Source organism: Actinoplanes utahensis, assembly GCF_016862455.1.
GTDB lineage: Bacteria > Actinomycetota > Actinomycetes > Mycobacteriales > Micromonosporaceae > Actinoplanes > Actinoplanes utahensis.
In genome coordinates this window covers 1-91519 of the sequence record NZ_BOMZ01000010.1, presented here as the reverse complement: position 1 = coordinate 91519, position 91519 = coordinate 1, and the positions used below count along the sequence as shown (strand labels likewise).

At 71.9% G+C, this 91519-nt stretch carries 78 protein-coding genes and 1 pseudogene; 47 read left to right on the top strand and 32 right to left on the bottom strand.

Annotated elements, in window-relative coordinates:
• Positions 1 to 506, top strand: a pseudogene (locus Aut01nite_RS02610) (hypothetical protein); the annotation flags it as partial.
• Positions 507 to 2920: 2414 nt separating this feature from the next.
• Positions 2921 to 5176: a hypothetical protein gene (locus Aut01nite_RS02605; protein WP_043533760.1), complete on the top strand. Its 2256-nt coding sequence runs from the start codon at positions 2921 to 2923 to the stop codon at positions 5174 to 5176.
• Positions 5177 to 6425: 1249 nt separating this feature from the next.
• Here the strand turns inward: Aut01nite_RS02605 and Aut01nite_RS02600 are convergent.
• The 4 genes from Aut01nite_RS02600 to Aut01nite_RS02585 form a co-directional block, all read right to left on the bottom strand.
• Complete coding sequence (locus tag Aut01nite_RS02600) at positions 6426 to 6863, bottom strand: hypothetical protein (protein ID WP_043533761.1); 438 nt, start codon at positions 6861 to 6863, stop codon at positions 6426 to 6428.
• 62 nt (positions 6864 to 6925) lie between these two features.
• Positions 6926 to 7429: a DUF6292 family protein gene (locus tag Aut01nite_RS02595; protein ID WP_043533762.1), complete on the bottom strand. Its 504-nt coding sequence runs from the start codon at positions 7427 to 7429 to the stop codon at positions 6926 to 6928.
• 66 nt (positions 7430 to 7495) lie between these two features.
• Complete coding sequence (locus tag Aut01nite_RS02590) at positions 7496 to 7900, bottom strand: PPOX class F420-dependent oxidoreductase (RefSeq protein WP_043533763.1); 405 nt, start codon at positions 7898 to 7900, stop codon at positions 7496 to 7498.
• A 135-nt stretch (positions 7901 to 8035) separates the two neighbouring features.
• Entirely contained in the window at positions 8036 to 9457 is a 1422-nt protein-coding gene (locus tag Aut01nite_RS02585; protein ID WP_173476770.1) for a DUF2252 domain-containing protein, read from the bottom strand.
• Positions 9458 to 9626: 169 nt separating this feature from the next.
• On the opposite strand from Aut01nite_RS02585, the gene Aut01nite_RS02580 reads away from it, so the two are divergent.
• The 5 genes from Aut01nite_RS02580 to mmsB all read left to right on the top strand — a co-directional run bounded on the left by Aut01nite_RS02580 (position 9627) and on the right by mmsB (position 16409).
• Complete coding sequence (locus Aut01nite_RS02580) at positions 9627 to 10610, top strand: LacI family DNA-binding transcriptional regulator (RefSeq protein WP_043533764.1); 984 nt, start codon at positions 9627 to 9629, stop codon at positions 10608 to 10610.
• A 232-nt stretch (positions 10611 to 10842) separates the two neighbouring features.
• Entirely contained in the window at positions 10843 to 12327 is a 1485-nt protein-coding gene (araA, locus tag Aut01nite_RS02575) for an L-arabinose isomerase (RefSeq protein WP_043533765.1), read from the top strand.
• Between the two features lie 26 nt (positions 12328 to 12353).
• Positions 12354 to 13481 (top strand): multiple monosaccharide ABC transporter substrate-binding protein, encoded by a 1128-nt coding sequence (chvE, locus tag Aut01nite_RS02570; protein WP_043533766.1) that lies wholly within the window; start codon positions 12354 to 12356, stop codon positions 13479 to 13481.
• Between the two features lie 142 nt (positions 13482 to 13623).
• Positions 13624 to 15159 (top strand): multiple monosaccharide ABC transporter ATP-binding protein, encoded by a 1536-nt coding sequence (gene mmsA, locus Aut01nite_RS02565; protein ID WP_043533767.1) that lies wholly within the window; start codon positions 13624 to 13626, stop codon positions 15157 to 15159.
• Complete coding sequence (mmsB, locus tag Aut01nite_RS02560; protein ID WP_043533768.1) at positions 15156 to 16409, top strand: multiple monosaccharide ABC transporter permease; 1254 nt, start codon at positions 15156 to 15158, stop codon at positions 16407 to 16409. Before mmsA ends, mmsB begins: the two co-directional genes overlap by 4 nt.
• 115 nt (positions 16410 to 16524) lie before the next feature.
• Here the strand turns inward: mmsB and Aut01nite_RS02555 are convergent, their stop codons facing one another.
• From Aut01nite_RS02555 to Aut01nite_RS02545, 3 genes are all read right to left on the bottom strand, one after another.
• A complete protein-coding gene (locus Aut01nite_RS02555) occupies positions 16525 to 17010 on the bottom strand; it encodes a hypothetical protein (RefSeq protein WP_152629154.1) in 486 nt (161 codons plus the stop codon).
• Positions 17011 to 17182: 172 nt separating this feature from the next.
• Entirely contained in the window at positions 17183 to 18457 is a 1275-nt protein-coding gene (locus Aut01nite_RS02550; protein ID WP_052164678.1) for a DUF1501 domain-containing protein, read from the bottom strand.
• A gap of 3 nt (positions 18458 to 18460) precedes the next feature.
• The gene (locus Aut01nite_RS02545; protein ID WP_043533770.1) at positions 18461 to 19993 is read right to left on the bottom strand and encodes a DUF1800 domain-containing protein; all 1533 of its coding nucleotides are present in this window, start codon (positions 19991 to 19993) and stop codon (positions 18461 to 18463) included.
• 114 nt (positions 19994 to 20107) lie between these two features.
• Here Aut01nite_RS02545 and Aut01nite_RS02540 point away from each other — a divergent pair, with 114 nt between their 5' ends.
• Complete coding sequence (locus Aut01nite_RS02540; protein WP_043533771.1) at positions 20108 to 21151, top strand: ROK family protein; 1044 nt, start codon at positions 20108 to 20110, stop codon at positions 21149 to 21151.
• On the opposite strand, the gene Aut01nite_RS02535 is transcribed toward Aut01nite_RS02540, so the two are convergent.
• Positions 21138 to 21473: an STAS domain-containing protein gene (locus tag Aut01nite_RS02535; RefSeq protein ID WP_043533772.1), complete on the bottom strand. Its 336-nt coding sequence runs from the start codon at positions 21471 to 21473 to the stop codon at positions 21138 to 21140. The genes Aut01nite_RS02540 and Aut01nite_RS02535 overlap by 14 nt on opposite strands.
• Before the next feature lie 87 nt (positions 21474 to 21560).
• A complete protein-coding gene (gene zwf / locus Aut01nite_RS02530; protein ID WP_043533773.1) occupies positions 21561 to 23057 on the bottom strand; it encodes a glucose-6-phosphate dehydrogenase in 1497 nt (498 codons plus the stop codon).
• Positions 23058 to 23249: 192 nt separating this feature from the next.
• Here zwf and Aut01nite_RS02525 point away from each other — a divergent pair, with 192 nt between their 5' ends.
• Positions 23250 to 24188, top strand: coding sequence for a DHH family phosphoesterase (locus tag Aut01nite_RS02525; RefSeq protein WP_043533774.1), 939 nt, complete (start codon positions 23250 to 23252; stop codon positions 24186 to 24188).
• Positions 24189 to 24359: 171 nt separating this feature from the next.
• Here the strand turns inward: Aut01nite_RS02525 and Aut01nite_RS02520 are convergent, their stop codons facing one another.
• Positions 24360 to 25154 carry a DUF1775 domain-containing protein gene (locus tag Aut01nite_RS02520; protein WP_084000218.1) on the bottom strand — a complete coding sequence of 265 codons (795 nt, stop codon included), beginning with the start codon at positions 25152 to 25154 and terminating at the stop codon, positions 24360 to 24362.
• An 84-nt stretch (positions 25155 to 25238) separates the two neighbouring features.
• Here Aut01nite_RS02520 and Aut01nite_RS02515 point away from each other — a divergent pair, with 84 nt between their 5' ends.
• The 4 genes from Aut01nite_RS02515 to Aut01nite_RS02500 are packed head-to-tail and all read left to right on the top strand — an operon-like array spanning position 25239 to position 27536.
• Positions 25239 to 25451, top strand: a complete 213-nt coding sequence (locus tag Aut01nite_RS02515) for an RNA-binding S4 domain-containing protein (protein WP_043533775.1) — start codon at positions 25239 to 25241, stop codon at positions 25449 to 25451.
• 50 nt (positions 25452 to 25501) lie between these two features.
• Positions 25502 to 26398, top strand: a complete 897-nt coding sequence (locus tag Aut01nite_RS02510; protein WP_043533776.1) for a hypothetical protein — start codon at positions 25502 to 25504, stop codon at positions 26396 to 26398.
• Between the two features lie 54 nt (positions 26399 to 26452).
• Positions 26453 to 26965, top strand: a complete 513-nt coding sequence (locus Aut01nite_RS02505; protein WP_043533777.1) for a hypothetical protein — start codon at positions 26453 to 26455, stop codon at positions 26963 to 26965.
• A gap of 10 nt (positions 26966 to 26975) precedes the next feature.
• Entirely contained in the window at positions 26976 to 27536 is a 561-nt protein-coding gene (locus Aut01nite_RS02500) for a TetR/AcrR family transcriptional regulator (protein ID WP_052164680.1), read from the top strand.
• Here Aut01nite_RS02500 and Aut01nite_RS02495 read toward each other — a convergent pair whose 3' ends face one another.
• Together Aut01nite_RS02495 and Aut01nite_RS02490 are read right to left on the bottom strand one after the other, a co-directional pair.
• Positions 27537 to 28091 carry a GNAT family N-acetyltransferase gene (locus Aut01nite_RS02495; RefSeq protein ID WP_084000220.1) on the bottom strand — a complete coding sequence of 185 codons (555 nt, stop codon included), beginning with the start codon at positions 28089 to 28091 and terminating at the stop codon, positions 27537 to 27539.
• A gap of 100 nt (positions 28092 to 28191) precedes the next feature.
• Entirely contained in the window at positions 28192 to 28560 is a 369-nt protein-coding gene (locus Aut01nite_RS02490; protein WP_043533778.1) for an FKBP-type peptidyl-prolyl cis-trans isomerase, read from the bottom strand.
• A 120-nt stretch (positions 28561 to 28680) separates the two neighbouring features.
• Between Aut01nite_RS02490 and Aut01nite_RS02485 the strand changes: the two genes are divergently transcribed.
• From Aut01nite_RS02485 to Aut01nite_RS02455, 7 genes are all read left to right on the top strand, one after another.
• The gene (locus Aut01nite_RS02485) at positions 28681 to 29571 is read left to right on the top strand and encodes a lytic polysaccharide monooxygenase (RefSeq protein ID WP_043533837.1); all 891 of its coding nucleotides are present in this window, start codon (positions 28681 to 28683) and stop codon (positions 29569 to 29571) included.
• A 105-nt stretch (positions 29572 to 29676) separates the two neighbouring features.
• Positions 29677 to 29952 carry a hypothetical protein gene (locus tag Aut01nite_RS02480; protein WP_043533779.1) on the top strand — a complete coding sequence of 92 codons (276 nt, stop codon included), beginning with the start codon at positions 29677 to 29679 and terminating at the stop codon, positions 29950 to 29952.
• 27 nt (positions 29953 to 29979) lie between these two features.
• Positions 29980 to 31371 (top strand): DUF4331 domain-containing protein, encoded by a 1392-nt coding sequence (locus tag Aut01nite_RS02475; RefSeq protein ID WP_043533780.1) that lies wholly within the window; start codon positions 29980 to 29982, stop codon positions 31369 to 31371.
• On the top strand, positions 31368 to 31727 hold the full coding sequence (locus tag Aut01nite_RS02470; RefSeq protein ID WP_043533781.1) for a hypothetical protein: 360 nt from the start codon (positions 31368 to 31370) through the stop codon (positions 31725 to 31727). Before Aut01nite_RS02475 ends, Aut01nite_RS02470 begins: the two co-directional genes overlap by 4 nt.
• Positions 31728 to 31737: 10 nt before the next feature.
• The gene (locus tag Aut01nite_RS02465; protein WP_236643228.1) at positions 31738 to 32751 is read left to right on the top strand and encodes an AraC family transcriptional regulator; all 1014 of its coding nucleotides are present in this window, start codon (positions 31738 to 31740) and stop codon (positions 32749 to 32751) included.
• A gap of 155 nt (positions 32752 to 32906) precedes the next feature.
• Positions 32907 to 33428, top strand: a complete 522-nt coding sequence (locus Aut01nite_RS02460; RefSeq protein ID WP_043533782.1) for a SigE family RNA polymerase sigma factor — start codon at positions 32907 to 32909, stop codon at positions 33426 to 33428.
• Entirely contained in the window at positions 33425 to 34531 is a 1107-nt protein-coding gene (locus tag Aut01nite_RS02455; RefSeq protein WP_043533783.1) for a hypothetical protein, read from the top strand. Before Aut01nite_RS02460 ends, Aut01nite_RS02455 begins: the two co-directional genes overlap by 4 nt.
• A 127-nt stretch (positions 34532 to 34658) precedes the next feature.
• Here the strand turns inward: Aut01nite_RS02455 and glgC are convergent, their stop codons facing one another.
• The 3 genes from glgC to Aut01nite_RS02440 all read right to left on the bottom strand — a co-directional run bounded on the left by glgC (position 34659) and on the right by Aut01nite_RS02440 (position 39805).
• Entirely contained in the window at positions 34659 to 35891 is a 1233-nt protein-coding gene (gene glgC, locus Aut01nite_RS02450) for a glucose-1-phosphate adenylyltransferase (RefSeq protein WP_043533784.1), read from the bottom strand.
• A gap of 87 nt (positions 35892 to 35978) precedes the next feature.
• Complete coding sequence (locus Aut01nite_RS02445) at positions 35979 to 38180, bottom strand: putative bifunctional diguanylate cyclase/phosphodiesterase (RefSeq protein ID WP_161790765.1); 2202 nt, start codon at positions 38178 to 38180, stop codon at positions 35979 to 35981.
• 11 nt (positions 38181 to 38191) lie between these two features.
• Positions 38192 to 39805: a GGDEF domain-containing protein gene (locus Aut01nite_RS02440; RefSeq protein ID WP_043533785.1), complete on the bottom strand. Its 1614-nt coding sequence runs from the start codon at positions 39803 to 39805 to the stop codon at positions 38192 to 38194.
• Between the two features lie 60 nt (positions 39806 to 39865).
• On the opposite strand from Aut01nite_RS02440, the gene glgA reads away from it, so the two are divergent.
• The 3 genes from glgA to Aut01nite_RS02425 all read left to right on the top strand — a co-directional run bounded on the left by glgA (position 39866) and on the right by Aut01nite_RS02425 (position 43653).
• Positions 39866 to 41056 carry a glycogen synthase gene (glgA, locus tag Aut01nite_RS02435; RefSeq protein WP_236643229.1) on the top strand — a complete coding sequence of 397 codons (1191 nt, stop codon included), beginning with the start codon at positions 39866 to 39868 and terminating at the stop codon, positions 41054 to 41056.
• Positions 41053 to 42669, top strand: coding sequence for a glycoside hydrolase family 10-like protein (locus Aut01nite_RS02430; RefSeq protein WP_043533786.1), 1617 nt, complete (start codon positions 41053 to 41055; stop codon positions 42667 to 42669). The genes glgA and Aut01nite_RS02430 overlap by 4 nt, the downstream gene beginning before the upstream one ends.
• A 279-nt stretch (positions 42670 to 42948) precedes the next feature.
• A complete protein-coding gene (locus tag Aut01nite_RS02425) occupies positions 42949 to 43653 on the top strand; it encodes a hypothetical protein (RefSeq protein WP_043533787.1) in 705 nt (234 codons plus the stop codon).
• Here the strand turns inward: Aut01nite_RS02425 and Aut01nite_RS02420 are convergent, their stop codons facing one another.
• The 3 genes from Aut01nite_RS02420 to Aut01nite_RS02410 all read right to left on the bottom strand — a co-directional run bounded on the left by Aut01nite_RS02420 (position 43654) and on the right by Aut01nite_RS02410 (position 46825).
• Positions 43654 to 43905: a hypothetical protein gene (locus tag Aut01nite_RS02420; protein WP_043533788.1), complete on the bottom strand. Its 252-nt coding sequence runs from the start codon at positions 43903 to 43905 to the stop codon at positions 43654 to 43656.
• A gap of 312 nt (positions 43906 to 44217) precedes the next feature.
• Positions 44218 to 45063, bottom strand: coding sequence for an RpnC/YadD family protein (locus Aut01nite_RS02415; protein ID WP_043533789.1), 846 nt, complete (start codon positions 45061 to 45063; stop codon positions 44218 to 44220).
• A 148-nt stretch (positions 45064 to 45211) separates the two neighbouring features.
• Positions 45212 to 46825, bottom strand: a complete 1614-nt coding sequence (locus Aut01nite_RS02410; protein WP_043533790.1) for an ABC-F family ATP-binding cassette domain-containing protein — start codon at positions 46823 to 46825, stop codon at positions 45212 to 45214.
• 67 nt (positions 46826 to 46892) lie between these two features.
• Between Aut01nite_RS02410 and Aut01nite_RS02405 the strand changes: the two genes are divergently transcribed.
• Complete coding sequence (locus Aut01nite_RS02405) at positions 46893 to 48677, top strand: Xaa-Pro dipeptidyl-peptidase (protein WP_043533791.1); 1785 nt, start codon at positions 46893 to 46895, stop codon at positions 48675 to 48677.
• Here the strand turns inward: Aut01nite_RS02405 and Aut01nite_RS02400 are convergent.
• Entirely contained in the window at positions 48670 to 49485 is an 816-nt protein-coding gene (locus tag Aut01nite_RS02400) for a PhzF family phenazine biosynthesis protein (RefSeq protein ID WP_043533792.1), read from the bottom strand. The two genes, Aut01nite_RS02405 and Aut01nite_RS02400, sit on opposite strands and share 8 nt — an antisense overlap.
• A 115-nt stretch (positions 49486 to 49600) precedes the next feature.
• Between Aut01nite_RS02400 and Aut01nite_RS02395 the strand changes: the two genes are divergently transcribed.
• Both Aut01nite_RS02395 and Aut01nite_RS02390 read left to right on the top strand, forming a co-directional pair.
• Positions 49601 to 51025: a sigma 54-interacting transcriptional regulator gene (locus Aut01nite_RS02395; protein ID WP_043533793.1), complete on the top strand. Its 1425-nt coding sequence runs from the start codon at positions 49601 to 49603 to the stop codon at positions 51023 to 51025.
• A gap of 3 nt (positions 51026 to 51028) precedes the next feature.
• Complete coding sequence (locus Aut01nite_RS02390; protein ID WP_043533794.1) at positions 51029 to 52972, top strand: vWA domain-containing protein; 1944 nt, start codon at positions 51029 to 51031, stop codon at positions 52970 to 52972.
• A gap of 39 nt (positions 52973 to 53011) precedes the next feature.
• Here Aut01nite_RS02390 and Aut01nite_RS02385 read toward each other — a convergent pair whose 3' ends face one another.
• Positions 53012 to 53692, bottom strand: coding sequence for a nucleotidyltransferase domain-containing protein (locus Aut01nite_RS02385; RefSeq protein WP_043533795.1), 681 nt, complete (start codon positions 53690 to 53692; stop codon positions 53012 to 53014).
• 279 nt (positions 53693 to 53971) lie between these two features.
• Here Aut01nite_RS02385 and clsA point away from each other — a divergent pair, with 279 nt between their 5' ends.
• The 11 genes from clsA (at position 53972) to Aut01nite_RS02330 (ending at position 63619) form a co-directional block, all read left to right on the top strand.
• A complete protein-coding gene (clsA, locus tag Aut01nite_RS02380; RefSeq protein WP_043533796.1) occupies positions 53972 to 54577 on the top strand; it encodes a cardiolipin synthase ClsA in 606 nt (201 codons plus the stop codon).
• 74 nt (positions 54578 to 54651) lie between these two features.
• Complete coding sequence (locus tag Aut01nite_RS02375) at positions 54652 to 55590, top strand: DUF881 domain-containing protein (protein ID WP_204037420.1); 939 nt, start codon at positions 54652 to 54654, stop codon at positions 55588 to 55590.
• Entirely contained in the window at positions 55587 to 55919 is a 333-nt protein-coding gene (locus Aut01nite_RS02370; protein WP_043532243.1) for a small basic family protein, read from the top strand. Before Aut01nite_RS02375 ends, Aut01nite_RS02370 begins: the two co-directional genes overlap by 4 nt.
• Before the next feature lie 17 nt (positions 55920 to 55936).
• Positions 55937 to 57007: a DUF881 domain-containing protein gene (locus Aut01nite_RS43170; RefSeq protein ID WP_236643131.1), complete on the top strand. Its 1071-nt coding sequence runs from the start codon at positions 55937 to 55939 to the stop codon at positions 57005 to 57007.
• A 15-nt stretch (positions 57008 to 57022) separates the two neighbouring features.
• Entirely contained in the window at positions 57023 to 57403 is a 381-nt protein-coding gene (gene gcvH, locus Aut01nite_RS02360) for a glycine cleavage system protein GcvH (protein WP_043532246.1), read from the top strand.
• 228 nt (positions 57404 to 57631) lie between these two features.
• Positions 57632 to 58081 (top strand): oxoglutarate dehydrogenase inhibitor Odhl, encoded by a 450-nt coding sequence (gene odhI / locus Aut01nite_RS02355; RefSeq protein ID WP_043532248.1) that lies wholly within the window; start codon positions 57632 to 57634, stop codon positions 58079 to 58081.
• A gap of 68 nt (positions 58082 to 58149) precedes the next feature.
• Positions 58150 to 58818, top strand: coding sequence for a transcriptional regulator FtsR (gene ftsR, locus Aut01nite_RS02350; RefSeq protein WP_043532250.1), 669 nt, complete (start codon positions 58150 to 58152; stop codon positions 58816 to 58818).
• Positions 58819 to 58926: 108 nt separating this feature from the next.
• On the top strand, positions 58927 to 59379 hold the full coding sequence (locus tag Aut01nite_RS02345; protein WP_204037418.1) for a bifunctional nuclease family protein: 453 nt from the start codon (positions 58927 to 58929) through the stop codon (positions 59377 to 59379).
• Between the two features lie 141 nt (positions 59380 to 59520).
• Positions 59521 to 60072 (top strand): MerR family transcriptional regulator, encoded by a 552-nt coding sequence (locus Aut01nite_RS02340; RefSeq protein ID WP_043532254.1) that lies wholly within the window; start codon positions 59521 to 59523, stop codon positions 60070 to 60072.
• A gap of 39 nt (positions 60073 to 60111) precedes the next feature.
• Complete coding sequence (locus Aut01nite_RS02335; RefSeq protein ID WP_043532256.1) at positions 60112 to 62367, top strand: ATP-binding cassette domain-containing protein; 2256 nt, start codon at positions 60112 to 60114, stop codon at positions 62365 to 62367.
• Positions 62368 to 62479: 112 nt separating this feature from the next.
• A complete protein-coding gene (locus tag Aut01nite_RS02330; protein WP_201775640.1) occupies positions 62480 to 63619 on the top strand; it encodes a pyridoxal phosphate-dependent aminotransferase in 1140 nt (379 codons plus the stop codon).
• Here the strand turns inward: Aut01nite_RS02330 and Aut01nite_RS02325 are convergent.
• On the bottom strand, positions 63616 to 64416 hold the full coding sequence (locus Aut01nite_RS02325; protein ID WP_052164514.1) for an alpha/beta fold hydrolase: 801 nt from the start codon (positions 64414 to 64416) through the stop codon (positions 63616 to 63618). The two genes, Aut01nite_RS02330 and Aut01nite_RS02325, sit on opposite strands and share 4 nt — an antisense overlap.
• Before the next feature lie 97 nt (positions 64417 to 64513).
• Between Aut01nite_RS02325 and Aut01nite_RS02320 the strand changes: the two genes are divergently transcribed.
• On the top strand, positions 64514 to 65494 hold the full coding sequence (locus Aut01nite_RS02320) for a sigma-70 family RNA polymerase sigma factor (protein WP_043532262.1): 981 nt from the start codon (positions 64514 to 64516) through the stop codon (positions 65492 to 65494).
• On the opposite strand, the gene Aut01nite_RS02315 is transcribed toward Aut01nite_RS02320, so the two are convergent.
• The 3 genes from Aut01nite_RS02315 to Aut01nite_RS02305 are packed head-to-tail and all read right to left on the bottom strand — an operon-like array spanning position 65408 to position 68354.
• Positions 65408 to 65800 carry an STAS domain-containing protein gene (locus Aut01nite_RS02315; protein ID WP_083999957.1) on the bottom strand — a complete coding sequence of 131 codons (393 nt, stop codon included), beginning with the start codon at positions 65798 to 65800 and terminating at the stop codon, positions 65408 to 65410. The genes Aut01nite_RS02320 and Aut01nite_RS02315 overlap by 87 nt on opposite strands.
• Positions 65801 to 65850: 50 nt before the next feature.
• Positions 65851 to 67653 carry a sensor histidine kinase gene (locus tag Aut01nite_RS02310; protein WP_043532264.1) on the bottom strand — a complete coding sequence of 601 codons (1803 nt, stop codon included), beginning with the start codon at positions 67651 to 67653 and terminating at the stop codon, positions 65851 to 65853.
• Positions 67650 to 68354, bottom strand: a complete 705-nt coding sequence (locus Aut01nite_RS02305) for a response regulator transcription factor (RefSeq protein ID WP_173476741.1) — start codon at positions 68352 to 68354, stop codon at positions 67650 to 67652. Before Aut01nite_RS02305 ends, Aut01nite_RS02310 begins: the two co-directional genes overlap by 4 nt.
• A gap of 157 nt (positions 68355 to 68511) precedes the next feature.
• Between Aut01nite_RS02305 and asnB the strand changes: the two genes are divergently transcribed.
• Both asnB and Aut01nite_RS02295 read left to right on the top strand, forming a co-directional pair.
• Positions 68512 to 70446, top strand: coding sequence for an asparagine synthase (glutamine-hydrolyzing) (gene asnB / locus Aut01nite_RS02300; RefSeq protein WP_083999959.1), 1935 nt, complete (start codon positions 68512 to 68514; stop codon positions 70444 to 70446).
• 80 nt (positions 70447 to 70526) lie between these two features.
• Positions 70527 to 71441 (top strand): hypothetical protein, encoded by a 915-nt coding sequence (locus Aut01nite_RS02295; RefSeq protein ID WP_043532266.1) that lies wholly within the window; start codon positions 70527 to 70529, stop codon positions 71439 to 71441.
• 344 nt (positions 71442 to 71785) lie between these two features.
• Here the strand turns inward: Aut01nite_RS02295 and Aut01nite_RS02290 are convergent, their stop codons facing one another.
• From Aut01nite_RS02290 to Aut01nite_RS02275, 4 genes are all read right to left on the bottom strand, one after another.
• Positions 71786 to 72775, bottom strand: a complete 990-nt coding sequence (locus tag Aut01nite_RS02290; protein ID WP_043532269.1) for a BtrH N-terminal domain-containing protein — start codon at positions 72773 to 72775, stop codon at positions 71786 to 71788.
• 89 nt (positions 72776 to 72864) lie between these two features.
• On the bottom strand, positions 72865 to 75909 hold the full coding sequence (locus Aut01nite_RS02285; RefSeq protein ID WP_043532271.1) for an AAA domain-containing protein: 3045 nt from the start codon (positions 75907 to 75909) through the stop codon (positions 72865 to 72867).
• Positions 75910 to 75988: 79 nt separating this feature from the next.
• Positions 75989 to 78475, bottom strand: a complete 2487-nt coding sequence (locus Aut01nite_RS02280) for a DEAD/DEAH box helicase (RefSeq protein ID WP_043532273.1) — start codon at positions 78473 to 78475, stop codon at positions 75989 to 75991.
• Between the two features lie 288 nt (positions 78476 to 78763).
• Complete coding sequence (locus tag Aut01nite_RS02275; RefSeq protein ID WP_152629084.1) at positions 78764 to 79540, bottom strand: hypothetical protein; 777 nt, start codon at positions 79538 to 79540, stop codon at positions 78764 to 78766.
• 162 nt (positions 79541 to 79702) lie between these two features.
• On the opposite strand from Aut01nite_RS02275, the gene Aut01nite_RS02270 reads away from it, so the two are divergent.
• Complete coding sequence (locus Aut01nite_RS02270) at positions 79703 to 80293, top strand: DUF1707 SHOCT-like domain-containing protein (protein WP_236643133.1); 591 nt, start codon at positions 79703 to 79705, stop codon at positions 80291 to 80293.
• Between the two features lie 72 nt (positions 80294 to 80365).
• On the opposite strand, the gene Aut01nite_RS02265 is transcribed toward Aut01nite_RS02270, so the two are convergent.
• The 3 genes from Aut01nite_RS02265 to Aut01nite_RS02255 all read right to left on the bottom strand — a co-directional run bounded on the left by Aut01nite_RS02265 (position 80366) and on the right by Aut01nite_RS02255 (position 82753).
• Positions 80366 to 81196: a hypothetical protein gene (locus Aut01nite_RS02265; protein WP_043532277.1), complete on the bottom strand. Its 831-nt coding sequence runs from the start codon at positions 81194 to 81196 to the stop codon at positions 80366 to 80368.
• On the bottom strand, positions 81196 to 82026 hold the full coding sequence (locus Aut01nite_RS02260) for a hypothetical protein (RefSeq protein WP_152629085.1): 831 nt from the start codon (positions 82024 to 82026) through the stop codon (positions 81196 to 81198). Before Aut01nite_RS02260 ends, Aut01nite_RS02265 begins: the two co-directional genes overlap by 1 nt.
• 142 nt (positions 82027 to 82168) lie before the next feature.
• A complete protein-coding gene (locus Aut01nite_RS02255) occupies positions 82169 to 82753 on the bottom strand; it encodes a DoxX family membrane protein (protein ID WP_043532281.1) in 585 nt (194 codons plus the stop codon).
• Between the two features lie 286 nt (positions 82754 to 83039).
• Here Aut01nite_RS02255 and Aut01nite_RS02250 point away from each other — a divergent pair, with 286 nt between their 5' ends.
• From Aut01nite_RS02250 to Aut01nite_RS02240, 3 genes are all read left to right on the top strand, one after another.
• Entirely contained in the window at positions 83040 to 83312 is a 273-nt protein-coding gene (locus Aut01nite_RS02250) for a hypothetical protein (RefSeq protein WP_152629086.1), read from the top strand.
• A gap of 318 nt (positions 83313 to 83630) precedes the next feature.
• On the top strand, positions 83631 to 84203 hold the full coding sequence (locus Aut01nite_RS02245; protein ID WP_043532285.1) for a histidine phosphatase family protein: 573 nt from the start codon (positions 83631 to 83633) through the stop codon (positions 84201 to 84203).
• A gap of 108 nt (positions 84204 to 84311) precedes the next feature.
• The gene (locus Aut01nite_RS02240) at positions 84312 to 84728 is read left to right on the top strand and encodes a hypothetical protein (RefSeq protein WP_043532287.1); all 417 of its coding nucleotides are present in this window, start codon (positions 84312 to 84314) and stop codon (positions 84726 to 84728) included.
• A 49-nt stretch (positions 84729 to 84777) separates the two neighbouring features.
• Here the strand turns inward: Aut01nite_RS02240 and Aut01nite_RS02235 are convergent, their stop codons facing one another.
• Positions 84778 to 87591 (bottom strand): helix-turn-helix transcriptional regulator, encoded by a 2814-nt coding sequence (locus Aut01nite_RS02235; protein WP_161790750.1) that lies wholly within the window; start codon positions 87589 to 87591, stop codon positions 84778 to 84780.
• A gap of 211 nt (positions 87592 to 87802) precedes the next feature.
• Here Aut01nite_RS02235 and Aut01nite_RS02230 point away from each other — a divergent pair, with 211 nt between their 5' ends.
• The 3 genes from Aut01nite_RS02230 (at position 87803) to Aut01nite_RS02220 (ending at position 91024) form a co-directional block, all read left to right on the top strand.
• Positions 87803 to 88654, top strand: coding sequence for an alpha/beta hydrolase family protein (locus Aut01nite_RS02230; protein ID WP_043532289.1), 852 nt, complete (start codon positions 87803 to 87805; stop codon positions 88652 to 88654).
• Positions 88655 to 88768: 114 nt separating this feature from the next.
• The gene (locus Aut01nite_RS02225; RefSeq protein ID WP_052164499.1) at positions 88769 to 90010 is read left to right on the top strand and encodes a hypothetical protein; all 1242 of its coding nucleotides are present in this window, start codon (positions 88769 to 88771) and stop codon (positions 90008 to 90010) included.
• A gap of 450 nt (positions 90011 to 90460) precedes the next feature.
• Entirely contained in the window at positions 90461 to 91024 is a 564-nt protein-coding gene (locus tag Aut01nite_RS02220; RefSeq protein WP_043532424.1) for an O-methyltransferase, read from the top strand.
• The last annotated feature ends 495 nt before the right edge of the window (positions 91025 to 91519 follow it).

The window sequence follows — 91519 nt, the reverse complement described above, 5'->3', positions numbered from 1 at the left end:
CCGGAACGGCACCCGTCGGGAATCCCGAAGCCGTAACCGGGGAAGCGGAGGTGCCGCCGCCCGGGAGTCCCGAAGCCGCAGCGGGCGAACTCGGAGTAGCGCCGGCCGGGAAGCCCGATGCTGGGGGAGCCGAAGCCGGCCTCAGGCCGTCGCGTCCCGCCATCGGCCCCGGCTGCCGGGTCTCCGCCGAGCCCGCCGCACCCGATCGCGGTTCAGCCGGATCCGAGTCGGCCGGCCCGTTTCCGGTGTCCACCGGACCGGTGTCGCCGTCGAGCGCGCCTCGGGCCGATCCAACCTGGACCGGGATCGTCGGCCATCCGCCGGTGCCGATCCGGGCGCCGCTGGGCGCGACCGTACCGGCCTGGTTCGTTCCCGGTCCGGGGTTCACCGCAGGCGTTTCACGAGTGGCGTTCGACGGCCATCCGCCGGCGCCGGTCGGCGTGCCACCGGCCTCGACCGTGTCGGGCCGGCTCGCGTCCGGCCGGGTTGCCGGAGCCGCGTGCTGAGCCGGATACGCCGGCCGCCCGCCGGTGACTTCCCGGGTGTCGTTTGGGCCGACCGAACCCGCCGCACCGGTTCCCTCCGCGGTGCCGGTCCGGCCGCCGGAGCTGACGGCGTCAGCCGATCGTCCTTGCCACGCCGTCCCTGGACCGGCCTGACCGGGCGAGACCGCTCCCTGCCGAGAACCTGCATGCCGGCCGTCGACGGGTGCCGGGCGCAGTCCGTCTGCCGGGACGCCGGAAGCAGGGCGTGCTCCGCCCGCATCGACGCCGACGCCCGGGACAGGGCGCGTTCCGTCGGGGGGAAGGCCCGGGGCAGGGTGCGACGTGTCCGCCGGGATGCCGGGTGCGGCATGCCGGCCCTTCTCCGGGACGATCGGGCCGGGTTGCGCCCGGTCCGCCGGAGGGGTCTGCGGTCCGTTCGCCGGGAAGCCCTGGACAGACGGCGGCACCACGGGCGCGGGCTGACCCGGCGCGGGCCGGGTGGCGGGTGGCCAGGCAGTGGCCGCGGTCGGCTGCCCAGCCGGGGCCGCCCCAGCCGGGGCCGCCCCCGCCGGGGCCGCCCCTGCCGGGCCGGTCTGCCGCTGGTCGCCTGCCTGCGGAGGCGGCCAGGCCGCTGCGGGTGTCTGCCCGCCCCGAGCTGGCGGCCACGCCGCCATGGGCGACGGCTGCCCGGCAGGCGCTCCGGATCCCGGCGCTGTCCCACCGGCAACCGGCGTCCCGGGGACTCCTGAGGTCCCGGGTCGCGGTGCTGTTCCGCCTGCGATCGGGGTGGCGGGGACTCCTGAGGTCCCGGGTCGCGGTGCTGTTCCGCCTGCGATCGGGGTGGCGGAGATTCCTGAGGTCCCGGCTGCCGGTGCTGTCCCGCCGATGACCGGCGTCCCAGGGATTCCCGAAACCGGCGGCCGAGCCGGCGAGACCGGCCGCGCGTCACCCGACGGCTGCGCATCCGGCACGATCGCCCAGGGCCCGTCCCCTTCCGGCAGGAACACGTGCGCGGCCCGAGGCGACTTCCGCGACCGTTGGTGCGGCACATCCGCCCGTCCGGCCTCCGCACCGATCCGACTGCCGGTAGCTGCCGGATCGTGATACGTCATGGGCCCATTCGGGTCACCGTCCGCTACCGGTTCGCGGTAACCCGCGGAGGCCCTCGGGTCACGGTCGGTCACCGGCTCGCGGTGACTCGTGGTTCCACTTCGGCCGAGGTCCGCGACCGATCCGCCGTAGACCGCGGCAGCGCTCTGGCCACCGTCCGTGCCGGGCTGACCGTACGCCGCGAATCCTGCCGTCTGTGAACCGGAACCGTCCGCCGAAGGCGCCGGACGGTCCGCCCGTCCCCATGCGGAGTCCGAACCGCTGGTGGGAGCCACTGCGGCATCCCGGGCACCGATCGCGGGGTTCGGCGGAGTCCCCGGCACGACGTTCGCTTCCGGTTGCGGACCGTTCGGCCCGATCACGCGCGCCGGCGGAACCGGCGCGGGCGCGGCAACCACACGCGGCGTCACCGGTGGCTGGGCTTTGACCACGCGCGGTGCGGGAGGCGGCGTGGTCTTGCCGACGACCTTCGGGGGTACGGGTGGGTCAGCCCGCCGCAACACCCGCGGCCCTTCGCCGCCCCCGGCAGTGCCCGGCCCCGCGGGCGAACCAGCGATCGTGTTCCCTCGCGAGTCCACCGAACCCGCGCCGGGCCGCTCCCGGCCGACGAGATCGACCGTCGGTTCCGCGACCTCGCCGGCCCCGGCGTTCCGTTGCCCCGGAACGAGCCGCGCCATCGCAGCCCGCCAGCCGCCGCCCCGCCCGTCCGGCCCACGCGAGTCCGGCCCGGTTCCGTCCGCTCGGCGTCCGTCTGCTCCGGCCGGGTTGGGCCCGTGCCCACCGGGACCACGTGATTCCGAACCGGACGAGTCCGGCCCGTGCCCACCCGGACTACGCGATTCCGAACGGTACGGGTTCGGCCCGTGCCCATCCGGACCACGTGATTCCGAACCGGGCAGGTTCGGCCCGTGCCCACCCGGACCACGCGATTCCGAACCGGACGGGTTCGGCTGGTGTCCGTCCGGGGCGGGCCATGCGGTGCCCCGCACCGTGCCGTCCGCGGTCGCCGCCGGCATCCGGATGCTCTGAGAGGTCTCCGGCGAACCGGTGACCGGAATCCCGTCGCGAACCTCCGCGCCGCCGATGACGTCGGGGGATCGTCGAACCTCCGCACCGCCGATGACGCCGGGGGACCGCCGCAGCTCGCCGTCGTTCGGGACGGCGCGGATCACCTGCTGATCACGGATGTCCCCGGCGTCGCCGGGCTGCCACTGTTCCCGGCCAGCCGGCGCCTCGGCAGCCACCCGCTGCTCGTGGGCGCCCGGAGCGTCATCCGGCTGTCGGTGACCCTGGACACCTGAGCCGGCGCCCGGTTGCGGCGGCTCGTGGCCGTCCGGAGTGCCGGCAGGCTGCCGCTGATCACGGCCGGTGGATGCGCCGCGCGCCTGCGGGTCGCGGGTGTCCGCAACGTCGCCGTCGAGCTGCTGGTCCCGGCTGCCGTCGAGCTGCTGGTCCCGGCCGCCGTCGAGCTGCTGGTGCCGGCTGCCGTCGCGCTGGTCGGGGATGCCGGCGCCAACGCCGTTCTGCCCGGAGCCGTTCGCATCGGCAGGGAAGGCGCTGTCGGGTGTGCCGGCCGCGAACCGCCCGGGCGCGTTCGCCGGACGCGGTGTGAGCCTGGAGACGTCCCGGCTCATCTGGCCGGCTCCTTCGCCCACCGGTCCGGCCGGGTGGAGATCTTCGCCCGATCCGGACTCCTCCGGCCCGCTCCCGTCGGGTCCGCGCCGAGTGGCGGCGTCGCCGGGCTCCCGCGTGGGGACAGCCTCCGGGTCCGGGCCGGGCTGCTCGGACGAACGGTGGCCACCGGGCTGGTCCGCCCAGGCGCCGCCCGCGGTCGGGCGACGTTCACCCTCACCCGCGGTCGGGCGTCGTTCACCGTGGTCAGGGGCGGTCGGGTCGAGGGCAGGGCGACCGTCCTCGCGAACCGGGAAGCCGGCGCCGCGATCCGTCCGGGGAGGCTCGTGGTGCTCGTCGCCCGTACCGGAAGGATGTGGGGCGAGACCGGGAACCTGTGCGCGTCCGGTGACCGCCCGGTCGTCGCGGCGGGCAGCGGGACGCTCCGTCTCCGTCTCGTCGCGGCGTGGACGGCGTCCACCGGCCGGCCGGATCGGCCCGAAGTCGTCGCCCCAGATCGGGGCGGCGCGTCCGGCGCCGTCCGCGGGTCGGCTGCGGCGCTGGTCCCGGCCTTGCCGCCGGTCGGGGTCGAGTGGGGTGGCGGTGCCGCGGGAGCGTTCCGGCTCCTCCCAGAACTCGTCGGCGCCCAGTTCGATGGTGCGCGGCCGGTCGCCGGGAAGCGGCTCGGTGGTCTCCCACCTGTCGTCGGCGCGGGCAGCGGTCTCCCGGCCGAGGTCCCGGTCGTCCCAGAGTTCGGCCGGCCGTCCTTCGACCGTGCGCCGCCCGCGTCCCCGGAGCTCGTCCCGGTCCGGACCACGGCGGTCGTCTGGAGAAAAGCCATGACGGTCGTCGAGAGAAGGGCCACGACGGTCGTCGGCGGACAAGCCACGGCGGTCGCCGGGGGAAGGGGCACGGCGGTCGTCGAGGAGAGGGTCGTGCCGGTCGTCGGAACGAGGGTCGCGCCGGTCGTCGCGCGGAGGCTCACGGCGGTCGTCGTGGACGGGGGAGCGGCGATCATCGCGTACGGGTTCCCGCCGCTCGTCCCGGGGATCACGCCCGTCGCGGTCGTAGCCGTCCCAGCGGCTGTCCAGCCGGGCCGCCGGCTCGCCGGAGCGCCCGGTGCGGCGGGCCGGGGCTTCGTCCCAGCGTTCGCGGGTGTCGTCCCGTCGGCGGTCCCGTGCGGCCGGCTCGTCCGAACGGCGTTCGTCGCGGTACCGCGGGTCGTCGATCCGGTCGGCACGGCCATGCGGAGCCGTACCCTCATAGCGGTTGTCCGCGCCGCGCCGTCGACCGCCCGCACCACGCCGCAGATCCGGGCGGGCCGCGGGGTCGACGATGGGGAAGTCCGGTTTGTCGAAGTCGATGCCGAGTTCGGGCCGGTTGAAGTCGATGTCGTCGAAGTCGTCGCCGACCAGGTTGTCGACGTCGGTGTCCACCGGCACGAAGTCGGGTTCGTCGAGCCAGCTCGGCCGCTCGGAGTCGAAGACGGCCCGTTTCTGCCGGTGGGCGCCGGCCTCGTCCTGGTCGCCACCGCGGCGGCGCGTCGGCATGACCGGATCCGGGTTCGTACGTTTGGAGTAGTGCCTCTCCTGGATGACCGCGGAACTCGGCATGAACGAATACTCGTCGTATTCGTCCGCCCAGTATTCGTCGTCCTCGAAGCTCATGACACGGCCCCGAACCGGGTGGGGAAGAACCCAACGCCCCGACGCCGCATCAGTGCCACCGTCCTCACCCTGTACCACCTCCGCACCCCGGTGCCCGCCCCCGCGCTCCGCGATCAATGCCTGCCACGTGGTGGATGTGGAAGGTTAACCACGGATTTGCGTAGTGCGCCACCGCTCTGCGGATCCCCGTCACCGGCCTCACGGACGGCCCGCGAGCGTCGGCCGCACCGGCGCCGCAGCCCGCCGGTCGTACGCGACCACCCGTGTATACGTGCCAGGGCGCCGCCGGGTTCAACGGGTTGAGCAGTGACTACAACGATGATCCGGAGAGGGTCCCGGGTCGGTGGGAGCGAGTACCTCGATCAACGGGGATCGCTGCCGTGAGGTGACGGCGACCGTGTCGACTTAAGAACCTTTTAAGCTTCCTTTCAGGCCACCTAAGAACTTGCGGGCGACCCTGAACAGGTGACGGCGGGGTGGCGAAGGCCACCATGGACATTCGCGGATCAAGGCCTTCGGGTCTGGCACGGTTGTTGTGCGCCCGGTCAGCGGATCGGGCGCCCCGCCACGGCCGACGACGTCCACGGCGGGCGCCCCGAGCCACCCGGCCGGCGGCCGTCGCCCCCCAGTCATGACGGCCGCACCTCGCCCAGGGGCCGCACCGTGCGGACGAGACCCCCCATCGTCCTGCCACGGCCCGCGAGACCTGGCGCGGGGCCGGGACGGGAGTCGGCGGCGGGAGCCCATCTTCCGCCGCCGACCTCTCCCGCACCCTGCCCGCCGACGACCCTCCACTTCCCCCCGGTCCGCCCTTCAGCCGACAACCCGCGCCGTCCCCGCCTCTCCCGCCCGCCTTCCGGCTGCCGATCCGCGCCGTCCCCGCATCCCTCCGCCCGCACTCCGGCGACTCGCGTCGTTCCGGGGTGCTCCTCTCCGCCTGCGGCGATCTCCGTCGCCACGTCCTGCGCGGAGATCACGACGCAAACCGCCGGGGCCCCTGGCGGCAGTAGTTCCGGCACCTCCGGTCGACGGCGGCGCCACCCGGCCGGTGACGCACCGTGCCGGTGGGCTGTGCCGCTCGCCGTTCGGCGAGCCTTTCGAGACTTCCCGGTGTGCGGCTGCTCTCAGAGCGGGTCGGACGGACGGCGCCCCCCTTCCGTCCTGACGGCCGGCTGCGGCCGTCACCGGGAGAGAGACGGCGGTGGGATTCCCCCTCCCACCGCCGTCATCTTCCCTGCTTCACGCGGCTTTCCAGGGGTCCGGCCGGTGGACGGTTGCCGGCGGGTCCCGAGGTTCCGGTGTGGCCGTCATTCCCGGTGCCGGTCGATGGACGCTCGTCCGGTCGGCTGGCGACGGTCACTGCCGGGAGAGGCGCGGCGGTGGGATTCCCCCTCCACCGCCGCCCTCCTCTCCGGCCTTGCTTCCGCCGGATACGGTCGCCCGTCGGCGAGGCCGGAATCGGTCGTCCGCCGGGGAAGACCGAAGCGGTCGCCCGTCGGCGAAGCTGAGAGGGTCGCCGGCCCATGAATCGGGCACAGCCGTCGACGGGACGCTAGAAACGGCCGTCGGTGGTGAACCCGCCGACCCTCGCCGGCAGCACCAGCCCCGCCCGTACCAGGCCACTGAGCAGAACCGACAATTCGGTACGTGTCAGCGAGTCCGCCCGCTCCGGCGGTGGATGCGGCACTCCCAGAGCCGTGGCCGCCTCGACCGCCCGCATCCCGATCGCCGCTTCGACCGCCCACAGCCGGTGAGCACAGAACGCGTGATGCGCCGACGCCGCCAGCTCTCCGTGCAGCCGTAACAGCCGGCGCAGATCGGCGGCGAGCCGTTCGATCGGCGGACCGTAGGGCATCGGCACGTCGGGTCCGCGCCGCCGCCACCGTTCAGCCGCTGCCGAACACCATCGCGGTAGGTGACGGATTCCGGCCACCATGATGCACGGCGCGGCGATGATCAGCACGATGCGGCTGGCGTCGAGGAGGCTCACTTGGTTTTCCTCCGACGGGTACGGTCGTCTACCCCCGACCTTCCGCTGCCTCCGGCCACCCGTCAACGGGCTTTTGTGCGACTCCCGGAATACCGCAGCAGCGCTTCCTCGAAGCCCGGATCGACCGCCTCCGCCCGGTGCCCGGCGAAGGGGTCCGCCACTCGTCCCTCGGATCCTCTCCCCACCAGGGCGGCCTGCGCCGCGGGCCCGGTGAGCGGAAGACCGGCGAGGCCGGCGACGGTCCGGGCCACCGCGGCGGGTGCGGCGATCACCGCCAGGTCAAGACCTTCGACGGTACGGATTCCGCGCCCTGCCGGATCGTCCACCGTGAACAGGTGCCACCCGTTCTCCTCCGACCAGCCGATCCCGGCTTCGTCGTGATCCCACACCGGCCATCCGTGCAGCCGCACCTGCCGCACCAGATCGAACGGGATCCACCCGTCCCGCGGTATCCGGCCGTCCGCCCGCCAGTCCGCCACCGGTATCCCGGACGCTTCGAGGGCCGCCGCCACCGCCGCGATGTATCCGGCGTGGGCGGCCGGCCCGGCCCGTTCCTGTTCCGGCATCAGCCCTCCACGAGTCCACGTTCCCGCGATCACACCCTGTCCGTCACCCGCCGGGGCGCGGTGTGCTCAGGGGTTGAGGGAGGCGGAGCCGAGGATGCGGGTCACCTTGATCTCGATCACGACGCGGGCCGGGTTGGGGCGGGGCTGACGGTAACGAGCGGCGTAGCGCTGTTCGGCGTCGGCGACCGACGCCGGGTCGTCGCGGATCACGGCGAGGCCCTCGACGGTGCTCCAGCGTGGGCCCTCGACCTGGCAGATCGCGACGCGCTGCTGGCCGCGCAGGACGTGGCGGACCTTGGCCGAGCCGCCGGAGGAGATCACCCGGGCGATCCCGGCGACCGGGTCGAGAGTGGCTCCGACCGCGACCACGTGCGGGGATCCGTCGGCCCGCAGCGTGGTCAGGGTGCACAGGTGGCGCTCGGTCCAGAACTGCCCGAGGGCGGGGGAGTCGATCGGGATCACGCCGCTCACGGCCGTACCTCCAGAGAAAAGATCGCGCCGCTCACGGCCGTACCTCCAGAAAAGGTCGCGCCGCTGACGGCCGTACATCCGAAGGAGATCATGCCACCGCGACGCGTTCGCATCGCGGGAGAGGCCGGGCGGGGATCATGCCGGCTCGGAGGGGAGGTCGCCGCGGCGGACGGTGGCCAGCAGGGCGGCGTGGTCCTTCTCGACCTGGTCGGCGTAGGCGCGGGCGAAACGGCTGAGGGACTCGTCGAGTTTCTCGCCGCTGCCGACGTAGCCGGCGATCATGGAGGCGCCGCTGGTCCGGGCGTGTGACTTGGCGAGCAGGAAGCCGCAGATCCCGGCGTAGTCGGCGAGGGCGCCCGCGTCGATGTCCTCGATGACGATGGCGCCCTTCATGTCCCGGAACTGCCGCACGTAGTACTGGTGGTCACCGACCGTGGTCCACCCGAGCAGCGGGTCGCTGACGGTCTGCAGCGCCTGCTGGTATTCCACGACGCGCTGCCCCTGGTGGCGGTGCCAGGCGAGGGCGCCGTGCTGATGTTTCGCGACGACCGAGCGGCGGGCCTGCTTGAGCTGGAGGAACAGCACGTCGTCGGGGCTGCTTCCCTCACAGAGCGCGACGTACGCCCGGAGGCCGACCGAGCCCACCCCGACGACCTTGTGTGCGATGTCGACGATCCGGTACCCACCGAGGATCCGCGCCCAGTGCGGTTTGAGCGAGCTCAGGTATCCGTCGAGGGCCTCACCCAGCTGCTCGCGTTCCTCGGACGGCAGCCGGGTGATGATCGGCGGCTCCTCGACGAGCCGCATCGCGCCGTCGTTGCGTTCGGTGAAGCGGGGCAGCGCCCGGTCGCTGGTGCGCCGGCGGGCCCGGCGGGCGGAGCGTTCGATCTCCTCGCGGAAGCTGGCCCGGGTGGCGGCCGACTGCATCGCCGCGACGTCGAACTGGTCGAGGGAGCGGCGCAGCAGCGGTTGTTCGGCGAGGTGGGCGATCTGTTCCCGGTACGACTCGACGCAGTGTTTGACCGCCTCGGAGCAGGCGTGCTCGCGGAAGCCGTTGACCCGGCCGGCGACGTGCACGCTGACGGCGAGGCGGCGCAGGTCCCACTCCCACGGCCCGGGGTGCGCCTCGTCGAAGTCGTTGAGGTCGAAGACGAGCTCCCGCTCCGGAGAGGCGTAGAAGCCGAAGTTGCCGAGGTGGGCGTCGCCGCAGATCACCGGGGTGATGCCGGTGCAGGCCAGGTAGGCGAAGTCGTCGGCCATCAGGTTGGCGGTGCCGCGCAGGAAGGTGTACGGCGACTGGATCATCCGGCCGATCCGGACCGGGATGAGCCGCTCGAGCCGGCCCTCGTGCGAGGCGAGCACCTGGCTCACCGGATCGGCCCGGCGGTCGGGGGCTTTCCAGTGGGCCATGTCGGAGCGGGGGGACCGGTCGCGTAGCGACCGGCCTATCTCGTAGCGCTCGGCCCGTGGGGCGGCGGCCCGCCGTAACGAGGTGAATCCCTCGTCGGCTAGGCTGCCGAGCACGCTCGGGCTGTTGATCGTCAATGCCGGTTCCATCGCTGCCGAGCCTACGGGGCGATGGCCATGGTCCGCGCGGGGCTCGTGAAAAGCGGATGTTATCGATAACATTTCCGCCAGGCGCGGGCGCTGCGGCTGGTTCGCTACGCTCCATCAGAACCGGATCGGACGAGGTACGCAAGTGGACAAGGTTAGCCGTAGCCCGGCGATGACGGATGTGGCCCGGTTGGCGGGCGTCTCCCACCAGACGGTCTCGCGCGTGCTCAACGATCATCCCAATGTCAAGGAGCAGACTCGCATCCGGGTCCGGGCTGCCATCGCCGAGCTCGGCTATCGGCCCAATCGGGCGGCCCGTGCCCTGGTCACCGGCCGTTCCCAGTTGATCGGCGTGGTCGCTCGCAACAGTACGCTGTTCGGCCCGGCCACCATGTTGAGCGAGTTCGAGCAGGCCGCCGCCGACTCCGGTTTCGCCGTCAGCGTCGGCAGCGTCCGGGAGCTGGACCGCGCCTCGATCTCCGCGGTGGTCGACCGGCATCTGGACCAGCGGGTGGCCGGCCTGGTGGTGATCGCCAACACCGCCTCGGCCACCGAGGCGCTCGCCGAGATCCCCGGTGACCTGCCGGTGGTCTTCATCGACGGCGACCCGGCCAGCGGCCGTCCGCTGGTGACGGTGGACCAGGTGGCGGGCGCCCGGGCGGCCACCCGGCACCTGCTCGACGCCGGTCACGAGACCGTCTGGCACGTGTCCGGCCCGACCGACTGGTTCGATTCGGCCGGCCGCATCCAGGGCTGGCGGCAGACTCTGGAGGAGGCCGGGGCCGAGGTGCCGCCGCTGCTGTCGGCCGACTGGTCGGCCGCCGAGGGTTATCGCACCGGTCAGATGCTGGCCCGGATGCCCGAGGTCACGGCCATCTTCACGGCGAACGATCACCTGGCTCTGGGCATCCTGCGGGCGCTGCACGAGCGTGGCCGCCGGGTGCCGCACGACGTGGCGGTGGTGGGTTTCGACGACGTGCCCGAGGCGGCGTACTTCATCCCCCCGCTGACCACCGTCCGGCAGGCCTTCGGCGACGTCGCGCGGGCCGCGTTGGGCCTGCTCCTGGGGCAGATGCGGGATTCCACCGGCACCGCCGACCAGATCATCGTGCCGCCGCAGCTGATCGTCCGGGAGAGCGCGCCCGGTCGCGTCTGACGGGGCCTCGTCGCGCTCGTTAATGGGCCGTTACCTCGTTGTTGCCAACGCCCGTTGACACGGTATTTGTTAGCGATAACACTGGGGTCTGCCGCTGTGGTGTGGTCACCGCCACCTCCGCGGCCACCCGACGCCGGATACGGCCGCATGCCTGCGGGCGGCTTCCGGGCCGGGTGATGATCAGGTGGTGCGCAGTCCGCCTGACACTCTCAGAAGAACGAAGGACAACCCGATGAAACCGCAGATCTGGTTCCTGACCGGCAGCCAGCATCTCTACGGCCCGGAGACTCTCCAGCAGGTCGCCGACCAGTCCGCCGAGATCCAGCGGACCCTGGACGCCGGCCTGTCCGGCGCCGACCTCGTCGGCAAACCGGTGCTCACCGACTCCGGCGCGATCAAGCGGCTGATGCAGGAGGCGAACGCCGACCAGAACTGCATCGGCATCATCGCGTGGATGCACACGTTCTCGCCGGCCAAGATGTGGATCGGCGGCCTGGACGCGCTGCGCAAGCCGCTGTTGCACCTGCACACCCAGCACAACGCGTCGCTGCCGTGGTCGACCATCGACATGGACTTCATGAACCTCAACCAGGCCGCCCACGGCGACCGGGAGTTCGGGTTCATCCAGGCGCGCCTGGGCGTTCCGCGCAAGGTCGTCGCCGGTCACGTGTCCGACCCGAACGTGATCACCCGGATCGACGCCTGGGCCCGGGCCGCGACCGGCCTCCAGCACCTGCGCGGTCTGCGGCTGGCCCGTTTCGGCGACAACATGCGCGACGTCGCGGTCACCGAGGGCGACAAGGTCGAGGCCGAGTTGCGCTTCGGTGTCTCGGTCAACACGTACGGCGTGAACGACCTGGTCGCCGTCGTCGACCGGGTGTCCGACGCCGAGATCGACAAGCTGATCGCGGAATACCGGGACGTCTTCGAGATCGCCCCGGAGCTGCTGGGCGAGCGCCTCGAGTCGTTCCGCTACGCCGCCCGGATCGAGGCCGGGCTGCGGCAGTTCCTGACCGAGGGCGAGTTCGGCGCGTTCACCACGAACTTCGAGGACCTCGGCGGCCTGCGCCAGCTCCCGGGCCTGGCCGTGCAGCGGCTGATGGCGGACGGTTACGGCTTCGGCGGCGAGGGTGACTGGAAGACCTCGGTGCTGGTCGCCACCGTCAAGGCGATGGGCGCCGGAACCGGGCGTGGCACCTCGTTCATGGAGGATTACACCTACCACTTCGGGCCGGGCGAGCCTAAGATCCTCGGCGCGCACATGCTCGAGGTCTGCCCGTCCATCGCGTCGGCCACGCCGCGCGCCGAGATCCACCCGCTGGGGATCGGCGGCCGGGAGGACCCGGTGCGCCTGGTCTTCGACGCGGCCCCCGGCCCGGCGGTGGTCATGGGCATGGCCGACATGGGAGACCGGTTCCGTCTGGTCGCGAACGAGATCGAGGTGATTCCGCCGGACGAGCCGCTGCCGAACCTGCCCGTGGCACGTGCCGTCTGGAAGCCCGCTCCCTCGCTGTCCACCTCCGCCGAGTGCTGGATCACCGCCGGCGGCCCGCACCACACGGTGCTGACCCAGGCGGTCGGCGCGGAAACCCTGCGCGATTTCGCCGAAATGGCTCAGACCGAGCTCCTGCTGATCGATGAGCGCACCACACCGGCCGATTTCTCCGACCGGGTGCGCTGGAACCAGGCGTATCACCGCCTGGCTCGCCCCCTGTAAGACCGTTCTCAAAGAGGAGATCCACCGTGAAATTCACCCGGCTCGCGGCCGTGTTCACCGCCGCCGCGCTGACCGCCGGCATGGCGGCCTGCGGTAGCTCGGAGAAGACCGCCGACAAGGAGGCCACCGGCGGCGAAACCGCCGGCGCCCTGGTCGGCATCACCATGCCCACGCGCTCCTCGGAGCGCTGGATCCACGACGGCGACAACCTCAAGTCGCAGCTCGAGGGCCTGGGCTACAAGGTCGACCTGCAGTACGCCGAGGACGACATCCCGACCCAGACCCAGCAGCTGGACAGCCAGATCACCAAGGGCGCCAAGCTGCTGATCATCGCCTCCATCGACGGTGAGGCGATCACCAGCCAGCTGGAGAACGCGGCGGCGGCCGGTATCAAGGTCATCGCGTACGACCGGCTCATCCGCAAGAGCCCGAACGTGGACTACTACGCCACCTTCGACAACTTCAAGGTCGGCGTGCAGCAGGCCACCTCGCTGCTGACCGGTCTCAAGGTGCTGAACGCGGACGGCAGCAAGGGCACCGCGAAGGGCCCGTTCAACATCGAGCTGTTCGCCGGTTCGCCGGACGACAACAACGCCACGTTCTTCTTCAACGGGGCGAAGAGCATCCTCGACCCGTACATCAAGGACGGCACGCTGGTCGTCAAGAGCAACCAGACCGACTTCCAGACCGTCTCCACGCTGCGCTGGGACCCGGCCACCGCGCAGAAGCGCATGGAGAACCTGCTGACCTCGACCTACAAGAGCGGCGCGAAGGTCGACGGCATCCTGTCGCCCTACGACGGCATCTCGATCGGCATCCTCTCGGCGCTGAAGTCGGGTGGCTACGGCACCGGCGCGCAGCCGTACCCGATCGTCACCGGCCAGGACGCCGAGGTCACCTCGGTCAAGTCGATCATCGCGGGTGAGCAGTACTCCACCATCTACAAGGACACCCGCCAGCTGGCCAAGGCCACCGGCGAGATGGCCGACGCGGTTCTGAAGGGCCAGACCCCGAAGACCAACAACACCACCGACTACAACAACGGCGTGAAGGTCGTCCCGTCGCAGCTTCTGGAGTCGATCATCGTCGACAAGAGCAACTACCAGAAGGAGCTCATCGACAGCGGCTACATCACGGCTGACGCGCTGAAGTAGTGATCAGGGTTCCGTGCCCCGCCCGCGAACTCCCCGGGCGGGGCACGGCCCGCACCGGCCCACGAAGGGTTCATGCCGACCGTGCCGAGCGGCGCCCCCTGGGCGAGGACCGGACGGCATGAACGAGAGGAGCGCTGCTCGAATGAGCGACACGATCCTGCGAATGCAGGGAATCACCAAGACGTTCCCGGGCGTCAAAGCGCTGCAGGACGTCAACCTGGATGTCCGCCGAGGAGAGATCCACTCCATCTGCGGCGAGAACGGGGCCGGTAAGTCGACCCTGATGAAGGTGCTGTCCGGGGTCTACCCCCACGGCACCTACGAGGGCGAGATCGAGTTCGAGGGTGAGGCGTGCCGGTTCTCCGGCATCCGCGACAGCGAGCACCGGGGCATCGTCATCATCCACCAGGAGCTGGCCCTCGCGTCGAACCTTTCCATCGCCGAGAACATTTTTCTCGGCAACGAACAGGCGACGCGGGGCTGGATCGACTGGAACAAGACCAACGCCGCCGCCGACGCGCTGCTGCGCCGGGTCGGGCTGCGGGAGAGTGCGGTCACCCCGGTCCTCGACCTGGGTGTCGGCAAGCAGCAGCTGGTGGAGATCGCCAAGGCGCTCTCCAAGGAGGTCAAGCTGCTGATCCTCGACGAGCCCACCGCGGCGCTCAACGACGAGGACTCGGCGCACCTGCTGGACCTGCTGCGCGGCCTGCGTGACGAGGGCATCACCTGCGTGATCATCTCGCACAAGCTCAACGAGGTCATGGGCATCTCGGACCGGGTCACCATCCTGCGGGACGGCAAGACGATCTGGACCCAGGACACCGCGGACCTCACCGAGGAGAAGATCATCTCGGGGATGGTCGGCCGCGACATGGAGCACCGGTACCCGGAGCACACGCCGACCATCGGCGACGAGGTGCTGCGGATCGAGGACTGGACCGTCCACAGTCCGACCCAGCCCGACCGGGCCCTGGTCCGCAACGCCAACCTCACGCTGCGCCGCGGCGAGATCGTCGGGCTGGCGGGCCTGATGGGCGCCGGCCGCACCGAGCTGGCGATGAGCGTCTTCGGCCGCTCGTACGGCGTCAACATCTCCGGAAGGCTCTTCAAGGAGGGTCGGGAGATCCGGACGCGGACCGTGCGCGAGGCGATCGACCACGGCATCGCGTACGCCACCGAGGACCGCAAGCGGTACGGCCTCAACCTGATCGAGGACATCAAGCGCAACATCTCCGCGGCCGCGCTGGACCGCCTCGCCAAGGGCGGCTGGGTCGACGGCAACGAGGAGTTCAAGGTCGCCGACGAGTTCCGCGCCAGCATGAACATCAAGGCACCGAGCGTCGAGTCGGTGGTCGGCAAGCTGTCCGGCGGCAATCAGCAGAAGGTCGTACTCTCGAAGTGGATCTTGACTGACCCGGACGTGCTGATCCTCGACGAGCCCACCCGCGGCATCGACGTCGGCGCGAAGTACGAGATCTACACGATCATCAACCGGCTCGCCGACGAGGGGAAGGCCGTCCTGGTCATCTCGTCCGAGCTGCCCGAGCTGCTCGGGATCTGTGACCGCATCTACACCCTCTCGGCCGGGCGGATCACCGGCGAGGTGCCGCGCGCCGAGGCCACGCAGGAAAGCCTGATGACCCTCATGACCAAGGAAGTACAGGAGGTGGCGCCGTGACCGCCGCACCCAGCAGCACCGGTGTGGTCGGCAAGGCTCCGGCCGGGCCGAAGGCCGACACCGCCCCTCGCAAGGTCAACTTCGACCTGAAGCAGAGCGGCATCTACATCGCGTTCGCGATCACCATCCTGGTCTTCACCGTGCTGACCGAGGGTGTCCTGCTGTCGCCGCAGAACCTCAGCAACATCATCGTGCAGCAGTCGTACATCCTGGTCCTGGCGATCGGCATGGTGCTGATCATCATCGCCGGGCACATCGACCTCTCGGTCGGCTCGGTGGTGGCCGCCGCCGGCGCGTTCGCCGCGGTCATGATGGTCAACTGGGATCTGCCCTGGCCGGTCGCCGTCATCGCGACGCTGGTCTTCGGCGCGATCATCGGCGCCTGGCAGGGCTACTGGGTGGCGTACTTCGGCATCCCCGCCTTCATCGTCACCCTGGCCGGCATGCTGCTGTTCCGTGCCGTCACCTACTGGATCCTGGGCAACCAGGGCATCGGCCCGTTCCCGGACGAGATCCGGACCCTGGCCAACGGCTTCATCCCCGGTTTCCTCGGCAACATCGGTCTCGGCGAGACACTCGGCGGCGCCGACCTGTTCAGCGTCATCGTGGGCCTGCTCGTGGTGGCCGGCATGACCTTCGCGCAGTACCGCTCCCGGGCCGCCCGGATCCGCTACAGCCAGGCCGTCGACCCGACCTGGCTGTTCCTGGCCAAGGTCATCGTGCCGGCCGTGATCGTCATGTTCCTGGTCGTGCAGCTCGCCCGGTTCCGGAACGTGCCGTGGGTGCTGGTGCTGCTGGCCGTGCTGGTGGTCGGCTACACGCTGGTCACCGACAAGGCCGTCTTCGGCCGCCAGATCTACGCGGTCGGCGGCAACCTGCAGGCCGCGACGCTCTCCGGTGTCAAGGTCAAGTCCGTGGTGTTCTGGCTGTTCGTCAACATGGGCGTGCTCTCCGCCCTGGCCGGCCTGATCTTCGCGGGCCGGCTGAACCTGGCCGGCCCGACCGCCGGCAACAGCTTCGAGCTGGACGCCATCGCCGCCGCCTTCATCGGTGGCGCCGCGGTCCAGGGTGGTGTCGGCCGGGTGGTCGGCGCCATCACCGGTGGTCTGATCATGGCCGTGATCAACAACGGCATGGGCCTGATGGGCGCCACCAAGCCGCAGCAGGTCATGCTGGTCAAGGGCCTGGTGCTGCTCGGCGCCGTCGCCTTCGACGTCTGGTCCAAGCGCCGCGCCGCCGGCGCGAAGTGACGCCGGTCCGCTAGATCCGGAAAGTGCCCGGCGGGTTTCGGCCCGCCGGGCACTTTCTTTTCACCGGTGTCCGCCGCCCTCGAGGGAACGGGAATCGAGGGAATGCGGAATCCGGTCAGTTACCGCCGCAGGCGATCCGGTACGCGGAATTCGGCGTGTTCCAGCATTTCCAGCTCAGGATGATTTTCTGCCAGTTGTCGCCGTCGATGCGAATGCCGTCGTAGGACCAGTCGTGGAACGTCTTGATGAAGTCCACGTCGCAGAGGCTGCTGGCCGTTCCGCCGTTCCTGCCGACCGCGAGCTCGACGGTCTTGTACCTGTTGTTGCCCAGGTGCTTGTCGCCCTTGACCATGATGGTCTGGTCGGTGTTGTTCTTGAAGGACCCGGCGCCGGTGGTCGGCCTGCCGTTGGAGCACCGGGGCGCGGCCTGCGCCGGGCCGGAGGTCACCAGCACGAGGCCGGCCGAGGCGGTCACCAGCGAGGCCGCGCCGGCGGCCAGGGTGCGCATGAGGGGCTTACTGTCGATTCGCAACCGTATTCTCCGATCGAGTTCCGTGAAACCTGCCGGTAATCTATCGGCGCCGGTCGCTTTTCGCAACATTCTCGTATTGTCGTGCCGATGCTTCGTTCGATGTTAAGCGGGTGTGAATTGGACCGTTTCAAGAGAGTGGAATCAATCATCTTTCCGGCGGCGATCGCATTCAGGGTGATTCGTGCCGGCCGGGTGGCCGGAAAAGAAGTCAGATCGGAAAGATAACTGTAGGAAAGGGACGTCAGCGGGCGGTGGCCAACCCGAATCGGGACGGCCGGACGCCGGGGAAGACGGCGTCGAGGGCGCCCAGGCCGCAGCGCTTCTGCAGCACCTCGCCGATCACCGAGCGATAGTCCGTGGTCGCCGCCAGATCGCCGTCGACCAGATCCCGCGGGTCCAGGCCGGGCCAGTCACCATAGACGTGGCCGCCCCGGATCCCGCCGCCCAGCAGCATCATCGCGTTGCCGTGCCCGTGGTCGGCGCCGCCGGAGCCGTTCTCCTTCACCCGGCGGCCGAACTCGCTGATCGTCAGCACCGTCACGCTCTTCATCGCGGTCTCGCCGAGATCGGTGGTGAAGGCGGCCAGCGCCGCGGCGAACGCGGCCAGGTTGTCGTACATCCGCTGGCCTCTCACCGCCGGGCCGAGCCCCTCGTGCATGTCCCAGTCACCGCAGTCGACGGCCGCCGTCACCAGGCCCGCCCTGGCCTTGATCAGCCGGGCCACGTCGGACAGGGCGGCGCCCAGATCGGTGTCCGGGTACCGCGCGCCGTTCGCGGGCCGGTAGCCGCCGATCCGCACCGGGCCGGTGGCGGCCAGGGCCCGGTCGGCGGCCAGGGCGGGGGCGGCGAGCAGGGGCGGCGCGTCGGCGTACATCACCCGCAGCGCGGCGGCCATCGGCTTCTTGTCGGCGGCGGCGAGGTGGAAGTCGTCGACGCCCGTCATCGACACGTCCACCGAGGGACCGGCCAGCAGCCGGGCCGGCATCGCCTCGCCCATCGACACCGCGGCGAGCGGCCCGCCGGCGCCGGTCAGGCCGAGCATCCGGTCCAGCCAGCCGCTGCGGATCGAACTGCCCGGGGCGGCGTTCTCCATCGCCTCCATGGCGGCGAAATGCGACCGGGTCGGGTTCGGCTGGCCGACCGCGTGCACGGCGGCGAGCCGGCCCGCCCTCCACTGCGGCAGCAGCGGCGCGAGCGCCGGGTGCAGCCCGAACAGGCCGCCCTCCCCGGCGATGACTGACGATTTCGGTACGGCGATGCCCGGCCGGGCCCGGTAGTACGCGGTGTCCCCGATCGGGGCGAACGCCGACAGCCCGTCGAAACCGCCGCGCAGCGACACCACCACGAGGGTGTCCCCGGTGTACCGCCCGGCGGCGAACGCCAGCCGGGTGTCGACGGCCTCGCTCGCCAGGCCGCTCAGCGCGGCGACGGCGCCCACCGCGAGACCCCGGCCCAGCACCCCGCGCCGGGACAGCCGCAGCTTCTCGTTCTCGTCACAGCACAGCACCGTCGTCATGCGTCACCTCAACTGGAAGGACGGCGAGTCAAGAACAAGAGCGACGAGGTACGGCGCGGCGCCGGCGAGGGCCTTGTCCTTGGCGGTCAGAGGACTGGTCGGCACCTTGCCCGCGACACTGAGCACGGCGGCGGTGTGCGCGGCCGGCAGCTTCACCCCGATCAGGCGTACGGCCAGCGCGTCCACCAGCGCGCCCCAGGTGGCCGGCAGCACCGGCACCAGCGACCTCAGCAGGTTCGCCGGTCGGGTGAGCTGCCGCGGGTACCAGCCGGCGGCGAGGTTCAGGTGCAGGTTGCAGCGCAGCAGGAACGCCGACGGCGACGCCCAGGCCGCGGCCACGTCCGGGAACCCGTTCGGCGCGCTCCAGCGGAACGGCGCGTTCCCGGCCGACACCAGGTTGTTGTAGAGGGCGTCCAGGGACTTCGTGCCGGAGGCGTCCGGGCCCAGGCCGAGCGCCCGGACCGCGGCGACGGTGTCCTCGAACGGGGTGCGGGTCTTCCGCCCCACCGAGGCGGCGAACTCGGGGGAGAGGAACAGCGCCCGCAGCACCGGCGCGATCGCGGTGTCGTTGGCCAGGTACACCCGCGCCAGCTCGGCGACCAGGGACGCGGGCGCCTCGTCGGCGACGAACCGGACGCACAGCTTGCGGGCGATCCGCTCGGCGGTGGCCCGGTGCCGGGCCAGATGGTCGAGGAACGCGAGCGCGGCGGCCTCACCGTCCGAGGCGGCGTTGGCGTGCCGGAAGCCGAGGATGTCGACGGCGCCGGTGGCGTGCCGGCTCGCGTCGTAGACGTACCCGCCGGACTTGCCGACCGTCATGCCGGTCAGCAGCCGGGCCGCCGCCAGGACGTCCGCCTCGCGATAGACCAGGCCGACGGTGTGCAATTCCATCAGCTCACGCGCGTAGTTCTCGTTCGGGTGCGCCTTGCTCGACGAGCGCTGGTCCAGGTAGGTCAGCATGGCCGGGTGCCTCGCGGCGGCCTTGAGCATGTCGGCGAACTTCCCGAGCGCGTGCTTGCGGATGACCACCCGGTCGTACTCGGCGCGGGTGTCCCAGACGCCGCTGGACGGGGCGGCGATGTGCAGGTGGTTCGACCAGAACGCGACGGCCTGCTCGAACAGCTGCCGCTCGCTCCACGCGGCGCGGGCGATGGCGGCCCGGCCGAGCTGCTGGAACGCCTCGTACGAGTGCTTGGCGAGCGTGGCCCGTACCGTCGCGGCGGAGGCCCCCGCCAGGGGAAGCCGTTCGAGGACCGCATCGCAGCGGGGGTCGGCGATCCGCGCCGGGTCGAGCTGCCGGTCCAGCCAGCCCGCGATCCCCAGCTTCCGCGCGTTCGCGAGCGACTCCGGCGTCGCGCCGAACGTCGCGCGGCGCAGCAGGTGAGCGATCGGGTCGCCGCCCAGGGTCCTCGCCAGCGCGTCCGCGGCGGGCGCCGGCGCCGCGACGGCGGAGGTTCCGGCCGCGAGGCCGGTGACGGTGAGGGCGGCGGTGGCGACGGAACCGGCGAGCACGGTACGGCGGGTCGGCGTGGTCATGCCGGACGGTTCGGCCCGAACCGGGGAATCCGCGCCGTTGCAACCGTGACTAACGATCCCGCAATCCGGCCGCACCCATTACCGGAAACGGCGTCCTGTCCTAGTCTCAAGACCGTGGATCAGGCTGAAACGGTACGCACCCCGTCGTCCTGGGTCGTCGTCGGACTCGACAACGGCGGCACCTGCAACAACGCCACCGTGCTCGACGCGACCGGGCAGTTCCTCGTCGACAACCTGGTGGAGAACCCGAGCCGGGTGCTCGACGGCCCCGAGTCGGCGGTCGAGGCCCTCGCCGGCGCGTTCGCCAACATCCTCGAGCTGACCAGCACCCCGTTGTCGCTGGTCCGCGCGGTCGGCCTGGACACCCCCGGCCCGGCCAGCGCCCACGGGGTGATCTCGTCGAAGGGCGCGACCAACTTCAACCAGGTCTCCTGGCACGGCTTCGACATCCGCGGCGCCCTGGAGGCCCGGCTCGGCCTGCCGGTGGTCTACAACAACGACGGCAACGCGGCCGCCCTGTACGCCCACCACCAGCACTTCGGCGCCGCGGCGGCGGCCAACTCGTCGGTGTCGGCGATCGTCGGCACCGGTCTGGGCGGCGGCGTCGTCGAGGCCGGCACGGTGATCCGCGGCGCGGCCGGGATGGCCGGTGAGCTCGGGCACGTGCAGATCCCGCTGCACGGCGTCCTCGAGGACGACCAGCCGGTGCCGCGGTGCAACTGCGGGTTCGCCGGCGACGTGGAGAGCGTGGCGTCGCTGACCGGCATCAGGAACAACCTGCTGCCGTACTGGCTGACCCGGTTCCCGGACCACCCGCTGGCCAAGGAGCCGATCGCCACGGCGGCCAAGGCGCTGCGCGGTTACGGGGAGAAGGACGACGCGCTCGCGCTCGCCGTCTTCGGGCAGCAGGCCAAGGCGATCGGCAAGCTCTTCACCATCGCCGCGAACTTCACCGACCCGGCGGCGTACTTCCTCGGCGGCGGTGTGGTGGAGGCCGCGCCGCACTTCCGGCAGTGGTTCCTCAACAGCGTCCGGGAGGCCACCGACCTGCGCGACGAACAGAAGGCGGTGGCCACCTTCGCCCTCGTCCCGGACCGGGACATGGCCGGGGCGCGGGGGGCGGCGGTGGCCGCCCTCAACACCGTCACTCCTCTTTGAGAGCCGTCGCCACGTCGGGGAACATCGGCAGGTAATCGCTGAGCCCGAGGGTGTCGAAGAGCCGGCGCAGGAAGCCCGACGGGGCGGCGAGACGCACCCAGCCGCCCCGCTCGTTGGCCCGGCCGTGCGCGGTGACCAGCACACCGACGCCCATCGAGTCGCAGAAGTCGAGGCCGGAGACGTCCACCACGACGCGTGGGCTCGACCGTTCGACGAGGCGGCTCAGGTTCGCCTTGAGAGCGGGGGCGGTGTCGATGTCGAGTGACCCGCGCAGCACCAGCACGGCCGTGTTCGGTGGATGATGCGCGACCGAGACCTGCATATTCGTCTGTCCTCACGGTGGAACGGGCTCAACTAAGGATCGATGAACACCCTATGCGAGCCCGTCACCACACGCAGGATGCGGCACTCAGGCGCCGACGTTGCGCCACTTGCGGCCGTTACGGCCGATCAACCGGTCCGCGTCGGTCGGGCCCCACGAGGCGGCCTCGTACGTCGGGATCGGGGACCGGTCGTTCGCCCAGTGCTCGATGATCGGGTCGACGACCCGCCAGGACTGCTCGACCTCGTCGCTGCGGATGAACAGGGACGCGTCGCCGAGGAGGGCGTCCAGGAGCAGCCGCTCGTACGCCTCCGGGGACTCCTCGACGAACGTCTGGTCGTAGGAGAACTCCATGGCGGCGGTCCGCACCCGGAACGAGTGGCCCGGCACCTTCGCGCCGAAGCGCAGCGAGATGCCCTCGTTCGGCTGGATGCGCAGGATCAGCGCGTCCGCGTCCAGTTCGGTGAGCTGGTTGGTCGGGATCGGCAGGTGCGGCGGGCGCTGGAACTGCAGCGCCACCTCGGTGACCCGGGCCGGCAGGCGCTTGCCGGTCCGCACGTAGAACGGGACGCCGGCCCAGCGCCAGTTGTCCACGTTCAGCCGGAGCGCGGCGTACGTCTCGGTACGCGACAGCGGGTCGACGCCGACCTCCTCGCGGTAGCCGGCCATCAGCTCCTCGCGGGTGCCGCCACGGGTGTACTGACCGCGGACCGCGGCGTCGGCGATGTCCCGGTCGGTGGGCAGCCGGATCGCCTGCAGCAGCTTCACCTTCTCGCTGCGCAGGCCCTCGCCGCCGAACGACGCCGGCGGCTCCATCAGCGCGAGCGCGAGGACCTGGAGCACGTGGTTCTGCACGATGTCACGCATCGCGCCGGCCGACTCGTAGAAGCCTCCGCGGGTGCCGACGCCGAGCGTCTCGGCCACCGTGATCTGCACGTGGTCGACCCAGGACCGGTCCCAGATCGGCTGGAAGATCGAGTTGGCGAAGCGCAGCGCCAGCACGTTCTGGACGGTGTCCTTGCCCAGGTAGTGGTCGATGCGGAAGACGTTGTGCTCGTCGAACGCGGCGTGCACCACGCCGTCCAGCTCGCGGGCCGACGCCACATCCCGCCCGTACGGCTTCTCGATCACCAGGCGGGCGAAGGAGCCCTCGTTCGCCTGGTTCAGCCCGGCGCCGGCCAGGCCGCAGATCACCGGCTCGAACGCGTTCGCCGGGGTGGACAGGTAGAACAGCCGGTTGCCGGAGGTGCCGCGCTGCGCGTCCAGCTCGTCGAGCGTCTCGGCCAGGCGCTTGTAGGTGTCCGGGTCGTCGTAGCCGCCGGCCACGTACCGGATACCGCCGGCGAGCTGCCGCTTCTCGGCCAGGCTGCGGCCCCCGAGGGCGCTCTCGGCGAACTGCTCGTCGCTCATCGGGGTGCGGGCGACGCCGACGAGGGCGAACTGGTCGGGGAGGCGGCCGTGGCGAGCCAGGTTCTCCACCGCCGGGAGCAGCTTGCGGCGGGTCAGGTCACCGGAGGCGCCGAAGATCACCAGCGTGGCTGGCGGGGCGCTGCGCTCCTGGATGAGCTGAGGTGCGTGGTCCATCTTCTGCGAGTCCTCCGACCGGGTCGTTACCGTCCGTCTGAACCCTACGGCTGGAACGGCTCGGAGGGTTCATCCGCTTCCTGGAAAGCGGGACAACGTGGCGGTGAACACGTTCATAAGCCGATGCAGCCCGGACGAATGGCAGAAAGGTGGCAAACTGGTCCCAAAGGTCTGGCAACCGAGGGGGACCCCGTGAAGTACCGGCTCGTGACCCGAAGCGACTTCGACGGTCTCGTGTGCGCCGTGCTCCTACGCCATCTCGACATGATCGACGACATCCTCTTCGTGCACCCCAAGGATGTTCAGGACGGCGTCGTCGACGTCACCGACCGGGACATCCTCACCAACCTGCCGTACGACGGACGCGCCAACATGGTCTTCGACCACCACCACTCCGAGACGCTGCGCAACGACGGCGGCCGGAGCAACCACGTGATCGACGCCGAGGCGCCGTCGGCGGCCCGGGTGATCTACGAGCACTTCGGCGGCAGGGAGCGGTTCCCGAAGGTCACCGACGAGTTGATGCGGGCGGTGGACCAGGCCGACTCGGCCGACTACACCCTCACCGACATCCTCAGCCCGACCGGCTGGACGCTGCTGAACTTCCTGATGGACAGCCGGACCGGGCTGGGCCGGTTCCGCAACTTCCGGATCTCCAACTACCAGCTGATGATGCAGCTCATCGACGCCTGCATCGAGCACAACGACGTCAACGAGATCCTCGCCCTGCCCGACGTGGTGGAACGCGCCGAGCTCTTCCACGACTGCTCGGCCCGCTTCGTCGAACAGCTGCACCGGGTCTGCCGGCTGGACGGCGACGTGGTGATCGTCGATCTGCGCGACGAGGAGGTCATCGAGGCCGGCAACCGGTTCATGGTGTACGCGCTGTTCCCCGAGTCCCGGGTCTCGGTGCACATCATCTGGGGCCGGCAGAGACTCAACACCGTCTTCGCCTGCGGCAAGTCGATCCTGGACCGGACCTCCCCGGTGGACATCGGCGAGGTGATGCTGCGCTACGGCGGCGGCGGTCATCTCGCGGCCGGCACCTGCCAGGTCCCGCACGACGAGTCCGACCGGGTGGAACGCGAGATCATCGACGCGCTGCGCACCGAGCGCGTCGTCCCGGTCTGACCGTACGGACGGGGCCCGCGAGGACCCCGCCCGTACGGCACGCGGATCACGGGCCTTGCCCGGGCCCCACCCGCTGGTCGCGGTCGTGCGCCCCACGCGCTCGCCACGACAGGTTCCACGCCCACCCGCGTGGAACCTTCTCCCTCGCAGGCCCGGCCTGCATGGGAAGTCTCAGTCCTTGTAGCTCCACTTGCCGCCGGCGCCGGCCCCGACGGGCTCCTTCTCCTCCGGCGAGGTGGGGCCGTCGTCCGGCTCCTCCTCCTTGGCGCGATGCCGGCCGCGCAGCAGCATCCCGCCGGCGCCGAGCAGGGCCAGCACGGCCACGCCCCACCCGGACAGCGAGAGCCACGACGGGCCGTCGTCCTGGGCGTTCGCGGCGAGCTGCGCGAACAGCGCCTCCTCGGCCGAGGCCGTCCCGGTGCCCGCGCCGCCGTGGTGCGACACCGGCCGGCTGCCGTCCGACGGGGTCAGGGTCACGGTCGCCGGCATGACCGGGCCGGCCGCGCCCCCGGCGTACTTCGTCTCCACGGTGAACCGCATCGAGCTCAGCGTGGGCAGCGGCCCGAGAGCGACCGTCAGGTCCGCGGACTTCCCCGGCTCGATGGTGACGCCGTTCACCGCGAGCCAGACGATCGAGTCGGCGGCCTCGGTGGTGGGGGTGGCGCCGTGGATGGTCTTCAGCGGCACGGTGAGCTTCCGATAACTGATCTTCGGAGCCCAGTCGTCCACCGACAGCGGGTACACCTCCGCGACCGGGGTGTCCGCCGGGATCCTCAGTGTCACCTCGGTGATCGGCGACGTGCCCTCATTGGTCACATGGAAGCTCAGGTTCGCTCCACTGCCCTGCGGCGCCGTCGGCGGGTTCACGGTCACGTCCGCCGCGGCCGGGCCGGCGGCGAAGAACACGCCGGCAGCGGTCACAGCGGTCAGCACGCCCGCGCGGCGGGCCCTCGTCGGATGCCTCACGACATGTAGTTCGGATCACCGGTCCCGATGGTTCAACGCGGACCCAGAAGATTTCCGGACGATCTCGTGGCGGATGATGAACCCATGCGTGACGTGCCCATCGACGGCGACATGATCCGGCTCGGCCAGTTCCTCAAGCTGGCCGATCTCACCGACACCGGCGGGGAGGGCAAGATCCTGATCAGCTCCGGCGACGTGACGGTCAACGGCGAGGTGGACACCCGGCGGGGCCGTCAACTCCATCCGGGTGACGTGGTCGAGGTGCTCGGACGCCGGGCCCGGGTGGTCGCCGAATAACTTCGGCCCGGGGCCGGAACCCGGGAGGGACCTGGGTCGTCGTACAAATCATGACCATTCACCGCGGCCTCCTGACCGCCGCCGCCGTCCCCCTCCTGCTGCTGAGCGCCTGCGCACAGCCCGGCGCCGCCGGTGTGGCCGCCGCTCCGGCCTCGTCCTCCGCGCCGGTCACCGAGAGCGCCACCACCGAGGGCGCCGACGCGACCGTCGCCCTCCGCGTGGAGTACCGGGGCGGATTCGTCCCCGCCGAGACCATCCCGTCCCGGCTCCCGCTGTTCAGCCTCTACGCCGACGGGCGCGCGCTGACCGAGGGGCCGGTGACGCTGAAGTATCCCGGCCCGGCGCTGCCCAACCTGCAGGAGATCCGGATCAGCCAGGAGCGCGTCAAGGAGCTGACCACCGAGGCGGTCGCGGCGGGCGTCCGGGCCGGCGGCGACTTCGGCATCCCCGGCGTCGCCGACATGCCCAGCACCCGGATCACCGTGATCACCGAGAACGGCGAGCAGAGCGTCGAGGTGATGGCGCTCAACGGGGCCAGCCCGGACGACAGCGCGCTCACCAAGGAGCAGCACGCCGCCCGCAAGAAGCTGTCGGACTTCCTCGCGTCGCTGACCCGGATGGTCGCCGAGGCGGGCAGCCCGCCGGCCGCGGCCTATCGGCCGGAGCGGGTCGCGGTGCTGGCCCAGCCCTATCAGGACACCGGTGACGGCGCGGGTGGCGCCCCGGTCGCCTGGCCCGGCCCGGAGCTGCCCGGCGGCGTCCTCAATCCGAACCTCAAGATCAACTGCTTGACCGTCGAGGGTACGGAGAAGGATGAGGTCTGGGCGGCCGCGGAGAAGGCCACCGAGCGCACGCCGTGGGAGTCCGCCGGCAAGAAGTGGCAGATCGACTTCCGCCCGCTGCTGCCCGACGAGACGAACTGCGCCTCGCTGCAGAGGCAGTCGTGAACCCGATCGGCGAGGGTGTACCAGTAGTACACACCACCGGTACTCTTCCGCGGTATGAGGCTGGTGGTGCGTCTGCTCGGGACGACCGGTGTGCTGATCCTGCTGACCCAGCCGCTCTGGGCTCCGCAGTGGGGCGGCGGCATCCTGACGGAGATCGCGGGGCGGCCCCCGTGGATTAGCGCCGCGATCGTCCTCGGGTTCCTCGGCCTGGTCGCGCTCTACTGCCGCACCCTGCAGCGCACGCTGACGACGGTGCGGCCGTGGGCGCGCCGGGCCCGGCCCGCCTCGGTGTGGTGGATGTTCGCGGTCCCGCACAACTTCGTCGAGGACTTCTTCATCGTCCGGGCGGTCGCCGCCTCGCTGGCCGCCGACGGCGTCCCGCCCGGGCCGGTGCGGCGCTGGTCGATCCTCGGATTCGGCTGGTGCGCGGCCCAGATCGTCTCGCTGCTGCCCGGCGTGGCCGGTCTCGCCGGGGGAGCGGTGGCGCTGCCACTGTGGGCCGTCCACTGGCACCTCACCGTCCGCCTCAACGCCGCGCGAGCGCGCCGGCCACCAGCCGGAACCTAGGATTCCGGGCATGCCGCTGCCCCGCTTCGACCGCCTTCCCCCCGCGACCCGTGCCGCCATCCTGGCCGTGGCCCGCGAGCATTTCGCGCGAGACGGGCGGGACGGCGCCTCGTTCAACCGGATCATCGCGGACGCGGGGATCTCCAAGACCAGCGCGTACCACTACTTCGACGGCAAGGACGACCTGTTCGCGGTGGTCGCGGCCGACGCGGGGGAACGGGTGCGGGAGGTGCTCGGCCGATGGGAGCCGGTCACCACCCCCGACGAGCTGTGGGAACGCTTCACCGACGGCGCCGGGCGGCTGGCGCGGCACCTGCGGGAGCAGCCGGCCGACCGGGCGGTGCTGGCCGCGGCGAGACCCCGGCCCGGCGACGAGGACCCGTGGATCAGCGCCCTGGTCGCCGACGGGGTGCGGATCGGGCTGATCGACCCGGCCCCCGGCCTCGCGCTGATCACCGCGGCGACCGTCGCGGTCGTCGGGGTGGCCGACGCGCGGGCGCTGGAGCGGCCCGCCGACGACGTGACGGGGGCGCTCCGGCTGCTGCTGGAACGGCTCTGGGGCACCCGCTGATCACCAGACGTCGCCGTCGCGCCAGTCGCAGATCAGCTCGCCGGTGACGTCCAGTCCCGGAACGGGCCGGACCAGCGTGCCGCCGTCGTCCTCCGGGGTGCGCACCACTCCGCCCGGCGAGAGGACCGCTGTCGGGCCCTGCCACACCACCCAGCCGCGGCCCAGGTAGAGGTCGCGGCCCGCCGCGGAGGCGGAGAGGGCGCCCAGCTCGAAACCACCGTCGATCAGCCGCTCGGCCTCGGTCATCACGGCCGACGCCAGCCCGCGCCGCCGCCAGGCCGGGTGGACCGCGACCGCCTCGACGTAACCGCAGCGCAGCGTCCGCCCACCGAGCAGGAACCGGCGCTGCACCACGGCGCCGTGCGCGACCGGGACGCCGTCGTGCGTGATCAGCAGGTGCGAGCCGCCCTGCGCGTGATCCCAGTCGTGGTCGTCGAACCCGCCGTCGAAGGCCAGGTCGAGCAGGTGGCGGATCGCCTGCCGCGCACCGGGGTCCAGATCGGCGGTCGGGACCGTGCGCACCGTCGGCACACCGGGATACTCCATCGGAACCATGCTTCTCAGGATGACGGCCGGTGCTGTCGATCCTCTATCGAAATACGACCGTCCCGCCCGGTGGCCGATCCCGCGGGGCGGCCACCGGGCGGTGTGCGGCTCAGTGGACCTGGAGCAGGTCCACCACGAAGACGAGGGTCTCGTTCGGCTTGATCGCGCCGGCGGCACCGCGCGCGCCGTAACCCAGGTGCGGCGGGATGATCAGCTTGCGGCGGCCGCCGACCTTCATCCCGGCCACGCCCTGGTCCCAGCCGGCGATGACCTGCTGGCCCGCCACCCGGAAACCGAACGGCTCGCCCCGGTTGTAGGAGGCGTCGAACTCCTTGCCCGTGGACTGGGCGACACCGACGTAGTGGACGCTCACGAAGTCGCCGGGCTTCGCCTCCTGGCCCTCGCCCACGACGATGTCCTCGATCGCCAGCTCGGTGGCGGGAGCGTCGGGAATGGGGCCGACATCGGGCTTGCTCATGAATCCTCCTGGTTTCTTACTGACTCGGCCATGCAATCACAGGTCGATGGCCGCTGAACGAGCGGTGCCTGAACTCCGTACCTCCGGGTGCTCCACTCGTCCGCCGCACCGGGAGAACCCATGCTCGTCCGACGTCTCGCCGCTCTCGGCCTGCTGGCCACGGCCGCCGTGCCGGCCCTGCCCGCGCCCGCGCTGGCCCACGGGTCGCCGGTGACCCCGATCAGCCGGACCGCGGCCTGCGCCGGCAACGGGACCGCGCGGGACGCGACGGCCTGCCGGGCCGCGCTGAAGGCCACCGGCGGATTCCTCGGGGCGTACGACAATCTGCGGCTCGCGAACGTGAACGGCGACGACCGGGCCCGGGTGCCGGACGGGCGGTTGTGCAGCGGCGGGCTGGAGGACTACCGGGGACTGGACCTGGCCCGCGACGACTTCCCGTCCACGACGGTGCGGTCCGGGCAGAACCTGAGGATCACGTATCGGGGGACCATCCCGCACCGGGGGTCGTTCCGGATCTACCTCACCGAGCCGGGATACGCGCCGGACCGGAAGCTGAACTGGGCCGACCTCACCGAGCTGGCCGAGGTGAAGGATCCGCCCCTGACCGATGGGTCGTACCGGATGCGGGTCGATCTGCCGCGGCGGACCGGGCGGCACATCCTCTACGTGGTGTGGGCGACCACCAGCACCCCGGACACCTACTACTCCTGCTCCGACCTGGTGTTCCCGGCCCCGGTGGCGACCAGGGCTCCGTCGCCCGCCGCCTCCTCGCGGGCGCCGTCGCCCGCCGCCTCGCCGGCGGCCGCCGGCTCGCGGGCTCCCGAGTCCGCCGGGACGAAGACGGCGCCCCCGGTACGGCTCTCCGGGACGCCGGTCCCGGTGCTCGCCGCGGCGGAGGACGACGGGATGACCGGTTTCGGTCACTGGCTGATCGGCGGGGCGATCACCGTCGCGCTGCTGGCCGCAGCCGGTGCGGGCCTCTCCCGCCTGCGCCGGCGCGGAGACCGGTGAGGGGCTTCGCCGATTTTCCGTTGAACCGCCCGCATCCGGATCTCGTACTGACGGGCGTCGACGATCCACCGCCTGGCAGGCCCCCCAAACGACGAAAGGCCAAGCATGAGTCGTGTTCGTTACCGCGCCCCGGGCCATACCTCGTGGCTGTCGCGCCGCCGCGTGCTGGCGCTGGCCGCGACCGGCGTGGGCGTCTCCGCCGCCTCGGTGGCCGGGCTGAGCCTCGCCGGCGAGTCGGGGAGCGACGACGACGGCGCGCCGCTGGTGGTCTCCCTGCGCGACGTCAAGAAGGGCACGATCGATGTCTTCTCCGGCGAGAAGGTCACCACGATAACCGACAAGGAACTCGTCGCGAGCCTGCTCAAGGCCGCCGGTCGCTGACCTCCCCCCGACAGGAGATTCCCCCGCATGTCCTCGCACCGCGAAGCGCCGGAGATCAGCAAGGATCCCGTCGCCGACAGTTCCGACCTGTACGCGTTCGTCAGCCCCGACGATCCGGACACCGTCACGATCATCGCCAACTACGTGCCGTTGCAGATCCCCGCCAGCGGCCCGAACTTCTTCGAGTTCGGCGACGACGTGCTGTACGAGATCCACATCGACGCGAACGGCGACGCCCGGCCGGACGTCACGTACCAGTTCCGGTTCCGCACCGAACTGCGCAACGACAAGACGTTCCTGTACAACACCGGCCAGATCGAGTCGCTGGACAGTGCGAACTGGAACCGCCGCCAGTTCTACTCGGTCACCAAGGTCGACAGCCACGGCAAGAGCACCGTGCTGGCGAACAAGCTGCCGTGCCCGCCCTGCAACGTCGGCAAGATCTCCATCCCGGATTACGACAAGCTGGCCGCGGACGCGGTGAAGAAGCTGAAGACCGGGGAGAAGGTCTTCGCCGGGCAGCGCGCCGACGCCTTCTTCGTCGACCTCGGCTCGATCTTCGACCTGGGAACCCTGCGCCCCTTCCAGGACGAGCACCTGGTCGGCGCGCAACTGTTCAACTACGCCGGCAAGGCGGTCAACGCCACCGACAAGACCAACGTGCACAGCATCGCCCTGCAGATCCCGCTGCACATGGTCCGCCGGGACGGCAAGAAGCGGGTCCGGGCCAAGGACGCCGGCGCGGTCATCGGCGTCTGGACCTCGGCCAGTCGCCGGCAGGTCGAGGTGCGCGGCGACAAGGGCTCCGGCGACGTCGTGGTGGGCCCGCCGGTGCAGGTGTCCCGCCTCGGCAACCCGCTGTTCAACGAGGTCATCGTGCCGATGGCGCAGAAGGACAAGTGGAACAGCCTGCCGCCGAGCGAGGACAAGCGGTTCGCCGAGTTCGTCGCCACCCCGGAGCTCGGCGCGCTGCTGCCGGCGCTCTACCCGGGCCTGTTCGACAACCTGGCCGCCTTCAACAAGACGAAGGACCCGCGTGCGGATCTGCTGGCGATCCTGCTGACCGGCATCCCGGACGGGATCATCGAGGGCTTCCAGAACAACACCGGCACCCTGCAGGCCGACATGCTGCGGCTGAACACGGCCATCCCGCCGGCCAAGAAGGAGAACGCCTTCGGGGTGGTCGGTGGCGACCTCGCCGGCTTCCCGAACGGCCGCCGGATCGCCGACGACGTCGTCTCCATCTCGATCCGGGCCGTCGCCGGGGCGACGCTGCCGCTGGTGAACAAGGAGTTCACGGCGGATGCCGCGGCCGGGCTGGTCGAGCAGGGGCTGACCATCAAGGACGTCAGCGCCTCGCTGCTCAAGAAGTTCCCGTTCCTGCCCACCCCCTTCGACGGATTCGGAAACCCCTCATGAGCCACGGTCACCACCACCACACGCTCGCCCCGTCCGGACAGGGGACGGTCATGCTGAACATCGGCGGCCCGATCGGCGCGCTGATCATCAACACCGGGGCGCGGTTGCAGGGGCACGAGATCGAGGTGTCCCCGGTGGAGGACACCGGACGGCGTACCCACGCCGCGGTGCGCGCCCGTTATGTCCGCTCCGGTGTCACCTTCTGCGTGGTCATCGACAGCCTTCCGGAGGGCCGTTACGTGGTCTGGCAGGACGCGGACACCCCGCTCACGCAGGTCGAGGTGCGGGGCGGTGCGGTCGCGGAGGTCACCTGGCCGGCACATCTGGTCCCCGGCCGGATGCCGGTTCCGGTCTAGTCTGGACGGCATGGCAGGCGGTCGGCTCCCGGGCCCGGCGTCGCCGGGCGCGGACATCCCGGTCCATGTCGGCCTGCGCACCACCGACATGGACGAGGCCCGGGAGTTCTGCCGCCGGATGTACTACGGGCCGCTGCGGATCGAACCGGTCGGCGACGCCCCCCGCATCGACTTCTCCGCGGACGTGGTGCTGCTCGGCCCGATCACCGTCGGCGAGGTGGGGTACGGCACCGACATCCGGGTGTCGATCGAGGCGCTCGAGACGGCGTACCACGTCCTGGTGCCCCTCACCGGGGTGCTGCGTTCCCGGCACCGCGGCGCGGTGGCGCACGCCGACCCGACCCGGGCCCTGGTCTACCGCCCGACCGGCGACATCGAGCTGGACTGGCCCGGCTCCTGCCGCCTGCTCAGCGTCAAGGTCGAACGCGCCGCCCTGGAACGCGAGGTGGACGCCGCCCTCGACCAGCGGGTCGTCTCCCCGCTGCCGCTCGGCACCGGGTTCGACCTGGTCGACGGCCCCGGCCGGACCTGGGCGGCGCTGGTGCGGCTGCTGCTGTCCGAGCTGTGCGGGCCGGACGGGCTGGCCAGCCAGCCCCGGATGGCGGCCCGCTGGCGGGACATGGTGGTGTCCGGGCTGGCCCTGACGGTCGAGCACCCCTACGGCGAGGAACCGGCGGGACTTCAGGGACCACACCGGCCGCGTACGGTCAAACGCGCTCTCGACGCGATGCACGCCGAGCCCGGCCGCGAGTACCGTACGCGGGATCTCGCGGACCTCGCCGGCGTGGGTGTGCGCGTGCTGCAGGAGGCGTTCCGCCAGCACGTCGGCATGTCCCCGCTCACCTACCTGCGCCGGCTGCGCCTGGACCACGTGCACGCCGAGCTCTCCCGCGCCGACGCCGGGCAGGCCAGTGTCAGCGAGGTCGCGTACCGGTACGGCTTCACCCACCTGGGCCGGTTCGCCGGCGCCTATCGAGCCCGGTTCGGCGTGACCCCGTCGCAGACGCTGCGCGACCGGAGGTGACGGCCGGTCAGGCCGGTGGCCGCAACGGCGGATGCCGGACGGTGGCCGGTCCGCGCCGATGGTCGATCAGGTGACCCGGCAACCTTTCGGGTGCCGGCAGGCGTCTTGGTGGGCGACATGCCGTCATCCACATCCAGCGATCGGGGAATCCTCGGGTGGAGACCACTGAGGACGATTTCGACTCCTTCGTCCGCGCCCGGACGCACGCCCTGCTGCGTTCGGCCTACCTGCTCACCGGTGACCAGCAGCTCGCCGAGGACCTCGTGCAGTCGGCGCTCAGCCGCACCCACCAGGCCTGGAAACGGCTGGCCGACCCCGCCAACGCCGAGTCGTACGCCCGCCGCACCATGTACCACCTCCAGGTCTCCTGGTGGCGCCGGCGCCGGGTGGCGGAGGTGATCCCGGAACGACTACCGGACCGGCCGGGCCCGGACGACCATGCCGCGGCAGTGAGCCTGCGCCTCACCCTCCGGGACGCCCTGTCCCGGCTGACCACCCGGCAGCGGGCCGTGCTGGTGCTGCGCTTCTACGAGGACCGCACCGAACGGGAGGCCGCTGACCTGCTCGGGGTCAGCGTCGGCACGATCAAGAGCCAGACCGCCAAAGCCCTGGCCCGGATGCGGGCCGTAGCACCCGGACTCGCCGACTTCGACAGCCGGAACGGAGCCCTGTCGTGAACACTCCCATCGATCCCTTCGGTTCCCCGGATCGCGGCGCCCTGCATGAGCAACTGACCGTTCTCGCCGACGAGGTCGCACCCGCGGATCTGCGGGACCGGGTCCTCGCGTCGTCGCGCCGGGCGACCGTGCGCCGCCGTAGCCTGCTCGCCACCTCCGCGGCCGTCGCGGTGGCGGCCGTCGTGGCCGGCGTTGCCTGGGCCGGGGTGCCCGCGGCACACCGGGAGCAGGTCCCGCCCGCGGCCACGGTTCCGGTCCCCGGCAGCGGCGCCGCCTTCGACGACGGGCCGTACGTGCCGGGCGGCACCCGCTACCTGTCCTACGACGGCCGGGTGAAGCTGGCGATGGGCGGGGCCTTCGAGGCGGTCAAGACCGAATTCACGCCGCCGGGTGCGGTGTGCGGCGTGGCCGTCTCCCCGGATCGGGCACGGATCTCCTACGTCACGCCCGGGAACGGGGACCTGATCGTGGCCGACCTCGACGGGTCCCACCCCCGGGTGCTGCATACCGGAGTGTCCTGTGCCGGAGGGGACGGCCCGGTCTGGCTCACGGCGCCGCAGCGGATCCTCGTCCGGCAGCTCGCCGGCGGGCCGCGGATGGCCGTCGACCCGGTGTCCGGGCAGATCGGCGAGACCCCGCTGAAGGACGTGACCGGATACCTGGCCCGGTCCCCGCGCGGTCTCCACACCGCATACCGGTCAGGGAACGAGATCGTGGTGCTCCGGTCCGAGGGCCCGGAGGTCGTGCACCGGGTGACGCCCGCGGGCGTGGACGGGAACGGTGGATTCAGTGTGCAGGCCGTCACCGATGACGGCCGGCGGGTGGTGATCGGGCCGGCCGGCACCGCCGCCGAACCGGTGCGCACCGGCACCCGGCTGATCGACACGGCCACCGGGCAGGAGGTGGACCTGCCGGCGGCGCTCGGTTTCCCGGCGGGCGCGGAGGTGGCGGCGATCCAGCCGGCGAACCGGGACCATCTGCTGGTCCAGATGGTCAGCGACGCGGGCTGCGACCTCTACCTGCTCGATGCGGGCAACCGGGTCGTCGACCACCGCTCCGAACCGGCCGAGGTCCGCGCGGCGACCCTCCTGCCCCCGGCCTGACCCGCCCGCCGCCCCCACCCGGCGGGCGGCGAACCGACGTGATGCCGGGCGGCCCCGACACCGCCCGGCCGATCGACGGGAGCGCTTGCGCCGTACCACCGCAAGGGTTGGATCCGGCGATAGCGCGTCAGAGCTCGACGCGCTGGCCCTTGCCGATGACGACGACGCCGTTGTCGCTGACCGTGTAGAGCTTGCGGTCGCGGTCCAGGTCGACGCCGATCTGGGCGCCCTCGGGGATCACCACGTTCTTGTCGATGATGGCGTTGCGGATGACCGCGCGGCGGCCGACCGAGACGCCCTCCATGATCACCGCGCCGTCGACGTGGGCCCACGAGTTGACCCGGACGTTGGGGGAGATCACCGAGCGTTCCACCAGGGCGCCGGAGACCACCACGCCGGGGGAGATCATCGAGTCGATGGCGCGGCCCTGGCGGTCGTCGTAGCCGTGCACGAACTTGGCCGGCGGCCAGGAGCCGTAGTTGGTGAAGATCGGCCAGTCGTGGTTGTACAGGTTGAAGATCGGCAGGGTGGCGATCAGGTCCATGTGCGCCTCGTAGAACGAGTCGAGCGTGCCCACGTCGCGCCAGTAACCACGGTCCCGGTCGGTGGCGCCGGGCACGTCGTTGTCGCGGAAGTCGTAGACGTTCGCCTCGCCGCGCTCCACCAGCATCGGGATGATGTTGCCGCCCATGTCGTGCTTGCTGTCCGGGTTCTGCGCGTCGAGGGTGACGGCCTCGCAGAGCGCCCGGGTGGTGAAGACGTAGTTGCCCATCGACGCGTACACCTCGTCGGGGGAGTCGGGCAGGCCGGTCGCGTCCTTCGGCTTCTCCCGGAACGCCTTGATCTTCTTGCCGTCCGGGCCGACGTCGATGACGCCGAACTGGTCGGCGAGCGACAGCGGCTGGCGGATCCCGGCGACGGTGACCGCGGCGCCCGAGGCGATGTGGTCGTTGACCATCTGCTTCGGGTCCATGCGGTAGATGTGGTCGGCGCCGAACACGATCACGTAGTCCGGCGACTCGTCGTTGATCAGGTTGAGGCTCTGGTAGATCGCGTCGGCGGAGCCGGCGAACCAGCGCGGGCCGAGCCGCTGCTGCGCGGGGACCGGGGTGACGTAGTTGCCCAGCAGCGTCGACATCCGCCACGTCTTGGAGATGTGCCGGTCCAGGGAGTGCGACTTGTACTGGGTCAGCACGACGATCTTCAGGTACCCCGCGTTGGCGAGGTTGGACAGCACGAAATCGATCATGCGGTAGATGCCGCCGAACGGCACACCGGGTTTCGCCCGGTCAGCCGTCAACGGCATCAGGCGCTTGCCTTCGCCACCAGCCAGAACGATCGCAAGCACCTTGACAGCCATGGGGAGGACGCTAATATTCCGGCCGCCCACGCGCCACCCGAAAGGGCGGTTAGAAATATCTTGCTGCGGCTGCAAGGCGCTTACCGGTCAGGCGGCGGGCTCCCGAACGGTGTCCCGCAACAGCGAATCGATCGACCGGGCGTCGGCCGGACGGCCGAAATGGTAGCCCTGCGCGAGCGGGCAGGACAGCTCCCGCAGCAGGTCCGCCTGCGCTCCGGTCTCCACCCCCTCGGCCACGGCGAGCAGCCCCTGACTGCGCGCCAGTTCCAGGATCGCCCTGGTCAGGCTCACGTCGGTGGGCTTCGGCGGATCCTGCAACCGGCGGATGAAGGACTGATCGATCTTGAGAATGTCGACCGGCAGCGTGTGCAGATAGGCCAGCGAGGAGTAGCCGGTGCCGAAGTCGTCGATGGCGATCCGGACGCCGTGCGCGCGCAGCGTGCCGAGCACCGGAGTATCAGCGGCGTCGATGAGAACCGATTCGGTGATCTCCAGCACCAGCGCCGCCGCGGGCAGCCCGGTGCCGGCCAGAACCGCCAGGACGCCGTCGGCGAAGCCGGGGTCGCGCAGCTGGTGGGTGGAGACGTTCACGGTCAGGTAGAGGCCGTGCTCGCGGTGCCAGACGGCGGCCTGCGCACACGCCAGCCACAGCGCCCGCGTGCCGACCGCGCCGATCAGGCCGGTCTGCTCGGCCACCGGGATGAACACGCCCGGCGGCACGAGCTCGCCGTCGCGGCGCCAGCGCATCAGCGCCTCCACCCCGGTCATCCGGCCGGTCCCGGCGTCCACCACCGGCTGGTAGTGCATGAACAGACTGCCGTCGGCGAGCGCCTGGCGCAGCCCGGCGGCGATCCGGGCGCGTTCGGTCTGCTCGGCGCGCAGCGACTCGTCGAACCGGGCCGGGCGGGCGCCGCCGGCCTGCTTCGCGGCGCGCAGGGCCAGATCGGCGTCGCCGAGGACGGTGTCGTTGCCCGGCACGCCGTCGGCGAGCCCGGCCCGCGCGGTCAGCGGGATCCGCCGCTCGTCCACCACGAACGGCGCCGCCGCCACCGCGCCGACGACCCGCCCGGCCAGCTCGCCGGCGTCCGCCCCGGACGTGACCAGGAAACCGAACTCGTCGCCGCCCAGCCGGGCGACCAGCTCGACCTCCGGCGCGAACAGCAGCAGCCGTCCCGCCACCTGCCGCAGCACGGTGTCACCGACGTGATGCCCGTAGGTGTCGTTGACCTCCTTGAACCCGTCCAGCGCGCACAGGATCAGCGCGTACGGACGGTCCCCGGCCACGGCCCGGCCCAGGTGGTCCAGCAACAGGTCCCGGTTGGCGAGCCCGGTCAGCGCGTCGTGCCCGGCCCGGTACGCCAGCCGCCGCTGGAGCACCTGCTGCTCCTGCAACGCCGCCCGGGCCTGCCCGGCCCGCCGCTCGGCGAGCCGGGCGAGCAGCACGATCCGCAGCAGCAACAGCCCGCAGACACCCGCGGTGAGCAGCGCCGGGACGACCACGACGGCCCGCCGGTCGGCGATCGCCGGGATCAGCGGGCTGGCCACCGCGGCGGTGCACATCGCGATCAGCGGCCGCCGCCCGACCCCCTCCGCGCCCGGCAGGTAGACGCCCGCGCCGGGGTGCAGCGCGGCGGCCGCGACCAGCACCCAGCAGAACTGGATCATCAGGTGGGCGGGGCCGCCGGGCAGGAACGGCACGGTCCCGGCGGAACCGGTCGCGGCGTACACCAGATGGGGGGTGAGCAGCAGCAGGCCGCCCGCCGCGAGCAGCCGGGCCGGGCCGCGCCGGGCGTCGGCCAGGTTGCGCAGCACGGTCGCCAGGATCGCGATGTCGATCACCGCGTAGAGCATCGCCAGCGCGTTGCCGACCTGCTGGTAACCGGGTTCGCCCAGGTACGGCAGCACGACGAAGGACCAGGCCACCATCGCCAGGCCGAGCACCACGGCGCCCGCCTCGGCGGCCGAGCCCGGCTGCTTGCGCCTGCCGAACTGGAAGGCGCCGGCGGCGTAGAGGGCGTACGGCAGCGCCATCGACAGGCCCATCGGCGTGTTCGCCGGCACGCCGGAGCGGATGCTCCAGCCGGCGGCGGCGATCAGCCCGGCGAGGGCGGCGGCGAACAGCAGCCACCAGCCGCAGCGGTGCCGGCACGCGGCCCGGTAGAGGACCACGACGACGGCGGCCTGCAGCAGCAGCCAGAGGACGATGCTGTTCAGCGCGTACGCGCCGAGCACCGCCGTGGTGCCGCCCGCGAGGGCGTACTGCCAGGCCGGGAGCCGGTGGATGTGCACGTGGGCCATGGTCACCCCGCCCCGGTTGCGGCCCGGTTGCGGTCGCGGTCGCCTTCGGGAGTGTGGTTGTGGTCGCGGTCGCCTTCGGGAGTGTGGTTGTGGAGGCGGTCGCCTTCGGGAGTGTGCACCCGGTAACGCGCCCGCCCCGCCGCCTTCGCCGCGTAGAGGGCCACGTCGGCGTCCCGCAGCGCGTCCGCGGAGGTGCCCGCGTCGTCCAGGTGCAGCACGCCGATGCTGGCCGACACCCGGACCGGGGCGCCGCCGACCACATGCTCGCGCGCGGCCGCGGCCAGCAGCGCGTCCGCGGTGCCGAGGGCGTGCCCGCTGCCGTGGTCCGGCACGATCACCGCGAACTCGTCGCCGCCGAGCCGGGCGACCAGCGCGTCCGGGGCCGTACGCCGGAACTCCGCCCCCAGCGCCACCAGCAGCTCGTCCCCGACCGGGTGCCCGAGCGTGTCGTTGACCTCCTTGAATCCGTCCAGGTCCAGCAGCAGCAGCCAGCCCCGCCCACCGGCCGGCCGGTCCACCGCGACGGCGAGGGCCTCGGTCAGCGCGGCCCGGTTGCCGAGCCCGGTCAGCGGGTCGTGGGTGGCCCGATGCTCCAGTTCCGCGCGCAGCGCCTGCTGTTCGCGCAACGCCACGTCGAGCTGGTGGGCACGCCGCTGCGCCAGGTTGCCGATCATGCCCATCCGCAGCACCAGCAGCACACTCACCCCGATGCCCAGCAGCATCGGCAGCAGGAACAGGCTGAGGTCGCCCGGCACCGGCGGGGCGCCCGGCGGTGGGCCGGCCGGCGGTGAGCCGGCCAGCCGGTTCAGCGTGGCGAGGCCGGTGAGCAGCGGGTACAGGGCGGTCAGCGCGGCGAACAACCCGAGCCGGACCCGGGTCAGCCGCTGCGGCTCGCCGCTGTGCTCCACCACCGCCATCGACGGGTGCAGGGCCGCCGCCGCGACGATCAGGTGCCCCACGATCCAGGCGACGAAGTTCCAGGTGGCCGGCGGCCGGTCCCAGGCCATGGCCGAGGCGAACGCGATGTCCGTGGCGAACCCGAGCAGGGTCCCCGCCACGACCAGCTGGTGCGCGCGGTTGCGCGGATCGCCGGCCAGCAGCACCACGGCGGCCGCCGCGGCCCGTACCAGCGCGAGCAGGGTGTAGACGGCGAAGACCGCGGCCGGGGTCGGGCTGTGCCAGCGTTCGGCGAGGACCGGGCCGATCACCAGGGACCAGCCGCCGGCCATCACCCCGATCATCACCATCGCGCCGTCGACCAGGTTGGCCCGGTGCTGACCCGGCTGGGAGCAGGCCCGTGCCCGGATCAGCAGGGCCACCGTGAACAGCAGGAAGGCGAGGCCGAGCAGCACCTGGTCGAGCACCGGGCCGGGGCCGCGCGTTCCGTCCAGGTGGGTGCCGGCGAACGCGAACAGGCCGAGCGCGGTCAGCCGCCAGAAGAGCGGGCGGTCCGGGCGGTACCGACGGATCCCGGCCAGCACCGCCGCACCGGCGCCCGCCTCGGTCGCCGCCAGCAGCGCCTCGTCCCAGGGCACGGGCAGGGTCAGCGCGGCGGTGACCACCGCCACACCGCCGAGCAGGAAGCCGGGCCACAGCCAGCAGTCGAGCCGTTTCACACCCGCCCTCATCGACACCGGGACGGGCCGGCATGAGTGGTTCCCGGCTAAGCTGCGTGCGTGCTGCGTGCCGATCTGATCACCCGTGAATACCCGCCCGAGGTCTACGGCGGCGCCGGCGTCCACCTCGAATACCTGTCGCGTGACCTGCGCCGACTCGCCGACGTGCGGGTGCACTGCTTCGGCGCCCCGCGCGACGAGGCCGGTGTCACGGCGTACCCCGAGCCCGCCGAGCTGGCCGGTGCCAACGCCGCGCTGCGCACCATGGGGGTGAACCTGGCGATCGCCGAGGGCTGCGCCGGGGCCGACGTCGTGCACAGCCACACCTGGTACGCGAACTTCGCCGGCCACACCGCGAAACTGCTGCACGGCGTCCCGCACGTGCTAACCACGCACAGCCTGGAGCCGCTGCGGCCGTGGAAGGCCGAGCAGCTCGGCGGCGGTTACGCGCTCTCCTCGTTCTGCGAGCGGACCGCGATCGAGAGCGCGGACGCGATCATCGCGGTGTCCGGCGGGATGCGGCGGGACGTGCTCAAGGCGTACCCCTCGGTGGATCCCGACAAGATCCACGTCGTCTACAACGGCATCGACACGTCGCTCTATCAGCCTTCCTTCGAGACCGACGTGGTCGACCGCCTCGGTATCGACCGCAACCGGCCCAGCGTCGTCTTCGTCGGCCGGATCACCCGGCAGAAGGGCCTGCCGTACCTGATGCGGGCCTGCCGTGACCTGCCCGCCGAGGCGCAGATCATCCTGCTCGCCGGCGCCCCGGACACCCCGGAGATCGCGGCCGAGGTCGAGCTCCTGGCCCGGGAGCTGCGGGAGGCCCGCGACCCGCAGGGCGTGATCTGGGTGCAGGAGATGCTGCCCAAACAGGACGTGGTCCAGGTGCTCACGCACGCCACCGTGTTCGTCTGCCCGTCGATCTACGAGCCGATGGGCATCGTCAACCTGGAGGCGATGGCCTGCGAGACCGCGGTGGTCGCCACCGCGACCGGCGGCATCCCCGAGGTGGTCGCCGACGGCGAGACCGGCCTGCTGGTCCCGATCCAGCAGGTCGAGGACGGTACCGGCACCCCCGTCGACCCCGACCGGTTCGTCGCGGACCTGACCGCCACCCTCGCCCGGCTGCTCGACGACCCGCAGCTGGCCGAACGGATGGGCAAGGCCGGCCGCCGCCGCGCCGTGGAGAGGTTCAGCTGGTCCCGCATCGCCGAGGACACCCTCGAGATCTACCGGTCGGTGCGGTGAGCCTGTTACGCCGGCCACCGCTGTGGGTGGCTCTGCTGCTGTCGGCCGCGCTGTTCGCGGTGGGTGTGCTCGGTCTCGGCCTGGTCCGCGCGGCGTTCCACCAGCCGCCGGACGTGACCGCCGCCGGGCAGCCCCTGGAAGTGGCCGAGGGGCCGGCGTTCAGCGAGGCCGGCTCGTGCGGCACACAGAAGGTGCGCGCGGCACGTGAGCTGCGCGGCATGTGGCTGACCACGGTCTACAACATCGACTGGCCGAGCCGGCCGGGACTGCCGCAGGCGACGGTCAAGGCCGAATACCTGAAATGGCTGGACCTCGCCGTCCAGCAGAACCACAACGCGATCTTCGTGCACGTGCGGCCCAGTGGCGACGCGTTCTGGAAGTCCGCGTACGCGCCGTGGTCGAACTGGCTGACCGGGCGGCTGGACGGGGCCGACCCGGGCTGGGACCCGATGCAGTTCATGATCGACGAGGCGCACGCGCGGAACCTGGAGTTCCACGCCTGGTTCAACCCGTACCGGGGCACCCAGCCGGCCCCGTCGGGCGCCGGCACCGACCTCACCAAGCTCGCCCCGAACCACCCGCTGCGGGCCCACCCGGACTGGCGGATCGCCTACCCGAGCGGCTCCAAGGGCCGGTTCTACTTCGACCCAGGCAACCCGGCCGCCCGCACGTTCGTCGAGGACGCGATGCTGGAGGCCGTCCAGAAGTACGACATCGACGGCGTCCACTTCGACGACTTCTTCTACCCGTACCCGGAAGAGGGCGAGGACTTCCCGGACGACGCCTCCTACGCCCGGCACGGCGCCGGGAAGAGCCGCGCCGACTGGCGCCGGGACAACGTCAACACCCTGGTCCGCGAGATGAAGGAGCGGATCACCGCGCTCAAACCGTGGGTCAAGTTCGGGATCAGCCCGTTCGGGATCTGGCGCAACGGCGGCGAGGGCTCCGACACCAAGGGCCTGGAGAGCTACAGCGCCATCTACGCCGACACCCGCACCTGGGTACGCGAGGGCTGGCTCGACTACATCGTCCCGCAGCTCTACTGGACCATCGGGTTCGGCAAGGCCGACTACGCCAAGGTGCTGCCCTGGTGGACGAAGACGGTCAAGGGCACCGGGGTGCAGCTCTACATCGGGATGGCCGACTACCGCGTCGGCGAGAAGGGCGACTGGAGCGACCCCGGCCAACTCGACCGGCAGATGGCCCTGAACGACCAGCTCGGCGTCCAAGGCCAGGTCCACTACAGCGCCAAGATGGTGCGCGACGACAAGCTCGGCTCGGTCACCCGGTACCGCGGGAAGCATTACGCCTCCCCGGCCCTGCTGCCGCGGATGGCCCGGCTCCCGGCCTCACCTCCGGCGGCGCCACGCCTCACGGCGGCGACCAGGTCCGCTTCCGGCGCGGTCACCCTGACGGTCGCGGACGCCGCGGGTGCGAGCTGGGCCCTTTATCGTACGGACGACGAAGGCGCCGCCCTGATCGCCACCGGACGGGCCGGCACACCCGTGGTCGACCCGAAACCCCCGGCCGGAACCGCCACGTACTGCCTGAGCGGCCTGGACCGGTCCGCCAACGAGGGGCCCCTGAGCAGCCCGTTCACCACCGCCGGCTGACCGCTCCCGCACCACCGGCCGGCCGGTCGCACTCGTTCTCACCGCCGGCCGGTCGCGCTCGTTGTCACTGCCGGCCGGTCGGTGTGCGCTCGTTGTCACCGCCGGTCGGCCGGTCGCGCTCGTTGTCGCCACCCGGCCGGTTCGTCGTGCTCGTTGTCGCCACCGGTCGGCCGGTCGCATTCGTTGTCATCGCCGGTCGGCGGCCTGGCCGACCAGCGACTACCGCCGCAAGTTCACCGTTTCGTCCCGGTAATGATCGTTGTGCGGAAAGCTTGACTCGTGCTCCGATGCCTGCCGCTCACGGCCGCCCTGTCTCTCACCACCATTCTCGGGATCCCGGCCCCGGCGGTGGCCGCGCCACCGCCCGAGGCCGTCGCGGTGCGAGGGGAGACCCCGGACCGGGACCGGCTCTCCGACGCACTGCTCGGCGGCCGGGAACTGCCGGCCGGGTTCACCCCGCAACCGGACGCCATCGACGACCTCTTCGCCCGGATCGCCGGGGAGATCACGGCGTGCGGTAAAGCCGGTGGGCTGCCGGAGACGACCGTCTACCGCGAGTTCGTCCGCGGCGCCGGCGACGAGGAACTGCTGGTCCAGACCGTGTCCGCGCCCGGGATGAAGGAGGCGCGGGCAGCGGTCGCCGCCCTCGGCGGGGTGCTGCCCGGCTGCACCGCGTTCACCCGGGCGGCGGGGGAGTTGCCGATGGAGATGCGGTTCGCGCTCAGTTCGTACCCCCGAGCCCCGAAGATCGGGGATGCCACGGCCGGAATCGCCTTCGTGATGACCGTCCCCACCCTGAATCTGGCCGTCAACGGCCGCCTCCTGGCCGTCGCCGCGGGCGCCGCCCACACCACCGTCCTCCTGATGACCGAATCCTCCCCGAAGACAGCCGACCTGGAAGCCGCCGCCCGCACTGCCGTGGGCAAACTGGCAGCTCTGAAACAGTCCGTGCCGACCGGCGACCGCGTGGCCGCGACGCGCTGATCAGGAACGCAGCTCCGCCGGCGTGGCGCCGGCGACGATGCGGGCGATGTTGCCGTCCCGGTCATGGCCGGCGAGGTGCCGGGCGAGGTCGTCCAGGTCGTCGATCTCGCCGAACTTCGCCCGTAGCAGCGCCCGCATCAAGTCGACGCGGCCTTCGGTGATGCCCTGCTGCCAGCCTTCGGTAATGCCCTGCTCGCGGCTGCGCTGGGCGAATTCGCGGCCCAGTTCGCTCTGTTCGGGGATGTTGCTCATATCTCTCCCTCCGTAATGCGTCGAGGACCTGAGACACCGGCGTGCCTCCACGAGGCACCGAGCTCAGGCTGATTGGCCTTGTCGATCGCCTGCGGCGCTGCCGTGACCTTGCTGCGCCCGCAGGTGAACGATCGGTGGATCAGGCATCGATGCGGCCGCGTTTCGGGCCGGAGCACCCGGCCTGGCCGTGACTCGCTGGTGGCTACTTCACCGTCCTGCTGACGGGTCCGTGCCGAAGACGCCCGGCCCAAAGCCGCCTTGCACGCCGTCACCACAGCGGAACTCGAAACGGACGTAAGTTGGACGCTTCGGTCAGGAGCGCAGCTCTTCGAGCGTGGCGCCGGCGACGATGCGGGCGATGTTGCGGTCTCGGTCCTGGTCAGCTGTCAGGTGCAGGGCAAGGTCATCCAAGTCGTCGATCTCGCCGAACCTGGCCAGCAGCAACGCTCGCATCCACTCGATATTGGCCTGCTCGCGGCTGCGCTGGGCGATCTCGCGGCCCAACTCGCTCTGCTCGAGGATGTTGCTCATGTCTCTCCTCCGTAGTGCGTCGAGGACCTGAGTCGCCAGCGTGCCTCCCACGAGCATACTGAGCTCGGCCTGGGTGATCTTCTCCTCGATGTGGTCGGTTGCGGCGATCTGGTCGACGACTCGTTCGACGATGTCGGGTGGCGGTTTGCGGGACCAGAGGGCGAGGGGCGCCAGCGGGCCGGCCAGGAGCGCGTCGGGGTCGAGGTCGTCGGGAACATTGACCGCCCGGTAGTCGAGCCGGGCCTGATCCCGGTGGAACCGCCCGGGATATCCGCCGCCCAGCGGCCAGATGACGACCTGATGGATCCGGTGACCGGTGGGGGTGTACTTGAGGGCCAGGGACGCCCAGTAGGCCACCATCCGCTCCTGGAAGTCCTCGGTCCGTTTGACCTGGACCTCGACGTGATAGATGTCGGCCGGGATCCCGTCGTCGTGCCGGACCAGGAACACCTTGTCGCGCTGGCGGCTGCGCTGGCGTGGCTGCTCGGTGGGCCCGTCGAGGATCACCTCACCGCCACGTAAGCGCGCACCGCAGAGCAGTTGTAACGCGTCCTGGGGGTGTGCTTCGAGAAGTGTCTTGTAGAGGCCGTCGAAGTCGCGGGCCCGGGTGGAAACGCCGTCGGTCACGGTTCCTCCTTCCGCGCCCGGCGATGGGCGCGGAAGCAGTCTGCCCCGACACGGAGCCAGTAGTCAAGCGTCAGGTGGTAGGGTGACTTCTAGGCGTGCGACGGGATGGGGCTCCTGGGGCGGCGCTGACGAGCGTGCGAGGGAAGGGTCAGCTCGTGACCTTGCCGCCGGTGACTTCGATGTGGCGGTTGGTGGCGACGGCCTCCAGCATCCGGCGGTCGTGGGTGACCAGCAGCAGGGTGCCGGTGTAACCGGTCAGGGCGGATTCCAGCTGCTCGATCGCCGGCAGGTCCAGGTGGTTGGTGGGCTCGTCGAGGACCAGCAGGTTGACGCCGCGGGCCTGGAGCAGGGCGAGGGCGGCGCGGGTGCGTTCGCCGGGGGAGAGGGTGGCGGCCGGGCGCAGCACGTGACCGGATCGCAGGCCGAACTTGGCGAGCAGCGTGCGCACGTCGGCGTCGGGCCAGTCGGGGACGGCGGTGCCGAAGGCGCGGACCAGCGGCTCGTCGCCGAGGAACAGGCCGCGGGCCTGGTCGACCTCGCCGACCACCACGCCGGGGCCCAGGTGCTGGGCGCCCGCGTCGAGCGGCAGGCGGCCGAGGAGGGCGGCGAGCAGGGTGGACTTGCCGGAGCCGTTGGCGCCGGTGATGGCGACCCGGTCGGCCCAGTCGATCTGGCAGGTGACCGGGCCGAGGGTGAAGTCGCCGCGCCGGACCAGGGCGTCGCGCAGGGTGGCGACGACGGCGCCGGACCGTGGGGCGGCGGCGATCTCCATCCGCAGGTCCCACTCCTTGCGGGGTTCCTCGACCACGTCCAGGCGTTCGATCATGCGCTCGGTCTGCCGGGCCTTCGCGGCCTGTTTCTCGCTCGACTCGCCCCGCATCGACTTGGCGATCTTGTCGTTGTCGGGGGCTTTGCGGCGGGCGTTGCGGACGCCCTTGTCCATCCAGGCGCGCTGCATGCGGGCGCGTTCGAGCAGGTCGTCCTTCTTGTCGGCGTACTCCTCGAACTGTTCCCGGGCGTGCCGCCGGGCCCGCTCGCGCTCGTCGAGGTAGGCGCCGTAGCCACCGCCGTACAGGTTGATCTGCTGTTGGGCGAGATCGAGTTCAAGGACTTTGGTGACGGTACGGGTGAGGAACTCCCGATCGTGGCTGACCAGCACGGTCCCGGCCCGCAGCCCGGCCACGAACGCCTCCAGGCGGGCCAGCCCGTCCAGGTCGAGGTCGTTGGTGGGCTCGTCGAGCAGGTAGATGTCGTAGCGGCTGAGCAGCAGCGACGCCATGCCGGCGCGGGCCGCCTGGCCGCCGGAGAGGGCGGTCATCGGCAGGTCGAGGTCGAACCCGAGATCGGCTTCGGCGATGCGTTCGTCGAGGTCGGCGCCGCCGAGGTCGAGCCAGCGTTCCAGCGCCGGGGAGTAGAGGTCCTCCTCCGAGTCGGCGAGGTTCTGGGCCGCCGACTCCATCGCGGTCTGGGCCGCGGTGACGCCGGTGCGCCGGCCCAGGAAGTCCCGCACGGTCTCGTCCGTGCGCCGCTCCCGCTCCTGCGGCAGATAGCCGACGTTGGCGGTGGGCGGGCTCAGCGAGACGTTTCCGTTCTCGGTGGGGATCAGTCCCGCGAGGGTGCGCAGGAGTGTCGTCTTGCCCGCCCCGTTCGCCCCGACCAGGCCGATCACGTCACCCGGCGCGACGACCAGGTCCAGTCCGCTGAAGAGGGTGCGGTCCCCGTGTCCCGCGGCGAGTTCCCGGGCGATCAGTGTGGCGCTCATCAGGCCTCATTCTAGGCGGTGCCACACCGGGGCCCATCGCATCGAGGTTTGGCGATACGGTGTGCCGATGCGACTGCTGGCCAGGGGCCTCTCCATCCTCATGGTTCTCGCCGGATCGTCGGCCATCGCCGCGACTCCGGCTCACGCCGCGACCGGGACCCAACCGGTCCACGACTACGCCTCAGCGATCCGGGAGCAGGTCTGGGTGCAGACTCCCGTCGACAGTGACTCGGACGGGCAGCCGGACCGGGTCGCGGTCCGGATCATCCGGCCGGACACCACGTCGAAGGTGCCGGTGATCTTCCAGCCGAGTCCGTACTACGCCGGCCTCAACGACATCCCGAACCACGACGACATCGACCGGGACGGCAGCGTCTCGGCGCAGAAGGCCGCGCCGGTGAACCGGGCCGACAACATCGTCTTCCCCGGATATCTGGACAACTACTTCGTGCCGCGCGGGTACGCCGTGATCTTCGCCGACAGCCTCGGCAGCGGCGGTTCGACCGGCTGCCCGACCTCGGGTGGGCGCAACGAGACGCTCGGCATGAAGGCCGTGGTCGACTGGCTGAACGGCCGGGCGCCGGGCTTCGACGCGAGCGGCGCGGCGGTGCGGGCCGGGTGGTCGACCGGGAAGACCGGCATGATCGGTGTCTCGTACAACGGCACCCTGCCGAACGCGGTCGCCAGCACCGGCGTGCGCGGCCTGGAGACGATCGTGCCGATCGCCGCGATCAGCAGCTGGTACGACTACTACCGCGCCAACGGCGGTGTCGTCGCGCCCGGGGGCTTCCAGGGCGAGGACACCGACATCCTCGCCAAGGCCGTCCTGACCAGGGCGAACCCGGAGGTGTGCGCGGATGTCATGGCGCACCTGGAACAGGCGCAGGACCGGGAGACCGGCGACTACAGCGCGTACTGGGCGGAGCGTGACTACCTGCGCGACGCCCACAAGGTCCGGGCTAGTGTGCTGCTGGTGCACGGGCTGCACGACTTCAACGTCCGCACCCTGCACGCCGGGCAGTGGTGGGAAGCGCTGGGCCGCAACGGCGTCGAGCGCAAGATCTGGCTGCACCAGGCCGGGCACACCGACCCGTTCAACATCCGCCGGGCCGAGTGGCTGGACACCCTGCACCGCTGGTTCGACCACTACCTCCACCAGATCGACAACGGGATCGAGCGGGAGCCGGCCGCCGACGTCGAGGTGGCCCCGAACCAGTGGGTGACCTCGAAGACCTGGCCGCTCAAGGGACGTGACACGACGCTGCGGCTGGGCGCCGGGCCGCGGCAGACGTTCACCGACGACACGTCACGGACCGCGGAGAGCCTGGCCGCCGCGCCGGACACCGCCGACGCGAACCGGTTCATCCACCTCACCGCGCCGCTGACCAAGGACACCCGGCTCTCCGGGACGCCCGAGATCACGGTCCGGGCGGACCTGGCCGGTGACTCGCCGTACCTGACGGCGCTGCTCGTCGACTACGGCGCCGCGGAACGGTACGCCGGGGTGCGGACGCTGCCCGAGCAGGACTGCATCGCGCCGGGCATCGAGGGCGACCCCGGCTGCTTCTTCAAACGGGAGTACGTGACGGCGACCACCGACCAGGAGATCGTCACCCGCGGCTGGATCGACGTGCGCAACCGGTTCTCGCCGGCGGTGACCACCCCGATCAGGGCCGGGAAGCCGTACACGTTCCGCTGGGAACTGCAGAGCACCGACCACGTGTTCAAGGCCGGCCACCGGATCGGCGTGGTGCTGATCTCGACCGACCGTGATCACACGCTGCGGTACCCGGCCGGCACCGTCGTCGGTGTCCAGCCGGGCGCCTCGTCCCTGCAGCTGCGCCTCAGCTGATCGGGACGGCCGGGCCGCTCACCCGCACGCCCGCGACCGCGGGGTCGAGGCGGACGGTGATGCGGCTCGGCCGGCCCATGTCGTCGCCCTGGCGCAGCGCGATCGTCGCGTCCGCGCCGGCCAGCCCCAGCGCACGCAGGTAACCGCCGAACGCCGCGGCCGCCGCCCCGGTCGCCGGGTCCTCGTAGACACCACCGATCGGGAACGGGTTCCGGACGTCGAACGACTCCGGGCCCTCCCGGAACACCAGCTGGATGGTGGTCCACCCACGCTCGGTCATCAGCGCCTTCAGTGCCGGCACGTCGTAGTCCAGGTCCGCGAGGCGCTCGCGGCTGGTCACGGCGATGATCGGGTGGTACGCCCCGGCGTATGCCACCTTCGGCGCGAGAAGCGGGTCCAGGTCGCCGGCGTCCCAGCGCAGCGCGTCCAGCAGCGCCGCCAGATCCGCCTCCGCGAGGTCCTTCACCTGCGGCTCCACACTGGTCAGCGTCGCCGTCCCGGCCTCGTCCACGAGCACCGGAACGTCACCGGCGTTGGTCTGGAACAGGTGCTCGCCGGGCCCCAGCGCCACCGCCGTCGCCACCGTGGCGTGCCCGCAGAACGGGATCTCGGCGAGCGGGCTGAAATAGCGCACCCGGAGACGATTCCCGTCACGGGCCGTCACGAATGCCGTCTCCGAGTACCCCACCTCGGCGGCGATCGCCTGCATCGCGGCGTCGTCGAGAGCGCCCGCGTCCAGGACCACGCCGGCGGGGTTGCCGCCGGCCGGGTCGAGCGTGAAGGCCGCGTACCGCTGAATCTCCGTCATGACGGCGAGCCTCGCGCCGCGGCACCCGCGGCGGCCAGAGCCAATCCCGCGGCCCTGGATGTGTCCGCTCCCACACACTCGATGAATGTCAGATCCCCGGAGTAGCGTTCGTGCGGTGACAGAGGCGCCGATCGCGATCACACCAATCCCGCCCACCGGCCTGCCGCGCACCGTGGGAGAGCTGCGAGCCTCCGGGCACGAGTTCCGCACGGTCAAGGAGGAGCTGCGGGCCAACCTGCTGCACCGGCTGCGCTCCGGCGAGCCCCGGTTCCCCGGCATCGTCGGCTATGAGGACACCGTGCTGCCCGAGGTCGAGCGGGCGCTGCTCGCCGGGCACGACATGGTGCTGCTCGGTGAGCGCGGCCAGGGCAAGACCCGGTTGATCCGGGCGCTGGCCGGCCTGCTCGACGAGTGGACGCCGTTCATCGAGGGCTCCGAGCTGCACGAGCATCCTTATCATCCGCTCACCCCCGCGTCCCGCCGGCTGGCCGCCGAGGCCGGCGACCTGCTGCCGATCGCCTGGCTGCACCGCTCCGAGCGGTATGGGGAGAAGCTCGCCACCCCGGACACCAGCGTCGGCGACCTGATCGGCGACGTCGACCCGATCAAGGTGGCCGAGGGCCGGGCCCTGGGCGACCCGGAGACCATCCACTTCGGCCTGGTCCCGCGCACCAACCGGGGCATCTTCGCCGTCAACGAGCTGCCCGACCTGGCCGAGCGGATCCAGGTGTCGCTGCTCAACGTGCTGGAAGAGCGCGACATCCAGGTCCGCGGCTACCAGCTGCGTCTCCCGCTGGACCTGCTGCTGGTCGCGTCGGCCAACCCGGAGGACTACACCAACCGGGGCCGCATCATCACCCCGCTCAAGGACCGGTTCGGCGCCGAGATCCGCACCCACTACCCGGCCGACCTGGAGCTGGAGACCGCGCTGATCGAGCAGGAGGCGGCCCTGGTCGCCGCGCTGCCCGCGCACCTGGTGGAGGTGCTGGCCCGCTACACCCGCGGCGTCCGCGAGTCGCCCTCGGTGGACGCGCGCTCCGGTGTGTCGGCGCGGTTCGCCATCGCGGCCGCCGAGACGGTGGCGGCGTCCGCGCTGCGCCGGGCCGGGCTGCGGGGCGAGCGGGAGCCGGTCGCCCGGATCTGCGACACCGTCTCGGTGACGTCGACGCTGCGGGGCAAGGTCGAGTTCGAGAGCGGCGAGGAGGGCCGGGAGACCGAGATCCTCGGGCACCTGCTGCGGGTCGCGACGGCCGAGACGTTCCGGGCCCGGCTGTCCGGGCTCGACCTGTCCGGTTTCACCGACCTGGTCGCCGAGGGCGCCCTGATCGAGACCGGTGACCTGGTCAGTGCCGAGGAGCTGCTGGCCCAGATCGGCACCGTCCCCGGCCTGGCGAAGGTGCTGGACCGGCTCGGGCTGGGCGACGCGCCGAGCCCCGGTCAGGCGGCGTCCGGCATCGAGTTCGTCCTGGAGGGGTTGCACCTGACCCGCCGGCTGGCCAAGGAGCTGACCGACGACGGCCGCACCGTCTACGGGAGCTGACCGGTGGCGGGCAACGTGTTCCGGTACGGGGCGTGGCGCGACGGGCCTGATCCGCTGGCGCCGCCCTATGACGTGCGGGCCGCCGTCGACGAGATGGGGGAACGGGTCCTCGGCGGCGACAGTCTGCGAGACGCGCTGCGGGACCTGATCCGGCAGGGGCCCCGCGGTGAGCGGGGGCTCGACTCCCTGCGGGAGCGGGCGCGGCGGCTGCGGCGGGAGGCGATGCGGCGCGGCAACCTCGACGGCGCGGTCACCCGGGCCCGGCAGATGCTCGATCAGGCGCTCGCCACCGAGCGGGACGCCCTCGCGGTGCGCGACGACGATGACGCCCGGTTCAACGAGGCGATGCTGGACAGCCTGCCGCGGTCGGTGTCCCAGGCCGTCTCCGAGTTGTCCGAATATGATTGGACATCTCAGGAAGCGCGCGACATCTACCAGCAGATTCTCGACGGTCTCCGGCGAGAAGTCGTCGAGCAACGCTTCGCGGGCATGAAACAAGCTCTCCAGCAGGGCGACTTTGCGGAAATGTCCGAAATGTTGGGTGAGCTGAACGACCTGCTGGGCAAGCACGCACGGGGCGAGGACACCACCGACGCCTTCCGGCAGTTCATGGAACGGCATGGGCAGTTCTTCCCGGACAACCCCCGCGACGTCGACGAGCTGATCGACTCCCTGGCCCGCCAGGCCGCGGCCGCCGAGCGGCTGCTGCGGTCCCTCAGCCCGCAGCAGCGCGAGGAGCTGCAACAACTCATGGCCCAGGCGCTCGGGCCCCTGCAGGGTCAGTTCGCCGAGCTCACCGACAACCTGCGCGCGTTGCGCCCCAACCTCGAGTGGGGCCGGGGCGAGCGGATGCGCGGCCCCGCCGATCTGGGTTACGGCGACGCCGCGTCCGCCCTCGGCGAGATCGCCGATCTCGACGAGCTGATCGACCAGCTCGGCCAGGAGCATCCCGGCGCCACCCTCGACGACGTCGACGTGGAGGCCGTCGAACGGCAGCTCGGCCGGGGTGCCGCCGACGACCTGCGCCGGCTGCGCGAGCTGGAACGCGAGCTGCGCCGCCAGGGCTGGGTGCAGCGCGACGCCGACGGTCTCACCCTGTCGCCCAAGGCGCTGCGCAGGCTCGGCCAGTCGGCCCTCTCCGCGATCTTCAAGGACATCGCCGGGAAACGCGGCGAGCACGACATGCGCGACGCGGGCGCCGCCGGTGACCTGATCGGCTCGTCCCGGCACTGGGAGTTCGGCGACGACCAGCCCCTCGACGTGGTCCGCACGATCGGCAACGCGGTCCGCCGCCGGGCCGCCTCGGTCCCGGCCGGGCCGCTCCCGGTCCGGCTCGCGCCGGAGGACTTCGAGATCGCCGAGACCGAGCGCCGGGCGTCGGCGGCGGTGGCGCTCTGCGTCGACCTCTCCTATTCGATGTTCGCGGACGGCCGCTGGGGCCCGATGAAACAGACCGCCCTGGCCCTGTCTCATCTGGTCGCCACCAAGTACCCGCAGGACGCCCTCCAGATCATCGGCTTCGGGCGGTACGCGCAGGCGCTGTCCCAGGGTGAGCTCACCGCCGTCGAGCCCACCGCCGAGAAGGGCACCAACCTCCAGCACGCCCTGAAACTGGCCGCCCGCCACCTGCGCCGGCATCCCGGCGCCGAGCCGGTGGTCCTGGTGGTGACCGACGGCGAGCCGACCTCACACCTGGAGGAGGACGGTGAGTCGATCTTCTGGTGGCCGCCGCTGCCGGAGACCATCCAGGCCACCGTCCGCGAGGTCGACCTGCTCACCCGGTACGGCGCCACGCTGAACCTGTTCATGCTCGGCGAGGACCCGGGTCTGCAGCGGTTCGTGTCCGCGATCGCCAAGCGCAACGGCGGCCGGGTCTTCAGCCCGGACGCCGCCGAGCTGGGCCGCTACGTGATCGACGACTACGTCCGCGCCCGCCGCGGCCGCTGACGCCGTGGGGCCGGCGGCGGGCGCGGCCGGCCCGCGACGTCAGGCGTCGTAGAAGGCGGCCCGCACCGACCGCAGCCACGCCTCGGCGGCGGTCCGGTCCGGCTCGTCCGGCAGGACCGTCGTCGCGGTGTCGAAACGGTGCTCGTAATCGGCCATCATCCGCCGGGCGAGGTCGATGTCACCGGCCGCGACCCGCTCCCCGAAATCTCGGAACCGCTGCGGATCGTCGAGCCGGATCCGCAGGTGCGCAGTGGTGTACAGCTCGAAGCCCTGTGCGCACAGCCGGAGCAGATGCCTGGCGTGTTTCGAGGTCCGCTTGCGGGTGTCGGCGGAGAACGAGCCGTCGCCGCGGGACTCCAGGCGCTTGAACTGCTGGGTGGCGTACCCCAGGTAGGCGTCCCGGACCGGCCGCGCCGCCAGGAACGACGTCCGGATGCCGATGAGCGCGTCGCCGAGCGGGTGCCGGGTCTCGTACAACTCGGTGGGCAGCCACATCAGCTCCGAGACGGTCGGGTTGCCGCGCAGCGCGAGACTCGCGTACTTCCGGGCCTCGTGGAACGTCGCGTCCGGCTTGGTGGACACCACGGACTCCGACGGGAACGTGAGGCCGTGGAAGCGGACGGTCGGGGCGGCGAACACACCGAGGCGGTCGACGTCGGAATCCGGGCCGGCCAGCCCGTACGCGGTCGATCCGACGATGCCGGACAGCAGGACATGCATCGGCGTACCCTCCCAGGCCCGCACCCGTCCCGCCAAGCGGTTAAACCCGGCCGGCTCGCACTGCCGGCCCGAGCGCCTCGGGCCGGCAGTGCGAGCCGGCCGGGGTGTGGCGCATGTGACTGCGCGTCAGGTGGGAGGATGCGGCTGGTTATAGTTGCTCGGCGAGTGACCGGGACGAACGCGGACAGCCGCCGGCGATACGGGCGGCGACCAGTCCCCGACCCCGGTTCCACGCACGAGCCGGGCGGGGGCCTCGGCCGAGGGGGAGAGGAAGTCGCGATGTCGCAGCACCCTGCGCCGTCCATCGAGACCTCGAACCGGATCTGGACCCTGCCCAACGCGATCAGCTTCCTGCGCCTGCTGGGCGTGCCGCTCTTCCTCTACCTGTTCCTCGGCGTGGAGAAGGACATCGCCGCCGTGGTCGTCCTGATGATCGGTGGCTCCACCGACTGGGTGGACGGCTACGTCGCCCGCCGGATGAACTCGGTGAGCCGCCTCGGTGAGCTGCTGGACCCGTTCGCGGACCGGCTCTACATCGTGGCGATCCTCGTCGCCTTCACCGTGCGCGAGGTGATCCCGCTGTGGCTGCTCGCGGCGCTGGTGGCCCGGGAGGCGGTGCTCGGCGTGGTGCTGGTGATCCTGCGCCGCCACGGGTACGGTCCGCCGCCGGTGCACTACGTCGGCAAGACCGGCACGTTCCTGCTGCTCGCCTCGTTCCCGCTGATCCTGCTGTCCAAGGCGGTCCCGTCGATCGAGTGGTGGATGGCGCCGGTCGCCTGGGGTCTGACCTGGTGGGCGCTCGGGCTGTACTGGTGCGCCTGCCTGCTCTACGTCGTCCAGGCGGCGCGGGTGCTGCGCGCCGACCGTGCCGAGCGGCCGTCGTGACCGGCCGGGACGGCGCCGGCCGTCAGCCGTCGTGGCAGGCGGGCACGGACGGCCTGGCCGCCGTGGGGCTGCCGGTGGGCCCGCCGGATCCGGACGGCGCGGCCAAGGGCAAGCGCACCTACGGGCCGGACTTCCTGACGGCGCTGTTCCAGGATCCGCTCGATCCCGGGTACGCCGACGCCGCCGCGCGCCGCGCCGCCGAGGGCCCGCGGACCGGGGTGCGGCGGGGCACGGCCGGGGTGTCGGCGGCGTTGACGCTGGCGCTGATCGGGTTCCTGCTGGTGGTGGCGTACCGGCAGACGGTGGCCGCGGAGCCGGCTCGTACCCAGGCCCGGGACACGCTGATCGCCCAGGTGCAGAACCGGCGGACCGAGACCGAGCGCCTGCAGCGGCAGGCGGACAAGCTGGCCGACGAGGTGGCGGCGCTGCGCGACAGCGAGCTCGGGGACGCGGCGGTGCGGCGGCTGCGCGAGCTGGAGGCGGTCACCGGGATGGCCCGGGTCCGCGGGTCCGGCGCCCGGATCACGGTGGGGGACGGGCCGGCCCCGGTGGACCCGGTGACCGGCGAGCGCAGCAACGACGGCCGGGTCAAGGACATCGATCTGCAGCTGGCGACGAACGCGCTGTGGCAGCACGGCGCCGAAGCCATCATGATCAACGGGCAGCGGCTGACCGCGACGTCGCGGATCCGGCAGGCCGGTGAGGCGATCCTGGTCGACATCCGGCCGGTGGCGTCGCCCTACGAGATCGTGGCGATCGGCCCGGAGGAGCTGGCCGAGGACTTCCGCAAGGGAGTGGCCGGCGAGTTCTTCACGCTGCTGTCGAACAGGTTCGGGATCTCCTTCGAGGCGGTCGACGCCGACGATCTGACTCTCGAGGCGGCCACCGAGCTCAAGCTGCGGTCCGCCCAGCCGAGCATCGCGCCCGAGCCGTCCGGCTCGGTGTCCAGTTCGGTGTCCGGCAGCGTGCCCGCCCGGACCCCGGAGTCGCAAGTGACGGAAGGCGGCCGATGATCGCCGTACTCGCCCTGCTCGCCGGTGTCCTGCTGGGCATCGTCTTCGAACCCGCCGTGCCGCCGGAACTCGTGCCCTATCTGCCGATCGCGGTGGTCGCGGCGCTGGACGCGGTGTTCGGCGGGGTGCGCGCCAAGCTGGACGGGATCTTCGACGACAAGCAGTTCGTGGTGTCCTTCATCTCGAACGTGCTGGTCTCCGGCCTGATCGTCTACGTCGGCGACCAACTCGGCGTCGGCGGTCAGCTCTCCACCGGCGTCGTGGTCGTGCTCGGCGTGCGGATCTTCGGTAATGTCGCGGCGATCCGGCGTCATCTCTTCCGGGCATAGCGGAAAACAGGGACTCGATGACTGACGACACCGGCCGGGCGACGGACGAGCCCACGCCCGCCTCCGGCGAGGAGGAGCCGACGGTCACCCGTTCCGGGGCTTCTGACGATCAACCCCACACCGCGGGGGGTACGGTCGATCGCGCGCCCGTCTCGCCGGAAGAGGCCGGGACGGCGGTTCCGGCACTCGGCGAGGGTCCCGCCGCGCGATCGCGGGACGGTGCTCCGGCCGTACCGCAGCAGGGGTCGACGGATCCGGGCGGGCCGCACGGCGCGCCGCCGGCCGTGACCCCCGCGCCCCCGGCCGTGACCATCGCGGAGCGGTCGGCGACCACCGCGGAGCCGTCACCCGATCCGTCGATTTCCGGTGCGGCGCGCGCCACAAGTGATCTTGGTCGCGGATCCCGCCGTCCGGCGCCGGCCGGGACGCTGATCTGGGTGCTGCTCGCGCTGCTCGGATTCTCCCTGGTCGTGCAGCTGCGCAGCAACGACGCCGACGACGGGCTGTCGGCCGCGCGGCAGGAGGACCTGGTCCGGATCCTGAGCGACCTGGAAGCCCAGGACAGCCGCCTGCTCGCCGAGATCCAGGCCCTGGAGCAGAGCAAACAGCAGCTCAACTCGGAGGTCGGCGGCCGCGAGGCGGCGCTGGCCGAGGCCGAGAAACGCAGCCGCGAGCTGGGCCTGCTGGCCGGGACGGTGCCGGGCCGCGGACCCGGGCTCGACATCACGCTGAGCAACGTGAAGGCCGCTGACGTGCTGAACGCGGTGCAGGAGCTGCGCGGCGCCGGCGGCGAGGTGATGCAGCTCAACGGAGCGAACGGGGCCTCCGTGCGGGTGGTCGCGTCGAGCTTCTTCGTGGCCGCGTCCGGTGGTGGCATCATTGCTGACGGTGAGCATCTGACCGGTCCGCTGCACCTTCTGGTGATCGGCCCGTCCGGCACGATGAGCACGGCGCTGCAGATCCCGGGCGGGGTGGTGGCGTCGGCGAAGAGCGACGGCGGTAGCGTGACCATGGACTCGCGTTCCCTGGTCGAAGTGACCGCGGTGCGGAAGGCGGCAGCCTTGCGATACGCGAGTCCGGTTTCGTGATATACGGAGGAAGCGTTGATTCCTGAGGATCTGCGGTACACCGCGGAGCACGAGTGGGTGGCCGGCGACGGCAGCGGACCCGTGCGGGTGGGCATCACCCATTTCGCGCAGGACGCGCTGGGCGACATCGTCTACGTGGACCTGCGCGACGAAGGCACGGTGGTGCAGGCGGGCGACTCGCTCGGCGAGATCGAGTCGACCAAGAGCGTCTCGGAGATCTACGCGCCGATCGCCGGCACGGTGGTGGCGAAGAACGCGACACTCACCGATGAGCCGGAAATGATCAACGGCGAGCCGTACGCGGCCGGGTGGCTGGTGGAGATCGCGCCGGACGACCCCGCCGCGGTGGCGGCGCTGCTGGACGCGGCGGCCTACCGGGCGCTCACCGAAAGCTGACACGCGCCGGGGGGATTCATGCCCTCCGACAAATGTTAAGCCATTCAAATCTCCGCGAGTCCGGTTGCTCAGCGATATTGGCGCTGACTAGGCTCGCGGAGCACACGAAGAACTGTTATTCCTTTGAAACCGATAGTCGTGCGTTCGGGCCTTATGGCTCTGGCGGGGCCGCAACGTCGCTGCCTCACCGCCGAAGGCGACGACCAACTGTGATCCGTGAGGTGGTCCATGACGCGCCCAGACGACGAGTTCCCCCCGCTCGACGTCACGTCCACGCTGAACCTTGGCGCCCTTGACGAGGTGCTCGAGGGACCCGAGACGGACGTGGTTCCGAGCCGGATGGCCGGTTCTCTCCCCCCTGGGATGGCTCTGCTGGTGGTTCGGCGTGGGCCGAACGCCGGCGCCCGCTTCCTCCTCGATCACGATGTGACGACCAGCGGCCGGCACCCGGACAGTGACATCTTCCTCGACGACGTGACGGTGTCGCGCCGCCACGCCGAGTTCCACCGGGACGGCGGCTTCTTCACCGTCCGCGACGTCGGTTCGCTGAACGGTACGTACGTGAACCGCGAAAGGGTCGAAGCCGCGACCCTCAGCAATGGCGACGAGGTCCAGGTCGGCAAGTTCCGTCTGGTGTTCATCGCCGGTCCGCGGCCGGAGGGCGAGGGCCGGGCGTGACTCCGTCGGGGGCGGCCGCGCGTGACCCGGGGGCTTCGCGCCCTCAGGACGGTCGTGAAGGTGCGCTGATGAGCATCGGGGAGGTGCTGGCCCATCTGCGCACCGAGTTCCCCGACACGACGATCTCGAAATTGCGTTTCCTGGAGGCGGAAGGGCTCGTCGATCCGCAGCGCACCGCCTCCGGGTACCGCAAGTACTCGTGGAACGACGTGGCCCGGCTGCGGTTCGTGCTGACCGCCCAGCGGGATCAGTACCTTCCGCTGCGGGTCATCCGGGAGCAACTGGACCGGATGGAGAAGGAGCCGGTGGTCCCGCAGCGCCCCACGCTGGTGGCGGTGGGCGCGCAGCAGGCCAAGGACCCGGCCGACACCCGCATCCCGAAGGCCGACCTGGTGGAGCGCACCGGGGTGGACGAGGCGCTGCTGACCGAGCTGGAGCAGATCGGCCTGGTCACCGCCCGCCCGCCCGGCTGGTACGACGCCGACCAGGTGGTCATCGTGGAAGCCGTGGTGGGTCTCACCCGGTACGGCCTCGAGGCCCGTCACCTGCGGTCCTTCCGTAACTCCGCGGACCGTGAGGTGGGGCTGTTCACACAGCTTCTCGCGCCGATGGCCCGCCAGCACGACCCGGCCGCCCGGGCGCGTGCCGCCGAGACCGCTCGTGAGCTGCAGGCGCTCGCCCAGCGGCTGCACGCCGCGCTGGTCCGGTCCGGCCTCCGGGGTGAGCTGGGCCGCTGAAACGCGTCGGCGCGCGGATCGGACACGCACGTCGAGCGTGTAACGTGCTGGGTAAGGGCGGCATGCAAATCAGTCGTACCGAACGAAACGACGACACGGAGGCGGGCGGTGCGCGAGCTGAGCGTGGTCGGGGTCCGGGTGGAGCTGCCCAGTAACCAGCCGATCGTGTTGCTGCGGGAGGTCGACGGCGACCGTTACCTGCCGATCTGGATCGGGGCGGTCGAGGCGACCGCGATCGCCTACGAGCAGCAGGGCGTCAAGCCGGCCCGGCCGTTGACCCATGATCTTCTCCGGGACATCCTGGCGCCGCTGAAGGCCGTGGAGATCACCGAGCTGAAGGACAACGTCTTCTACGCCGACCTGCTGATCGGTGACAACCTGCGGGTCTCGGCGCGGCCGAGCGACTCGATCGCCCTGGCTCTGCGGGTCGGCGCGCCGATCCGTTGTGCCGAGCAGGTCCTCACCGAGGCCGGTATCGTCATCCCCGACGAGCAGGAGGACGAGGTGGAGAAGTTCCGCGAGTTCCTCGATCAGGTCCGTCCGGAGGACTTCGCCGGTTGATCTATGTTCGCCACTAGTCCGAACGCGGCGTGTCGAGCGGTTACCTCCATGTTTCGGCCGTGATTGAGATATACGCTCGTGAAGTCACAGTGAACCGGCACACCGCCTAGATTTTGATCATGGGCGCGGGGAGGTAGTCGCGTGCACGAGCAACCTCTTGAAGGCCCACTCGTCGGCGAGGACGGCGAGGTCGGTTATCGCGGCGTCACCGCTTGTCAGGCCGTCGGCATCAGTTATCGCCAGCTCGACTACTGGGCCCGGACCACGCTCGTCGTGCCGAGTGTCCGGGACGCCTCGGGCTCCGGGACGCAGCGGCTCTATTCGTTCCGGGACCTGGTCGTCCTCAAGGTCGTCAAACGACTGTTGGACGCGGGGGTTTCGCTGCAGAACATTCGGCGCGCGATCGACACGCTGCGTTCGCGCGGCGTCGACGACCTGGCCGAGATCACGCTGATCTCGGACGGCACGACGGTGTACGAGTGCCGTTCCCCGGAGGAGGTCGTCGACCTGCTGCAGGGCGGCCAGGGCGTGTTCGGCATCGCGATCGGCGGCGCCTTCAAGGAGATCCAGGGTTCGCTGTCGCACCTGCCCTCCGAGCCGGCGCAGGCTCAGCCGATCGGTTCCACGGTCGCGGAGCGGCCGACGGAGGGTGACGAGCTGGCGGCCCGCCGGGCCCGCCGCCGCGCGGGATAGCGGACAGTTTCCGGCCGCAACGGTGACTAGGGTCGCGGCGTGACCCACATCGCAGACAGCCACGATGTCATCCAGGTCCGCGGGGCGCGGGAGAACAATCTCCGCGACGTCTCGCTCGACATTCCGAAACGGCGCCTGACGGTCTTCACCGGCGTGTCCGGCTCCGGCAAGTCGTCGCTGGTCTTCGGCACCATCGCCGCCGAGTCACAGCGCATGATCAACGAGACGTACTCGGCGTTCCTCCAGTCGTTCATGGGCAGCCCGGCCCGGCCCGACGTGGACGCGCTGCACAATCTGAGCGCCGCCATCGTCGTCGACCAGGAGCGGATGGGCGCGAACGCCCGGTCCACCCTCGGGACGGCGACGGACGCGTACACCCTGCTCCGGATCGTCTTCAGCCGCCTCGGCACGCCGAGCGCCGGCAGCGCCCTGGCCTACTCGTTCAACGCCTCCGGCATGTGTCCCGGCTGCGAGGGTCTCGGCAAGGTCTCCACTCTCGACCTCGACCAGCTCGTCGACCGCTCCAAGTCGATCAACGAGGGCGCGATCACGGTGCCGAACTTCAGCGTCGACGGCTGGTACGTGCGCGGCTTCGCCGAGTCCGGCCTGTTCGACCCGGACAAGCCGATCAAGGAGTTCAGCGCCGCCGAACTGGACGACTTCCTGTACAAACCGTCGACCAAGATCAAGGTCAACGGCATCAACACGACGTACGAGGGTCTGGTCGTCAAGGTCCAGCGGATGTACCTGACCAAGGAACGCGAGTCGGTGCAGCCGCACATCCGCGCCTTCATCGACCGGGCCGCCACGTTCGCCGCCTGCCCGGACTGCGGCGGCACCCGGCTCAGACCCGCCGTCCTGGAGTCCCGCGTCGACGGGCGCAACATCGCCGAGTGCTCGGCCATGCAGGTCAGCGACCTCGCCGCGTTCCTCGCGCGGATCACCGCACCGCAGGTCGGGCCGGTCGTCGCGACCCTGCGGCAGACCCTCGACTCGCTCGTCGAGATCGGGCTCGGATACCTGTCGCTGGACCGGGAGTCGGCGACGCTGTCCGGCGGGGAGGCGCAGCGGGTCAAGATGGTCCGGCACCTCGGGTCCAGCCTGACCGACATCACGTACGTCTTCGACGAGCCGACCGTCGGCCTGCACCCGCACGACATCCAGCGGATGAACGGGCTGCTGCTGCGCCTGCGGGACAAGGGGAACACGGTCCTGGTCGTCGAACACAAGCCGGAGACGATCGCGATCGCCGATCACGTGGTGGACGTCGGCCCGGGCGCGGGTCCCGCGGGCGGCCGGATCCAGTTCGAGGGCACGGTGCCCGGCTTGCGGGCCTCGTCCTCTCTCACCGGGCGCTACCTGGGCCATCGAGTGACCGTGAAGGACGCCGTCCGGCCCGCTACCGGGAACATCCCGATCCGCGGCGCGGCGACGCACAACCTCCAGGACGTCGACGTCGACATCCCCACCGGGGTGCTGACCGTGGTGACCGGAGTGGCCGGATCGGGGAAGAGCTCGCTGATCTACGGCTCGCTGCCGAAACGGGACGGCGTGATCGTCGTCGACCAGTCCGCGATCCGCGGGTCGCGGCGCAGCAATCCGGCCACCTACACCGGCCTGCTCGACGCCGTCCGGACCGCGTTCGCCAGGGCCAACGGTGTGAAAGCCGCCCTGTTCAGTGCCAACTCCGAAGGCGCCTGCCCGAACTGCAAGGGCATCGGCCTGGTCTACGTCGACCTGGCGATGATGGCCGGAGTCGCCAGCGTGTGCGAGGAGTGCGAGGGCAAACGGTTCACCGCGCGGGTCCTCGAGTACAAGCTGCGTGGCAGGGACATCAGCGAGGTCCTGGCCATGCCCGTCAGTGACGCCCTCGCGTTCTTCACCGAGAAGGCGGCCCGCACCATCCTGGAACGGCTGTCCGCGGTCGGTCTCGGCTACATCACCCTCGGGCAGCCGCTGAACACCCTGTCCGGTGGTGAACGGCAGCGTCTCAAGCTGGCCGTGCACATGGGTGGCGGGGTGGCCACCTACCTGCTCGACGAGCCGACGAGCGGCCTGCACCTGGCCGATGTCGATCAGCTGCTCGCCCTGCTCGACCGCCTCGTCGACACCGGCAACACGGTCGTCGTCATCGAACACCACCTGGCGGTCATGGCCCACGCCGACTGGATCATCGACCTGGGTCCCGGCGCCGGCCACGACGGCGGGCGCGTCGTCTTCACCGGCACCCCCGCCGAGCTGGTCGCCGAGTCCGACACGCTGACCGCCGAGCACCTCCGCGCCTACGTCTCCTGACGGCTCCCCTCGCCCTGCCGCCCCCGGCCCAGCCGGGCCGGGGGCGGCGGGGCGGCGGTAACGTCTCCTGCAACGCCCGTCGTCGAAGGGGAGATTCGTGCGGAATCGGCAGCTGGCAGAGTTCGGGACGACGATCTTCGCGGAGATGTCCGCGCTCGCGGTGGCGACCGGGTCGATCAACCTGGGGCAGGGGTTCCCGGACACCGACGGGCCGGCGAGCCTCCTGGAGTCGGCGGCCGAGGCGATCCGCGCGGGTAAGGGCAACCAGTACCCGCCCGGCCCCGGCGTCCCCGAGTTGCGGCAGGCGGTCGCCGGGCACCGGCAGCGCCATTACGGGCTGAGCTACGACCCGGACCGCGAGATCCTGATCACCGCGGGCGCCACCGAGGCGATCGCCGCGACGATGCTTGGGCTGCTCAACCCGGGTGACGAGGTGATCGCGCTGGAGCCGTACTACGACAGTTACGCCGCGACGATCGCGATGGCCGGGGCACGCCGGGTGCCGGTGACCCTGCACCCGCCCCGGTTCGAGCTGGACGGGGACGCGCTGCGGCGGGCGGTGACACCGCGTACCCGGATGCTGCTGATCAACAGCCCGCACAACCCGACCGGGGCCGTGCTGTCCCGCGCCGAGCTGGCGGTGATCGCCGCCGTCGCGATCGAGCACGACCTGGTCGTGGTCACCGACGAGGTGTACGAGCATCTGGTCTTCGACGACGCCGTGCACATCCCGCTCGCCACCCTCCCCGGCATGCGCGACCGGACGGTGTCGATCAGCTCGGCCGGCAAGACCTTCTCGGTGACCGGCTGGAAGATCGGCTGGGTGATGGCCGCGCCGCCCCTGCTCGACGCCGTGCGCACCGCCAAGCAGTTCCTCACGTTCGTCAGCGGCGGCCCGTTCCAGTACGCCGTCGCCGGCGCCTTGAACACTCTCGGCGCCGACTTCTACACCGGTCTCCGCGACGACCTCACCGGCAAACGGGACCTGCTCGCCGCCGGCCTGACCGCCGCCGGTTTCCGGGTGTACCAACCCCGCGGCACATACTTCATCACCGCCGACGTCGCCCACCTGGCCGACGACGGCCTCACCTTCTGCCGCGAGCTGCCGTCCCGCTGCGGCGTCGTCGCCATCCCGTCGACGGTCTTCTACGACAACAAGGCGGCCGGCGCCTCCCTGGTCCGTTTCGCCTTCTGCAAACAGGACCACGTCCTGCGGGAGGCCGTCACCCGCCTTGCCACGCTCGGCGCCTAGGCAGCGGCGTCGTTGTCGAGGAAGGCCAGGGAGAGGGTGGCGAAGAGGGGCGAGTCGACCAGGTTGTAGTGGGTGGTGCCGGGCACGATGGCCAGGGCGTGGCCGCCCTTGGGGCGGTCGCTGCCGTCCCAGCCGCCGTCGCGGAGGCCGCCGTCGAGGAGGGCGAAGATCTCCACGAAGTGGCTCGGCGGGACCATGTCGGCGTCGGCGCCCATGATCAGGGTCGGCACCTCGAGGCCGCGGACCTCGTCGGTCAGGTCGTAGTCGACGGCCATCGCCGCGCCGATCTTGTCGAGGAGGCGGGGGAAGTCCTCGGGGCGCGGGGCCACCCGCTGGTACGACTCGTACATCGGGGTGTCCTTCATGAACTCCACGGACGCGGCGCCGACCTGGGCCTGCTGCTCCAGGATCTCCGGGTAGGTGGCGCCGCGGCGGATCCCGGCCGACGCCGACACCACCTTGCCGACCTTCTCCGGGGCGATGATCGCCAGGCGCAGGGCGACGGCGCCGCCCATCGAGAAGCCGGCCACGTCCGGGCGGTCCAGGCTCAGATGGTCGATGAGCGCGGCGATGTCGCGGGCCATCTCGTGGAAGTCGAAGGGCCGGTCGACGTCGGCGGTCCGGCCGTGGCCCTGCAGGTCGGGCAGGATCACCTGGCGCCCGGCCGTGAACGCGGCGAGCACGTCGGGGGCGAACATCTCACCCGACCCGAGGCCGCCGTGGAGCAGGATCAGCGGGCGGCCCGTACCGTGGATCTCGTAGTAGAGGTTGATGCCGTTGACGTCGGCGTAGCTCATGTCGGCTCCTTCATCGTTGGTCTCCACCGGTTAGACCGGGCCGATCCGGCGAACTCATCGGTGCCGTTCAAGAAACTTCCGCGATAGGTTTCCGCACGTGAGCGAAGCCGTCACCAATCCACCGATCGAAGCCGAGCTGGAGCGTTACCGGCCCGAGCTGATCGGCTACTGCTACCGCATGATGGGCTCGGCCTTCGAGGCCGAGGACGCCGTCCAGGAGACCATGATCCGGGCCTGGCGCGGCCACGACTCGTTCGAGGGCCGGTCGTCGCTGCGATCGTGGCTCTACCGGATCGCCACCAACGTCTGCCTCAACATGGCCGACGCCGCGCAGCGCCGGGTCCGCCCGATGGACCTCGGCCCGGCCGGTTCCGGCCACGCCACCGACGCGGGGGAGCCGCGGCCGGAGCAGATCTGGCTCGGCCCGATCCCCGACGAGCGGGTCCTGCCCGAGGGCTCCGACCCGGCCCAGCTGGTCGCCGGGCGCGAGTCTATCCGGCTCGCCTTCGTCGCCGCGCTGCAGCACCTGCCGGCCCGGCAGCGGGCCGTGCTGATCCTGCGGGAGGTGCTGGCCTGGTCGGCGCAGGAGACCGCGGAGCTGCTCGACACCAGCGTGGCGAGCGTCAACAGCGCGCTGCAACGGGCCCGGGCCACCCTGGCGGCCGCCACGCCTTCGGCGGGCGACCCCTTCCAGCCTCTGGACGCCGATCAGCGTGCGCTCCTCGCCCGCTACGTGCAGGCTTTCGAGGCGTACGACCTGAGCGCCCTCACCACCCTCCTGCACGAGGACGCCACCCTGTCGATGCCGCCGGTCCCGCTGTGGTTGCGCGGTCACGACGACATCAGCGCGTGGATGGCCGGCACCGGCTGCGGCTGCCGCGGCTCCCGGCTGGTCCCGACGGTCGCGAGCGGGCTGCCGGCGTTCGGTCAGTACCGTCCGAGCCTCACCGGCGCCGGCTACGACCCGTGGGCGCTGATCGTCCTGGAGATCTCAGACGGCCGGATCTCGGGGGTCAACAACTTCCTCGACACCGCCCGCCTGTTCCCCCTGTTCGGACTGCCCGCCCACCTGGGGTAACACCTCGGTCAGGCCGAGCAGGCCGATCAGGAGCAGCAGCCGGGGCCCGGCGCCGGTGACGACCAGGCGCCGGCCGTGGCGGCGGGCGGTCAGCCGCAGCCGGGCCAGCGCCTCGACCGCCGCCACATCGGGGTCGGCCAGCCCGGCGACGTCGCACAGCACGAGGTGCCCGGGCCGCCCGCGCACCAGGTCGGCGAGGTGGGCGCAGAGCACGGGAATGTCCGTACGGGAGATCGTCGTGCCGACCGTGAACCGCACCGCGGAGAACGCCATGGTGGGCAGACCGGCGCCGGCCCGGAAAGTCATCGGTGACCGGAAGGGACCGGCCGGGCAGGACCCGCCGTGGCTCGAAACGGTCACTTGTCGAGCAGGGTGGCGATGTCGGTGACGGCGGGCAGGCGGACGGTGAAGGTGGTGCCGAGGCCGGGCTCGCTGGTCGCGGTGACGTCGCCGCCCTGGTCGGCGACGATCCGGCGGACGATGGTCAGGCCTAGGCCGGAGCCGCCGGTGGCGCGGTGCCGGGCGGGGTCGGCGCGCCAGAAACGGTCGAAGACCCGGGACACCTCCTCCGGGTTCATGCCGACGCCGGTGTCCCGGACGGTCAGTACCGCGTCCGGGCCGTCCCGGGCCACCCGCAGCTCGACCCGGCCGCCCGCGTCGGTGTACCGGATCGCGTTGCTCATCAGGTTGCCGAGGACCTGCCGCATCCGGTCCGGGTCGGCGCACACCTCGACCGGTTCGGGCGCGTCGACCACCACCTCCACACCGGCGTTCTGCGCGACGGCGCGGTGCACGGTCGCGGCGGTCTCGGTCAGCTCGGACAGGTCCAGCGGCACCGGGGCGTAACCCAGCTCGCCGGCCTCGGCCAGGGCGAGGACCTGCAGGTCGTCGAGGATGCGCCGCTGCAGCAGGGTCTCCTCGTGCAGGGAGGCGAACAGCTCCGGGCTGGGCTCGATCACGCCGTCGGCCAGGCCCTCCAGATAGCCGCGCAGGTTCGACAACGGCGTCCGCAGCTCGTGGGCGACGTCGGCGACCAGCCGCCGCTGGCGTTCCTCGCTGCGCTGCAGCGCCTCGGCCATCGCGTTGAACGCCCCGGACAGCCGGGCCAGGTCGTCCTGGCCGTGCGTCGGCACCCGCACGTCCAGCCGCCCGGACGCCAGCTGCAGCGAGGCGCCGGTGAGCAGCCGCACCGGGCGGCTGACCCGCCGCGCGATCCAGGCGGTGCCGACCGCGGCGGCCACCAGCAGGGCGGTGGCGCCGATCAGCGCGGGCCGGCGCAGTCCGGCGAAGTCGGTCTCCTGCCCGACCCCGAAGAAGATCTCCACGGGTACGGCCGTGGTGGTCGACGCGGCCTGCCCGAATCCGGCGGTGAGGCATTTGATGAACGCCTCGCCGGTGCGGTCGCACTCGGCCAGCTGCGCCCATACGTCCTCCAACCATCCGGTGTCGCGGCTGACCTTGTCGGTGCCGGTGTCCACGCAGGCGGGCGAGGCCGTGCGCTGGTCGGGCCCGAGATAGGGCGACTGCTCGAGGGCCAGCGCCGAGTCCCAGGCCGAGGACTCGCCGAGGCAGCGGACCGCGACCAGCGCGGCGCGGTACTGCACGACCTGGACGTACGCCCGGTAGGTGGGATCGCCGACCGGGGGCAGCGGGCCGAACAGGTCGGCCGGGAGGGCGGGCCGGGCCCGGGTCGGCGGTGGGGTGACCAGCCGCTCGCCGGTCCGCAGGACCACCTCCGGCTCCCGGTCCCGTGCCGTGCCGATCCGGCGGGCCGCCTCCTGGGTGGCCTGGTCGATCCACGGGATCGGGTCGAGGCTGGTGGACTGGAGTTGCACCGGGCCGGTGGACTTCTGCTCCAGGTGGTCGGAGTCGACGAGGGCCTCGCCCTCCCGGGTCTCCAGCCGGATGTGCAGGCCGGTCCGCTCGGCCAGGTCACCCACCACCGCGTCGACGCCCGGCCAGCGGCCGTGGAGCACCGCGAACCGGCGGATCGTCCCGACGATCTCCTCCTCGTGCTGCTCGCGGGCCTCGGTGACGCGGACCTGGTCGACCCGGTACACCTCGCGGGAGGTGAGGCTCAGGGTCATCCAGGCGGTCGCCCCGATCGCGGTGCCCGCCACCAGCAGCACCAGCAGGAAGATCCGCAGGCGGAAACTCACTGCTCGGCCATCCGGTAACCGCGGCCGTAGACGGTCTGCACGTAGCGGGGATCGGCCGGGTTCGTCTCGATCTTGCGGCGCAGGTTGACCACGTGGGCGTCGACGGTGCGCTCGGACACCTCGTTCTCGAAGCCGAACGTCCGGTCCAGGATCTGGCCGCGGGTGAACACCCGGCCGGGCTCGCGGGCGAGCAGTTCCAGGATGCCGAACTCCTTGGCGGTCAGGCGGACGGGGGCGCCGTCCACCCGTACCTCGAAACGGGGTGCGTCGACCTCGAGACCGCCGACCCGCAGCACGTCGGAGGCCCCGGTGCCGCGGGTCCGGCGCAGCAGCGCGCGGATGCGCGCGGTGAGCTCGCGCGGACTGACCGGCTTGCTCAGGTAGTCGTCGGCGCCGATGTCCAGGCCGAGCAGCATGTCGTTCTCCGCGGAGCGGGCGGTGACCAGCAGGATCGCCACGTTCGCCACGGTGGTGTCGGGGTCGGCGCGCAGGATGCGGCACACGTCCAGGCCGTCGACCTCGGGCATCATCCAGTCCAGCACCAGCAGGTCGGGCCGGCGGGCCCGGGTCTGCTCCAGCGCGGCCCGGCCGTCACCCACGGTCAGCACCTGATGGCCCTCGCGCTCCAGATAGAGGCGGATCAGCTGGGCGTGCTTGGGATCGTCGTCGGCGACCAGGATGCGGGATGTCACGGATCGCATTCTGGCTCAGCGTGTCCAGCGCTCCAAGAAATGCGAGGAACCCGTGAAGATCGGGTCCCGGTTTCGTGCCGTGCACATTCTCGGCAGCTTCCGCACAGGTTCTTCACAGGTCGCTGCCTACGGTCACCTCCTCAGTTTCCCCTCAGGAGGTTCTTCGATGTGTGGCTTGAGCGCTTTCGTCAGCAGCCGGCCCGACGCCGGCCCGCTGGACGCCGCATTCCGTGAGGCCTTCACCGCCGCGCTCGGGACCCTGCACCACCGCGGCCCCGACGACACCCGGATAGCGCACGGCGACGGTTACGCGTTCGGTTTCAAGCGCCTGGCGATCATCGACCGCGAGCACTCGGTGCAGCCGCTGGTCTACGCCGACCGGTGGACCGTGGTGTTCAACGGGGAGATCTACAACTACCGCGAGTTACGGTCCGAGCTGATCCGGCAGCACAACGCGTCGTTCGCGACCGAGGGGGACAGCGAGGTGCTGGCCGCGGCGTTCCACTACTGGGGCGAGGCGGCGCTGCCGCGGCTGCGGGGCATGTTCGCGTTCGTCGCCTACGACCACCGGACCGGCACCCTGCACGCCGCCCGCGACGCCTTCGGGATCAAGCCGCTCTATCTGCTGGAGACCGCCGACGGGCTGCACCTGGCCAGCGAGCGCAAGGCCCTCGACCCGTTCGCCGCGCCGGCCGGCCCGGCCCTGGACGCCGAGTCGGTGGCGCACTACCTGACCTTCCAGTTCGTGCCCGATCCACTCACCCTGCACCGGCACATCCGGCGGCTGCCGCCGGGCCACCGGCTGATCTGGACGCCCGGCGGCGGCGTCCGCCTGCACCGCTGGTTCAAGCCGTCGCTGCGGCCGCTGCGGGTCCAGCCGGAGGCCGCCTACCAGGCCATCCAGGACGCGCTGACCAACAGCGTCCGCAAGCACCTGCACGCCGACGTGCCGGTCGGGACGTTCCTGTCCAGCGGCGTCGACTCGTCCGCGATCGCCGCGCTGGCCGCCCGGGAGAAACCCGACCTGCACGCGTTCACCGCCGGATTCGCCGCCCAGGGCTACTCGGAGATCGAGATCGCCCAGGACACCGCCGACCAGCTCGGCATCCGGCTCACCCCGACCATCGTCACCGACGAGGACGTGCTCACCCACCTGCCCCGGATCATCCAGCTGCTCGACGACCCGGTGGCCGACCCGTCGCTGATCCCGCTGTTCTTCCTGGCCCGCACCGCCTCCCGGCACGTCACCGTGGTGCTGTCCGGCGAGGGCTCGGACGAGCTGTTCGGCGGCTACACCATCTACCGCGAGCCGCTGTCGCTGGCCGGCGTCGACCGGCTGCCGCCCGGTGTCAAGCGCGGCCTGAAGCACCTGGCCGAGGTGCTGCCCGAGGGGGTGAAGGGGCGCTCGTTCCTGGAGCGCGGCACCACCCCGATCGAGCAGCGCTACTACGGCAACGCCCGGATCTTCGAGCCGGACGAGAAGTCGCGGGTGCTGCGGTTCACCGCGCAACCCCACACGGCGATCACCGGCCCGCTGTACGCCGAGACCGCCGACGTCGACCACGTCGCCTCCATGCAGTACGTCGACCTGCACACCTGGCTGCCCGGCGACATCCTGGTCAAGGCCGACCGGATGTCGATGGCGCACAGCCTCGAACTGCGGGTGCCGTTCCTCGACCAGCAGGTCTACGCGGCGGCCGCCGGCCTGCCCACCGACCTCAAACTGCCGCCCGGCAGCAACGTCACCAAGCACGCGCTGCGCGAGGCGATGAAGGGCATCGTGCCCGAGTCGGTGCGGTCGGCCCGCAAGCTCGGCTTCCCCACCCCGACCCGGCTGTGGCTGCGCGGCCCGATCGGCGACTGGGTGGACCACCTGCTCGCCACCTCACAGGCCGGCGACCTGATCGACCTGGAGTACGTGCGGGGTCTGCTCGCCGAGCACCGGGCCGGCGGCGCCGACCGCTCCCGCAAGGTGTGGACGGTCGCGATGTTCTGCCTGTGGCACGCCATCTCGGTGGAACGCTCGATCGTCGTCGCCCCGCCCGCCGAGACCCGGGCTCCCCTGCAGCGTTCCCCGCTCACCGCGCCCATGGCGTACTGACCCGGGGTCCGGTCCGGGCCGGCTCTGCGCCGGCCCGCGGCGATGCGGACATATCGATGTGGACGCCTACGATCGGGGGCATGCGCAGTGGCGATGGGCGTCACACCGGAAACGGCCGGTTCGCCAGGAACGGCAAGTTCCTCGGCATGGTGCTCTCGGCGGGGCTGCTCGCCGGCGTCCTCGCGACGATGCGGCTCGGCGCCGAGGACGGCCACACCGCGGCGAAGATCTATGTGAGCACCGTCGGCGACGGAGCTGCGAGCGGCGAAGAGACCATCATCCGTGGCGTCTCGGCGACTGTCGATGACGTGGCGACCGGCCGGGATTTCAACTTCCTCATCAGCGTGACCTACGCCTGCACCTCCCAGCCGGAAATCCGGTTGGGCCTTCGTGTCGATCCCGCCGCCGCCGTGGCGCCGGGAGCCGGCGAGACCGGATCCGGCGAGTACACCACGGACCTGGCCTGCACCGGGCACGACGAGTGGTCGACGACCTTCCCGGTGAAGATCAGCCGGGACGTCGGCTGGTCCGGCGGCGGGACCTTCGCCTTCGAGATCATGGCCGACGATCCGTCCGCCCCGGTCTCGCTGGAGGTGGAATTCCGGGATGCCGACCTCACGACCCGGGGTGGCTCGCCGCCTTCGGCGCCCGCCGCCTCCGCGGCCCGCTGGGACCGGACCGGCTCGCTGTCCGCCGAGGGCCGGTTCGTCGAGAAGGGTCTGGCGCTGCGAGCGGCCATCCTCGAGGGTGCCGTCCTGCTCGCGTTGCTCGCCCAGGTCGCGGTTGCGGTGTCCCACCTGGTCACCCGGCGCCGGGAGGGATCGGCGGAGCCATCGGTCGAGGCCGTCCCCGTCGGGGCTGAGCCGCCGGCCAACGTCGGTTACGGCGAGCCGCGATACGCCGGCGAGCTCCGCAGCGACGATGCTCCGGGCGAAGACGGTGGTCCCGGTAAGGCGGAGAGCGCCGTGCGCGCTTACGTCCGTTCCGACGAATGAGTCCTGCTGCGTGGCTCAGGAAACCCACCGGCGCCGGCTCGAACCGTCCCTGACCGCCCGCGACCGCCATGGCCCGCCCCGCGACCGCCATGGCCCGCCCCGCGACCGCCATGGCCCGCCCCGGACCGCCATGGCCCGCCCCGGACCGCCATGGCCCGCCCCGGACCGCCATGGAGGCTCCGCCCGCGCCCCCAGGGGGCGCGCCCGGGCGACGACCATGGCAGCGCGACACCCACAGCCGGTGCCAGTCGCACGGGGACATCGGGTCACCGGTCGAAGCCGATGCCGCGGAGACCCGGGATGTCGCGCCCAGGTTTCCGCCTGCGGTGCTCCGGTCCGTGTGCTCACCCGGTGGCGAACGTGGCCAGGGTCCGCATCGCCTCGTGCTCCCGGGTGGCGAGCTCGGAAAGCAGCGCTGACGCCCGCAGGAGAGGCTCCCGGCGGCCGCTTCGGCCGGTGGATTCGATCAGGGTGGCGACGTCGGTCCACAGCGGGGCGATCGCGGCGTACATCTCGTGGGCGTCGCGGAGGTGCGGGTCGTCGACGATGGTCAGGCACTGGGCGAGAAAATCCCGGTACAGGTTGCGGAACAGGGCGCCGCCCGTGCCGCCACGCTCCATCAGCATCGCGGCGACCGGCAGGTCCCGTGCCGGGTCCGCGGCCCGGTCCGGCCAGGTCACGATCCGCTTGGCGGCCGCGGCGATGCCCCGGTGGCCCAGGTTGGCGATCGGAGGGCCGAGGAACGTCTGTGCGTTGCCGCGCACCGCGGCCCGGATCACGTCGCCGAGGGCCGGACGGCCGGAGGGGACCGTGAGAGTGAACGAGAGGTGCCGGGCGGTCATGGGGCCTCTCGCGGCACGGGCCTGCGCCAAGCTCGCCAGCGAGGTGCGGACGAGGCCGCCCTGCTGCGCGGTGTCCACCAGGTAGGCGTCGGTGTCGTCGTAGCCGCGCATCGCCACGACGTGACCGCCGAAATGCACCTTCGACGAGAAATATTCCAGGTGGTAGGAGTCCAGCTGCAGACCGACCGGGCGGCCGGCGTCGATCTCCGTGACGACATCGCGCCAGGCCTTGGCGGGGGACCCGGTCTCGCGGACCTCGAGGGCGAGGCCGAGCCGGTCGGCGAGGGTGCGGACGATCATGCCGGGCTTGCTGCGGCCGCCCAGGAACGGCACGTCCATGCTCTTGGCGTCCCAGTAGATGAAGCCGAGCCCCTCGCCCAGGCCGAACAGCATCGCCTCGGACAGATCGAGGCCGCCGTGCCGCAGCAACGCCCCGGCCGCCGTGGTCTCACAATGCTGCCCACCCGGGAAATCCACCCCATCGATGATCATCTGAAGCCTTTCTGTCGCGCGAACCCTCTCCGGCGGCACCGCCGAAGCCTCGACCTTCGCCCGGGGTGAGAGTCAAGCCCCGGCGAGACTCACGGCGGGAACAGGGCGGCGATCTCCAGGGCGGCGCGGCGGGGATCGCCGTTCCAGCGGCTCGGGAACGCGTCGATCAAGGTCCAGCCCGCCCGGTGCAGGAGGGCCTGGCGGGCCAGGTGCGCGTCCGGGCCGTCGGGATGCACCCGGCACAGCACACCGACCGCTGACGAGGCCGGGCCGGCGCACAGGTCGAGCCGCCAGGGGCCGACGGTGTAGCCGGGACGGACCTCGACGCCGAGACGGTCCAGCTCGGTGACGACTCGGGCCACCCACCCGTCCGTGTCGATACCGGAGAGAGGGCCGGCGCTGCCGGCGGGGTTCGCGCTGCCCGGAGCGATGGCGCCGGCGGGGTCCGGGCCCGGGGAGATCGCGCGGGTGGGCTCGGCCGCGGCGGAGGGAACGGCGGGGAGAGCGGGTGCGGCGGCGTAGGTGAGGTAGTCGTTCAGCAGGCCGGTGGCCGAGGTCAGCGAGGACAGCACGACCATCCGCCGCCGAGCACGAGTGATCATCACGTTGAACAGCTGCGGGTCGGTGACGAAGCGGCGGCGGCCGGCGGTGTCCGCGTCGGTCAGGCCCAGCGACACCACGACCGCGTCCGCCTCGCTGCCCTGGAAGGCGTGCACCGTGCCGACGCGCAGGCCCAGTTCCTCGATCCGTTCCACCGGGAACGCCGTGACCAGCGCTTTTTCGAGGGCTTCGGCCTGTGCCCGGAACGGTGTGATCACCCCGATGCCGCGGAACCCGGCAGCGGCGATTCTCTCCACGGTCTCCACGGCGACGGTCACCTCGGCGGCGTTGACACCGTCCCGGACCTCGGCACCCTCGACCGGCACCACGTCGATCGCGTCCTCGGCGTCGGCGGCCGGGGTTCGGGTGGTCACCGCGATCCGCCCGTCGTAGAACCGCCGCGCCGAGAACCCGATCAGATGCGGCACACTGCGGTAGTGCTCGGTCAACCAGGTCGCCGGCGCCGCCGAGTTGGCCAGGTCGAACGCGCTGACCCGGCGCACGTCCAGGCGGCCGTCGGCGCCGTGCCGGGCCAGCACCCCGCTCACCCCGGCGTCACTGACGAACGACACGAACCGCAGCTGCCGCGGATCCCCGACGATCAGCGCCCGCCGCGCCCGGGCCAGCACCGGCGCCGCCCGGATCTGGTCGACGTGCGACGCCTCGTCGAGCACCACCAGGTCGAACATCGCGGGCGCGGCCGGCAGCAGGTCCTCCACGTCGGCGACCGTGCCGATCCACAGCGGCAGCGCCCGCACCAGCGGAGGCGCGTCGAGGCGGGCGAGCAGTTCCCGGCGCCGGTTGCGGCCCGCGCGCAGGGCGGTGGCCAGGGCGGACGCGGCCCGCCGGGCGTCACCGTCCCAGCGTTTCCGGCTGCGGGCGGCGTTGCGCATCGCAGTTCCCACCGCCTGCCGCAGCGTGGCTTCGGCGTCGTGCAGTTCGGCCCACAGCGGCGCCAGATCACCGCCGCCGGTCACCGCGAGACGTGCCGCGGCGCGCTGCGCGGCCGCCGCCTCAAGAGCTTCCCGAACCCGTGCCAGGGGTACGCCGGAACGCACTCCCAGTTCCCGCAGGGCCCGCTTCCGTGCGGCCCCGGCCCGCCACCGCGCCCACCATCCCCACATCCCGCCGTCGGCGTCCTGCTCCCCGCCGCCGGGTGCGGACTGCGGCCCGGGTGCGGACTGCGGCCCGGGTGCGGACCGCGGGCCGGGTGCGGGCTGCGGCCCGGGTGCGGACCGCGGCCCCGGACGGTGGCCGGACTCGGCACGCAGGGGGTGTGCGAGGTGCGGGCCCCGACGGTGGCCGGACTCGGCACGCGACAGGGATGCGAGGTTCGGGCGCAATCGGTCGCCGAGCTCGGCGGAGGTGGGGCCGAGCAGGGGGATGAGGGCGTCCGGGTCGATGCCGGCGGAGAAGGCGCCCGGCACGTCGGCGGCGAGGGCGGTCAGCAGGGGTTGCAGTTCGGGGAGCCGTTCCGCCGCCGTCAGCGTGCGCAGCTGCTCCCGCAGGCGGGCGCGCGCCGCCCGTACCACCGCAAGGGTGTGATCGACCGCCTCCCGGTCGGCGCGCAGCTGCCGTGCGCCCACGCCCTCCTCCGCGCCCGCCGCGAGATCGGCGGCCAGGCCGTCGCCGAAGCGGATCGGCTGCGGGCCGGGATGACGGGCGAGGAGGTCGGCGAGCACTTCGGCGGCGTGCGGGGACTGGGTCGCGATCAGCACCGAGCCGCCGCGGTCGACGACGTCGAGAGCGGCCGCGACCACGGTGTGGCTCTTGCCGTTGCCGGGCGGCCCGGACACCACCGTGACCGGCGCGGTCCGGGCTTTCGCCACCACCCGGGCCTGTGCGGCGCTCAGCGGCAGCGGTGACAGCACCTCACCGTCGTCGGGCGGCACGGTCGCGTCGCCGGGGTGGTACACGGCGGCCAGCGCGGTGCCGGACAGGTCCCGGCCGGCCCAGTTGAGCAGGCTGTCCCGCAGGCCGCCGCCGAAGACGTCGCGGACCACGAACAGGCCGGCCCGGGCGACCAGGACGATCCGGTCCTTCGGCAGCCGGGAGCCGGACCCGGTGACCGCGTCGACGGTCATCCCGGTGGCTTCGGCGACCGAGGTGAGCCAGGCGCGGCTGCCGAGCGAGGTCAGCCATCCGGGGGCGGCCAGGCCGGGTGCGCCCTCGAATGCGGCGGCCAGGTCGCGGTCCTCGATCAGCGGGGTGATCTCCACATCACCGGCCGGGACGATCCGGTAGCCGGTGAGGGCGCGTTCCAAGCGGACCGGCTGGCTCAGCAGCGGGGCCCGCACCTTCCGGGCGTCCTCGGTCTGACCGGCCAGGAACCCCCAGCCGCGGTGCAGGATCCGTTCCTCGCGGTGCAGCGCGTCGAGGGCGGCCAGCCGGTCGGTCTCGGCCCGGCGCGGCGCCTTCTCCGCGTCGTCGAGCCAGATCAGCGGCTGCCCGCCGCGGGTCACGTCGAGACCGCGGTCCCCGCCACCGGCCGGGGCCAGGTCGGCGAGCACCGCGAGAACAGTCGACGCGTCCATGACGAGCGACCCTACTCAGTGCGGTCCAGCAGGCGATCGGCCGCCCGAGACGGCACTCACCGCGGCCGGGTCTCGGGTCTCAATGCGGGCCGACGGCCGTCACGGTGATCGCGGCGGTGCCGATCTCGTCGGAGGAGGCCAGGTCGATCGTCGCCTCGATACCCCAGTCGTGGTCGCCGTCCGGGTCCTCGAAGACCTGCCGGACCGTCCACACCGCGGCGCCCTGGTCGAGGTGCAGGAACGCCGGGCCGCGCGCGGACGGGCCGGTGCCCAGCTCGCCGTACTCCTCGAAGTACTCGGTGATGGCCTTCTGCCAGCGTTCGGCGGTCCAGCCGGACTCGGCGTCCATCTCGCCGAGCAGGTCCCAGCGGCGCAGCGCGGCCAGCTCCACCCGCCGGAACATGGCGTTGCGGACCAGCACCCGGAAGGCGCGGACGTTGCGGGTGACCGCGGGCGGCTTGTCGTCGATGCGGACCTCGACCTCCTCGCCGGTCGGGTTCTGCAGGCGCGCCCACTCGTCGAGGAGGCTGGAGTCGACCTGCCGGACCAGCTCGCCGAGCCATTCGATCAGGTCGGTGAGCTCCTCGGTCCGGGCGTCCTCGGGAACGGTCTGCCGCAGCGCCCGGTACGCGTCGGCGAGGTAGCGCAGCACCAGGCCCTCGGAACGGGACAGGCCGTAGAACGAGACGTACTCGGTGAACGTCATCGCCCGCTCGTACATGTCACGGACCACCGACTTGGGCTTCAGCTCGTAGTCGGCGACCCACGGGTGACCGCGGCGGTACGTCTCATAGGCCGCCTCGAGCAGCTCCTTCAGCGGCTGCGGCCAGGTCACGTCCTCCAGGAGCTGCATGCGCTCCTCGTACTCGATGCCCTCGGCCTTCATCGCGTTGATCGCCTCGCCACGCGCCTTCTTGCGCTGCTCGGAGACGATCTGGCGGGGGTCCTCCAGGGTCGACTCGATCACCGAGACGACGTCGAGCGGGTACTCCGGGGACTCCCGGTCGAGCAGTTCCAGGCAGGCCAGGGCGAACGGCGACAGCGCCTGGTTCAGCGCGAAGTCCAGCTGGAGGTCCTCGACGAGGCGATAGACCCCTTCCTCGGTACGTTCGATCACGCCCCCGGCGATCAGGGCGCGGGCGATCGCGATGGCCCGGCGGATGTGCCGGCGCTGGGCGTGGCGTTCCTCGTGGTTCTCGGTCAGCAGGTGCTTCATCGCCTGGAACGGGTCGCCGCCCCGGTTCATCACGTTCAGCAGCATCGCGTGGCTGACCTGGAACGACGAGGTCAGCGGCTCCGGCTCGGCCTCGACCAGGCGCTCGTAGGTCGGCTTGCCCCAGCCGATCTGCCCCTCCGGCGGCTTCTTCCGGACCACCTTGCGGCGTTTCTTCGGATCGTCGCCGGCCTTGGCGAGGGCCCGCTCGTTGTCGATGACGTGCTCGGGGGCCTGCACGATCACCGTGCCGATGGTGTCGTAACCGGCCCGGCCGGCCCGGCCCGCGATCTGGTGGAACTCGCGGGCCTTGAGCAGGCGGGTCTTCACCCCGTCGTACTTCGACAGGCCGGTGAACAGCACCGTGCGGATCGGGACGTTGATGCCGACGCCGAGAGTGTCGGTGCCGCAGATCACCTTCAGCAGACCGGCCTGGGCGAGGGTCTCCACCAGCCGGCGGTATTTCGGCAGCATGCCCGCGTGGTGCACGCCGATGCCGTGCCGCACCAGCCGGGACAGGGTGCGCCCGAAACCGGCGGTGAACCGGAAGTTGCCGATCGCGGCGGCGATCGCGTCCTTCTCCGCCCGGGTGCACATGTTGATGCTCATCAGCGACTGCGCCCGTTCCAGGGCCGCGGCCTGGGTGAAGTGCACGATGTAGACCGGCGACTGCTTGGTGGACAGCAGCTCCTCGATGGTCTCGTGCAGCGGGGTCATCGCGTACTCGAAGGTCAGCGGGACGGGGCGCTCCGCGTTCGCCACCACGGCGGTGTCCCGGCCGGTCCGTTTCGACAGATCGTCCACGAACCGGGTCGTGTCGCCGAGCGTCGCCGACATCAGGATGAACTGCGCCTGCGGCAGCTCGATCAGCGGCACCTGCCACGCCCAGCCGCGGTCCGGCTCGGCGTAGAAGTGGAACTCGTCCATCACCACCTGGCCGACATCGGCGTCCGCGCCCTCGCGCAACGCCAGGTTCGCCAGGATCTCGGCGGTGCAGCAGATGATCGGGGCGTCCGCGTTCACGTTCGCGTCACCGGTCAGCATGCCCACGTTGTGCGCGCCGAAGACCGCGCACAGGGCGAAGAACTTCTCACTGACCAGCGCCTTGATCGGGGCGGTGTAGAAGGTGGTGCGGTTGCCCGCCAGGGCGGCGAAGTGCGCGCCGGTCGCGACCAGGCTCTTGCCCGAGCCGGTGGGGGTGTTGAGGATGACGTTCGCGCCGGTCGCGATCTCGATCAGCGCCTCCTCCTGATGCGGGTACAGGGTCAGGCCCTGTTCCGACACCCAGGATTGAAAGGCGTCGAAGACGGCGTCAGGTTCGGCGGAGCCCGGCAGGCGATCGGTCAGCGTCATGATCGGTCAAGTGTGTCAGCTCGGCCCGAACGCTGCGTACAGGGGAGCGGCGATCCCGCCGGCCAGGCTGACGAATCCGGCTATCACGGCGACTGCGGCTCCGATTCTCGCGGCCATCGTCCGTACCCCCTCAATCTGATCTTGATCGCTCTCGCCGTCGATCTTTTGCGGGGCCGGTTGCGGCACGGTTGCCGGAACGGTTGCGGTCGGGGTGCAACGTTGTCAGGGCCGCCGTTCCCATCCGTCAGGGCCGCCGCTTCCTTCTGCCGGAGCCGCCGTTCCCTTCCGTCAGAGCCGGCGCTCCCGGATGCGGTCCAGCGCGGTTCCGGCGGTGAGCTCCGGGCGGTGGGTCGGATGGGTGTGGTAATGGCGCAGCGTCCGGTAGACGATCGAGGGGTCGTCGGCCAGCCACATGCCGCGGACCGTCATCGACGGCAGCAGCCGCACGTGGTGGCGGCCGATCGGCCGGGGCAGCGCGTACGTGATCTCCACCGGGGCCGCAGCGGTCGGCCGCAGGACGATCAGCGGCGAACCGTTCTCGACCGTGGTGGTGCTGACCTCGGCGACCGCGTCCCAGGACAGGCGGTGCAGGTAACCCGGGCCGTGATGCTCCAGCCCGGCAGGTGTCAGCCGCAGCCAGCCGCGGCCGCCGTAGACCTGGCGCAGCACGGCCAGCCCGAACAGTGCGGCCAGGCCGGCGGTGACCAGCGGCACCAGGACGCTCGCCGGTGGATCGCCCGCCAGCAGGAAAGCCGCGCCGACGGTCAGTAGCGCGAGGATCATCAGGCCGGCGACGCTGACGACCCAGTAGTACGCCCAGCCGGAGTAGTGGAACGTCACGCCGCCGTCCGCCGCCGACGGCTCCCAGCGGTACCGCCGCCACCACAGGTGGACGCCGAAGCCGACCAGATGGCCGAAGAAGACGGCGGCCGCCCCGAACCCCAGCGCCGCGGCCGGATCGCCGTCCACCGCCGCGCCGATCGCGAGACCCGCCGACACGATCCCGAGCAGACCCAGGAACCACAAGGAGACCGTCACCGTGGTCGCCGGCCCCGACGTGGACATCGCCATCTCCCTAGACGTTTGCGGGGTGGCTCGCGTGCGCGGCCGGGCCCGGTCATGACGGGGTGTACGCGCGCCGGTCGGCCGCGGTTCGACGCTCATCGTGATCGACATCCATGGGTGCGTGCGTGACACGGTTGCGGCCGGGCGGTAGCGTCGGCGGCCGTGGGACTTCCTGTGCCGGCACCGATCTCCGACGATGACCGGGAGCGGGTGGCCGAGCTGCTGCAACAGGCGTGCGGTGACGGGCGGATCACCCTGGAGGAGTTCAGCGTCCGCGTCGGGGCCGCCTGGGCCGCGAGCACCGACGTGGAGCTCGCCCGCGCCTCCGAGGGCCTCGCCCCGGCGCCGGTCGTCGGGTCCGCGCGCACCGTCGACCGGGTCGTCACCGTCCTCAGCGAGCGCAGACGCCGCGGCCGGTGGCGGCTGCCGTCCGGGCGGCTCAGCACGTTCACCCTGCTCGGGGCGACGACACTGGACCTGCGTGATGTCGTCACCGGCGAGGACGTCATCGAGATCACCGGGACCTGCGTCCTCGGCGAGATCAAGGTGGTCGTCCCCGAGGGTGTCGAGGTCGAGCTGACCGGCACCAGCGCCCTCAGCTCCGAGGAGCTGCGGCTCGCGGCGGTCCCGCGGCTGCCCGGCACCCCGATCATCCGGGTCCGGGTGCACGCCTGGCTGAGCAGCGTCGTGGTCAAGTCCAAACCGCCGGGCTCCGGGGCCCGCAGCTGGCTCGCCGACAACCTCGGCCTCTGACGGGCGCCCGGACGCCGGGTGCTCGTCACCGCCGACCCACCAGTCGTGACGGCGCCGGCCGGCCCGATCGGTTCAGCGGATCAGGAACCGTCCCTGCCGGACGCGGGTCACGGCGGCCGGGGACGACAGCTCGGTGCGGTGACCGGGATTGACGAAGTAGTGGCGCACCGCCAGGTAGACCTGCTCCGGGTCGGCGGCCGGCAGCGATCCGCGCACGGTCATCGACGGCAGCAGGGCCTCCTCCAGGGTGCCGAGACGGCGGAACCGCTGGCGGCGCACCCGGGTCGCGTCGGTGGGGATGTTGTGGATCACCAGCGCCGGATGGCCCGCGATCCGGCCCGGCCGCACCTCGATGACCGCCCGCCACGGCACGAAGTGCTGGAAGCCGGCCCCGTGATGGTGGATGCCGGCCGGGCTGAGCGTCAGCGACCCGAAGCCGTGCCGCAGCATCCGCAGATGGAACAGCGCGCTGCGGATCAGGACCGGGCTCGCAACCACGGCCAGCAGCCCCACGCCCACCGGGTCGCGGGTCAGGACGCACAGCAGGACGAACGCGGCGAGCAGGGTGGCCTTGACCCCGATCGGCCAGTAGTACGCCCACCGAGAGTACCGAAACGTCAGACCGGTCCCGGCCACCGGTGCGACGTGCCGGCGCCGCGGGCGCCAGCCGGCGAACGCGAACAACCCGGCCAGGTGGCCGCTGAGCGAGGCGGTGAGAACGGCGACGGCTGTCGCGACAGCGTCGCCGTCGAGGATCAGGCGGGGCAGCGCCACCAGGACGAGCAGCGCGAACGCGGCCAGGACCAGGGCGGCGGCCAGACGGAGGTACGGCCGCCGGCCGTGGACCCAGGGGCGCGGCGCCTCCAGGTACACCGGCGGGGTCGCGTCCACGTCGCCGCTCATCAGCCGTCGGCCGGAGCGGTCCAGCGGCGATGGAGGATGCGCTCGAGGGCGGCGGGGGTGCCGAGCTCGGCGCGGTCGTCCGGGTTGGCGTGGTAATGCCAGAGCGTCTCGTAGACCAGCAGCGGGTCGGTGGCCAGCCACGTGTCGGTGACCACGATGGACGGCAGCAGCGGGTGCTCGGGACGCAGCGGTCTCGGCAGATAGTGCCTGATCCGGTCGGCTTCGGAGGCCTCGACCTCGACGACGACGGCCCGTTCGTGACCGATCTCGACGGGTTCCACGGCGAACACCGACGACCAGGGGGAGTACTGGGTGAAGCTGAGGCTCCGGTGATGCAGGCCGTCCGGGGTGAGGGTGAGACGGCCCGGCGCCAGACAGAGCATCAGCCCGGCGACCGCGGCGCCGGCCAGGCAGACCAGCAGCGTGCAGACGGCGAAGAGCAGGCCGGCCACCCCGTTGCCGAACGACAGCAGCGCGAACACGGTGAGGCCGGTGACGGCCAGGCCGACGAGGCTCACATACCAGTAGTAGCCCCACCGGGAGTAGCTGAAGGCGGTACCGGTGGCGGTCGTCTCCGGCATCCGCGGCCCGCGCCGCCCGGGACACCAGCCCAGATAGACGCCGTAGCCGGCGGCGTGCCCGGAGAGCACCGCGAACAGCAGCGCCAGAGCCGACCACCCCCCGGAGCCACCGGCGGCCGAACGGGCCGACAGGATCAGGGCCGCCACGGCCGCCAGGCCGGTCACGGCGGTGAACGGGACAGCCCATCCGGGGGTGCGCCGGGGCTCCCACAGCTGCGGGTCGTCCTCGTCGATCTCGGTCTCGATCATCTCCGGCTCCGTCCGCGGTCGGCCTTGCGGATATCCCGGGGTACGCACATCGATCGACCGCGGTTCGACCGTCATGGTGCCATCCGCGCACACGGTGAAGCCCGGCCGGGTCGGGCCCGGCCGGGCGTGACTGTCGACGTGGTCAGATGAGCCAGCGGTTCTTCTGGACGAATCCCAGCTTCGCCCACCGGCGGCCGAGGCCCCAGGTGTGCCCGGCGTAGGTGAGGGCCAGCACCGCGGCGGTGATCCCGTAGACGACGTGGTAGTCGATCAGCGGGTTGCTCGACCGGGTCGCCTCGCCGCTGCTGGTGTGCTGGGCGAGCGGCCACTCGGCGATCCACATGAAGGCCATCATCAGGCCGGCGGCGGCCGCGGCGACCCGCAGGCCGATGCCGAGGATCAGCGCGACGCCGATGCCGAGCAGGCCCAGCATGAACAGCCAGTCGGCCCAGGCCGCGCCGGCGATGCCGTGGAAGACGTCCTGGAACGGGCCGACCTCGACACCGGAGAGGAACCCGCGGGTAGGGGAGCCGCCATCGACCCAGGCCCGCTCGCCGGGGGTCGCGTAGCCGAAGCCGAACGCCTTGTCCAGAAAGGCCCAGAGAAAGACCGACCCGGTGACGATCCGCAGCACCGCCAGCACCCGGGACGCGGTGTGGGTGAGCATCGAGCCGGGCGCCTCGACCTGTTCCAGGGTGGTGATGTGTGTGCGACCGATGGTGGCCATCTGGTCCTCCTTGAGACTCTGTCGTCACCTATGACTCTCCGCCGGCGGCCGGCTCGGCGCCCGTGCCGCAGATCCCGTATGTGACCTGCTGAGGTCCCGTCCGTTTCGGGACGTTCGGCCCCCTGGGCGGGTACGGGTCATCCGGTACGGGCCTGTCCGGCCGGCGGGGCGGCCGTCGAGAATCCGGGGAGGAGCGCCACCGGCGGCACGCCGAAACGGATTTTTCAGGCATCGGCTGCCGATCATCGCGCTCAGTGGCGAAGATGTCACACAGGAGGTGACGCTCATGATGGTCCTGCTGGTGGCGACACTCGGTCTTGTGGTCGCCGCGGCGCTCGCGTTCTGGCCGTCCTGGAAACAGCCGGCGGAACAGGGCAGGTCCACCCGGTCGCGGTCCGGCATGTCCGGTCACGCCGAGCCGAGGGCGCCGCTCAGTCTCGAAGGCGTCCTGGTCACCCAGTTGATCGCCGGTGAGATCAGCCGCCCGCAGTACCTCCGTGCCCTGGAACAGCTGGCCGCCCGGGACGAGCAGCGCCACCCGCTCGCCCTCCCCGACTAGACCCCGTGTGGTGCGGCTCCCGGTCGGTCGCGGTTCGGTCCGGCTGGTGGTGGCTGCTGTCTCAAGGCGCTCGAGACGACAGTGACGACCAGCCGGGGGTGACCGGGACGGGCATGCATGAGCCGGAACCGGGGGACGGTCGGGAGGGAACGCCTGCCGTTGCCGCCGCGAGGCACGGGACGCTGCGTGGCCCGTACCGGAGCGTGGTGTGAGAGAAGCGCCGCGGACCGGAAGCGGACAGCGGTCTCAGCAGTACCGGGCCGCGACGTCTCGGCGCCCCGCGCATCGGGTAGGAAGGCCGGGGAACGAGGAGGGTTCATGGCGGAGATCGTGTTGATCCGGCACGGGCAGACGGAGTGGAGTGCCAACGGGAGGCACACCTCGTACACCGATCTGCCGTTGACCGAAGAAGGCGAACGGCAGGCCGGTGTGGTGGGGAAACGGATCGCGGGCCGGCAGTTCGCGGCCGTGCTGTCCAGCCCGCGGCGGCGGGCGCTGCACACCGCCGAGCTGGCCGGGCTCAGCGTCACCGAGGTGGTCGACGACCTGGCCGAATGGCACTACGGCGACTACGAGGGCGTGACCACCCGGGAGATCCGCCGGACGCGGCCCGGCTGGTCGCTGTGGACCGACGGCTGCCCGAACGGCGAGTCCCCGGAGCAGGCCGGCGCCCGCCTGGACCGGGTCCTGGCACGTGCCCGGGAGCTGCTGACCGGCGGCGACGTGGCCCTGGTCGCGCACGGGCACTGCCTGCGGGTCGCCGGAGCCCGCTGGATCGGTCTGCCGCCGGCGGCCGGCGGGCTGCTCAAGCTCGACACCGCGACCCTGTCGGTGCTCGGCTTCGAGCACGGCGACGACCCGGTGCTGACCACCTGGAACGCGCCTGGATGAACCCGGCCCGGGGTTGACATCCAACGCACAGGATCAGCACATGGTGGCGCACAGGCACGGGGCGAATCGTGGAGATCACACGAGGGACCCAGCGAGGGGAAGACCACCATGCTTGTGCAGCTCGACCACGATGCGGCCACCGAGGGGACGGCTCCCGCCGCCCAGCCCGTGGTCGCCGTCCTCGGCCGGCTCAGCCGGGTCGCCGGCCTGCCGCAGCACCTGCCGTCCGGCTGGCACATGCGGTCGGTTCCCGACCTCGACGCGGTCCAGCCGGGCGACCTGGTGGTGCTGAGCGGCGCGACCGTGCCCGACGTGCGGCTGGCCCGGGCGGCGCTGCCGCACGACACCCGGGTCATCGCCCTGATCGACGACTGGGCCCCGGCCGAGCTGGTCTCCGGCGTCCTGACCGCGGGCGCCGACGTGTGCGTGCGCGGCGGCCACCCCGGCATCCTGGCCGGGCACCTGGTCGCCTGCCGCCGCCGGCTCGCCGAGCGCTGGTCCGACCTCGACCTGCCCGCGAGCTGAGCCCCTGCCCGCAAACTGAGACCCGCCCGTGAGCTGAGACCTGCCCGGGTCAGTGGGCCGCCAGCCCGGAGCCGGTGGCGAGCAGGCGGGCCATCTCGGTGCGGGAGCGGACGCCCAGGCGGGCGAACACGTTGCGCAGATGGTGGTCGACGGTTCGCGGGCTCAGGTGCAGCTCCTGGGCGACCTCCCGGTTGGTGGCGCCCCCGGCGACCAGGGACGCGATCCGCTCCTGCTGGGCGGTCAGTTCCGGGCCGGCCGGCGCGGCGGCCTCCACGCGTTCCCCGGCGGCGCGCAGCTCCTGGACGCTCTGGGCCGCCCACGGCTCCGCGTCGAGCGCCCGGAACGTCTCGGCGGCCCGCCGCAGGTGGGCGCGCGCCTCCACGTGCCGGCGCCGACGGCGTAGCAGCCTGCCGTAGAGCAGCTCGGTGTGCGCCCGCGGGAAACCGGCCTCGCCGTCGTGCCCGAGCGCCGCCTCGAAATACCGGAACGCGTCATCCCCGTCGTCGGCCCGCAGCGCCCGGCAGCGGTCCCGCAGCGCCAGCCAGTTCGGCTGCCCGGTGCGGCCGGCCCACTGATCGAACGCGCCGGCCACCGGCTGGACCGCGGCCCGGGCCGAGGTCTGCGCGGCGGCCTCCAGCAGATGCGGGACGACCGCGACGCGCAGCAGCGCCGTACCCGGTCCGGGTGGCCCGGCGACCACGGCGATCAGGCGCTCCGCGGCGGCCGGGCAGCGGCCGTCGACCAGGTCGAGCAGCGCGAGGGCCCACTCGCACAGCGGGCGGGACGGGCCGTCGCCGACCATCGCGATCCGGTTCAGGGTGGTCTCCCGGTCGCCGACCAGGGCGGCGAGCACGGCCAGGACCGCCAGGTGGGTGCCGGCCAGGACCGGCTGGCCGGTGGACCGGGCGACCGCCGCGCCGTCCATCGCGGCCTCGTTCGCCGCCGGGTAGTCACCGGCGGCCATCCCGGCCAGGGCGGCCATCTCCAGGGCCTGCGGGACCAGCACCGACGCACCCTGCTCCCGGGCGAGCACGGCGGCCCGGCCGGCCAGCGCGGCGGCGCGGCGAGCGTCACCGACCAGGATGCCCGCGGTGGCGGCACGCAGCAGGGGCCGCGGTTCGGCGACCCGGTCGGCGAGGGCGACGGCCTGGCGGAGACGTACGAAGGACGAAGGCTCGTCTCCGTCGGCGATGCAGGCCAGACCGGCGACATGGTGGAACGCGAGGCTCACCGCGGGCGGCTCGTCGCCGCGTTCGCCGGCGGCGACCCGGCGGGCGAGCGCGGCGTAGCGGACCTGCTCCTCGGACCGGCACGCCGACTCGCCGGCGAGCGCGAGTGCTTCCAGGGCGGTGCCGGGGTCGGATTCGGCGAGTTCGGCGGCGACGTCCAGCAGCACGTCCCGGGCGCCGGGACGGCCCTCCGGCAGGCTCATCTCGGCGGTCAGGCCGCGGGCCCGGACCCGGGCGCTGCCGGCGGCCGCCGGGATCCGGCGGATCAGCCGGCCGGCCTCGTGCGGGCGGCCCGCCAGCCAGGAGTCGCGGGCGGCGTCCAGGAGCAGGGCGGCCTGTTCGGCGGGGGTCGGGCAGAGGGCGGCCGCGTACCGTCGCGCCTCCGCGGCGACCAGCGGATCCGCGGTCCGTGCGGCCCGGGACAGCTCCCGGGCCAGGGCGGCGTCCGGTCCGGTGGCGGCGGCGGCCCGGTGCAGCAGTGCGGGCAGGCCGGCGCCCCGCGCCGCGAAGACCTCGGCGAGCGCGGCGTGGGCGGTCCGGCGTGCGGCGACGGGCATCTCCGCGTACGCCACCGCCCGCATCAGCGGTCCCCGGAACCGCACCCCCGCCGCCGTGACGGTGACCAGCCCCGCGTCCTCCGCCGCGGTGAAGTCCTCCAGCCGGGCGGCCCCGGCCGGTTCCGGGGACTGTCCCGGGCTGGTGGATCGGGCACGGACCGCCGGCCGGGACGGTTCCGTGACGCCGGCGGCGGCGAGCAGGGTGTCCGGGGAGGCCTCCGGGGCGGCGGCCGCGAGCAGCAGCAGGCGCCGGGTGCGGGGCGGGAGCGCGTCGAGTTCGGCGGCGAGGCGGCGGCGCAGCGGGCTGTCCGCGGGCAGCGTCTCCGGCAACGGCGCGTAACCGCGGCGCTGTTCCGGGGAGAGGGCGCCGGCCAGGTCGATCAGCGCGGCCGGGTGCCCGGCGGCGATCTCGGTGAGCGTGCCGGCCACGTCCTCGGCCAGGTCCGGGGCGTGCGTGGCGAGGATCTGCCGGGCGGCGGCGGGGGAGAGCGGCGCCAGGCGGTGCACCGGCTGGCCGCCCGGTTCGCTGCCGGCCGGGACGGTGCCCACGACGGCGATCCGTTCCCGCCCGATGCGGCGCGCGGCGAAGGCGATCGCGCGCCAGGAGTCCGGGTCGAGCAGGTGGGCGTCGTCGATCAGGCAGAGGACGGGGGCGGTGCGGGCGGCCGTGCGCAGCAGGGAGATCGTGGCGAGACCGGCCGTGAGGGCATCGCCGGGCAGCTCACCCGCGAGGAGCCCGGCGACCGCCGCGCGCGGCGCCGGGGCCAGGTCGGTGATCCGGTCACTGATGTCGATGAGCAGGCTGGTCAGTCCGGTGTACGGGTGATCGCGCTCGTCGGCGTGCCCCGCGGCGGTGAGGACCGTCCAGCCCCGTGCCCGTCGTCTGCTCGGCGCCGCGTCCCGGAACGAGTCCGCGACCGCCTGGAGCAGGGCGGTGCGGCCCTCCCCGGGGCCGGCCGAGATGATCAGGAGACCGCCGCGGCCGGTCGCCGCCGCCGAGGTCAGGCGGCCGATCTCGGTGAGGGCGGCCGCCCGCCCGGCGAGCTCAAGTTTCTGCACTGCCGGTGCATCAATCATGCGGCGAGTGTTCCCTGCCCGGCGTCCCGGCGGAAGAGCATTTCGGTGGATGAAATTTCCAAGATGTTGCGTCCTCATGACAGAGCGCCGGTGATTTCGCCGATGCGTAGGCCCCGGAACCCTGTCGAAACTGGCGCTCGTCGATCCGATTCCCCCAAAGATTAGGAGAATCGACGTGCACCGGACATCTGTCCCCGGTAAGGCCCGCCGCATGCTGCTCACGGCGGTAACGACTCTGACCATGGTCGCCGGTGGTGTCGCCGTCGCCCACAGCGCCGAGGCCGCCGAGAACCCGTACGAGCGGGGCCCCGCGCCGACGCTCTCCGCCCTCCAGGCCTCCCGCGGACCGTACGCGGTCAGCCAGACCTCGGTCTCCAACCTGGCCGCGACCGGCTTCGGCGGCGGCGAGATCTACTACCCGACCACGACCGCGGACGGCACGTTCGGGGCGATCGCCATCTCGCCCGGCTTCACCGCGTACTGGTCCAGCATCTCCTGGCTCGGCCCGCGCCTGGCCTCGCACGGCTTCGTGGTCATCGGCATCGAGACCAACACCACCTCCGACCAGCCCGCCTCCCGCGGCGACCAGCTGCTGGCCGCGCTCGACTACCTCACCCAGCGCAGCTCGGTGCGCAACCGGGTGGACGCCAGCCGGCTCGCCGTCGGCGGCCACTCGATGGGCGGCGGCGGCAGCCTCGAAGCCGCCAGCGACCGGCCGTCACTGCAGGCCGCGATCCCGCTCGCCCCGTGGAACCTGGACAAGTCCTGGTCGGAGCTGCGGGTGCCGACCCTGATCATCGGCGGCGAGAGTGACAGCATCGCGTCGGTGTCCAGCCACTCGATCCCGTTCTACAACAGCATCCCGGCGTCGGCGGAGAAGTCGTACCTGGAACTGAACAACGCCAGCCACTTCTTCCCGCAGAGCACCAATACCCCGACCGCGGTGCAGGCGGTCGCCTGGCTGAAGCGGTGGGTCGACAACGACACCCGGTACAGCCAGTTCATCTGCCCCGGCCCGAGCAGCACGTCGATCTCCGACTACCGCAGCTCCTGCCCCGTCTAGCACGCGATTCCCGGGGACCCGGGCCGGTGGCGACACGCCGCCGGCCCGGGTCCCCGTCGGCGCGGGCGCATACCTGCTGGCTTGAACGCGGGCCGTTTCGTAAGGTCGTTCCTCGTGCCGATCCCCGACCTGACCCGTGCGCGACTGCACGGTCTGGCCCGCAACCCCGCGCTCCCCGTCGAGGCGCTGCTCCGGCTGGCCGCCGACGATCGGCTGGACATCGAGGACCTCACCACCTTCCCCGCCGCGCCCGGCCGTCGGGGGTTCACCGACGCGGCGTTCGACGCGCTCGCCGCGCATCCCGACCCGCAGCTGCGGGAGGCCCTGGCCCGGAGCTCCGGCGCCACCGGGGCGCAGCGGGCCCGGCTCGTCGGCGACCTGAGCATCGCGGTGCTGCACGCCGTCATCGAAGGACCCGCCGACCGGTGGGCCGACCCGCTGCCCACGTGGGCGTACCGCCGCCTCGCCGACCATCCCGAGCCGGTCGTCCGCGACATGCTCACCTACCTGCCCGGCACACCCCGCGACGTGATCGTGGCACTCGCCCGCGACCCGCACCCCCGCATCGCCGACGCCGCCCGGGCACTCCTCCGCCACACCCCGGCCCAGCCCGCCACCATGGGCCGTGACCAGGCCGTATCCTTCGCCGAAAGCACCTCCCCGTGGAACCGCGCCCAGGCCGCCGCCGACCCGGAACTACCGGCCGCATGGGTCGGCGTCCTGGCCACCGACCCGGAGCCGCAGGTCCGGCTCGCCGTGTCGATGCGACCCGGGCTGACCGAGGAACAGCGCGCCGCGATCCCCGTCGAGATCGGGCCGGAACTGCCCGTCCCCGCGTGGGTCCTCGCGGCCGGGCCGGACGAACTGCGCCGATGCGCGCGTTCAGCCCACATCGGACTACGGCGCAGCGCCGCCTGCCACCCGGAACTCCCGGCTGATCTGATCGCGGCGCTCGCGGCCGACACCGACCCCACGGTGCGGCTGCTGCTCTGCGAGCACCAGCCGGCGGCGCCCCCCGACCTGCTGCTGCGCACCCACCTGGAGAGCGACGACGACGATCTGCTGCGACACCCGACCTTTCCGTGTACGGGTCTCGCGCGCCTCGCATCGTCGCCGGAACCCCGTGCCCGCGCCCTCGCCCGCTACGACGACGCCGCCCCCGCGCCGCTGATCGACCAGCTCAGCCACGATCCCGATCCGGCGGTCCGTGCCGCCGTGGCCGACGATCCACGCCTCCCCGAACGCCGCATCCTCGAACTCCTCGACGACCCGGCGACGGCCACTCCCGCCGCCGCGAACCCCCAGCTGCCCCGACCCGCGATGACCGCCCTCCTCACCGCCGCCGGGGTCCCCTGACGGAGCCTCCGGAGCAGACCGCAGGAGAGCTTCGGCCCCGCGCACCCGCGGCGCCTCCCTGCGACGGTCCTGGCGGTTCGTGGCGAGCGGTGGCGCGGTCTCGGCGGTTCATGGCGGTTCATGGCGAGTGGTCGCGCGGTCCTGGCGGTTGATGGCGAGGGTGGCGCGATCTCGGCAGCTCATGGCGAGCGGCGGTGCGACCTGGCGCCGGGCCATCTGTCAATCGTGAACAGCTGGTCCGCGGTGGTGGTGGCACCGCAGCGCCTCGCGTTCCGGCGGAAGCCGAATCCTCCCGGGGCGGCGGACCGGTCCGGCGGACCGTCATCCCCGGAGTCCCATCCCGGCCGAGCGGCCCGCCTTTTCAACGCTGAAATCGGTTGACCGGAGGTCGGGGTGGACGGCAGCATCGGGCTGCAGAACCATCGTCGATGGTGGATCCGGGAGTGGACGATGAGCGTTCCTGTGCTGGTGGCTGAGGCTTCGCGGCGGGCCGAGAGGCTGGGATTCACGGCGTCGTGCGAGGATCCGGCCGGGCCGATGCTGGCGGTGCTGGCCGCCGCCGTGCCGCGGAACGGCAGGATCCTGGAGCTCGGCACCGGATCCGGAGTCGGTACGGCCTGGCTGGTGAGCGGTCTCACCGACCGCGACGACGTCACGGTGACCACTGTCGAGCTGGATGCGGACCTGGTGAAGGCGGTCAGCGAGGCGTCGTGGCCGTCGTTCGTGACGTTCGTCGAGGGCGACGCGGGGGAGGTTCTGCCGACCCTCGGGCGGTTCGACCTGATCTTCGCGGACGCGGTGGCGGGCAAGTGGACCGGACTCGAACTGACCCTGAACGCGCTGGCTCCCGGTGCCGTCCTGCTCGTCGACGACATGAGCCCGGCCCTCTACCCCGACCCGGAACATCAGGCGATCGTCCGCCGGGTCGAGCGGTCGCTGGCCGACGACCCTCGCCTGATCTCCGTCCGGATCCCGGCCGGCACCCATCTGACTCTGGCCACCCGCCGGTACTGATCCCGGCTCCGGGCCCGTCGCACCCCTGCCTCCCGCCGGATCTCCTCCACTGCTTCCGTCGGCGGGAGCGTGGACGGTGCGTCATCGATCGTGTCCGTGGAGCGGCGACATGCTGACCGGCTCGCTGTAGCTCGGTTCGTGCCGCTGCAGGGTGCCGCCCGTCCGGTTCCTGTCCCGGCGGCATGGACGGGGCGGCGGTGCCCAGGGGCGGAAGGCTGAGGGGCGGTCACCGGATCCGATCCAGCGGACGAAAACCCGCCCGCCCGCGACGGATTCACCCCTTGCGCCCGAGATCTAGTGAGTTTCGGGCGAACCGATTCACCACCACCGCGCAAGATTGACAACCGGCGGGCAAGCAAGTTGGTCGGCAGTGACAACCAGCCGGGGGTGACCGGGACGGGCATGCATGACCCGCACCCGGGGGATGTCCGGGAGGGACGCCTGCCGGGGTGACCGGGACGGGCATGCATGACCCGCACCCGGGGGATGTCCGGG

What these genes read in the sequence shown, in the direction of transcription:
- Aut01nite_RS02595 (WP_043533762.1), bottom strand. Translation starts at nt 7,429, where the DNA reads ATGCCGGAACAGGAACGGGCCGGGCCGGCCGCCCACGCCGGATACATC.
- Aut01nite_RS02585 (WP_173476770.1), bottom strand. Translation starts at nt 9,457, where the DNA reads ATGGAACCGGCATTGACGATCAACAGCCCGAGCGTGCTCGGCAGCCTA.
- Aut01nite_RS02580 (WP_043533764.1), top strand. Translation starts at nt 9,627, where the DNA reads ATGACGGATGTGGCCCGGTTGGCGGGCGTCTCCCACCAGACGGTCTCG.
- araA (WP_043533765.1), top strand. Translation starts at nt 10,843, where the DNA reads ATGAAACCGCAGATCTGGTTCCTGACCGGCAGCCAGCATCTCTACGGC.
- mmsA (WP_043533767.1), top strand. Translation starts at nt 13,624, where the DNA reads ATGAGCGACACGATCCTGCGAATGCAGGGAATCACCAAGACGTTCCCG.
- Aut01nite_RS02555 (WP_152629154.1), bottom strand. Translation starts at nt 17,010, where the DNA reads ATGTTGCGAAAAGCGACCGGCGCCGATAGATTACCGGCAGGTTTCACG.
- Aut01nite_RS02550 (WP_052164678.1), bottom strand. Translation starts at nt 18,457, where the DNA reads ATGACGACGGTGCTGTGCTGTGACGAGAACGAGAAGCTGCGGCTGTCC.
- Aut01nite_RS02545 (WP_043533770.1), bottom strand. Translation starts at nt 19,993, where the DNA reads ATGACCACGCCGACCCGCCGTACCGTGCTCGCCGGTTCCGTCGCCACC.
- Aut01nite_RS02535 (WP_043533772.1), bottom strand. Translation starts at nt 21,473, where the DNA reads ATGCAGGTCTCGGTCGCGCATCATCCACCGAACACGGCCGTGCTGGTG.
- zwf (WP_043533773.1), bottom strand. Translation starts at nt 23,057, where the DNA reads ATGGACCACGCACCTCAGCTCATCCAGGAGCGCAGCGCCCCGCCAGCC.
- Aut01nite_RS02515 (WP_043533775.1), top strand. Translation starts at nt 25,239, where the DNA reads ATGCGTGACGTGCCCATCGACGGCGACATGATCCGGCTCGGCCAGTTC.
- Aut01nite_RS02510 (WP_043533776.1), top strand. Translation starts at nt 25,502, where the DNA reads ATGACCATTCACCGCGGCCTCCTGACCGCCGCCGCCGTCCCCCTCCTG.
- Aut01nite_RS02505 (WP_043533777.1), top strand. Translation starts at nt 26,453, where the DNA reads ATGAGGCTGGTGGTGCGTCTGCTCGGGACGACCGGTGTGCTGATCCTG.
- Aut01nite_RS02500 (WP_052164680.1), top strand. Translation starts at nt 26,976, where the DNA reads ATGCCGCTGCCCCGCTTCGACCGCCTTCCCCCCGCGACCCGTGCCGCC.
- Aut01nite_RS02495 (WP_084000220.1), bottom strand. Translation starts at nt 28,091, where the DNA reads ATGGTTCCGATGGAGTATCCCGGTGTGCCGACGGTGCGCACGGTCCCG.
- Aut01nite_RS02490 (WP_043533778.1), bottom strand. Translation starts at nt 28,560, where the DNA reads ATGAGCAAGCCCGATGTCGGCCCCATTCCCGACGCTCCCGCCACCGAG.
- Aut01nite_RS02485 (WP_043533837.1), top strand. Translation starts at nt 28,681, where the DNA reads ATGCTCGTCCGACGTCTCGCCGCTCTCGGCCTGCTGGCCACGGCCGCC.
- Aut01nite_RS02480 (WP_043533779.1), top strand. Translation starts at nt 29,677, where the DNA reads ATGAGTCGTGTTCGTTACCGCGCCCCGGGCCATACCTCGTGGCTGTCG.
- Aut01nite_RS02475 (WP_043533780.1), top strand. Translation starts at nt 29,980, where the DNA reads ATGTCCTCGCACCGCGAAGCGCCGGAGATCAGCAAGGATCCCGTCGCC.
- Aut01nite_RS02470 (WP_043533781.1), top strand. Translation starts at nt 31,368, where the DNA reads ATGAGCCACGGTCACCACCACCACACGCTCGCCCCGTCCGGACAGGGG.
- Aut01nite_RS02465 (WP_236643228.1), top strand. Translation starts at nt 31,738, where the DNA reads ATGGCAGGCGGTCGGCTCCCGGGCCCGGCGTCGCCGGGCGCGGACATC.
- glgC (WP_043533784.1), bottom strand. Translation starts at nt 35,891, where the DNA reads ATGGCTGTCAAGGTGCTTGCGATCGTTCTGGCTGGTGGCGAAGGCAAG.
- Aut01nite_RS02420 (WP_043533788.1), bottom strand. Translation starts at nt 43,905, where the DNA reads ATGAGCAACATCCCCGAACAGAGCGAACTGGGCCGCGAATTCGCCCAG.
- Aut01nite_RS02410 (WP_043533790.1), bottom strand. Translation starts at nt 46,825, where the DNA reads ATGAGCGCCACACTGATCGCCCGGGAACTCGCCGCGGGACACGGGGAC.
- Aut01nite_RS02405 (WP_043533791.1), top strand. Translation starts at nt 46,893, where the DNA reads ATGCGACTGCTGGCCAGGGGCCTCTCCATCCTCATGGTTCTCGCCGGA.
- Aut01nite_RS02400 (WP_043533792.1), bottom strand. Translation starts at nt 49,485, where the DNA reads ATGACGGAGATTCAGCGGTACGCGGCCTTCACGCTCGACCCGGCCGGC.
- Aut01nite_RS02385 (WP_043533795.1), bottom strand. Translation starts at nt 53,692, where the DNA reads ATGCATGTCCTGCTGTCCGGCATCGTCGGATCGACCGCGTACGGGCTG.
- clsA (WP_043533796.1), top strand. Translation starts at nt 53,972, where the DNA reads ATGTCGCAGCACCCTGCGCCGTCCATCGAGACCTCGAACCGGATCTGG.
- Aut01nite_RS02370 (WP_043532243.1), top strand. Translation starts at nt 55,587, where the DNA reads ATGATCGCCGTACTCGCCCTGCTCGCCGGTGTCCTGCTGGGCATCGTC.
- Aut01nite_RS43170 (WP_236643131.1), top strand. Translation starts at nt 55,937, where the DNA reads ATGACTGACGACACCGGCCGGGCGACGGACGAGCCCACGCCCGCCTCC.
- odhI (WP_043532248.1), top strand. Translation starts at nt 57,632, where the DNA reads ATGACGCGCCCAGACGACGAGTTCCCCCCGCTCGACGTCACGTCCACG.
- ftsR (WP_043532250.1), top strand. Translation starts at nt 58,150, where the DNA reads ATGAGCATCGGGGAGGTGCTGGCCCATCTGCGCACCGAGTTCCCCGAC.
- Aut01nite_RS02325 (WP_052164514.1), bottom strand. Translation starts at nt 64,416, where the DNA reads ATGAGCTACGCCGACGTCAACGGCATCAACCTCTACTACGAGATCCAC.
- Aut01nite_RS02315 (WP_083999957.1), bottom strand. Translation starts at nt 65,800, where the DNA reads ATGACTTTCCGGGCCGGCGCCGGTCTGCCCACCATGGCGTTCTCCGCG.
- Aut01nite_RS02305 (WP_173476741.1), bottom strand. Translation starts at nt 68,354, where the DNA reads ATGCGATCCGTGACATCCCGCATCCTGGTCGCCGACGACGATCCCAAG.
- asnB (WP_083999959.1), top strand. Translation starts at nt 68,512, where the DNA reads ATGTGTGGCTTGAGCGCTTTCGTCAGCAGCCGGCCCGACGCCGGCCCG.
- Aut01nite_RS02295 (WP_043532266.1), top strand. Translation starts at nt 70,527, where the DNA reads ATGCGCAGTGGCGATGGGCGTCACACCGGAAACGGCCGGTTCGCCAGG.
- Aut01nite_RS02290 (WP_043532269.1), bottom strand. Translation starts at nt 72,775, where the DNA reads ATGATCATCGATGGGGTGGATTTCCCGGGTGGGCAGCATTGTGAGACC.
- Aut01nite_RS02285 (WP_043532271.1), bottom strand. Translation starts at nt 75,909, where the DNA reads ATGGACGCGTCGACTGTTCTCGCGGTGCTCGCCGACCTGGCCCCGGCC.
- Aut01nite_RS02280 (WP_043532273.1), bottom strand. Translation starts at nt 78,475, where the DNA reads ATGACGCTGACCGATCGCCTGCCGGGCTCCGCCGAACCTGACGCCGTC.
- Aut01nite_RS02275 (WP_152629084.1), bottom strand. Translation starts at nt 79,540, where the DNA reads ATGTCCACGTCGGGGCCGGCGACCACGGTGACGGTCTCCTTGTGGTTC.
- Aut01nite_RS02265 (WP_043532277.1), bottom strand. Translation starts at nt 81,196, where the DNA reads ATGAGCGGCGACGTGGACGCGACCCCGCCGGTGTACCTGGAGGCGCCG.
- Aut01nite_RS02260 (WP_152629085.1), bottom strand. Translation starts at nt 82,026, where the DNA reads ATGATCGAGACCGAGATCGACGAGGACGACCCGCAGCTGTGGGAGCCC.
- Aut01nite_RS02255 (WP_043532281.1), bottom strand. Translation starts at nt 82,753, where the DNA reads ATGGCCACCATCGGTCGCACACACATCACCACCCTGGAACAGGTCGAG.
- Aut01nite_RS02250 (WP_152629086.1), top strand. Translation starts at nt 83,040, where the DNA reads ATGATGGTCCTGCTGGTGGCGACACTCGGTCTTGTGGTCGCCGCGGCG.
- Aut01nite_RS02245 (WP_043532285.1), top strand. Translation starts at nt 83,631, where the DNA reads ATGGCGGAGATCGTGTTGATCCGGCACGGGCAGACGGAGTGGAGTGCC.
- Aut01nite_RS02240 (WP_043532287.1), top strand. Translation starts at nt 84,312, where the DNA reads ATGCTTGTGCAGCTCGACCACGATGCGGCCACCGAGGGGACGGCTCCC.
- Aut01nite_RS02235 (WP_161790750.1), bottom strand. Translation starts at nt 87,591, where the DNA reads ATGATTGATGCACCGGCAGTGCAGAAACTTGAGCTCGCCGGGCGGGCG.
- Aut01nite_RS02230 (WP_043532289.1), top strand. Translation starts at nt 87,803, where the DNA reads ATGCTGCTCACGGCGGTAACGACTCTGACCATGGTCGCCGGTGGTGTC.
- Aut01nite_RS02220 (WP_043532424.1), top strand. Translation starts at nt 90,461, where the DNA reads ATGAGCGTTCCTGTGCTGGTGGCTGAGGCTTCGCGGCGGGCCGAGAGG.